Here is a 114,656-nt window from a genome sequence, read left to right as displayed (position 1 = left end):
GGAACGACAGTTGATTGATCGGATTGAAGGGCAGATCAACTGGCTTGCCATCAAAGAGCACGACCTGATGATGCAGCTCCGGATTCTGCGTCATGAAAAACAGGCGATGCCCGGTCGAGGCCACGCCTTTGTCGCTGACGATGAAACCCAGGATGCGACAGTAGAAATCGACCATCCGATCCAGGTCTGAGCAGAACACGCCGGAATGGGTGAAATTGATAGTGGGTAACGCGGGCATGTGGAACCTCCAGTTTTTATGATTGTGTAGAGGACAACGCTCAGGCTTCGTCAATGACGCCGTTCGATAGGGTCCCGATTTCAGTGATGACCACTTCGAACACATCTCCGGGCTTCAGGAAAATCGGCGGTTTGCGCTTGAAGCCGATCCCGCTCGGCGTTCCGGTTGCCAGAATGTCACCCGGGTTCCATGGCAGCGCCTTGGACACGTAGGAGATCAAATGCGGAATGTCGAAAGCCAACTCCGAGAGGCTACCTTCCTGCAGTTGTTCGCCGTTGAGAACGCCCCGCACTACCAGCTTACGGTAATCGGAAATCTGCGACGCTGGAATGACCCAAGGGCCCAGTGCGCCAGTTTTCCTGAACGTCTTGCCCATGCCGTACTGGTGCGTATGAAACTGCCAATCACGCACGCTGGCATCGTTGAAGCAGGTGTAGCCCGCCACATGGTCCATGGCATCGGCCGGATCGATGTGCGAACCACCTTTACCAATGACGACGGCCAGCTCTGCTTCGAAGTCGAATTGTTCTGACACTTTTGGCCTGACCAGAGGTTCGCCGTGAGGCAGTAGCGTTTCGGCGAATCGCTGGAATATCACTGGGAACTCCCCAACCTTCCTGCCGGCCTCTTCGGCGTGAGCCACATAGTTGATGCCCACACAGATCACCTTGCCGGGATTGGGTATGACGGCCTCCAACTGAATGCTGGAAAACGAATAATCGGGCTGGACGGCCTCTACGATTTCACGAGCCTCTTGGACCAGCAGTCGATTGGCCAGAAAGGAGGCAAGGTCTGGAACCTGCGCAAAACGCCGGGTCAGCTCGACCACCCCGTCACCTGAGACGGCGCCAAAATGGGCCTTCCCTTCTTTGCGGTACGAAATCAGCTTCATATTTCTCTCCTATTTTTGTGCACAAAAACTAATTTCTTGCACCATACATCATTAAATGCATAATGCAAAAGGTCGCGAAAAAAAATAACGAGCCCCATGAGGCTCCTGGTTCTGGAGGCAAGCATGTCGCTGGTGATGGTTCGTAAGATCAAACTGGACATCGAAGAAATATTCCACGAGGGAGGCCCCCGTTCATCAACGCCGTTACGCATTGCGGTCGCCACCGCGGTGGTCACCAATCCCTTCGCCGGCAGGTATGAAGAAGACCTGCTGCCATTCATGCAGGAGCTCAGGGGGTTAGGTGCACAACTGTCGGAGCAATTGATCCAGGCACTGGGCGGTGCCGCGCAAGTGCAGGCTTATGGCAAGGGCGCGATTGTCGGTGAAGACGGCGAACTGGAACACGGAGCGGTCTGGCACGAAGCCGGTGGCTGGGCCATGCGTGAGGCACTGGGCAACCCCAAGGCCATCGTTCCAGCAGGCAAGACTATCGGTGGACCTGGTTGCCGGGTGATGATTCCGCTGGGGCATATCCAGGCAGCTTATGTCCGCAGTCATTTTGGTGTGGCGGAAATGACGGTATGGGACGGCCCCCGCCGCGGCGAAATAGCTTTCGGCCTGGCCATGGCTACGGGCGGCAGGATCCATTCGCGACTGGGCGGCCTAGCGGTCGCCGACGTGAGAGGTGAAGACGGCTTACGTTGATGCCAAGGTTTTGAAGTGTCGCTCCACGGATTACGTACTACGACAAAAATAATATAAGTATAGGAGAACATCATGACTGCAAAAACGATGCGCGCCGCACGCCTGTATGAAGGCGGCAAACCCATGGTCATCGAGCAGTTGCCCGTACCGGGCATTCGTCCAACTGAAGTGCTCGTCAAGATCAAGGCCTGCGGAATCGTCCCCAACCTCCATAACATCCTGACCAACTGGGTTAAATGGTTCCCCCAAAATCCTCTGCCGAAACTGCCGGCGACCTTCGGCCTTGACCCAACGGGAGTCATCGAGGCAGTAGGCGAACAGGTCTACGACTTCAAGGTTGGTGACCGGGTCTACGTCAATCCAGGCCGCCACTGCGGTTCCTGCCGGTCTTGTCGTGCGGGCAATACCATCGCCTGCACGGCGTACACCTTCAATGGCTATTTCGGTTTCACGCCCAAAAGCCCGCGCATGTTCGAAGACTATCCCTACGGTGGTCTTTGCGAGTACATCCCTGCGCCGCAATACAGTCTGGTGAAACTGCCCGATAACCTCAGCTTCGAGACGGCCGCGCGACTGGGCTACCTGGGTACCGCCTACAAGGCAATGCTCAAGGCCAATGTCGGGCCTGGCACCACCCTGCTGATCAATGGCATCAGTGGCACGCTCGGCTTGGGCGCAGTGGCACTGGCGCTGGCGATGGGCGTGCGTAAGATTCTCGGCACGGCCCGCAACCAGGAGCTCTTCCAGCGGGTGAAAGACCTCGCCGCGCCAGGTCGGATTGAAATCCACACCCTGGGCACGCTGCCGACCAACGAGTGGGTCAGTGAAATCACCAATGGTGAAGGCGTTGATGTGGTGATCGATGCTCTGGGTCCAGGTGCGCCACACGAGACCCTGACCCAAGCCCTCAAGTCCATCCACCGCGGCGGGCATCTGGTCAACATCGGCGCCATCGCCGGTGACGTCCCGATCGATCTGCACTGGATCATGGACAACGACATCCAGATCAGCGGTTCGGCCTGGTTCACCGCTGGGCAAGGACAAGCCATGGCGGACATGGTGGAATCTGGCACGCTGGATCTTTCATTCTTTGAAAACACCGCTTTCAGCCTGGAAAAAGTGAACGACGCGATTACCGGTATCGAAAATCGACATGGCGGCTTCAGCAATTACGTCATCTGCCCCTGACATTAACGAAACCCGTTCACCACAACGGCGGGCACCGTAATGCCCGCCCACACTCCCAGGGGAATGCTATGAAAATCCGAAGAGTCGTCACGGGCCTGGATGCCGCAGGCCAATCCGTATTTATCAGCGATGACGCTGCTCCACGCGCGTGCTCCTTTGAATCCATTCCCGGCCATGCCATGGCGCACCTGTGGTCCACCGGATCAACGGCCGGAACGTCCGTCGCACAGCAGGACCCCACCCTGGGGCACCCCTCCCTGGTGCCCGGGCCGGGCGAAACCAGCCTGGCAATCTATGATTTTCCGCCGGACACCGTGATGCAGAACCCGACGGATGTCGGACAGATGATCGAGGAATTGGGCGGTGCCCTGCCCGGCTTGTTCGAATGCTTTGAACCGGACCATCCGGGCATGCACACGACCCCGACCATCGACTACGGCATTCTGCTCCAGGGTGAACTCTGGCTGGAGCTGGACAATGGAGAACAAAAACTGATCCGGCCCGGCGACGTTGTCATCCAGCGCGGAACCCGTCACGCATGGCGTAACAAAAGCGATCAAGTCGCCCGAGCACTGTTTGTGATGATCGGTGCAAAACGCGACTAGCCAACATTTTCCCAAACGCTGAATCTAGGATATATACATGACCCTACGTCAGATTGCGGTGATCGGCGCCGGTACGATGGGCAGCGGAATCGCCCAGACGTGCGCGGCAGCCGGCCACGACCTATTGCTCATCGATATCAGCGAACAGGCACTGGAGCGAGGCCTGCACGCAATGCAGAAGAATTTGGACCGGCAAGTGGGCAAAGGGACCCTCACCTGTCAGCAAGCCACCGACACGCTAAAACGCATCCGCACCTCGACTCATCACACCGATCTGAACGATAGGGATATGGTGATTGAGGCAGCCACGGAAAACTTTGCCCTCAAGTGCTCGATCCTACAACAGATCGCCACCCATGCTCGCCCGGACTGTCTGATCGCCAGCAACACCTCATCGCTGTCGATCACAGAACTGGCAACCAGCATCAACCGCCCGGAACGCTTCATGGGTATTCATTTCTTCAACCCGGTGCCCGTCATGGGGCTGGTGGAGCTAATCCGTGGTTTGCAGACCAGCGACACAACCTGCTTCGTCGCCCAGGCACTGGTCGAACAGCTGGGAAAAACCGCGATCCACACTCAAAATCGCCCGGGATTCATAGTCAATCGAATCCTCATTCCGATGATCAACGAAGCCATCTTCGTCCTTCAGGAAAATGGCGATGCTCAAGCAATCGATGCCAGCATGCGATTGGGGTGCAATCAGCCGATCGGGCCTTTGGCATTGGCCGATCTGATTGGATTGGATACCGTGCTGGCCATTCTGGAAAGCTTGCAAACTGGTTTTGGTGACCCGAAATACCGTGCCACACCTTTACTTAGGGAGTTTGTTGCGGCGGGTTTCTTAGGAAAAAAATCGGGACGAGGCTTTCATGTTTACAACTGAAGGTTATAGCGGATACGAAACTATACGTGCTCAAGCTTTGGAGCTCTTCGTTAGCAAGGGATTCGGCCAAGTTAGCATGCGGGAATTGGCTCGCCATGTGGGCCTTGCTCCAGGCTCACTGTACAACCACTTCCCTAGCAAGCAAGCGTTGTTATTCGATCTAATCGAGGAAATTTATGAAGAGCTCTATCTGCTTGTTAAACCTGCGCGGCAAGGAGTTGGCCAAGTTCGTTCTCTATCGGGTCTGATCGTTGCACATCTGCGCTTGCACCGACGGCGCCCGCAGTCCTTTCGACTGGCGCTACATGGCTTCGTCTATCTAGATGACGCTCAGCAGCAACGGATCGTCCAAAAGCGCACACTATATGAAAGCGCATTTATTGCCGCAGTATTCAATGGCACTCTCTTGGCCAAGGATACTGGTTCGGTGGCTGCGCATGCCATCATACAATTTCTCAATTGCCTACCAGACTGGCTTGATGATAGCCAGGTAGATGACCAGACTTGCATACTTCTTGTTGATCAACTTGTCTCGGGGGCACTCCGCGAATGCTCAAAGACAGCCATCCGAAAAGTTCCTGCTGTCGCTCGTTGAATTAAATACCGCTTAACATGCGAGCGAGGGCAGCTGCTAAGCTCCACAGAGAAGCGTCAACATACGCACAACTGCCCAATAGCTATTTAGATCTTGTTTTTTAACGCATCAAGATATATGGCTAACGAAAACGTACTGACTCAATTACGTCAGCACCCTCCGTTAAATCCGCGTCAGACAGGGTTTAATGAGACCAACTTCTAGCCAATTATCGTTCGGCTCCTTCACTGCAAATCGCAAAAAAACCAGCTGATAAATTTTAAATAAACTCCTGATTGAGTTCCAAATACCTAAAGAATGTGCCGGTATCGCCTATTAGATTCTCAACCGGCCGCATACCCGGAGCCAAAGCAGCTCAATGTCAGATCCGAAAACGTCCTACCAAATTGGTCAGCTCTACAGCAAGACGTGAAAGCTCATGACTGGCTGCATTGGTCTGCATTGATCCGGCCGCCGATTGCGCCGAGAGATCACGGATGGCAACCAGGTTGCTGTCCACTTCACGCGCGACCTGGGCCTGTTCTTCGGCGGCGGTGGCGATCACCAGGTTGCGCTCGTTAATCTCCCCGATAGCAACAAATATATCCTCCAACACAACTCCAGAGGCTTGGGTGATCTCTAAGGTTCCTTCGGCGCGTGCCGCACTGCTGCGCATCGACTCGACCGCCTGCTCAGCGGTATTTTGCACACTACCGATCATCTGCTCAATCTCGCGGGTCGACTCCTGAGTTCGATAGGCCAGCGTCCGCACTTCGTCCGCCACCACCGCAAAACCACGTCCAGCCTCACCGGCACGAGCCGCCTCAATCGCCGCGTTGAGCGCCAGCAGATTGGTCTGTTCCGACACTGCGCGGATGACATCTAGCACCTTGCCAATGTTGCGCACCTCTTCGGCCAAACGTTGGATGCGCTGAGCACTGTCCTGAATTTCGGCAGTCATCGATAAGGTGCCGTCTATGTTCTGCCTGACCTGCTGGCGGCTCTTTTCCGACAGGGTGTTGGAGGCCGTCGCTGCTTGGGAGGTAGAAACCGCATTGCGTGCCACCTCCTCCACAGCGCTTGTCATCTCGTTGACCGCCGCAGCGGCCTGTTCCAATTGCATATCCTGCTGTTGCAAGCCACGGCTACTTTCCTCTGTCACAGCGTAAAGTTCTTCAGCGGCCGAGGCCAGCTGGGTAGCGGATCCGTTAATCAAGGTCAACGTGTCACGGGAGCTGGCTTGCATTCGCCGTAGTTCTATGAAGAGTTCTCCAATTTCGTTGCGGCTCGGCACCACCACTTCCTGAGTCAGGTCGCCACTGGCGATGCGCTTGAAATGCTCGCCTGCATCACGCAGTGGGCGTAGTACGCGTCCGGCGATAAATATCCAGCACAGCACCACCAGCACCAGAGTAACTAAGCCTAGGACGATTGCCAGGGTCTGCGAACTACTCAGGCGGCCTGCCGAATCTTCAGTAATTTCCTGGGCACGGACATCCAGCGCGGCCACTAGATCCGTCCGAATCTTCTGAAGCTTAGTCATGCTGTTGCCAGCGTCGATATTGACTTGGAAATACTGGTCGGCAGAACGTGCCCGAGTGGCCTTTCGCTGGCCTGCGATGGCTTCGCCATATTCACTAAAGGCCCGTTTCAGCTCCTCAGACAAGGCCGCGAGTTTGGGATCGCTAATATCAGCAGTAGCAGAAGTAACCTTGGCCATCGCATCTGTCCAGATACCCTCACTTCGCACCAGGCGCGCCTCGGCGGCGTCAAAGCGACTGCCCACGGTCTCTATGAAGGCTGAGGATACGTTGGCGCTTGCACGAATCGCCAGCAAGAAAGCGTTGTTGACCCCATCAATTTGCTTAGACGTACGGCTCAACTCATCAATATGATCAAAGCTGCGCATCGCTGCCCACCAACTGGTGAGCACGGAGTACAGCAAGGCAACTGTGAACAGCAGCAAGACTCCAGCCATGCCAGTACGGATTTTGAGGTGGGTGAACATTAGCAGCACTCCGGAACATATGAATAGTCGTAATAATTCTATCCACCCGGACCGCCTAAACTTTAACTGCCCGAGAACCAATCCGGGCGATTAACGCACAAATCTGCACCCGCATAGGCCATCCCGCACAGCGATCCATTCTGGATGTTGTCGGTTATGTGCTTTTTCAGGTACCTCCAATGCGCGAATAAATCCAGTCGGGTCACCAGATCATCACTCAACACGTGCTCATCTTTCATATCGTGCTCCACGTTCTCAGTGCGCGCAGAACCTGCACTTGCCAGAGTCTAGTTACATAAGTCGGTTAGCAATAGCGCAAGGCTATTCCTGTCAGACCGCCATGCTCGAGGAATTGTGTGTGGAACCATACTTTTCAGAAATCTCATTGGGGCCTTTCAAGTCAAGATTTGCGTCGCGCTCCAGGAAATCCTGGCTCATCTGGTAATGGTTGCTACGCTGGTCACAATCGACTTCATCGATTTCGCCATCATCCAGCTCGCGTGCTTCATCATTTAGCAGATATCCAGTTGACGGTCGTCACCCTTGTCGCAGTTGACCCACTTGCCGGTGAATTGGCAGGGCTCGACTTTTCCCGGGAAATTCTCCGGGTATCCATTTGACGACCGTCGCAGGTATATCCCTGAAAGCGTTACGTGATTCGAAATAAACCATCGACGATTCCAGCCTGGCTGAGCCTGGCCTTCAGATCACCATCAATTTCTTCAGTATCCGCTCGATAAAGACGTACTCGGCGATATGCGCGATGAAGGTCGATATCTGTGCCCAAAAAATCCCAGACTACTCGAGAGCAGACAGGTATTCGATGGTCACAGGCCGACACGCCCATTTTGAGCCCGTTGAGACGTGTAATTCGGCTCTTGAAACTAGGGATCAGGATAGTTTGGCTGATCTCATTGGAAGTGAGCGTTTCGTAGTCGATTAAAAAGACCCTATCCTGTAGATAATAGACAACCCCCATGTATCGATAGCACTCGAAATCCTCAGTGCCCGGAACTCTGGATTGCAAGCGCTCATTACGTTCATAGACGAAGTCGCCATCCTTTTCATGGATATGAACCAGAGAACACACGATATGCCCAGGATCAGATATAGCGTAGTGGTACTCGTGGTAGTACCCCATCAACATCTGGCCCCTTGGAGACGACGACTGTTTGAGGTGCTCCAAGACTCGCTGAGGTCCGCTCCTCTCCGATGCTCGCAGCAAACGCCTGGGCTGCCCTCCTATAAGGCTGATGAATTGCTCCGTTGGCATCGCTATTTCGTACTCCTCCACACCGAAAAAATCGCAGATGCGTTTGAGGTTGAAAGGCGTAGGAAAGCTGTGCCCGCTCAGATATCGGTTGAACTGGCCGCGATTGAATTTCAGCTTTCGGCAGACGTCGGCGATCGAACGATAATGGCGGCAAAGCTGCTTTAGATTTGAAGGGAAAAACTCACGCATCTCATTCAACACTTGTTCAGAAAGTCGCTAGATGGCGCAAAAGTAGCAGCAAGTCGCGACGGTTTCGAACAACTCACGCAATTGCGCTCAATCAGACAATAACCAAATATTGCCGGCACCCCGACAGACTTCTTTTTCTTAGTTCACCTCTAGATCATGACTACAGCAGGCAGTAACAAATACTACAGCCCCCACTCTATTATTTCCCTCTGCATGGTGTGGTCCACGGTAAGTACCACACCCACAGCATTCTCCAGTTCTTAAAGCCCACAGTTCATCGGAGGCGCCCTCCCCCTAAAGCAGAAACCCAAATTGCTTATCAAGCTTTCCCTTCTTATCAATGGATGATAGTTAAGGATTCAACTTGGAACTTCGTCACTTGCGTGGATTCATCGCTGTTGCAGAAGAGCTTCACTTCGCGCGCGCTGCAGAACGGCTGCATATCGAACAATCGCCCCTATCCAGGACCATCAAGGAGCTCGAGTCGGACATCGGTGCGCAGCTATTTGACAGAAACGGCAACCACTTCCCTAGCAAGCAAGCGTTGTTATTCGATCTAATCGAGGAAATTTATGAAGAACTCTATATGCTTGTTAAACCTGCGCGGCAAGGAGCTGGTCAAGTTCGTTCTCTGTCGAGTCTGATCGTTGCACATCTGCGCTTGCACCGACGGCGCCCGCAACACTTTCGACTAGCGCTACATGGCTTTGTTTATCTAGATGACGCTCAGCAGCAACGGATCGTCAACAAGCGCAAACTATATGAAAGCGCATTTATTGCCTCAGTATTCAACGCTGCTTTTCTGGCCAAAGACACTAGCTCGGTGGCTGTGCAGGCCATTATACAATTTCTCAATTGCCTACCGGGCTGGCTTGATGATCGCCATCTAAATGACGAGGCATGCGTACTTCTTGTCGAGCAACTTGTCACAGGAGCACTCCGAGAATGCCCACAGTCAGCTATCCGAAAAATCCCTGCTGTCGCCCCTTGAATTAAATACCGCTTAACATGCGAGCGAGACTATTCACTCAACACTCTTTTGTCCACTCTGATTGAATCATGTACAACACGACGTGTTTTCATAATTTGAGGTAATGGTCGTGCGCGAATGAAAACCAGCTGCTAAGGTCCGCAGGGAAGCGCCTATATACTCATAACTACCAAACAGTTATTTGGATTTTGTTTTTTAACGCATAAAGATATATAGATAACGAAACGCACTGACGAATCACGGCTGCACCCTATGTTAAGCCCGCGTCACGCAGGATTTAATGAGACCAACGTCTAGCCTATTATCGTTCGGCGTCTTCACTGCAAACCGCCAGAAATCAGCCTGATAAATTTTAGTTTTCAGTGCCCATCTAAAAGTACGATCGGCAAGGGGTTGTCTGGGCGAGCTCTGGCTGCCAGTCTTGGATAGCTGTCAGTCTCAAAAATAATCAATGATAAGAGATTACCTCATGCTCAGAATAGGGGTTTTAGGATGCGGCCGGATAGGAAATGTGCACGCTGCAAGCGTTGTGCAGATTCCATCTGCCAAACTGATTGCAGTAGCCGATGCAATTCCTGCAGCGGCTCAAGCATGTGCCAACCGATTCAATGTCGAAGCACGTTCGATTCAGGATCTCATCGGCGCAAATGATATCGACGCGGTAGTCATCGCGACGTCCTCGCCCACACACTTCGAGTTCATTCACGCCGTGGCGGACGCAGGAAAACCGATTTTTTGTGAAAAGCCTATCGATATGTCTTCTGATAGGGTTCGGCAGTGCATTGAGAAGGTAGCTGCAGCCGGGGTCCCTTTCATGACCGCGTTCAATCAGCGCTTCGATCCACACTTCGGGGCGCTTCAAAAACGTCTCGCTGCTGGCGAAATTGGTGAACTGGAATCGGTGTCAATCATTTCCCGAGATCCATCCCCTCCGCCGAGAGATTACCTTAAAGGCTCCGGTGGCATTTTCAGAGACATGATGATTCATGACTTTGACTTAGCTAGATTTCTACTAAACGAAAATCCGACCCGGGTTTTCGCAACCGGTGCTGCTTTAATCGATCCAAGTATCAAAGAGCTGCATGATGTAGACACCGCAGTTGCACTGCTGATGACCAAATCAGGCAAAATCTGCCAGATCTCCAACTCGCGGCGCGCTAGTTACGGTTATGACCAGCGACTTGAAGTGCATGGCGCCAAGGGCATGCTGCGAGTGAAGAATGTGCATGAAAATCAGGTGGAGAGTGCAACAAGCCTTGGCTTTACCCTGCCTGTTGCGAAGCCATTCTTCCTCGAGCGATTCGGCCCCGCTTATCTCGCCGAAATGGAACATTTTATTTCGTGCATCTCCACAGGCACTTCTCCCACTCCGAATGCAAAGGATGGGCTGATAGCTCAGTTGATCGCAGATGCTGCCACTGAATCCTTGGCGCTCGGCCAACCGGTCGATATTAACTACTAGTCACCACAGTAGGAATAACCATGAGAATTGGGATTATAGGACTCGGGAATGTAGCCGAACTCCACCTTACAGCGTTGAAAGAGCTTGATCCTGACGCATATGTGGGCGGTTGGGGTAGAACTGCCAAAAGAGCGGAGCTGCTCATAGAGCGATTTGGGGGACGCCTTTATGCATCTCCGGAGGCATTGCTCGCAGACGAGGCCATTGATGCCGTAATAATTTGCACCAATGCTGCATCTCATTTTACTTTCGCGAAGCAAGCGTTGTTAGCAAAGAAACATGTTCTGATAGAGAAACCTATTTGCGAAAGACCAGAGCAAATTCAGGAACTGGTGCAATTAGCGCGGGAAGCCGGCAAGGTTTGCATGCCCTCACATAACTATGTATACGCCGAAACGATGCAACGGGTGCGAGCTCATATCGATGCCGGTCACCTGGGTGAAATCCTGAACTTTTGGGCGATATATAATAAGCGTCACCCAGCAGAAATGGGATCGCCCGATCTGACCATGAGTGAATTGATGGTACACCACGTCTACTGCATGCTGTACTTCTTAGGACGTCCAGCAAGAATTTTTGCTACCGGCTCCAACGTTCACTTTGATGATCCACAAGCCCATGATCAATTGATGATCGTTGCTGAATACCCTAACGGGACAATTGCGAATCTGTGGGGAAGCTTTTCAGCTGATGACCGCAGTCGCGACCCTTGGTCCGTGTACTTCAAGATCATTGGAAAAAACGGGTCCGCCGTCGTCCCTTGGGACACCACCAAGTTCGGCGACGCAAGGCTACCGTTCTGGGATGACGGAACATATTGGGATAGTTTCTATCAGATTCAGAAATTTTTCCTAGGCGAGTGCCTCACCAATAAGAGAAGTCCACTGTCTACAATGGATGATGCACTGGATACTGCGGTGATTATGGATGTAGCGCGTGATTCGATAGCCTTACGCCAATCGATAGAAATTGCTTACATTAATGTTGATGATCATTTCGCGTAACCGCCTTCATTTTTACCAAAGAGATGGTGCATCATTTTTTTGCTCCGTTTTCGTTCGCCTCGTAGGCAAGGCAACACTTGCTACTTCGAGACAAACGGTAACGCCCTCGCCGACCGTTCATTTCGAAATGTACGAACATGACGGCACATATATGGGAAATCGATTATTAACTTATCTAATATGGACATAACCAGACAGAAAACTCGGATTAAAAATTTAAAAATATAAGGGATGATACTGACCTCCCCATGCGGGCGTGGCGCATTGTCATGACTCGTTACGCATTGATTTGAAAAGTATTCCGGAGGGCTTTGTCTATTTGACTATGGAGGTCATGGGCGGATGCTTGCTTTCAATCGCCACAGTAAAATTTTTTATCGACCTGTAGAGGTAGCGCTGCGCTGGTGTCTTCTAATGGCATATGAAGCCCAAATTCTCCAGTCAAATTGGACCGATTTGGCTATTCTACGGACGACTTTTCCACAATGGCCGTGCCTGCATGCAAATACCGAGAGAATTATCGATGCAGTTAAGCATGGTGAACTGCCTTACGGCTGCCTGGGACTAACGGTTTCTCGAGGCACTCCTGTCGATATCTCGCAGTTAACTGTTCGTCACACCGATCTTCGGATGTGGATGTCACAGTACTATCCTGAGCAAAAACCGCCCTTCCTCTTCGATCCAATCCCCCATCAATTAGACAGCATAAATATTGGGACTTACCTGGCGCTGCAAGCTGACAGAGAAGCTCTCCAATTACAAGTCAAAAAAAATCAGCACTGCTTATCAAGAGCTGATTACAGAGCTTGAGGCCATCGGATTGGAGAAAGAAAATATTCGACTTATGCTCAATAGCAACAAAAAAGTCAGCGACCGTAGTGAAACCGTTTATCTTCATATAATCGGTGCGATGCTGACTTTATTGCTAGGTCATTCCCCTTCCGGCAAGCCTCACTCGGTTTTCAGGTCACAATCCGCGATAGTCGACGCCCTAATCGCTCACAATAAAGAACTCCCTGGCGTTTCTAAACGTACCCTGGACGAAAAATTCGCCGCTGCCAAGCGCAGCCTCTCCAAACGCTGAGTCGTATTGCGCTGCACCCCCCCTAACTGCGGCGCAATGACTCCCCTCCATTTCTGCTATTCAATTCAGGTCACGTCCCGTCCCGTCACGCGCCAATCGACACCAGGAATGCCCCATCATATCCAACCAACTATCTCCTACTACTGACCTACTCCAACCGTCGCTCGAACGTCACATCATGCGGCGTGACGAGGTGGAGCGTAAAACCGGTTTCAAGCGCGCACATATCTACAGCTTGATGAAGGAAGGCAAATTCCCTCAGGCCAAACGCATTGGACTGCGCGCGGTAGGTTGGGACTCGCTGGAAATCGAGCAGTGGGTCGTTGAGCGTTTGGGCCAACAGGCCTGATGCCATGCATGTGTTATCGGTGGTTTCCACGAAAGGTGGCGTAGGCAAAACCACAGTAGCTGCCAATCTCGGCGGTCTGCTGGCGGATGCTGGCCTACGCGTCCTACTGCTCGATCTGGATAGCCAACCCACCCTCTCCAGCTATTACGACTTGAGCCAGAAAGCTGTCGCTGGGGCGTACGAGCTCATTGCACTCAACTTAACAACGCCTACACAGATAGTATCCAGAACCATGATCGCTGGGCTCGACCTGATCATCTCCAACGACGCTCAAGGCTAGTTGAATACGTTGCTGCTGCATGCCCCTGACGGGGGATTACGGCTGCGCAATCTGCTCGACGATTTCCGCCCCCGTTATGACCTGCTTTTGATCGACACCCAAGGCGCACGCAGCGTGCTGCTGGAGATGGCCATCCTCGCCTGCGATATCGCCCTCTCTCCCATCACACCGGAGATGCTAGCCGCCCGCGAACTACGCCGCGGCACTTTGAGGCTGTTCAGTGAACTCGAACCATTTCGTCACCTAGGTATTACACCGCCACCTTTGAGACTGCTGCTGAACCAGGTAAATAGCATCCGAGTAGACACGCGAATGATCATTCGTGGCCTGCACGAGGCCTTCGCTGGTGCTCCCAACATTTCAGTTCTAGACACCGCAGTTCCAGACCGAGAGGCTTACCTCAATGCCGCCTCCCTTGGTCTTCCCGCCTACCGAATCGAGACTCGCCCGTCACGTGAACGACGCTCACAATCAGCATTGGAAAGCATGCAAGCGCTGGCCATCGAGTTGTTTCCGGAATGGCGCCAAGCGATTTCTAGGGTAAGCAGATACGCAAAGATTCGATAAGGAGAATTCCGAAACCAGTATTTCTCGCCAGGTAATTTTGTTTGTTCAACTGTGAGGCCAACAGCGTTTGGCGAGGAGTTCTTTGATGTTGGATCGTTTTCCCATCGTCGTTCAGCCATCCATTCGACAAGATCATTACCTGGCGAGGAATACTGCACCGTGGTCTTTCGCCTGCCGCGTGGGCGCTCGGCCATGGGTCGGTTTCTCGCGGAACTGTCTCGGTATCTCGAAGGTTCGGGAATAGCCGAGATCGTTAAGTTCGAAGTCGGTGACCGACGATTTCACCAGGCCCAAGCTGAGTAAACCCAGATACCTTTAATGTGCTGAATGCCCATGCGCCGGCGCGCAGCAAATACGTAACTGCCCAGGCGAAAACGAAGAGCCCAGTGAAGCCAAGCACCTTACTCAATTTGTCATTCCAAAGGCTTGGCAGCAGGGAGACCAAGACAGGAATAAGTGCCGTTATGGCGGCAAGGTAAATGCCGGCTTTGGCATCAGCACCCTTTCGTCGATCAACCTCAGCATCAAAAAGGCGGCGCGACTCATCAAGCGCAACCTCGCTGTCCTTCGACCAATTCCCCTGCCTTACCGATGTCGCGATGCTACGCATCCATTCATCATCAGCAGCTTTTTGTGCTGGAGACAGATCGATCACAACCGGCCATGTCAACCGTATTACTCGGTTCAACCGCCCCCACCCATCAGCCATGAGAAATTCCGACTAGATTGTCCACAATAGCGGAAGCGATTGGGTACCCGGTTAAATTCTCAATCCATGCCCACTGGCCGTTCGGGTTGATTTCCAGGAACCACAGTTTGCCTTGTCGGTCGCAGATCAAATCGATTGCCCCGTATCGCAGTCCTAGACGCGAGACGAGCTCTAGGCACTGCCGTTCGATCTCGACAGGTAGATTGATTTTCTCGTGCCGTAAATCTGGCCTGCTGCCCTGGCGCCAGTCGACCTCGGTCTCGCTGTGCTCCTGCGACCAAATCGCAGTGGCGAAGAGGCGCTCGCCTACTACGGTGACCCTGACGTCATATTTTTTCACAACCTCGGCCTGGACAATGAAAGGTGTCAACGCCATCGCTCTTGCCTGACCGTCGTCCAAGGTATCGAGGCGCTTGGTGAAGATGACACGTTCGCGTTCGCCAGCCAAAACGGCCTGGCGCAACGGCTTGCCAATGGCTTGATCAACCTGGGTAATCTGACGCGCTGATCGAATGTCGTTGGTGATAACTACGGCCGGCACATTAAAGCCAATCTCGTGAGCCATCAACAGCTGAAGGGGCTTGTCCTCGGCGTTGAAAATCTTGGCAGGTGCATTCAGCCAGCAGGCATCCAGACGCGTATAGAGACTCTTTAAAAAGCTGCTCCATTCGGCTTCGATGTAGGCTCGCTCTCCCGGATCGACCACCTCATCAGGCACGATAGGGGCGCCAGGCCGGCGGAAGTAGGCGCCCGTCACTTGGTCGCCACGGATGGTTTTGCCATCCAGCGTAATTGACCACGCTGTACGAGGATGACTATCCATGGTGCACAAGGATTGTGGGAGCAACTCAGTGTTCACGCGAAAGTATGGAGTGTTACGACGACGCACCTCGGCGACAATGTAGTCCATCGTGATATCACGACGGTTGGTAACCAATAACAACATGAGCGTCTCCCCATCAGCCTTCGTAGTACCGGGTATCCAGTCCGAAGGTGGGATCGCCATTGTCGTCGTGCTCCAGTTGGAGATTGGTCTTGGTGATCAACTCAAGGATATAAGTCGCTTCGCAGCGGTCGTCACGTTCGGTAGTCGAATCGGTCTTGGTCACGAGCTGAAGGAGATGGTTTGCTTCCCGAGTGTGCTCGTCATCGCTTTCGACGTTTTGGGCAGTCTTCGTCATCAGCTCCAATTGCCAGGTAGCCTCATCATCCTGCTCAGCATTTACCTTCGTCTTGGTGAGGAGCTCGCTTAGCGCCCCTTGCGCGATGATAGGCTTTATGCCCTCCGCGGTATCGACAACCCACATGTCAAGGGCAGCAGAGTAGTAGCCTGGGATCTTCTCCTCACCAGTTCGCGTCGTAGCGCCACCCGCCAGAAAAGGCGAGGACACCAACGTCTTTTCCATTGCACCCATACGTCGAACCTCCTGTTGACCTGTCGCGCCAGCGCGGCGGGTAGCTGACAGTACCATCAGGCCATCATGACGGTAAATATGAACGATCGGGATAGTGGCTGCGTACCTCAACCGCCATCCCTGGGGGGATGCCTTTAGCTCTTGCCAAGCGAGCGAACAACATGGTTTTAGATTCGCAGAGACGTGGGTCGTCCGCGGTTAGGCCCCGCGCAGGATCCGCTCAAGCAAGTGCAGAAGCAAAGACGTGATCACCCAATTTCGCAGGCCGTGCAAGAACACGTTTGCGACGGTCTTGCTGTTGGCACTGGCGTCGAATTGACCTATTGGCCGATGCCATGATGTTCCAACAGCAATCCGCAAAAAAAGCAGTGGTAACGGTTCATAAGGTAGAAGCTTGAATCAATAAGGTTTCAGCCACTAGGTCAATGCTGTGCTGGCTGGCAATAACACCTGCGGCTAAGAATCGAGTAGACGGGGTACATGTAACCCGTGGTAAAAACGATTCCCCCTTTTTTAATGCTCCCAGCGACAGTTTCCATCTTAAAAACTGGTAGCTCCGAACAGAGTCTGCCCTTTAGGCGAATCACAGCTACGGGCGCCGACGGCAGAATGCTATCACGCCTGGAACAAGTGATTGCCTTGTGCTACCACTCGAGTCAGAATGTGCGCAAAGGAGTTTCGGTTAGGTCACGTTGAACATGGAAAGGATGCCAGCAAGAGCGCAAAGCCCAAGGGTAATCCTCGCCCTAGGTGTATCCGTCGCAGCGCCGCTCATCTCGCGCCTCCCCACCGGCATCAAACATCGCGCCACGACTTCCCGCTGCAAAAGCACTAACAACCGAATTCCTTTCACTCCAGCGGCCTATTCCCTCACACAAGGGAGCTATAGGATCCCACGCGAATCTTTCCTTGTGCCGGCGTCGTCTCCACACGCTTACCCGGCACCATCAAGCTTTCACTCGCAAGATATGGTGGCTTCGTGGGCAAGCGCTCGCCTCAGCGCTCGCACTCATTCAGACATAATAGCCAACCACACACATCAGGCGTTGTTTGCGGCATGTACGACCTTGGAGCATGGGCTGAATTATGAGTTCTGTAGCAAGCAACGATTCCGCAGATCAAAAGAAAGATTGCGACCCCTACAGCGCCGGGGAACAGGGATTGGGCTACATCTTCCAACCCCGCTTTGCGCTGTACCAGGCATTAGAGCTTCCAGAGGACACCGCGATCCTCATCGAGAAGGAAGATGACCTCGACTTCCTGGAGTCCTCTGGAAAGAAGACACTGGCCTCTCTCAAGCACAAGGCTGTTGGTGAACGCCTGACTGACCTATCTGTCGACTTCTGGAAGTCGGTCAATATCTGGCTAACTCGTTACCAGGCCAATGGGCGGGTTGAGTCTGACTATCAGTTTTTTCTGTTCACCACCTCGTCCGTCGCACCGGATTCATTCTTGAAATTCTTTCTGTACGGCGCCAATACAACGGAGGCTCAGCCCAGCCTTTGGCAACTGACAGAGAACACGCTCGCCACCAGCAAAGCGAAATCGTTCACCAAGATCAAGGAGTTGCTCTCGAAGCTGACAGCGCTGGAAAAAGAGGACTTCGTATCGAGAATCACGATTATTGACAGCACACCTCGGATTGGCGATCTCCCAGCACTCATCAAGGCCCAGAAAATGCGGCCAATCCGTGCTGAGCACAGAGATGCAGTCTTTGAGCGCCTGGAGGGATGGTGGAATGACCTGATCATCCAGATGCTCTGCGAGCCGCAGAGCGAGCCCGCATATGCCCGGGACGTTTCTGAGAAGCTGTTCAACTTCAGTGAAGAGTACAAGGATGACAATCTTCCGATCACCTTCGAGGACGCGATCCCCACATCCCCCATTGATGTGAGCATCGATAATCGGCTTTTCGTAAGTCAACTACGTGAGTTGAAACTGAGCCCCAGCCGCATTCGAAATGCGATCCTGGACTACTACCGAGCATTTGAGCAGCGCTCAGCCTGGGCGAGGCAGCGCTTGGTGGGCTCTGAAGAGATCATGAAGTATGAACGCCGGCTGACGAATGAGTGGGAGCGCACCAAAGATGTCCTATTCGACGATGATGTACTCGGTGCGTCAATCGAGGACTGTTCTGACCCGGAACTGATTGCCGTTGCCAAGAAGCTGTATACCTGGGCTGAGACAGAAGCCCAGAAGCTTGATCACCTGAAAATCCGGGCACGTGTGACAGAGCCTTACGTACTTCGCGGCAGTTTTCAGATTCTCGCTAACAAGCGCCCCTATCCCACCGTTTACTGGCATCCACAGCTTCTGGATCGCCTATCCAAGGCTGCTGGAGAGACCGAATGATTCGCTGGGATGAGCGTCCGTTTGAGACCAAAAATTTGTTCAACCCTGCCTTTTGCGCGGTAGTCCTGTTGCGTGCGCTCAAGGCCTATGCGGTGGTAGAGCCCAAGGGTATGCCCTTTTCGATGTCACTGCTTGTATTGCCGCTGAGCCTCCACCAGGAATCTCGAAGCGCGCTGCTCAAGCACTACAAGGGCTACTTGCTCAAAACGGTGGAAACCTACCCCCAGATGCAAATCGGACTGGCAGAGAGGGTAACTGAAATGCTGCCGTTCACTTTCGAGGCATTTGCGTTGGCGCACTACACCGATTGTTTCGAGGTCACCCCGTTGGGACGACTCCTCCCGAAAGCCAGGAGGATTAAAGCAGACATCGAAGGCACCGAGGAAACAGTGGCGTGCCAACGTGCAGCGGCTCTGTTGGGGAGAGAGTTCGCCAAGATTGCAGACAGGGTTACGGTGTACACCGCTTTTGGAATTCGACCATGAAAATCAGCTCCATCCACGTATACAGCCACGATGGCCAGCGCCGCGATGTCAACTTCGAAGTCGACGGACTCAACATCATTACGGGCCGCTCGTCGACAGGTAAATCCGCCCTTTCGGACATCATCGAATACTGCATGGGCCAATCCAACTTCAACGTTTCGGATGGTGTTATCCAGGACAAGGTATCCTGGTTCGCAGTGATCTATCAATTTCCGGACGTGCAGGTCATGGTGGCGAAACCGGCCCCACGGGCAGGCGGCGCGAGCTGCAGCCTGGCCATGACCCGTACCGGGGAGTTCGTGCAGCCCCTTGAGTTTTCCGAGCTAGTGGTCAACACGGACGACGTCGCCGTCACCTCGTTGCTGTCACGCCAACTTGGCATTCCGGAAAACCGCACAGAGGTGGCGGAGGAGCACACGCGTAACAGCTACGAAGCCTCCATCAAGCATTCGTACTACTACCTCTTCCAAAGGCAGGGCCTGGTCACCAACAAGGATCAGCTTTTCTATCGCCAGAACGAGCCGTTCCAACCCCAGGCGATCAGAGATACGCTTCCCATCCTGCTGGGCGCGTCAACCAATGAGCGATACGAGCTGCAAACTAGGCTGCGGACAGCTCAGCGAGACCTGAGGGCTCAGACAAAGCTGCTGGAGCAGGCGAAGCAAGCCGTGGGCAACAACCGAAACCAGGCCATCGCACTGCTGACTGAAGCCAAGGCGGTAGGAATACTCCCTCAAGAGTCCCCCATTGGGGAGGTCGAGGAGATCATTGCTGCCCTCAAAACGGCAGCGCATTGGACTCCCGCCAAACCGCACGCTCAGCCTGAGGACAAGGTACCCAAATTGGAGACTGAGCTGGCCAAACTGAGGAAAACCAAACGCGAGATCAAATCCAAAATTGAGGCCGGCCAGATATTCGAACGGCGTGCCGGCGGCTTCCAGAGCGAGGCATCGGAACACATCGACCGCCTCTTATCCATCAAGTCACTTCCGAAGAATGCAACAACAGGCGAATGGCAGTGGCCTTTCGCCGAAAAGAATCTGGCCATGGAAACCCCCATAGCCCAAGCGCTCATCGGCGAACTCGCGTCCCTGGAAGCAGAAATGCAGACGGTGATGGGCCAACGTCCGCAGATTCAGGGCTACCTGGCGGAGGAAAACCAACGCCTTCAGGACACAAGCAAGTCAATTGTCGAGAAGGAAGCGGAGCTGACAGCCGCCATCGCCGCCAATACGATGCTGATGAACGCACAGAAGCAAAGCGACGCAGCCAGGTATGTGGTGGGGCGCATCAGCTTTTTCCTTGAGGGCTTCGTCCCAGACAATTCGCTAAAACGGCAAGAGGCTGACTATCGCCGTCGGGAAATGCGCGTACAGGAACTTGAAAAGGCACTGGCAGATGTTGATGTGGAAGACCGCCTTGCGTCGATCATGAACAGCATCTCGGCACAGTTCAATCTGTACAACAAACGCTTCGAATCTGAATTCAGTGCCTACCCTGCCCGATTCGACCTGAAGAAGCTGACCATCATTTTTGACCGCCCCGAGCGTTCTGTGCCCATGGCTCGGACAGGCGGCGGCGAAAACTACCTGGCCTACCATCTCTCCGCGCTGCTCGCTCTGCATTGGTACTGCGCCAAGAGCAATCGACCCATGCCGCGCTTCTTGTTGATCGATCAGCCGACCCAAGTGTATTTCCCCTCAGAGGAATCCTACAAAGCGGTCGACGGTACGGTATTGAACACCGAGCAATCCGATGCCGATATGGACTCGGTACGCAAGCTGTTCAATCTGCTATACCAGTTCACGGTCGAAGACGTACCAGGCTTCCAGATCATCATCACGGAGCATGCAAATCTACGGGATGACTGGTTCCAGAAGTCTCTCGTCGAGGCGCCCTGGAGCAAACCGCCGGCGTTGGTGCCTGAGGGCTGGCCATTCAAGAGCGAAGTGACGTCTTGACGAGCTGTTGAATGCGCCGTTCTTCTTGGCGATGGGTACCAAATGCATCCACTTGAGTTGCATCGGACCTAGGCAAAAACGGAAGCTGGAGTGAGTCCTGGCCCCTCGTGCCAGGACAGCCTTCCACCAGGAGTTGCCATGACCCGTCTACGCTTCATCCCCATTCAACTTACACGCTACCCACACACGAACGAAGCGCTGTTCGCCATTGCCCTATGGCCCGTATTGTTCGCGATCGGCTGCTGGCGAACGCCACAAATCGCCCAGTTCCTGAACTCTCAGGGGGTTGAGATCAGCATGCTGCAGGTCTTTCTGGCGGGCTTTGGCGCCTACCTGTTTCTGCTCGGTAAGCACCGCGTCTTCAACCACCGCTATTTCGAGCACCACGCAGTCGATATTGCCTGGTACCGTCAACTGCGCGAGGTTGGTCAGGACATGGTTGCAGCAGGCCTGGCTGGCACTGATGCGCATAGGGCCGTGACGAGCGAGATGGTCCAGCTCCGCAAGCAATTGGGCTTTTTGGTCGATGCAGATAACTTCTATCGCAAGCTGAAAGTCTTGATCCGGGTAATGAGCTGGCTGCGTGGTAAGTTCAAATAACTCAGTCATTTTCCCCCTGTAAAGTACAGTCCGGGTTCGCAGCAGAGAGTCCGGCATTTTCGGTACAAGATAAGGATGTTGGAGTACGTCATGACCATCGAACTAAACACCAAAGCCATCAGAGGGCTCACCCGTCTCGCGCTTCCAGCTGACGATGGTTACATCTATCGGCTTGGGGTCGCGCTGTACGGCTTTGCTTCCCTCAGCAGCTTCATGGCCGAGCTCGCTCACCATATGGATCCGCTCGTGAACCGCGCTGAGCTTCAGGCAAGAACGGGCGGCGAGATCCTCAGCGAATTCCGCAAGTGCGTAAAGAAAACTAAGGCAACAAAACCGGCGGTCGGGCCTATTGGCCGCGCCGCCGCTGACATGTTCCAAGCACTAAACACCCGGCGTTCGGACATCATGCATGCCTACCCGATCACCAACCAAGCCAGGCAGCAAATTCTGCACCGTCGGCTGGACAAGAAAAATCGCTACTTCGAGGTCACCAACGAGATACTGGAGGAGTTCATCTGCAAGCTACATGACGTGAGCAGCTTGCTGTATGACATTCGCGCCATCATGAAGCCAGAGCTTGGCGACCGAGCAGCAGCTGCTAAGCAGTGAGTAACCTGGATGCGTGCCCAGAAGCCTTGCACGCGGATAGCTTCAAGCTTGGCTTCCTGGCTAAAGTGGGATGTTACGCAGCAAACCCAGCCGCTAAAGGCATCCCAGCCCCTAAGCTGCTTGTTATCGCTTCAATTGCCACTCCAACCAAATGGCATGAAAGCAAGCTGGCTACCGTCCAGGAAGGAAATCTGATGTGACGTCTCATCACGTGCACCTGTGCTGACTCGAAATCTAGCTATGATCAAAGCGAAGCGGCATCGGGCAGATCAGCGCAGGGACCTACTATATGGCAAGGATTCGTCGGCTCCAGATCCAAAACTTTCGTTCTATTCAGAACTTGGACTGGACACCCTCACCCGGCTTCAATTGCTTGATCGGCCCTGGCGATAGCGGAAAGTCCAGTATTCTTGATGCCATCGATCTTTGCCTCGGCGCCCGACGCAACGCGCCTTTCGGCGACACCGATTTCTACCAGCTGGATGTTGCACAGCCGATCCTGATCACGGTGACGCTGGGTGGCCTACCTGATGACCTGATCAACCTTGACAGTTATGGCGATTTCCTGCGCGGCTTCGATCACATGAACCGAACGCTAGAAGATGAGCCGCGTTTCGGTATCGAAACCGTACTGACCCTGCAACTCAAGGTCGAGAGTGATCTGGAACCTTCCTGGCGGCTCTATTCTGACCGGGCGAGCCAGCAGGGCATTGAGCGAAACCTGGCCTGGAAGGATCGAGCACGCATCTCCCCCGCTCGCATCGGAAGCTATGCCAACACCAACCTGTCGTGGAGCCGTAACTCCATCCTCAACCGATTGACCGAAGAGCGGCCTGCGCTCGGTGGTGCCTTGGCAGAGGCCGCACGAGACGCTCGGAACGGTTTCGGTGTACAAGCAGGAGCTCAGCTTCAGCGGCCTCTGGAGATTGTGACGCAGACCGCCAACTATCTCGGCGTACCCGTTGGTGCAGCCGCCCAAGCATTGTTGGATGCCCATGCAGTCTCGATCGGTGATGGCGCCATTGCCCTGCACAACGACCAGGGCATTCCTCTACGATCGCTCGGCACCGGATCGTCTCGCTTGCTGGTAGCGGGCCTTCAACGCCAGGTCGCACAGGCAGCCTCCATAGCATTGGTGGATGAGGTGGAGTACGGCCTGGAACCCCATCGTTTGATTCGTTTCATGGACTCCCTGGGCGCCAAGGACACACCGGAACCCCTCCAGGTTTTCCTGACCACCCACTCGCCTGTTGCCCTGCGAGAATTGTCAGGACACCAACTCTTCGTGGTTCGTCCACGACAGGCCCATCACGAGGTTCTCCAGGCCGGGATATCCGATGATGTACAAGGCACGCTCCGGGCTGATCCCGAGGCCTTTCTGGCCAAACGCATCGTGGTCTGTGAAGGTGCCAGTGAAGTGGGTCTGATGCGCGGCCTGGACCAATACTGGGGCACCCTCGGCAGGCCTTCCTTCCTGGCGCTGGGCGGGGCCTATGTCAACGTCAACGGCGGCAGCCCTGATAACTGCTACACGCGTGGCTCCGCGCTGCTCAGTCTCGGGTACCAGGTGCTTGTGATCGTCGATGCGGACAAGCCCGTAACTGCTGCAATCCAGCAAGCTTTCCATATGGCTCATGGACAGTCCGCGACATGGGGGCAAGGACGTGCCCTGGAAGACGAACTATTCGCCTGCTTGCCGGACACGGCCCTTGATAGATTGCTTGAAAAAGCTATTGAGGTGCGTGACCGAGAGCTGGTAGCTGGCCACATACGTGATCGTTCACAGAACACCTTGGCACTCGATCAGATTGAAGCATTTCGAGCGCAAGGGGTGCCTTATGCACCAGGTACTCGAAGCTATCTAGGACTTGCCTCACGCATTCGCAAAAATGGCTGGTTCAAGTCAGTGACGACCTACGAGTTCATCGCCAAGCACATCATTGGCCCGAACCTGCAGGCGTCTCATCCCGACCTCCTAACGACTATCAACCGGATCAGGGACTGGATTCATGCCGCCTGAGATCGCGCTGTTCGATTTTCCAAGAGGGTCGATAACCGCGCCGGCAGGCTGCGGTAAAACGCAGCTGATTACAGACACGTTGATTCAGCATACGGGGCCCAAACCCATTCTGGTTCTGACCCACACCAATGCCGGTGTCGCGGCCCTGCGCGCTCGCATGGCACGTGCAAGGGTGCCGCCCGCCTCATTTCGCATTGCAACGCTTGATGGCTTCGCCATGAAGCTGATCGGCAAATTTCCCGCCCGAAGCGGGCACAATCCAGTGATCATGCAGTTGGCCAATCGCGCCGCTGACTATCCTGCAATCCGGGCAGCGGCTATCGTGCTGCTGAGTGGGCAACACTTGGATCAGGTCTTGCGCTCAACCTACTCGCACCTTTTGGTCGACGAGTACCAGGACTGCAACCAGGCGCAACACGCCATCGTCACTTGGCTCGCCGCGAGCTTGCCCACCTATGTCCTGGGCGATCCCATGCAGGCCATTTTCGACATCGCGCAGAATCGCCTGGTCGACTGGAACACCGATGTCCTTCCACACTTCCCCAGGATTGGCGCCCTGGCCACGCCTTGGCGATGGCGCCTCGCCCATGCGGAGAACCTGGGGCTCTGGCTGCTTCAGATGAGAGAGCTGCTGGAAGCCGGTCACCCAGTCGATCTGGCTGCAGCGCCCCACGAAGTTCAATGGATACAGATCCACCCAGCCAATGCCGACGCGCAACGACGAAACGCTGCATTGACCCCGCTGCAAAACGGAGAGTCGGCGCTGATCATAGGGGATGCCAGAAACACGGCAGGCAGGCAGCGTCTGACAAGCCAGACACCAGGTGCAACGACGGTAGAGGCTGTGGATTTGCCAGACCTCATCACCTTCGCTCAGAGCTTCGAGCTGGCAGGGCCAATGGCGCTGAGCCAGATTGCCAATTTCGCCGCGAGCGTGATGACAGGTGTGGGAGCCACTGCTTACCTCGCTCGGGTCGAAACCATACGTAATGGTCGCAACCGCACCCCACCAACAATCGCTGAGTTCGTCGCGGTGACCTACCTGGCAACCCCCAGTTTTGCAGGTGTGATCGACCTCCTACAGCAGCTCTCCCAGCAGCAGGATTGCCGCGTATATCGCCCGGAAATCCTTCGCTGCTGTATCGCCGCGCTACGAATGGCCGCGTCCAATACACACACGTTCCGCGAATCAGCTATTCAGATTCGCGAGCGCAACCGCATGCAAGGGCGCCCATTGTCGCGCCGGGCAGTGGGCAGCACTTTGTTGCTGAAGGGACTGGAGGCGGATGTTGCGGTGATCTTGGAGCCTGAGCAGATGAACGCCCGAAATCTCTACGTTGCCATGACGCGTGGTGCGAAGAGGCTCATTGTCTGTAGTCAACACCCTATCCTGACGCCTCCCAGATAGCGCGATTTCACAAGGTTTGAAAGGGAGCGATCGCATCCTATCGATTAGCCCGAAGCGAGATCCATACGGCAAGATCGGATGAAAAATACGCATCGCTCAAAATGGGCAGGCCCTGATGTTCGAAGACGACCCTGCGCAACAAATATTGCTGGAGGTGTGACCGAAGGCGGGAGCGTAGTTTGAGCATCAGGTCGAACGTGCCTTGGTTGCGCCAATCACGACAGCGTTGATAGACCGTTGACCAAGTGCCAAAACGCTCAGGCATGTCACGCCAGGCCGCACCGGAAGAGAGATCCCAGAGGATGCCATTGAGCATGAACCGATCATCGGCTTTGGGGCGCCTGCAATGGCGAGGCGCGATAAAAAAGTAGGGGATCAACGCTCAGGATTCGACTGCAATTTCGTTTAGCCATCAGAAACCTTCACCAGCTGAAGTAAGAATTCCATTGAATTCATAAATTTACGCTTTCCGAAATAGTTTCGCCTAATTCCGTACAGAGCCTAGGCTGCACATTTGCGGATATAGGCTTCGCTCAGTCGATGAGCGAGCTCGGTCAACCGCGTAAGTTTTTGCTCAAGCTCTTCGGTAAGCCAAGGAGAAACTAGGTTTCCATGCATGACGCTGTTTCTCACCTTCTGCCAGACATTGAGATGTTCTTTATCAATCACCCCGTTCTCTACCAAAGACTTGAGTCGATGAAGCACACCCTTATCCCGGGCGCCTCGCAGTGAAGTCATGAGCCTTTGACGAAGCTTGTTATCTCCCTCCCATTCTTGGACATGCACTTCCAGGCTTCTGATGGACGCCTCCCAAGTGTCGATGTTTTCCTTGCCCGAGATAACAGACCTCACCGGAGGGAACATCAGATTTGCCACACCTTCGATGACACTGGCAAGTGTCATACACAGTACCCAGTGCGAGCCAGTCGTGGCCTGGGCAATTTCCTGGTAGTACTGAGTGAGCTGATGAAGTGCTAGATCCGGTGCGGCCTTGTTCTGTCCCGCTCGGATGATCATGGACAGGATCTGACCATATAGCTCCCAGAAGCGCTCACTGTGCCATCGCTGGTCTTTGGCTATCAATAACGATGAAACCTGGGCGTCTGCAGTGTGATCCGAGACATTGCGCAAGGCGATTAGCGCAGATCCATCACCCATGTTGCGGGCCGTCAGGCGCGGATGAATCAATTGACCAAAAAGAAGGTTGAGCGGCTCGCCGACCCAATTCTCTAGGAACACGCTGAAGGAGGGCTGAAATCCAGATGCTGTAATCCATAGCCTTTCATCACCCCAGCTACGATGGAAGGCGACTCTCCCTCCCTCAACCTCGATCTGGTGTTGTTGAGCTATCCTTTGCCTGGAAGTCGACTTGGGCGACTCTGCACTCTCGCGCAACGCTTTCCGGCTGAGCAGCGGAATAGGAATGCTCAGTTGCGCATCATAGATCACCTCCACCCCTGGCTCGGGATGTATCCTTGTCCCCGAGGCCATGGTCATGATTCCCTGAATGTTTCCTGAGAGCCGCCAGGTGCCCTTCGCAGTTTCACCGATCTGAACGTCCACCCAACCGCAGTTCCACTCTACTCCCTCATAATCAACCGCGAAGACTCTGAGCTGATCCAGATTGACGTATGGATTTTCGAACGCGAGCATGACGCGTTCAAGCGCCTTGGCTTCATCAGCCGGCGTCCCGTGCATCACAAATTCCATCTCAGTGCGTGACTTGATAGAGATGTGGCCAGGCCCGGTGAAAGAAGGTTCTTCTTGGTCGTAGCCTATAACCTGCATCAAGGGGCACTCGATGAGCAGTGGGAGATGTAAAAGTCGATGAGCCCAGCTATCTAAAGTTCGCATTCACTTTCCTGTGTAAGCAGAAGGTGGCGCTTTTCAGCACCATCCTTGACCGATCTCACCGAAGGGACTTTGCCGCTTTGTCCTGTTCCCAGTGGGTGATGTCTTCAACTTCGTTTGTCGCGTCGGATCCAAGCATCAGGGTCTGCCAGGGGAAGAGCCCCATCAAGTGTGGCACCCGCGCAAAGTCCTGTACTGTCTCGGCCCACTCGTAGCTGTCCTCAAATGGGTAGTAGTTGACCGCGTGTACGAAGACGCCAAGCACGGAGGTTTCAGAGGCATCATAGGCACTGATCTGGTCGACATTTTTGTCCCTGCGTAGCTTCTCGATCTCGATGCCGTCACGAGTCTCGAACCAGACGTGCACCACGCCAGCCCGATCGGGAGGAATTTGGCTCACGCCGTCGTTGACCAGGCTCTTGAAGTGCTTGGAGCGCAACGAGAGTGAGTTCTCATGGTCGCAGCGCCATTGGGCACCTACGCAACTGGCGACGTCTTTGACAAACATGTTGAGGATGTCGTCATTGGTTCCAGGGCGAATGACCCGACTTGCGACAGTCGCGACGTTGCGCTTTTCGTTGCTATCGATGTCACCGAACACAAGCAGCTCTTGTTGCGGGCTATTGGGCCTAACAGAGAAACTCCGGTAGTGGCGTTTGAGCCCGACCTTGTCGATTACGCGAATTTTCGCGGTAATGGCCTCCACCCTCACCCCTTGCTCATCTGCCTTGATGGCAAGGTTCACCACCTTGATTACATCCTCTACTGTGACATCTGATACCTGCTCATGGAATGTCAGATCAACGATGCTCCATGGCGCCGCTTTGAGCATGTAATGGCTCACCTGAGCCCAGATGTTGGCCCAAGCTTCCTCCTCGCCGAGCGAGTACTTTGTTTGTTTATCCGAGCGTTTACATTCAACGTAGAACTCCAGCTCACCTGATTTGACGAGCAAATCTGGCGACTTCTTTTTCCCGTTCGGCCACGTGATGCTGTTCTCTGGAATGAAGGCAACCTCGTAACCGTTTTTCAGGTAGAACGAGGCCGTCAGCAGCTCGAACAGCTGCGTTTCCGGGTTATTGTTGTTGGCCAACATCTTGTCTAGGACATCTCCAACGTTGGGCACGCTTCGGAGTTGCTCGGCAACGGCGCCGATGGCCATGGCGTAGGGAATGACTCGTCTACTGCAGTAAGCCGAATCACTGTAGGGAAAATCATAGGACAGGTACGATGCGAGGATGTACCAGTCGATATCATTTTCTGTCGGTATGAAAAGCTGCGGCTCGATCGGCAGCTTGATATCGAATTTCGATTCTTTGTCACGGATGCGCTTCACATAGGCGGCTTTGCGCTCAGCCCAGCTCTCTGACCCGAGCCTGTCGACCAGGAGTTGGTAAAAGGCTTTGGTTCTTGCTCGCTCAATCCGACTGACAACATCCATTGCGGTCTCTCCGTGTTGGGAGTCTGGAGAGTAACCGGAAAATACTGCTCTAGAGCCCAGTCAAAGTGTTTTTTGGAGAGAACGACCTTTGACTGTGTTTACAGACTTGCGGCTTACCATGCCTTGCGGCGCGACTTAGCATCAACCGCTCTCCAAATAGGACCCCGTTTAACAAGCGTCGAACGCCTCTCAAGTGGCACATCCACCGAGGTCCAAGATAACCGTGGGAGTAAATGTGGGAGTATTTTTCAGGCATGAAAAAGCCCAACCTTTTCAGATTGGGCTAAGTCATTGAAAAATATGGTCGGGACGGAGTGATTCGAACACTCGACCCCTAGCACCCCATGCTAGTGCGCTACCGGACTGCGCTACGCCCCGACTAGGCGTGAATCTTGTTCCGCTTCTCAACGGAACGCTCAGGAATATATCGCAAGCTTTTGAAAACTGGAAGTATTTAAAAGCAGAAATTTATTTCTTGAGCACCACCAGTACATCTTCAAGCTCGGCGATCATCTGGCGGATCATCTGTTTGTACTGGGTTGTATCGTCTTTGGCCTCATCACCGGAGAGGCGCAGACGCGCTCCGCCGATGGTGAACCCCTGGTCGTACAGCAGCGCGCGGATCTGCCGGATCATCAGCACGTCTTGGCGCTGATAATACCGACGGTTTCCGCGGCGCTTGACCGGGTTGAGTTGAGGAAACTCCTGCTCCCAATAGCGCAGCACGTGTGGTTTTACCGCACACAGCTCGCTGACTTCACCAATGGTGAAGTAGCGTTTGCCCGGGATGACGGGTAGTTCGTCGTTATGACTTGGTTCCAGCATAAGCCTCAACTCGGGCCTTCAACTTCTGCCCTGGACGAAAGGTGACCACACGGCGAGCCGTGATCGGGATTTCTTCTCCCGTTTTCGGATTGCGGCCAGGCCGCTGGCGTTTGTCCCGCAGGTCAAAATTGCCGAAACCGGACAATTTGACCTGTTCGTTGTCTTCCAGAGCGTGCCTGATTTCTTCGAAAAACAGTTCGACCAATTCTTTGGCCTCCCGTTTATTCAGGCCCAGCTCCTCATACAGACGTTCCGCCATCTCAGCTTTCGTCAGAGCCCCCATACGTCACTTCCTTAACGTGGCGTTCAACCTGTTTTCGAGCGAGGTGAGGATATTCTGCGTTGCGGTATTCACCTCATCGTCATTAAGAGTGCGCGATGGATGCTGCCAGGTCAAGCCAACTGCAAGGCTTTTTCTATGCGGATCAATGCCTTTACCCTGATACACGTCAAATAGCCTGAGGTCCGTCAGCCATTCGCCTGCATTTTCACGAATTACGTCCAGTACAGCACTGGAAGCAACGTCACGGTCGGCCAGCAACGCAAGGTCACGACGCACTTCAGGAAAGCGCGATAACTCCTGGAATTTCGGCATTTTCCCCAGTGCCACTTCGGCCAGAACCAGCTCGAAAACGAAGACTGGACGATCAAGGCCCAGGGTTTTCGACAATTCCGGGTGAATGGCACCGACATAGCCGACTTCACGCCCGTCTCGCTCGATGCGCGCGGTCTGCCCCGGGTGCAGCGCCGGGTGCTTGCCCGGGACGAAAGTGAATGCGTCTAGCGCGCCGGCGAAGCCCAGCACCGCTTCCACATCAGCCTTGACGTCGAAGAAGTCGACGACATCGCGACCTTGCGCCCAGCCTTCCGGCAGGCGACTACCGCAGACGACACCGGCCAGCATCGGCTCTTGCTTCAAGCCGTCCAACTGACCGACAAAACGCAGGCCGCTTTCGAACAGCCGCACGCGATCCTGCTGGCGGTTCAGGTTGTGCTGGAGCGACTTGACCAGGCCCGGCCACAGGGACGAACGCATGGCTGCCATGTCGTTGGAAATCGGATTGGCCAGCAGCAGCGGCTCGACACCTGGATTGAACAGCTCGAACTGACGTGGATCGATGAAGCTGTAGGTGATCGCTTCCTGATACCCACGGGCCACCAGCAGGCGGCGCAGTTCCGGCAGGTCGCTGCGGGCTTCAGCCTTGGCCTGTGGGGCCAGGCGTGCTTGCGGGTAGCGAACCGGCAGGCGGTTGTAGCCGTACAAGCGGGCCAGTTCTTCGATCAGGTCGACTTCCAGGCTGATATCGAAGCGATGGCTTGGCACTTCGACGCGCCACTGCCCTGCCCCATCGGCGCTGATGTTCAGGCCCAAAGCGCTGAGCAGGCGTTCGACTTCGGCCGGGTCCATTTCCATGCCCAGCATCTGGGTGATGCGCTGGGCACGCAGGGTGACCGGCGCAATCTTGGGCAGGTGCTGTTCGCTGACGGTATCGATGATCGGGCCGGCTTCGCCACCGGTGATGTCCAGCAGCAGGCCTGTGGCGCGCTCCATGGCTTCACGGGCCAGTTGCCAGTCCACGCCACGCTCGTAACGGTGCGAGGCGTCGGTGTGCAGGCCATAGGAGCGGGCCTTGCCAGCGACGGCGATCTGGTCGAAGAACGCGCTCTCCAGGAATACATCGCGGGTCGTGGCGGATACGCCACTGTGCTCGCCGCCCATCACGCCGGCAATCGCCAGGGCGCGAGCGTGGTCGGCAATCACCAGGGTGTCGCTGCGCAGGGTCACTTCCTGGCCGTCGAGCAGTACCAACTTCTCACCCTCTTCGGCCATGCGTACGCGAATGCCACCGTTGATTTCGGCGAGATCGAACGCATGCAGCGGCTGACCCAGCTCCAGCATCACATAGTTGGTGATGTCGACAGCGGCGTCGATGCTGCGCACGTCGGCGCGACGCAGGCGCTCGACCATCCACAGCGGCGTCGGCTTGGACAGGTCGACGTTACGGATCACACGGCCCAGGTAACGCGGGCACGCGGCCGGCGCGAGGACTTCAATCGAACGCACTTCGTCGTGCACGGCCGGCACGCTCGCAACCACAGGACGCGTCACGGGAGCGGCATACAGCGCGCCGACTTCACGGGCCAGGCCGGCCAGGGACAGGCAATCGCCACGGTTCGGCGTCAGGTCGACCTCGATGCTCGCATCGTCCAGGCCCAGGTATTCACGGATGTCCTGGCCAACCGGCGCATCCGCCGGGAGTTCCATCAGGCCATCGTTGCCTTCGCCAATCTGCAGCTCGGCCTGGGAGCACAACATGCCGTTGGACTCGACGCCGCGCAGCTTGGCTTTCTTGATCTTGAAGTCGCCCGGCAGTTCGGCACCGATCATGGCGAACGGGATCTTCAGGCCCGGGCGCACGTTGGGCGCGCCGCAGACCACCTGGAAGGTTTCCGCGCCATTGCTGACCTGGCAAACCCGCAGCTTGTCAGCGTCTGGGTGCTGCTCGGTGCCCAGCACCTCACCCACGACCACACCGCTGAAATCACCGGCGGCCGGCGTGACGCTATCGACCTCAAGGCCGGCCATCGACAGGCGAGCAACCAGCTCGTCCCGACTTACCTGCGGGCTTACCCAGCCGCGCAGCCATTGTTCACTGAATTTCATCCTGCTCTCCTATTAGATTCGTTACGGGTCTGCGGCTTAGCGAAATTGCGCAAGGAACCGCAAGTCGTTGTCGAAGAACAGGCGCAAGTCATTCACACCGTAACGCAGCATGGCCAGGCGCTCGACGCCCATGCCGAAAGCAAAGCCGGAGAACTCTTCCGGATCGATACCGGACATACGCAGCACGTTCGGGTGAACCATGCCGCAACCCATGACTTCCAGCCAGCCAGTCTGTTTGCAGACGCGGCAGCCTTTACCGCTGCACATCACGCATTCCATGTCGACTTCAGCCGATGGCTCGGTGAACGGGAAGTACGAAGGGCGGAAACGCACGGCCAGTTCTTTTTCGAAGAACACCCGCAGGAACTCTTCGATCGTTCCTTTCAGGTCGGCGAAATTGATGTCGCGATCAACCAGCAGGCCTTCGACCTGGTGGAACATCGGCGAGTGGGTGATATCGGAGTCGCTGCGGTACACACGGCCTGGGCAGACGATGCGGATCGGCGGCTGTTGCGATTCCATGGTGCGGACCTGTACCGGCGAAGTATGGGTGCGCAACAGCATGTTCGCGTTGAAATAGAAGGTGTCGTGCATCGACCGGGCCGGGTGATGGCCTGGGATGTTGAGCGCTTCGAAGTTGTGGTAGTCGTCTTCGACCTCAGGGCCTTCGGCAATGCCGTAGCCGATGTGGGTGAAGAACTGCTCGATGCGTTCCAGGGTCCGGGTCACCGGATGCAGGCCACCGGAGGTCTGGCCACGGCCAGGCAGGGTCACGTCGATGGACTCGGCGGCGAGCTTGGCAACCAGATCCGCCTCCTCGAACAACGCCTTGCGCGCATTGAGGACCTCTGTGACACGCTCCTTGGCAACGTTGATCAGCGCACCGACCTGCGGGCGCTCTTCGGCTGGCAGGTTCCCCAGGGTCTTCATCACCTGAGTCAACTCGCCCTTCTTGCCAAGGTAGTGAACCCGGATTTGCTCCAGGGCATTGATATCTTCAGCGCTTTGCACAGCCTCTAGTGCTTGAGCGACCAGCGCGTCCAGGTTTTCCATGTACAGACTCCAGATACGAAATAGGGGAAGAGCTTTAAGGCTCTTCCCCTATTTATGACGTTTGACACCTGGGCCTACAGATGTAGGCCCAGGTGACTGCCGGGGGTACTTAAGCCAAGGTGGCTTTAGCTTTCTCGACAATCGCAGCAAACGCCGCTTTTTCGTTCACTGCCAGATCAGCCAGAACCTTACGGTCGATCTCGATGGACGCTTTTTTCAGGCCAGCGATGAAACGGCTGTAGGACAGACCGTTAACACGAGCACCAGCATTGATACGAGCGATCCACAGAGCGCGGAACTGACGTTTTTTCTGACGACGGTCACGGTAGGCGTATTGGCCTGCCTTGATTACCGCTTGCTTGGCAACACGGAATACGCGGGAACGCGCGCCGTAGTAGCCTTTAGCAAGTTTCAGAATTTTTTTGTGACGCTTACGGGCAATGACGCCACGCTTTACACGAGCCATGAGTTACTTCCTCTATTCTTGATCCAAAAATTAACGAAGGCGCAGCATGCGCTCGACTTTTGCCACGTCAGACGGATGCAGCAAGCTGCTACCGCGCAGTTGACGCTTACGCTTGGTCGACATTTTGGTCAGGATGTGGCTCTTGAAAGCGTGCTTGTGCTTGATACCGTTAGCAGTTTTCAGAAACCGCTTAGCAGCACCACTTTTAGTCTTCATCTTTGGCATGTTCGGATACTCCGCATTCAGTTGATAAACATAATCGCAAGGCCTGCCGTGCCCTGGTGATTACTTCTTCTTTTTCGGGGCGATGACCATGATCAGCTGGCGTCCTTCCATCTTAGGATGCTGTTCGACCGAACCGTACTCGAGCAGGTCTTGTTCAACCCGCTTGAGGAGTTCCATCCCCAGCTCCTGGTGGGCCATCTCACGGCCGCGGAATCGCAAGGATACCTTGGCCCTGTCCCCATCACTCAGGAAACGTACCAGGTTGCGCAGTTTTACCTGGTAATCCCCTTCCTCCGTCCCTGGACGAAACTTGATTTCTTTTACCTGAATCTGCTTCTGGTTTTTCTTCGCCGCGGCAATCTGCTTCTTCTTTTCGAAGATCGACTTGCCGTAGTCCATCACCCGGCAAACCGGTGGGACTGCGTCTGCGGAAATTTCTACCAGATCAAGCTTGGCTTCTTCAGCAATACGAAGCGCTTCATCAATCGAGACGATGCCAATCTGCTCGCCGTCAGCGCCAATTAACCGAACCTCGCGTGCCGAGATATTCTCGTTGATCGGGGCTTTCGGTGCAGCTCGTTTATCTTGTCTCATTTCACGCTTAATAATAATTACTCCAAATCTGGGCGACCACGCCGGGAAACCGCTTGCGCGAGAAACTCAGCGAATTCGGCGACGGGCATCGAGCCCAGGTCAGCACCTTCACGAGTACGCACAGCGACAGTCTGCATCTCGACCTCCCGATCTCCAATAACCAAGAGAAAGGGAACCTTGAGCAAAGTATGCTCGCGGATTTTAAAGCCGATCTTTTCATTTCTCAAGTCGGACTTGGCACGAAATCCGCTTTGATTGAGAGTTTTTTCGACTTCGGCGGCAAAATCTGCCTGTTTATCAGTGATATTCATGATCACTGCCTGGGTCGGCGCCAGCCACGCAGGGAACGCACCCTCGTAGTGTTCGATCAGAATCCCGACGAAACGCTCGAACGAACCGAGGATCGCGCGGTGAAGCATGACCGGGTGCTTGCGACTGTTGTCTTCGGACACATATTCAGCGCCCAGACGGATCGGCAGGTTGAAATCGAGCTGCAAGGTACCACACTGCCACACACGACCGAGGCAATCTTTCAGCGAGAATTCGATCTTCGGACCGTAGAAGGCCCCCTCGCCCGGCTGCAGGTCGTACGCAAGACCCGCACTATCAAGGGCTGCGGCCAGGGCCGCTTCGGCGCGATCCCACAGCTCATCGGAGCCGACACGTTTTTCCGGACGAGTGGACAGCTTCATTTCGACTTCGGTGAAGCCGAAGTCACGATAGACGTCCATGGTCAGCTTGATGAAGGCGGCAGATTCGGCCTGCATCTGCTCTTCGGTGCAGAAGATGTGTGCATCGTCCTGGGTGAATGCACGCACGCGCATGATGCCGTGCAGCGCACCCGACGGCTCGTTGCGGTGGCAGGCACCGAACTCGGCCAGGCGCATCGGCAGCTCACGGTAGCTCTTCAAGCCCTGGTTGAACACCTGCACGTGGCATGGGCAGTTCATCGGCTTGATGGCGTAGTCGCGGTTTTCCGACTGGGTGGTGAACATGTTGTCGGCGTAGTTGGCCCAGTGCCCGGATTTCTCCCACAGGCTGCGGTCCACCACTTGCGGCGTCTTGATTTCCAGATAGCCGTTCTCACGCTGGACCTGGCGCATGTACTGCTCGAGCACCTGGTACAGGGTCCAGCCGTTCGGGTGCCAGAACACCATGCCCGGGGACTCTTCCTGGGTATGGAACAGGCCCAGGCGCTTGCCGATCTTGCGGTGATCGCGCTTCTCGGCTTCTTCGATGCGCTGGATGTAGGCCGCCAATTGCTTCTTGTCCGCCCAGGCAGTGCCATAGACGCGCTGCAACTGCTCGTTCTTCGCGTCGCCACGCCAGTAGGCGCCGGACAGCTTGGTCAGCTTGAAGGATTTCAGGAAGCGCGTGTTCGGCACGTGCGGACCACGGCACATGTCGACGTATTCTTCGTGGTAGTACAGGCCCATGGCCTGCTCGTCCGGCATGTCTTCCACCAGACGCAGCTTGTAGTCCTCGCCACGGGCCTTGAAGACTTCGATGACTTCGGCGCGCGGGGTGACTTTCTTGATGACGTCGTAATCTTTCTCGATCAGCTGCTGCATGCGCTGTTCGATGGCCGCCATGTCTTCCGGCGTGAAAGGACGCTCGAAGGCGATGTCGTAATAGAAGCCTTCGTCGATGACCGGGCCGATGACCATCTTCGCGCTCGGGTACAGCTGCTTGACCGCATGGCCGACCAGGTGCGCGCAAGAGTGGCGAATGATCTCCAGCCCCTCTTCATCCTTTGGCGTGATGATTTGCAGCGTGGCGTCGCTGTCGATGACGTCACTGGCGTCGACCAGCTTGCCGTTGACTTTGCCGGCCAGGGTCGCCTTGGCCAGGCCTGCACCGATGGATGCGGCGACCTCGGCTACGGAAACCGGGTGATCGAACGAACGTTGACTGCCGTCGGGAAGAGTAATAGTTGGCATGGCGCCTCCTCTCCTAGTGGTGACCCCTACCAAAGGTCACGTGGGTTGGGATGAGCCAGTACAAGATCCAGTCCAGGCCATTCAATGACGAACGCCTGCCTTACAGCGGCAGGAGCCTTGCGGCCAACCGGGAAAACCGAACCAGAGTGACTGGGATTCAAATCAGGGTTATTCGGGTTCTTTGCCGCCGGGACGAGCGAGTCATCCACAGCCTGGAAATAGCCGAGCCCGGCATGCTAGCACAGATGAACGGTCATCGCCGTGCTGGAATTGAAGCAGGCGTAAATCCAGGGTTTTTATGCCAGAGTGCTGAACTGAACCGAGCGCAACGCCTCAGATATCAAGACATCGACCCGAAAGGAGCATCTTCGCATGCGTCTCAATACCCTGTTTGCAGTAGTCGCCCCCCTCGCCCTGCTGCTTCCACTGACCGCCCATGCCGACTGGCCCAAAGGCGAGCGCGAAAAATACATGGCCCAATGCACGGAGGCGGCAACGCCCCAGATCGGCGCGGCCGCAGCCAAGTCCCATTGCGCCTGTGGCGCCGATGCGATCAAGTCCTACCCAGCCTCGGACATCCAGGCCTTGATGGACAACAAGGCCACCCCGGAACTGCAGCAAAAGGCACTGGGCCAGATCGCAAAATGCAAGGCCGACAACAAGCCGAAAAAGTGAGAAAACAGGCTTCCTGAACCGGCCCGGCAGGGTTGAAAAACACTGATTTCAGGCTTTTTTGAACGATTTATTCAGGTTTTACAGCTTTTTTTATCGTCTTTACTTTCGGCTGAAAGCCTTTAAAACCGGGCCTTTCAGCGGGTAAAGGCGGTAAAGTAAACACGACTGATTGGCAAACAGCGCGTCTGGGGGGGTCCCAAATCGAACATTTCGACTATGATACCCGGGTGTGCCCAGTTGGCCTGAGCAGCACAGTACACTGAAAATATATGTTTCTTGGAGATACACCATGTCTAATCGCCAAACCGGCACCGTTAAATGGTTCAACGATGAAAAAGGCTTCGGCTTCATCACTCCTCAAGGTGGCGGTGACGACCTGTTCGTACACTTCAAAGCTATCGAAAGCGACGGTTTCAAAAGCCTGAAAGAAGGCCAGACCGTTTCCTTCGTGGCTGAGAAAGGCCAAAAGGGTATGCAAGCTGCACAGGTTCGCCCAGAGTAATTTCTCGGCGCACTAAAAAACCCCGTCCATGTGACGGGGTTTTTTATGGGCGATTGAAAACCGCCAATCAGCCGCAGTTCACCCGGTTGACCACCAGATTGGCATCGGTATTGAGGTTCAGGCGGTCGGAGCGGTACTCAAGCGTCACCATGTCGTTGGGCCTGAGAATCCGTGCATTCTGCGCGCCGGCACGGGTACGGGCCTGCTCCAGCAATTGCGGCGAGGCCTGCTTGCCAATGGCGAACTCGGCCGCCTTGGCTTCGCAGCGGCTATGACCGGTCTCGGTCGCCACGGGATCGGGGGTCGACTCGGAGGTGCTGCTGCAACCGCTCAAGACCACGGCGGCCAGCAGAGTACTCAGTGACGCGAGCTTCCAAGGCATGAAGCCTCCTTTTTTCGATAAATAAACAGAGAGCGTGCGACAACCCAAACGGCGCTTGGTTTCAACACCGCCGCCATCGGCCTGGCTCACCCGGAAAACCGGCAGTTTGCCTGAGCCGCCAGCGCTGTTCAGCGCTGAATCGTGACCGGATATGAACACTGCTCAATAAACATCGATGTAATCGAACGGGGGATTCGGCCAGTTATCCTTCAGCGCATTGTAGATCTGCATGACCCAGACCTCGTCGCTGGCAGCGACCCGTCCGACGTATCCCGAGCCCTTCGCCCAGGTTTCGAGCCGAAACAGCAAGCCATCGATGTCAGCGCCACCGACCACACCCGAGGACAAATAGGCGATACCGCCCTTGGTCACGCGCAGCTGGGTATGCTCGTCATCACTGGCCGAGGCCAGCAATTGACGAACCGCCTCGAGGGTCAGGCCATCAGGAGCGTTCAAATCGATCTGCACGGCGGGGCTCCTTTAAAAACAAAGAAACAAGTGTCGCACAGCCCTCCCCCAATGCCTAAGTCGCAGTGCCAAACCGGGGGCAAAAATGCTTAACTCCACTTACAGCCCTCCAACTCGCGAGCCCTACCATGAGCACCGTCAGCATCGAAGCCACCATCAATGCCAAATGGTCGGAGGGCCATAGCTCCTATAGCCCCGGCAGCCCCGAGGAACTGGCAATCATCGGCATAGAATTGCTGGTGAGGGAACTCGGGACGGAGGTCGCCCGCAACTTCATCCAGCAGGCATTCGAACGCTACCCGAGCACCGCCGACGCCGTGGACTGATGCTCACGCACCCGCAGGCCAGCCTGCGGGCGCACAGCCAGGCAGGTTACTTGAGGCGCGCCAGGCGCTCGGTCAGCAGGTCGAAGAAGCCCTGGGCATCACCGTTTTCCACCCAGAACGCGTTCTTCGGCGCTTTCAGGCCGTCGTACCAGTCGACGATGGTCTGCCCGAACGTCGGGCCCTCGCGACTGTCCACCACGACATTGACCGAACGGCCAGTGAACAACTGCGGCTTGAGCAGGTAGGCAATCACCGTCGCGTCATGCACCGGCCCACCGGTCATGCCGTAATGTTCCATGTCGCCCTTGACGTATTCGTTGAGGATATCGCCCACCAGCTTGCTGGCATTGTTGTTCAGCGCCGCGATCTGCTTCAGGCGCGCTTCGCTGGTGAGGATCTTGTGGGTCACGTCCAGCGGCAGGTACGTCAGCTTCACGCCGCTCTTGGCCACTACCTCGGCCGCCTGCGGGTCGGCGAACAGATTGAATTCAGCCACCGGCGTGATATTGCCGCCGTTGAAATGCGCGCCGCCCATGATCACCACTTCCTTGATGCCCTGGACGATGTCGGGCTCCTGCACCAGTGCCAGGGCCAGGTTGGTCTGCGGGCCAAGCATGGCAATGGTGATGCTATGGGGCTTGGCGGCCTTGAGGGTGTCGATCAGGTAGTTGACGGCATTGCCCTCGGCCAACCCCTTCTTCGGCTCGTGCACGGTGACACCCGACAGGCCTTCCTTGCCATGGATGTTTTCCGCGTAGATCGGCGTGCGCATCAACGGCTTCGGCGCACCGGCATACACAGGCACGTCTTCGCGCCCCGCCCACTCCCGGGCCAGGCGAGCGTTGCGCGAGGTCTTGTCCAGGCGCACATTGCCGGCAACGGTGGTCAGCGCACGGATATGCAGCTCCTCGGGCGACGCCAGGGCGAACAACAACGCCACCACGTCATCGGCCCCTGGGTCGGTGTCGATGATCAGGTCGATCTTTTCCGCCGCCTGGGCGCTCGTAGCGGTGATCAATGACAAAAGCAGCAGACTCCGGATCAGTTGATGCATTTTCTGAGCATAGCGGTGCATGGCGCACTCCTTGTGCAGGGTTGAACAGGATTAGAACGTCACTCCAGCGACCAGCACGATATTGCAGTACGGAGAGCACTCGCCTGTGCGAATGATCGCCCGCGCCTGTCGGCTGATGATCTTGAATTGTTCGTGGCTGACCAGCGCCCGCTCCCCCAGCACACCCTCGGCATGCAGCGCCTCCAGGGTCGTCAGCGCCGACGGTTGTTTTTCGAGGATCTCCTCGGCCAGGACATGGCTTTCCACCTGCATTTCGCTGAGCACCACCTTCAAGGTACTGACGAAGTCAGGAATGCCATGGGTCAGGGCCAGGTCGATCAATTCGACCTGGGGCGGCACGGGCAGGCCGGCATCACCGATGACCACCTTGTCGCCATGGCCCAGGGAAGCGATCAGTCGTGACAGTGCCACATTCAACAACGGCGTCTTTTTCATGATTCGAAAGCCTGTACTTCCAGCAACGTGGGGATTGAAGGCTGCGCGCCCGCGCGGGTGACCGACAGCGCGGCGGCGGCCTGGCCGAAACGAATCGCGTCGACCTCGCTTTTGCCGCTGGCCAGGGCTGCCGCGAAACCGCCGACAAAGGTGTCTCCGGCCGCCGTAGTGTCCACTGCCTTGACCCGCGGGGCCGGGAAGTGTTCGAAGCTGGCACCGTTGGCGAACATCAACCCCTGGGCGCCCAGGGTCACGATCACCTTGCCGGCGCCGGCGGCGATCAGATGCGCTGCGGCGGCTTCGGCGGTTTCCAGGGAGTCCACCGCCAGTTCGCTCAAGACCGCTGCTTCGCTTTCATTGGGAATCAGGTAGTCGATGCAGGCGTACCAGTCGGCCGGCAATGTCCGGGAGGCTGGCGCCGGGTTGAGGATGACGATTTTGCCCAACTCACGAGCGCGCTTGAGGGCGTGGCCGACGGTGGCATCCGGCACTTCGAGCTGGCAGATGATGACATCGGCGCTTTGCAGCACTTCATCGACACTGTCCAGGACCTCGGCGGTGAGCGCACCGTTGGCACCGGCAACGATAACGATCGCATTCTGGCTGTTGTCGTCGACGACGATCAGCGCCACGCCGCTGGCCCCCTCCACCACGCTGACCGCCTGGCAGTCGATGCCCTCGGCCAACAGCCCGCCACGCAACTGTTCGCCGTAGGCATCATTGCCCACGCAACCGACCATCGATACCTGCGCCCCCAGGCGCGCGGCGGCCACCGCCTGGTTGGCACCCTTGCCGCCCGGAATGGTGGAGAACGACTTGCCGATCAGTGTTTCACCACCGCGCGGCAGACGCGGCGCCCGGGTCACCAGGTCCATGTTCAGGCTGCCTATTACCACTACTTTTGCTGGCATACATCACTACTCATCAATTCGGTTCAGCGGTATTGGGCGAATGTACCGGACAGCGGTGCAGTCGACTCTCGCAGGACAATACTTGGTGTCACGATCCGCTGCTCGGTGGCAAGGCCCGGCGTCGCAATTCGTCGCAGCAGCACTTCGGCCGCCATCTCGCCGAGCTGCAGGATCGACTGCCCGACCGTGGTCAACGCCGGGTAGACATACCGGCTCATCTGGATGTCATCGAAACCGATGACCGACAGTTCGCTGGGCACGCGCACGTTGCGTTCAGCCGCGGCGCGCAGCACACCGATACCGATCATGTCGTTGGCCGCAAAAATCGCACTCGGCGGTTGCTGTTCAAGCAGTTGCGCGGCGGCGCGGTAGCCACCGGTACTGGTGAAATCGCTCTCGAGCATGCGCCCGACGGGCAGCTCGATCCCGGCCTCTTTCAGCGCACGGCAGTAACCGGCCAGACGCATCTGCGCCACGCTGGTATCGGCCGGCCCCCCGATAAAGGCGATATCGCGATGACCCAGCTCCAACAGGTGCCGGGTCGCCAGGTAGGCGCCGTATTCATGATCGATGCGCACCAGGTCTGCGTCGACGCCGTCGAGCCCACGGTCGACAATCACCATGGGCGTGCGTACGTTGGACAGCCCCTCGGCCAGGCCGACATCGCCGCCGGCGGACGCGAAGATCAGGCCATCAATGCGTTTTTCCAGCAGCACCCGCAGGTAGCTGCGCTGCTTGTCCGGGTTGTCGTCGGAGTTGCACAGGATCACGCAATAGCCGTTGCGCTCACAATAATCCTCGATACCCCGGGCCAACTCGGCAAAGTAAGGGTTGAGGCTGTTGGGCACCAGCAGGCCGATGGTCGCCGTGGTCTTGGCCTTGAGCGAGCGGGCCACGGCGCTGGGCACGTAGTCCAGGCGCTCGATGGCCGCCTCGACCTTGAGCCGCACTTCCTCGCTGACCGGCCGCGTCTTGTTCACCACGTGGGACACGGTGGTGTAGGAAATTCCGGCGAGCGCTGCTACATCCTTGATAGTCGCCATGGTTCAGCCCCGCCGACTGGCGCGCTGGCTGCGATAGGTATCGAGCACGACCGCCACCACGATCACCGCACCGGTAATGATGCGCTTGGTCGGCTCAGTGGCGCCGATCTGCGCCAGGCCCGCCGCCAGCACGGAGATGATCAGCACGCCAAAGAAGGTGCTGATGACCGAACCGCGGCCACCCATCAGGCTGGTGCCGCCGATGACCACGGCAGCGATGACCTGCAGTTCAAGCCCTGAACCGGCGTTCGGATCCGCCGCCTCCAGGCGCGAAATCTGGAACAGCGCGGCCACACCGGCCAGCAAGCCCATCAGACTGAACACCAGGATCTTGTAGGGCTTTGGATTGATGCCGGCCAGGCGCACGGCTTCTTCATTGGTGCCGATGCCGATCAGGTAGCGGCCGAACACCGTACGGGTCAGCACCGCCTGGGCAATGAAGATCACCAGCAAGGCGATGATGAACGAAGGCGAGATACCAAAGGCGATGGGGTTGGACAGCCAGGCGAACGAGTCGCCGATGTAGGCAGTCCGCGAGCCGGTCATCTGGTACGCCAGGCCCCGGGCCATCTCCAGCACGCCGAGGGAGACGATGAACGATGGAATCCGCCACGCCACGGTAATCGAACCGGTGACCGTACCCGCCAGCGCCGCCACGGCCATGCCGAGCAAGGCCGATGGCCAGACGCTCCAGCCCCAGCCAAGCACGGCCACGCTGACCGTCGATGCGGCAAGTGCCAGCACCGACCCCACCGACAGGTCGATGCCACCGATGATCAGGATGAACGTCATGCCGACCGCCAGCACCATGAGATCCGGAATCTGGTTGGCCAAGGTGCTGAAGGTGTCATAGGACAAAAAATGGCTGCTCAGGGTCGAGAACAGCGCGATCATGGCCAGCAGCGCGCCAGCCAGGCCCAGGTAGGTCCCGAGGCCATAGAAATTGCCACTCGATTTGCCGACGGCAGATGCGGTTTTCATGAAAAATCCCTAGGCGCTGCTTCGTTGAGCAACGCATCACGTTTCTGGTAGCCGGCGAATGCGGCGGCAAGCAAGTCATCCTGGGTCCAACTGTCGCGCTCGAAGGTGTCGATCAGGCGTCCGGCGGACAGCACGCCGATCCGGTCACAGATCAACATCAATTCCCGCAGGTCACTGGACACCACGACCAGCGCCTTGCCCTGGCGAGTCAGCTCGCCGAGCAGCGCATAAATGTCGAATTTGGCGCCGACGTCGATGCCACGGGTCGGCTCATCGAACAACATGACCGCGCAATCGCGTTCGAGCCAACGCCCGATCACGACTTTCTGCTGGTTGCCGCCCGACAGCTCGGACACCAACTGGGTCGGGCTGGAGCTGCGGATACGCATGGCATCGACCTGCCGCTGCGCCAAGGCCAGTTCGGCGCTGCCATTGACCAGGCCGGCGCTGGATATCTCCGGCATGTTGCCCAGGGCAATGTTGGCGGCGATGGACTGGGTCAGCAGCAGGCCTTCGCCCTTGCGGTCTTCGGTGATCAACGCAATGCCATGGGCTACCGCATCCGAGGGGGAGCGAATGCTCACGACCTGGGCCGGCGAACCCAGCGCCACCGTGCCACTGTCAGCGGTATCGGCACCGAAGATCAGCCGCAACAACTCGGTGCGCCCTGCCCCGATCAGACCGGAGATACCGAATATCTCGCCACTGCGCACTTCAAAGGACACGTCGCGGACCTTGTCGGAGCGTGTCAGGCCTTTAACGGTCAGCGCTGGCGCGCCCATCTGGCGTGGACCCAGGTCGATATGCTCGCCCAGCTCCCTGCCGACCATCAGGGTCACCAGTTGCTCGCTGTCGTAGTTGGCCATCGGCTCGACGCAGACCAGGTTGCCATCACGCAGTACAGCAATGCGCTGGGCGACCCGCGCCAGTTCTTCGAGGCGATGGGAAATGTAGATGATCGACACGCCGCGTTCCTGCAGGCGAGTGATCTGTTCAAAGAGCATCTCGACTTCACGGGCCGTCAGCATGGCGGTCGGCTCATCGAGAATCAGCACATGGCAATCGCCGATCAGGTTGCGGGCGATCTCGACCATCTGCTGGTGACCGATCCCCAGCTCGCCGACCAGCGTGTCGGGATCGATGGCATCGAGCCCCACCTGGGCCATGGCCTCGATGGCCGCCTTGCGCAATTGCTTGCGACTGATCCAGCCGCCGTGGCTGGGCAGGTTGTCGAGAAACAGGTTTTCAGCCACGGAAAGGGTCGGCAGCAGGTTGAGTTCCTGCATCACCATGCGCACGCCCAGCTCTTCAGCCTGGGTCCGGCTGCCAGGGCGATAATCCTGACCTTGAAATTGCATCTGCCCGGTCGTCGGCGTCACCAGCCCGCCGATGATCTTGGACAAGGTGCTTTTGCCGGCGCCATTTTCACCGGTCAGCGCCAGCACTTCACCGCGCATCAACGTCAGGTTGATATCGGTCAGTACCGGCTGGGCATAGGTCTTGCCGATACCGCTGACGCACAGGACAGCGTTCGGGTCGCGAACGGACATAACAAACTCTCCAATGCGCTCGCCCGGATGGGCGAGCACCGTTGTGTCGCCAGGATAACTACTTGGTCACCAGCTCGACCGGAGTTTCGATAACGCCGTTGGTGCCGCTGTCGACTTTTTCGCCCTTGAGCATCTTCAAGGCCGTCTCGATGCCGAACACGGCCTGCTTGGCGGCGAACTGGTCGGCCGTCGCCAGGACACGACCATCCTTGAGCATCGGCTTGATGGCATTGATGTTGTCGTAGCCGACTACCTGCACCTTGCCCGCCTTGCCCGCCGCGCGCACGGCCGATACAGCGCCGACCGCCATGCTGTCGTTACCGGCCAGCAGTGCCTTGATGTTCGGGTATTCGCTGAGCATCGACGCGGCAACCTGGTTGCCCTTGTTGATTTCCCAGTCGCCCGATTGCAGGGAGACGACCTTGACCTGCGCCGCTTCCATCGCATCCTTGAAGCCTGCGGTGCGTGCCTGGGCATTGGTGGTGGTGGACACGCCTTCGATGATGCCGACTTCGTCACCGGCCTTGAGTTGCTTGGCCAGGTACTCGCCCACCAGGCGCGCACCCTTGCGGTTGTCCGGGCCTACGAACGGCACGGTGATGTTCTTGCTCTTGACCACGGCCGGATCGAGCTGGTTATCGATATTGATCACGGTGATGCCAGCGTCGACGGCTTTCTTGATGACCGGCACCATGGCCTTGGAATCCGCTGGTGCGATGATCAGGGCATCGACCTTGGATACGATCATCTGCTCGACGATGCGGATCTGGTTGGCGGTGTCGGTTTCATCCTTGATCCCGTTGGAGATCAGGTCGAAATCGGCGGAGTGTTCCTTCTGATACGCCTTGGCGCCGTCTTCCATGGTCAGGAAGAACTCGTTGGCCAGGGATTTCATGACCAGGGCGACCTTGGGTTTTTCTGCGGTCTGGGCGAATGCCGAGGAGATAGGCAGCACAGCGGATGCGGCCGCGAGCATGGCAACAGCGAGAAGGCGTCCAGCGAATGGCAACTTCATGGGTTCACTCCGATCTTATGATTATTGTGAGCAAATCAATGCACGGAACGCCGCGCAAACGTTTGCGTGAAGTGAACTATGGTAAGGCTTCGGGGATTTGTCAACGTTGCGGTTTCATCCGCAACGTCGCCGTTCAGACCGTCGTATTGACCACCGTACCTGAACTGGCGCCCTTTGCCAGCTCCGTGACCAAGTGGCCGGTGACCTCCAGCAACGCGCCACTGGTGTCGGCGATCTGTCCCTGGAGCGCCATGACCGCCGAGGTCTTGGCTTCCGGCGTCGGATAGTCCCGCGACTGCGCAGCGGCCAGTTGTTGTTGCTGCTCGCGCATCTGCTGCTGAAGCTCTTGCATCCGCTTGAGCAATACCTGGACGGCAATGCTCTGGGTGCTGCCGCTCTCTTGCGCCTGATCGGTCGCTTCAGCGCCCGTACCCGTACGGACCTTGCCGGGTGTTGGTGTTTCGCCCAGGGTCCCATTGGCGGCCTCGGTACCCGCCTCGCTCAAGGCCTTCAGGGTCGCTGCGGACTGACCGCCGATGGTCACGGCCGCCGCATTGGGAAAGCCGACAGAAAACGACATATCAAAACTCCATGGAGGGGATTCCTATGCAGGGCATCGCCCGCCGAGCCCATTTCTTTAGCGTTCGCGCAAATCCGTCACAGGCCAGGGCGGTTGAGCCACCCGTTTATTCCAGACAATAAAAAATTCCTTTCTCCTACACCAAAACGAAAAAAGCGCTGTCAGACGATTTTCTTGAATTTTAAGTAGTTGCGTAAACGCCTACGGTTAAATACTGTATGCACGTACAGCTTGATAAGGATAACCCTGTGGCCACGCCCTCCGCTGCAACTACCCCCTTAGATTCCTATACGCGACTCGGCCTGCGGGTCTCGAAAATCATCAACGCCCCCACTGCGCAAAAAGCCAAGGCAGCCCTGATTTTCCGCCTTCCCGACGAGCCGGTGGATGAGTGGGAGCGCCTCCTGGAAGAAATCGACGAGAACGATAACGTGACCCTCGCCTATCGCGACGATGGTGGTGTGCAGGTTTTCTGGGTTGTGCCGAAGGAAGATTGAGCCTGATGAGTGTTCGCTGTTTAGCTTTATTGCTTGTGTTTATCGCCATGGGCGCACAGGCCGGTGCACCGCGCACCTTCAACGAAGCCAAGAAAGTCGCCTGGAAACTCTACGCACCGCAATCCACCGAGTTCTACTGTGGCTGCAAATACACCGGCAATCGCGTGAACCTGGCCGCCTGCGGTTATGTACCGCGCAAGAATGCCAGCCGTGCCGCCCGTATTGAATGGGAACATATTGTCCCGGCGTGGCAGATCGGCCATCAGCGTCAATGCTGGCAACAAGGCGGTCGCAAGAACTGCACCCGCCATGATCCGGTCTATCAACGGGCCGAGGCCGACCTGCACAACCTGGTGCCGAGCATCGGGGAAGTGAATGGTGATCGGAGCAATTTCAGTTTCGGCTGGCTGCCGGAACAAAAGGGCCAATACGGCTCATGCCTGACCCAAGTGGATTTCAAGGCCAAGAAGGTCATGCCCCGCCCTTCTATCCGGGGAATGATCGCCCGGACCTATTTCTACATGAGCAAGCAATATGGCCTGCGCCTCTCGAAACAGGACCGGCGCTTGTATGAAGCCTGGGACAAGACCTACCCGGTCGAAAGCTGGGAACGTCAGCGCAACCAGAGCGTGGCGTGCGTCATGGGCCGCGGGAACGAGTTCGTGGGGCCGGTAAATTTGAAGGCCTGCGGCTGACCTCGCATTTATGAAACTGTGGGAGCGAGCTTGCTCGCGATAGGGGCATGTCAGTCAACATCAACATTGGCTGATCCACCGCTATCGCGAGCAAGCTCGCTCCCACAGGTTTTGTGGCTTGACTGACTTGTTTGTGCTGCCCGATTACTGGGCCGTCGGGTAATCCACCACCAACGTCTCGATGTTACGTTTTTTCGCCCGGACCAGGGCAGCCGTCACCTGTTCCTGCTTGGCTTCGGCCTCGGCCTTGGAACTGAAAGGACCGACCAGGACGCGCACCTTGCCGTTTTCCCGCACCACGTTCGACATGAAGCTGTGTTCGATGAGCCAACCGGTCAGGTCGCTGACTGCTTGCGGCGTCTCGCCGCGAACCTCGACGGCCCACTGCGGGGCGGCAGCGGCGGCCGGTGCGGAGGTCGCTACGGGTTTGGGTTTCGATGCTTCGACGTCACGCCCTTCACCGCATCCTGCCAGCACCAATACCGCGATAACCCAAGCCAATTTGCGCACAACGTTTCCCCCGGAAGACATGAGGCACGGATTTTAGCACCCGTGACCGTCAAGATCGCCGCAAACAATGCTCAAAACACGAGAATCCTGCCCGGCGTCTCTGTATAGTCGCACCCTGGGAATTAATGCAGCATCTGCACGTCAGAAAGAGGCACCCACATTGTGACACTTAGCACTAATCTATAAGCAGTACCGACATCTGCACTGTCTGAATCAGGTGCCCTATAAAGCAATCAAGGAGAACACCATGCTGATACTCACCCGCAAAGTCGGTGAAAGCATAAACATTGGTGACGACATCACGATCACCATTCTGGGCGTAAGCGGCCAACAGGTCCGGATCGGCATCAACGCCCCGAAAAACGTTGCGGTGCATCGCGAAGAGATTTACCAGCGTATTCAGGCGGGCCTCACTGCCCCCGATAAGCCGCAAACTCCCTGAGCCTTGCTGCAGTCCGTAGCCAGCCCGTTTGCATCGCCGCAATGGCTGGCTAAAGATTCCGGTCGACCGTACCTCACCCTGCCCCCGCTTTTTTCGTCCAGCCCGTTGAACCGATACTAATGACATGGCGCTTAGCATGGCTGTCAGACGTTTCGTTTTAATGATGACGAAGCAGGCGTTCGCGGTCGGTCAAACCAGGCTCACGCCGCGCGCCATGCCCGTGGCGGCGATCACCATCAAGATCAGCAGCAAGGCTTCGATGTGGCTGATCCGTGCAAACCGGCCGGCTTTCGAAGGATCGATCGCAGCCCCTTTGCCAAGCGCCATCCGCCATTTGATCAGGGCGATCATTGGCGCGACCTCAAGCAACAGGATCAGCAGGAGCAAGGTCATCTTCAGGTGAAACAGCGGTTGGTGCAGGTAATAGTCCGTGCCTTTTTCGTACCCACCGAACGCACGCATCCCACCGGTCACCAACAGCACCAGCGCCGACAGGCCCCACACGTTGTCAGCGATCAAGACACCCCGAACCGCGTCCACACCGCCCGCCAGGCGTCGCAGCGCCGTGCCGCGCGCCAGCACCGCCCAGAACCCGAGGGCGAACGCCAGCAGATGAATTGCCGCAAGCGACCAATGAGCCAACATGGAAGAACCCTGTCAGAGAGAACGTCGAATCGACCTGACAGTACTAGCTCATAAAACAATGATTGCCAGGCTGGCCACAAAAAAATGTGGGAGCGAGCTTGCTCGCGATGGCGGTGTATCAGTCGACAACAATGTTGCCTGACATTCCGCTATCGCGAGCAAGCTCGCTCCCACAGGGGTACGGCGAGCTTTAGAAGAGCTTAGTCCGCCAGACGCCAGGTCGTGCCGCCCTTCCCATCTTCCAGCACCACACCCATGGCGGTGAGCTGGTCGCGGATGCGGTCGGATTCAGCCCAATCCTTGTTGGCGCGCGCAGTCAGGCGCGCCTGGATCAACGCCTCGACTTCGGCGGCGTCCACGCGGCCTTCGGCACCGGCCTGCAGGAAGTCATCAGCTTCGAGCTGCAACACACCCAGTACGCTGGCCAGTTCTTTCAGGCGGGCCGCCAGACCGGCCGCCGCATTGAGATCGCTCTCACGCAGGCGGTTGATCTCACGCACCATTTCGAACAGCACCGCACACGCTTCCGGCGTGCCGAAGTCGTCGTTCATCACTTCGGTGAAACGCGCCACGAACGCTTCGCCACCGGCGGCAGGCACGCTCGGCAGGCCCTTCAACGCGTGATAGAAACGCTCCAGGGCACCCTTGGCATCCTTGAGGTTGTCTTCCGAGTAGTTGATGGCGCTGCGGTAGTGGCTCGACACCAGCAGGTAACGCACGACTTCCGGGTGGTACTTGTCGAGCACGTCGCGGATGGTGAAGAAGTTGTTCAAGGACTTGGACATCTTCTCGCCATTGATCCGGATCATGCCGCAATGCATCCACGCGTTGGCGTAGGTCTTGCCGGTGGCCGCTTCGCTCTGGGCGATTTCGTTTTCGTGGTGCGGGAACTCCAGGTCGCTGCCGCCGCCATGAATGTCGAAGGTCTCGCCCAGGCAGCAGGTGGACATCACCGAGCATTCGATGTGCCAACCCGGACGCCCGGCGCCCCACGGCGACTCCCAGCTCGGCTCACCCGGCTTGGCGGCTTTCCACAGCACGAAATCCAGCGGGTCCTGTTTCGACTCGTCGACTTCGATACGCGCGCCGATGCGCAGGTCTTCGATCTTCTTGCGCGACAGCTTGCCGTAGCCCATGAACTTGGCAACGCGGTAGTACACGTCGCCATTGCCCGGTGCGTAGGCGTAGCCCTTGTCGATCAAGGTCTGGATCATGCTCAGCATGCCAGGGATGTGGTCCGTGGCACGGGGCTCCAGGTCCGGCTTGAGGATATTGAGGCGCGCCTCATCCTCGTGCATGGCCTTGATCATGCGCTCGGTCAGCGCATCGTAAGGCTCGCCGTTTTCACGGGCACGGTTGATGATCTTGTCTTCGATGTCGGTGATGTTGCGCACGTAGGTCAGGTCATAACCGCTGAACCGCAGCCAGCGGGTCACCAGGTCGAAGGCGACCATGCTGCGACCATGGCCAATGTGGCAGTAGTCGTACACGGTCATCCCGCAGACGTACATGCGGACCTTGTTGCCATCCAGCGGCTTGAAGACTTCTTTGCTCTTGGTGAGCGTGTTGTAGATCGTAAGCACAGGGTTTCCCTTAAGACTTGATCACTGACCCCAGGAATCGCGCAAGGTCACGGTACGGTTGAATACCGGAGCACCGGGTTTCGAGTCCTTGATATCCGCGCAGAAGTAACCTTCGCGCTCGAACTGGAAACGGTCTTCCGGCTGTGCGTTGCCCAACGAAGGCTCGGCACGACAACCAGTGAGTACTTGCAGGGAGTCAGGGTTGATGTTGTCCAGGAAGCTGGCGCTGTCTTCGGCCTTTTCCGGGTTCGGCGAACGGAACAGGCGATCGTACAGGCGCACTTCGCACTCGACGCTGGCGGCGGCCGGCACCCAGTGGATCACGCCCTTGACCTTGCGACCTTCCGGGTTCTTGCCCAGGGTGTCGGGATCGTACGAGCAACGCAGTTCGACGATGTTGCCGTCGGCGTCCTTGATGGCCTCGTCGGCGCGGATCACGTAGCTGCCACGCAGGCGCACTTCACCGGCAGGTTCCAGGCGCTTGTAGCCTTTGGGCGGCTCTTCCATGAAGTCGTCACGGTCGATGTAGATTTCCCGGGCGAACGGCAGGACGCGCACGCCCATGTCTTCTTTCGGGTGGCGCGGCAGCTCGAGGTTCTCGACCTGGCCTTCCGGGTAATTGGTGATCACGACTTTCAGCGGACGCAGCACGCACATGGCGCGCGGGGCGCTGTGGTCGAGGTCGTCACGGATGCTGAATTCCAGCATGCCGAAGTCCACCACGCCGTCGGAACGGTTGGTGCCGACCATTTCGCAGAAATTGCGGATCGACTTGGGCGTGTAGCCGCGACGACGGAAGCCCGACAGCGTCGACATGCGCGGGTCGTCCCAGCCGTTGACGTGTTTCTCGTCCACCAGTTGCTTGAGCTTGCGCTTGCTGGTGATGGTGTAGTTCAGGTTCAGGCGGCTGAATTCGTACTGGCGCGGGGTGGCCGGCACCGGCAGGTGCTCGAGGAACCACTCGTACAACGGACGATGGCTTTCGAACTCCAGGGTGCAGATCGAATGTGTGATGCCTTCGATGGCGTCCGACTGGCCGTGGGTGAAGTCATAGTTGGGGTAGATGCACCATTTGTCGCCGGTCTGGTGGTGATGGGCGTGACGGATGCGGTACATGATCGGGTCGCGCAGGTTCATGTTCGGCGAAGCCATGTCGATCTTGGCACGCAGCACCCGTGCGCCGTCCGGGAACTCACCGGCGCGCATGCGGGCGAACAGGTCCAGGTTCTCTTCCACGCTGCGGTCACGGTACGGGCTGTTCTTGCCCGGCTCGGTCAGGCTGCCACGGTATTCCTTGGCCTGCTCGGGGGTCAGGTCGCACACGTAGGCGTTGCCGGCCTTGATCAGTTCCACGGCCCAGTCGTGCAACTGGTCGAAATATTGCGAGGCGTAGCGCACCTCACCGGACCATTGGAAACCCAGCCACTTGACGTCGCTTTCGATCGCGTCGATGTATTCCTGGTCTTCCTTGGCCGGGTTGGTGTCGTCGAAACGCAGGTGCGTGACGCCGCCGAACTCCTGGGCCAGGCCGAAGTTCACGCAGATCGACTTGGCATGGCCGATGTGCAGGTAGCCGTTGGGTTCTGGTGGGAAGCGAGTGACGATCTGTGTGTGCTTACCCGAGTCCAGGTCCGCCTGGATGATCGGGCGCAGGAAGTTGACCGGCACGGCCGGGCCGGTCTTGGAATTCGAGGTAGGGTCGACAGTGGGCTTGCTCATAGGATCCTTGAACAGACAAGTGCGCGGCCGGGTGCGGCCTGATAAATCAAAGCCCGTATCATAGCCGATGCTGTCAAGCACCTGACAGGCCAGGCCGGCAAACGATTGAATTTAATCGACGGCCAGATGAAAAACAGCCTCGAAATTCGTGCCCGGCACGCTAAACTGCCCAGCCTGGCCGATTACAGCCAGACCGGTTGCGGGCAGTGAAGCCCCGAAACCCACGAATTCCTTGAAAGAGTACCGATCATGAGCAAAGTCAAACTGACCACCAACCACGGTGACATCGTTCTGCAACTGAATGCCGAGAAGGCGCCGCTGACCGTGGCCAACTTCATCGAGTACGTCAACGCCGGCCACTACGAAAACACCGTGTTCCACCGCGTCATCGGCAACTTCATGATCCAGGGCGGCGGTTTCGAGCCAGGCATGAAGGAAAAGAAAGACAAGCGCCCAAGCATCCAGAACGAAGCCGACAACGGCCTGCCGAACAAAAAGTACAGCGTTGCCATGGCCCGTACCATGGAGCCGCATTCGGCCTCCGCGCAGTTCTTCATCAACGTGGCGGACAACAGCTTCCTGAACCACAGCGCCAAGACCGTACAGGGTTGGGGCTATGCAGTGTTCGGTGAAGTGATCGAAGGCACCGACGTGGTCGACAAGATCAAAGGCGTCGCCACCACGTCCAAGGCCGGCCACCAGGACGTCCCGGCAGAAGACGTGATCATCGAGAAAGCCGAGATCGTTGAGTGATATTGCTGATTTCAGACTTGCATCTGGAAGAGGAGCGCCCGGACATCACCCGGGCGTTTCTGGATTTACTCGCCACACGCGCCCGCTCGGCGCAAGCGTTGTACATTCTGGGCGACTTTTTCGAAGCCTGGATCGGCGACGATGCCATGACGCCGTTCCAGCGTTCCATCTGCCAGGCCCTGCGCGAATTGAGCGACAGCGGCACGGCCATCTTCCTGATGCACGGCAATCGCGACTTCATGCTGGGGCAGGCCTTTTGCAAAGCGGCCGGCTGCACCCTGCTCAAGGACCCGAGTGTCGTGCAGTTCAACGGCGAGCCGGTGCTGCTGATGCACGGCGACAGCCTCTGCACCCGCGACGAAGGCTACATGAAGCTGCGGCGCTGGCTGCGCAATCCCGTGACGCTGTTCATCCTGCGGCACCTGCCGCTGGGCAGCCGCCAGAAACTGGCGCGCAAACTGCGCAGCGAAAGCCGCACGCAGACACGCATGAAAGCCAATGACATCGTCGACGTCACGCCCGAAGAGATCCCGCGGATCATGCAGCAATACGGCGTGAAGACCTTGATCCACGGCCACACCCATCGTCCTGCCATCCACAAGTTGCAACTGGGCGAACACGCCGCCCGGCGCATTGTGCTGGGGGATTGGGACAAGCAAGGCTGGGCGTTGCAGGTGGACGAACAGGGCTTTGCGTTGGCGCCGTTTGGGTTTGGTAATGCGCAGTTGGCGTTGCCAAGCACCTAAAGCCTACACAGATCCTGTGGGAGCCTGTGGGAGCAAAGCTTGCTCGCGATGAACGATGACACGGTCTTGCAGTTGAACCATGTCGCCTGTATCGCGGGCAAGCCTTGCTCCCACAGGTACGCTCCCGCAGGGTTTTGTGTGTGGATCAGTGCCCCGCCGATGCAGGCCCAGCCTTCGCCGCAAACGGCGGCTTCGCCAGCCACACCAGCACGATCAACCCCATGAATGCCCACCCCAGCAGCGTGAAGTAATCCACGGTGGAGAGCATGTACGCCTGGCTGTTGAGGATCTGGTCGAGCTGGGCATAGGCCGGGGCACTCGCGCCGCCGAGCTGGTTGAGTGCCTCGCGGGTGGCCGGCTCGAAGGTGCTGATGCTTTCACTCAAGTAGGCGTGATGTTGGTCGGCCCGGCGGATCCAGATCCAGGTGGTCAGGGACGCGGCAAAGCTGCCGCCCAGGGTCCGCAGGAACGTCGCCAGCCCCGCGCCGTCGGCAATCTGGTGCGGCGGCAGGTCCGACATCAGGATGCTCAGGGTCGGCATGAAGAACAGCGCCACGCCGATGCCCATGAACAACTGCACCAGCGCAATGTGCTGGAAATCCACCTCGTTGGTGAACCCGGCGCGCATGAAGCAGCTCAGGCCGATGGCCAGGAACGCCAGCCCGGCCAACACGCGCAGGTCGAACCGGTGGGCGTACTTGCCGACGAAAGGCGACATCAGCACCGGCAGGATACCGATGGGCGCCACCGCCAGCCCGGCCCAGGTGGCGGTGTAGCCCATCTGTGTCTGCAACCACTGCGGCAGGATCAGGTTGATGCCGAAGAACCCGGCGTAGCCCCCCACCAGCACAATGGTGCCGATGCGAAAGTTGCGATAGGCGAACAGCCGAAGATTGACCACCGGATGACGGTCGGTCATTTCCCAGATCACGAACACCGCCAGGGCAATGATCGAAATCAGCGCACCGATGATGATGAAGTTCGATTCGAACCAGTCCAGGTCGTTGCCTTTGTCGAGGATCACCTGGAGCGCGCCGACCCCGATGATCAGCGTGATCAGCCCCACGTAGTCCATTGGTTGATGGCTGGTGACCACCGGCCGCGCCTTGAGCTGCTGTTTCACCACGAGCGTCGCGAAGAGGCCGATGGGCACGTTAATGAAGAAAATCCACGGCCAGCTGTAGCTGTCGGTGATCCAGCCACCGAGGATCGGCCCGGCAATCGGCGCCACCACCGTGACCATCGCCAGCAACGCCAGGGCCATGCCGCGCCTGGCCGGCGGGTACACGGCTATCAGCAAGGTCTGGGTCATCGGGTACAACGGCCCGGCCACCAGCCCCTGGAGCACGCGAAAGCCAATCAGCTCCGGCATCGAGGTGGAAATACCACACAAGAACGAAGCAAGCACGAACAGCATCGTCGCCCACAAAAACAGCTTCACCTCGCCAAACCGCCGGCTCAGCCAGCCGGTGAGCGGCAGGGCGATGGCGTTGCTCACCGCGAACGAGGTGATCACCCAAGTGCCCTGCTCCGAGCTGACGCCCAGGTTGCCGGAAATGGTCGGCAAGGCGACGTTGGCAATGGTGGTGTCGAGCACTTGCATGAACGTCGCCAGCGACAGCCCGATGGTGCTGAGCAACAGGCTGGGCGGCGTGAAAGACGCGTTATTGCTCATTGCGAAAATCCTATGAAGCGAAGATGGCGAAATCCCTTAGGACAAGACCCAAACCCTGTGGGAGCAAGATCCTTAAACCCTGTGGGAGCAAGGCTGTGTGGGAGCAAAGCTTGCTCGCGAAACAGGCGATGCGGTCTTTCAGAAATCAAGGTGACTGTTTCGCGGGCAAGCCTTGCTCCCACAGGGTCTTGCTCCCACACAGCCTTGCTCCCACAGATTTCAGAGGCTGGCCTGCAATTGCGATCAGCGCTGCGCGGTCTTGCTGGCCACCGCGCTGTTGTCATGGATCAGGCGGGCGATCATCGCGTCGGCATCGGCCAACTGCCGGTCGTAGACCTGGGTGCTGAACGACGCTTTCTGCGGTGGCTGTTGGGCCAGTACCGGGCCGCTCTGGTCGTGCAGGTCGACGTTGACCAGGGTCGACAGGCCAACCCGCAGCGGATGCTTGGCCAGCTCCTGGGCATTGATGTGGATGCGCACCGGCACTCGCTGGACGATCTTGATCCAGTTACCGGTGGCGTTCTGCGCCGGTAGCAAGGCAAACGCGCTGCCGGTCCCGGCGCCAAGGCTGTCGATGGTGCCGCTGTACTTCACATCGCTGCCGTACAGGTCGGCTTCGATGTCCACCGGCTGGCCGATGCGCATGTCGCGCAGTTGGGTTTCCTTGAAGTTGGCGTCGATCCACAGCTGATCCAGCGGGATCACCGCCATCAACGCCGTACCCGGCTGCACCCGTTGGCCCAGTTGCACGGTGCGCTTGGCGACATAACCGGTAACCGGTGCGATCAAGGTACTGCGGGCGTTGGCCAGGAAGGCCTGGCGCAACTGCGCGGCGGCGGACTGCACGTCGGGATGGGACGACACCACGGTATCGTCCACCAAGGCGCTGGTGGTCTTGAGCTGTTGCCGGGCATTGGCCAAGGCGTTCTGCGCCGAGGTCAGGTCATCCCGGGCGTGAGACAGTTCCTCCTTGGAAATCGCCCCGCCGGCCGCCAGGTTCTTGCGTCGGCTGTAGTTTTCCTGGGCCTTCTGCACTTCGGCCTCTTGCGCATTGACCTGCGCCCGCATGCCATCGACATTGCTGTACAAACCACGCACCTGGCGCACGGTCCGGGCCAGGTTGGCCTGGGCACTTTGCAGCCCGACTTCGGCGTCGTTCGGGTCGAACTGCACCAGCACCTGGCCTTCACGCACCAGGTCGCCGTCGTCGGCCCCGATGCTCACCACGGTGCCGGTGACCAGCGGCGTGATTTCCACCACGTTGCCGTTCACATAGGCATCGTCGGTGCTTTCGCTCCAGCGACCATACAGTTCGTGCCAGGCCCAGACGCCCAGGCCCGAAAGAATGACCAGCAGCGTCAGTGTCAGCAGCATGACCTTGCGCTTGCGTGGGTGGCTGTCTTGCGCATGTTCGGATTGAGTCGTTTCGGCAGTCGCCATGACAAGTACCTCGAATCAGTTATTTGGCGTGGTAGAGGCCGGGGTGGCCGCCGCCAGGGTCTGGGCCTCGAAACCACCGCCCAGGGCCTGCATCAGTTGGATCGACAAATCGATCTGCTCGGCATTCAGGTTCGCCAGTTGGCGCTGGGCCTGGAGCAATTGCTGCTCGATGCTCAGCACGTCCAGGTAATTTCCGATGCCCGAGCCGTAGCGCTGGACCACCGTGTCGTAGGAGCTCTGTGCGATATCGGTGGCATGTTGCTGGGCGCCGATCTGGCGAGCGATGTCACGCAATTGGTTAATGGTGTCGCTGACATCGCCAAGGGCCGTGACCAGGCTCTTGTTGTACTGCGCCACCGCCAGGTCGTAATCGGCGTCCCGGGCATCCAGGTCCGCCCGCAAGCGGCCGCCGTCGAAGATCGGCAGCGACACCGTTGGCCCCACATTGAAGAAGCGACTGGCCGAACCGAACATCGCATCGCCCAGCAACGAGCGGGTTCCGGCGGCTGCGCTCAAGTTGAGATTGGGGTAGAAGTTGGTCTTGCCGGCCTCGATGTCCTTGCTCGCCGCCTCGACCCGCCAACGTGCCGCGACCAGGTCCGGACGCCGCCCCAGCAACTCGGCCGGCAGGTTCGATGGCAAGGCGACCGCGCTGGCTTGCAGCACGTTGGGCCGGGCGATTTCACTGCCGCGATCCGGGCCTTTGCCCAGCAGCACCGCCAGGGCGATCTTGGCGCTTTGCAGGCGTTTCTCCGCGTCGATCAGGGTTGCATCGGCGCTGGCTTCCAGGCTTTCGGTCTGCTGGAACTGATATTCGCTGTCGATCCCGGCAGTGAGACGGCGTTTGCCCAGGTCGAGCATCTGCCGGGTGCGCTTGAGGTCCTCGGCGGCCAGGTCATAAATAATGTGGGCCTGGCCCAGGTCGCTATAGGCCCGGGCCACGTCGGCGGCCAGGGTCAGTTGCGCGGCCTGGCGATCGATCTCGGCGGCGCGGGCCTGGCCCAGGGCGGCTTCCCAGGCGGCACGCTGGCCACCCCAGAGGTCGAAGTTGTAATTGAAGTCCACACCTAACGTGCGCAGGGTGCTGTACGCCCCGCCCTGCCCTTGCGGGTCCTGGTCACGGGACAAGCGCGAACGACTGGCGCCGCCACTGGCATCCAGGGTCGGCAGGCGCGCCGCGTTGGCGGCGTAGGCGGCGGCACTGGCCTGATGCACCCGGGCACTGGCGATCTGCATGTCCGGGCTATCGCGCAGGGCTTCACGGATCAGGCCGTCGAGTTGTGGGTCGCCGAGGCTTTTCCACCAATCGCTTTTTGGCCACGCGGCCGGCGACAGCGTGACACCGTTCAGGGATTGCCCGGCCTTGAGGCTCTGGGCCTCGAGGCTGACGCCTTCGGTCTTCAGGCCGCTGTAGCTGGCACAGCCCGCCAGGCTCATCGCCAAGACCACCAGGCTTAATCGGGTACGCAAGGTTTTACGCTTCATTTGTCCCCCAATCGCAGCACAGTGATGGGGTCACCGGCGGCGAGCAGCATTTTCTTGAGGATCTGTTCGAGGGTTTGCAGCTCCTCGCGGCTGATGGCGCTGGCCAACTGGTTCATGGCGTCGGCGCCGATAACGGGCAAGCGATCCGCCAGGGCCTGGCCGGCTTCGGTCAGCACCAGCAGCACTTGCCGACGGTCATCCACCGAGCGCTGGCGGGCGAGGAAACCTTTCTGCTCCAGGCGATCGAGCATCCGCGTCATCGAGCCGCTGTCCAGGGACAGGTACCGGCACAGCTCGGCGGGCGTGTCGATGCCGTGCTGGGCCATGATGATCAACACCTTGAACTGCGCGGCGGTGATGCCGACCGGTTCCATGTGGGTGTCGATGATCCGGTCCTTGAGCAGCGCGGCGCGGCCGAGCAGCATGCCGAGATGGCAATTGTGAAAATCGTCTGGGGTGAAATGCTTCATCTGACCACCGTTTGCTGCCTAGGCAGTGAATGTGTGTCGAGATATTACTGCTTAGGCAGCAAATGTCAAACAAATAGTTAGCTTGCTATCCACATAAATTGTGTGGGAGCTGGTCCTGTGGGAGCAAGCTCAGCTTTCATAGGATTGGGGGGACGGGGTTAGAAATCGCGTTTGTAGAAGATGTCCAGCGAGCTGGCGACGCCGCTCGCGGCTTCGAGGTAAACCTTCTTGCTGAGCTTGTAGCGCAGGGCGATGGTGTTGGCCGGTTCGAACACGCCAACGCCGTAGCGCAGGCTGAGTTTTTCCGACAGGTTGCCGCTGGCGACCACGCTGGTGGCATTGCCGCTGCCCTGGGTGTCGAGCTGGAAATCCTCGATCCCCAGGTTATTGGCCAGGCTGCTGGTCACCCCCGAGCTGCCCATCAACCCCAGGCCCAACGCCGCCTGGGCGAGCATGTTGTTGTCCTCGCCGGTGGTGCTCAGCGGTCGGCCCAGCACCAGGTAGGACAATGCCTGCTCCTGGCTCATGGCCGGTTCCGAGAAAATTTGCGTGGCCGGCTGCTCGGCGCTGCCGCTCAAGCGGATACCGGCGATCACGTCGTCGGTCTGGCGGATCGCTTCGATGTCCAGGTAGGGCTGGTCGATGGGGCCGGCAAACAGCAGCCGCGCCCGTCGCACCGTCAGCCGTTGCCCATAGGCCCGATAACGACCGTCGTTGAGCCAGAGCTCGCCGCGGGTGTCCATGTTGTCACCGATGTGGACCTGGCCCTGCACGTTGGCGGTCAGGCCGAAACCCGAGAACGCAAGTTTGTCCTGGCCGACGATCACGTCGATGTCCATCGCCATGGCCAGCGGCGCCTTGCCCTCTTCGGTCTGGTGGCCGACGATCACCGTGTCATCCGAGACCTTGACAGTGGACGGCGGCAGTTCGCGGACGGTGATCTCGCCTTTGGGCACCAGGACCTTGCCGGCAATGGAAAGCCGCTCACCCTGCATGGTGATGTTGAGGTCAGGCGCCACGTCGAGCACCGCATAAGGCTCGACGGTGACCGGCAGTTGCGAGCCCTTGAGGGCCAGGTTCATGGTCAGGGCGTCGCCCCAGCCGATGTTGCCGTTCAAGCTGCCCTGCCCGCTCTTGCCACTTTTCCAATTGCCATTGAGCTGCACCGCTTCGCCGGTAATCGTTGCCCGCATCTGCAAGGCTTCGAGGCTGACCGGCAGCTCCGGGCCAGACACTTCGCCGTCGCTGAGCACCAGGTTGCCGTTGACCTGGGGCGCGAGCAAACCACCGGACAAGGTCCCGCTGCCGTTCAGGTGACCGGTGAGGGTTTCCACCATCGGCACGAATGGCCGGGCCACGGACAGGTCCAGGCCGGTCAGGCGGAACGAACCGCTCAAGGGTTTGCTGGCCGGCAGCGGGTTGATCTGCGCCTGCAGCATCAGTTCGCCGAGCCTGGCGCCGACAAAATTCAGGTCGGTGTCGATGCGCTTGGAGGTCAGGCGACTGTTGAGCGTGAGAGTCTGGTAGGGGAAGTCCAGCCATTGCGCCTTATCGCCCTCCTTGTCCCGAATCCGTAAAGTACCGCCGCTGGCGTCCACCAGGACCCGGCCATTCGGGCCGCTGGCCGGCAGGTCCAGTTGCAGGTCCGCGTTGAGCCGCCCCTGCCAGGCAAAATCCTTGGGCATCCACTGGGCCAGGCTTTCGATGGGGAACTGCTTGAGGTGATAGCGCAGCTTCGGCTCCGGCATCAGCCGCTGGTCTTCGCCGCACAGGCTGGCCACGCCGGAACGCCAGCAATGAGCGCCGACATTGAGCGTGCCATCGGCCAGGCGCTCCAGTTTCGCCGGGGCTTGCAGGCGCCAGGCTTGACCGCCGGCCTGCACGTGGCCGCTGGCCAGGCGCCCGCGCCAATTGCCCTGGTCGAGGGCGCCATCGAGGGCCAGGGTCGTGTCGAGCTGCGGCCCTTGCAGGTCCAGGTTGAGCTTCTGCTGTTTGATATCGCCCTGGCCGCTGACCGTCAGCACGCCCAGTGACGTTTCGCCGACACGGATGCCGCTGGCCTTGAGGTCGAGCTTGCCGCGCTGGGCGCCGTCGAGGGTCGCGTCCAGGTTCAGGCTTTGCAGGCGATTGTCCTGGAAAGCCAGTTGCGTGCCTTGCAGGCCGAGCTTGCCTTGGGGGGCCTTGAGCGTGCCGGCGACGTCGACACGGCCGACGACTTGGCCGCGCAATTGCGGCCAGAGCTGCGCCAGGCGTGCGAGCTTGATGTCGATCTGGCCGGTCAGTTTCTCTTGCAGGCTGGCACTGCCGTTGATGCGGTTATCACCCAGGCGAATATCCAGCGCACTGAGGTTCCACTGCTCGCCAGCGCCGCTGGCCTTGGCCTGGAGCACCGCTGGCTGGCCACGCAGTTTGCCCTTGAGGTCCAGGTCCGCGTCGAGATCGAGGCGGTCGTTCTTCATCATCCCTTTGCTGCGCAACGGCCCGGCCAGGGTCCCAGGCAACTCGCCAAGCCAATACGCCGGGTTGATGGCCGACAGTTGCAGCGCCGTGTCCCAGGCGATGCCCTCGGCAAACTGCAGGCTCAGGTGCCCTTCGGCCTTGCCCTGTCCCGCCGCGAGCTTGAGCTGCGGCAAGTGGATTTGCGTCAGGTCGCCGCTGAACGGGCTGCCCAGGCTGAAGGCCCCGGCAGGTCCGTCCAGCGCAGCCTGGAAGTTGCCCAGGTATTGGCCATCGGTGTAGGAGACTTCGCCGTCGAAGCTGCGCAACGTCACCTGCGGCTCGTCGATCAGCGGATAGAGGCGATGCCAGGGAAAATCCAGCCAGGCGACTTTCGCTTCGGCGCGCAGGCCTTCGCGCCAGTCCACTTGGCCGCTGAGTTTCAGGCTTTGCTGAGCGCCGGCATCCAGATCCAGGCCGGCGATCTGCGCGCCATTGGCGTCCACCGTGCCTTGCAGCAACAACGCCACCGGCCCTTTCTCGGCGGGCAGTGTCGCCTTGCCGAGCAGTTGATAACCGTTTTTCAAATTGCCTTCGCCGGTCAATTCCAGCTGATTGAGCAACAGCGTGTCGGGCAGATCGGCACTGGCCTTGAAGCCATCGGCGCTGATACGCACCTTGGCGGGCAGGTTGTCCGCCAGCGGTTGCAGTTCACCGCTCAACTGGCCTTGCAGGTAACCACTGCTGTCGGCCTTGAGGTTGAGGATCTTGAGCAGGTTGCCGTCGACTTTCAGGTCCAGGGCCCAGGGCGTGGCACCCGGCGCCGGTAAGGTCAACCGGCCCTCGGCGTTCAACGGCCAGTCGCCGCCCGGCTTGAGCAGGCCGGAGAGTTTCAGGCTCAGCTCATCGCGCTGCAATTGCACCGAATCGATCTGCATGCCCTCGGCGGTCCAATGGGCAACCAATTGCAGGCCCTTGAGCTGCTCGCTGCCGTTGAACGACAGGCTGCCGACCTGCACATCGCCCAGCTCGATGGCGAGCGGCAAGTCCAGGTCCGGCAAGCTGATCGGGCCGCTGCTCGGTTCATCGGCAGAGGCTGGCAATTGCAAGGCAACCTGGTCGGCCTTGAGCTGTTCGATGCACAGGGTCATGCGTGCCAGGCACAGCGGCGACCAGGCGAATATCAGCCGATCCACCTCCACCCGACTGGCATCCTGCTGCCACAGCACGTGATCGGCGCTCCACTGCCCGCCCAGCCGGCCCTGGAAATTCTCCACGGTCAGCCCCGGCACCAGGCCGAGGGCCCAGCGGCTGCCGAATGCCGTGCCCAGCACAACGCTCAAGGCCAGCACGACCGCCAGCAGGCCCCCGGCGAGCGCCAGCAGCGTTATCTTCAAACCACGCGTCACAGCTCAGGCCCCATGGAAAAGTGCAAGCGGATGCCGCCGTCGTCGTCCATCGCATGGGCCAGGTCGAGGCGGATCGGGCCCACCGGCGAAACCCAGCGCACGCCGACGCCCACGCCGGTCTTGAGGCTCGGCAGTTCGAGGCTGTTAAACGAGTTGCCCTGGTCGATGAACGTCGCCACCCGCCATTTTTCCGCGATGGAATATTGATATTCGAGGCTGCCGGCGACCATGTAGCGACCACCGATGCGGTCACCCTCGGCGTTTTCCGGCGACAGGCTCTGGTAGTCATAGCCCCGCACGCTCTGGTCGCCACCGGCAAAAAAGCGCAGGGACGGCGGGATGGATTTGTAGCCATTGGTGGCGCTGCCGCCGATCTGCGCCCGGGCCAGCAAGCGATGCTTGTCGAACACCGTGGTCAGGCCCTTGACCATGGCGGTGCCGTATAAAAGGTTGTTGTCCGAGGCCAGCCCTTCCTTGGCGACCTTGGTGTCGAACTGCAAACGGTAGCCGTTGTGCGGATCGATGCGGTTGTCGCTGCGCAGGTAGGAATAACTCACGCCCGGCATCAGCAGCGTGCTCAAGCCCGCATCGTCGCCGAGGCGATACTCCTCGCGCTGCCATTTGAGCGACACCACCCGCTGCCAGCCGCTCGGCAACTTGCTGTGCCATTCCGGGCCCACGGTGAGCAGTTTACTGAGGCTGTCGGTGCCGGCCAGTTCTTCATATTGATAACCGCCGGCGTAGCGCATCTTGTCGGTCAGCGGCGGGTCCAGAGGCACGTCGTACCACAGGCCGACGTTCTGCCGGGGCGCCGACACTTCCGCTTCCCAGCCATAGCTGTGGCCCTGGGGGTTGACCCAGTGGCGCGTCCAGTTGGCTTTGGCCCTGGGCCCGACGTCGGTGGAAAACCCCAGGCCCAGGCCCATGGTGCGCGGCTTGCGCGTGTCGAGCTTGACCGCCACCGGGATCACGTTATCGGTGGCGGCGGTGGGCGCGGCATCCACGCGCACGCCTTCGAAATAGCCGCTCGATTGCAGGGCCTGGTTGAGCTCTGCAATGAGTTCGGAGTCGTACGCCGTGCCAGCCTTGAACGGCACCATGCGCTGCAACAGATCTTCGTCGAACGGCGTGTCGCCCTCAAAACTCACCGGGCCCAAGGCATAGCGCGGGCCGCTGTCGTAGATCAGCTCGATGTCGGCGATGCCCGCCTGGGGGTCCACCAAGAGTTTTTGCCGGGTGAAGCGCCCGCTGAAAAAACCATAGCGCGAGGCCTGGTTCTGGATGATCCGCTTGGCGTCTTCGTAACGGCCATGGTTGAGCACCGCGCCGGGCTTGAGGGCGGAGTTGCTGGGTACGCGAAAGGCTTTGAGCGATGCCGCGGGGCCGTCGATGCGCACGGTGACGTTGCGCAAATGCACAGGCTCGCCGGGGTCGATGGTCAGCACCAGGCGTGGGTCCTTGCCACCCTTGACCTCACTGTCGATCTGCGGCTGGTAGTAGCCCAGCGCCTGGGCGGCCTTGCGCGCCTGCTCCTCGGCACCACGGCTGAAGCGCAGCAAGGCCTCCTCGTCGCGATCACCCACGCCGCCGATATAACCTTCTACGTTGGCCTTGAGTTCATCGTTGGACGGCTTGACGCGTACTTCCAATTCACTGTTTGCCAGCGCCGCGCAGCTGATGGACAGCAAGAGCGCGCCACTGGTCATTCTTCCTGGGAGGTTCATGGCGCGGATGCTATCACGAGCGTAGGTGTTTGATAGAGCCGGACATTTCGCAAAAGTTCGACCGATTATGCCGTTGCGCTTTGCAGAACCTGCGGGTTGGCGTGGAAGAACACATGCTCGCGGATCGGTCCTACCGCCACTTCGCCGATTTCCTCGTAACCCTGGCGTTTATAAAACTCAAGGTAACGCGGGTTACCGGTGTCCAGCACCACGCCCTGGGAATGCTCATCCACCGCACACCAGTTATGCACCGCTTCGAGCAACTGTTCGCCGAAATGCTTGCCCTGGAACTGTGGGTGCACCCCCAGCAGAGGCAATACATGAACCGCATCCGACGGCAGGCAGGCCAGCACCGCGGCGTGGTATTCCAGGTAGCGCCGGGTGCAACGAAAACCGGTGCTCAAGACCATGCGCAGGCGCCAGGCCCAGCTTTCGGTGATGCCCAGGCGCCGCTGCGGCGGAGCGATCAGGGCGATGCCGATCAGCCGATCGTTGACCAGCAGGCCGATGGCCGGCAGGTCCTGGAGAAAATGCTGCTTGACCAACTCACGCACCGTGGCCCGTACCCGCTGTTCATAACCGGGACGCTCGGATTCGAACAGGTAGCTGAAGGTCGGCTCATGGCGATAGGCCTGGTACAGCAACGAACGGGCTTCACGGGAATAACCGCTGTCGAGCATATGGACATCGGCGATGGCGGTTGCAGTTTCGGGCATGGCGTTGGATCTCCTGGGGCGAGGCTCGGTGAGGCCCTGCTCTTATTGAGTACGAACCCGATAGGGTCGTGATCGTTCCTACATGCAAAGGACATTAGCAGTGCATTTGTCCTACTGCCACGCTGGCCCCGTTCCCACATGTCAGCTAGCATCGCAGTTTTGCCAGGACAGCCGACCATGAAGATCGTCTCCTTCAACATCAACGGGCTGCGCGCCCGCCCCCATCAGTTGGCGGCGCTGATCGAGAAGCACCAGCCGGACGTGATCGGGCTGCAGGAAACCAAGGTCCACGACGAACAATTTCCCCTGGCCGAGGTGCAGGCCCTGGGCTACCACGTGCATTACCACGGGCAAAAGGGCCATTACGGCGTCGCCCTGCTCTCCCGCCAGGCGCCACTGAGCCTGTACAAGGGCTTCGAGGGCGACGACGAGGACGCCCAGCGGCGCTTCATCTGGGGCACCTTCGCCGATGCCAACGGCGTGCCGGTGACCATCATGAACGGTTATTTCCCACAAGGTGAAAGCCGCGACCACCCGACCAAATTCCCGGCCAAGGAACGTTTCTACAGCGATTTGCAGCAATTGCTGGAAAGCCGCTTCAGCAACGACCAGCCGGTGGTGGTAATGGGCGACGTGAACATTTCTCCGGAAGACTGCGACATCGGCATCGGCCCGGACAACATGAAGCGCTGGCTGAAAACCGGCAAATGCAGCTTCCTGCCGGAAGAACGCGAATGGATGGCGCGCCTGAAGAACTGGGGCCTGGTGGACAGCTTCCGCCACCTGAACCCGGACGTCACCGACCGCTTCAGCTGGTTCGACTACCGCAGCCGCGGTTTCGAGGACGAGCCCAAGCGCGGCCTGCGCATCGACCTGATCCTCACCTCCCATGGCCTGCTGCCACGGATCAAGGATGCCGGCGTGGACTACGAACTGCGGGGCATGGAAAAACCGTCGGACCATGCGCCGATCTGGTTGCAGTTGAGCTGACTGGCGCACACAAAGCCCCTGTGGGAGCAAAGCTTGCTCGCGATGAACGATGACACGGCCTTTCAGTTGAACCGTGCCGCCTGCATCGCGAGCAAGCTTTGCTCCCACAGAAACTTCTGATGGTGCCCATTGCCCTGCCGCGCCCGACAAGTCGCAACCCTGTCACCTTTCAGTAACCTGACTGACTTAATCTTCCGGCACTTCCTCGGGTTCAGCAGGTGCCGGCATGCGGCTGTGCGTTGTCTTTTTCATCGGCCTCTGGCTGCCGTTCATGGCATCGGCCGGCAGTTTGCCCATTCCCGAACAGGGCCCGGCCCTGCGCCTCCAAGGTTCCAACACCATCGGCGCGGCGCTCGGGCCGGCGCTGGTCAGGGGTTTGATGGAAGATCAGGGGCTGCTCAGGGTCAGCAGCGAAATCACCGGTCACGACAACGAACAGCGCATCGTCGGCCAGACCGCCGATGGCCGGCGGGTGGAAGTGGACATCGCGGCCCACGGCTCCAGCACCGGATTCGCCGCCCTCAAGCAGGGCAACGCCGACCTGGCCGCCTCTTCGCGACCGATCAAGGACAGCGAGCTGAAGGAACTGTCGTCCCTGGGCGACCTGAAAAGTCCCACCGCCGAGCAGGTCATCGCCATTGATGGCCTGGCGATTATTCTTCATCCGCAGAACCCGTTGCGTCAGCTCGATACCGTTCAACTGGCGCGGATCTTCAGCGGCGAGGGGAAAACCTGGGAAGCCGTGGGCGGTGTGGGTGGGCCGATTCATCTGTATGCCCGGGATGAACAGTCCGGCACCTACGATACCTTCAAGGAACTGGTCCTCGGCCGACAGGGCAAACGGCTGGATCCTTCAGCACGGCGCTTCGAATCCAGCGAACAGTTGTCCGACGCTGTCAGCCAGGACCCGCAAGGCATCGGCTTCATCGGTTTGCCCTATGTGCGCCAGGCCAAGGCACTGGCGATTGTCGACGGGGATTCCCAACCCATGTTGCCGTTGAACAACCTGATTGCCACCGAGGACTACCCCTTGTCCCGGCGCCTGTTCTTTTATTTACCGCCCCAGGCAACCAATTCGTGGGCCGAGGCGCTGGTGGCGTTCACCCAAAGCGACAAAGGCCAGGCCATCGTCGCCGCCAACGGGTTTATCGCCCAAACCGTCCAGGCCATGGCCGTCACGCCGAATGCACTGATGCCCGAGGGTTACCAGGCCCTGAGCCGCCACGCCCAACGCTTGACCGTGAACTTCCGCTTCGAAGAAGGCAGCGCCAGCCTGGACAACAAGGCCCATCAAGACCTGGGCCGCGTGCTCGACTATATAAAGCAGCATGGCAAAACCGATCGACGCGTGACGCTGGTGGGTTTTGGCGACGCCAAGGACGACCCGGCGCGGGCCGACCTTCTGTCCAAACTGCGGGCCATGGCGGTGCGGCGTGAACTGGTCAAATACGGTGTGGCGCTGCGAGAGGTACGGGGCTTCGGCGCATTGATGCCGGTGGCGGCCAACAGCGAGGATGAAGGCAGGGTTCGGAATCGGCGGGTGGAGGTTTGGGTTTACTGAACCGACGCCATCAAAAAGCGAACCCGCTTTTGTGGCGAGGGAGCTTGCTCCCGCTGGGTGGCGCAGCCGCCCCAACATGAGCTGACGCGGTCCTCCAGGCAAATCGCGCCAGCCGGTTTTACGACTGCTGCGCAGCCGAGCGGGAGCAAGCTCCCTCGCCACAAAAGCTCGGCGTTTATCGCGTTGGTTTCGGCGTAGGACCAAGCTCCGTCGTCTTGCGCCATTGCCTACAACTACGCCAGAATCCGCCGGCTTGTGCGCCTTGGGGCCAGGGCTTTATCGTTTCCGGGTCGCTGAAAATCAGCGATCGGGTTTGGTAGCCCGGGTAAAACTAAGGCGCACGGCTCCGGCATATTTATTATGGCGGCTGTGCGCGGGGCGCCCTTGTGGCGCGCTGGGTTTGCCTTGGTACCCGGTCTACCAACCTGCGTATAGCCGCCACCTAATGTTTGGTAGCAAAAGGTTGCGGCTCCAATTACCAAGGAGTTTCATCCATGTTCAAGCCAACACCGAATCCCTGCTCGCCAACCTCAGCGAAACCCTGGCCTCGGCCAACGCCATGCTCGGCGACCTGGCCTTCGATCTGGGAGGTTCAAGGCGTCACATTGTCCTGGGCATCCAGCAATTGATCGAATTGAGTGGGCAACTGGCAAACCGAGCGCTGGACAACGTCGAAGCGCGCTAGCCGCTGCAGCACATTCCCCTGTGGGAGCGAGCTTGCTCGCGAAGGCTGTGTGTCAGTCAACACTTGATCGACAGACAGATCGCTTTCGCGAGCAAGCTCGCTCCCACAGGACGACATAGCGCTTTACCGCCCCGCCAACTCCATGATCATCCGCGACAGCAGATAGATCCTTGGCACCACACTCTCAACCTCAGCGTATTCCTCCGGCGTATGGATGTTGCCACCCACGATGCCGAAACCATCCAACGTCGGCGTACCAACCCCGGCCGACAGGCTGGCATCCGCCGCCCCACCGCTGCCTTCTTCAGTCAGTTTGCGCCCCAGTTCGCCATAGATGCCTTGGGCCATGGCCATCAACCGGTCCGACTCCGCCGTTTGCGGCATCGGTGGCAGGCCGCGCTTGAGGCTGGTGGTGACTTCGGTGTCGGCGATCAACTTGTCCTGTGACACCCGGGCCAGGTCTTTTTCGATGCGGTCGAACTCTTCCGGCACCGCCGCCCGCACATCCGCCTTGGCGCTCGCCTGGTCGGGAATCACATTGGTCCGGTCGCCGGCCTTGATCACCGTGAAGTTGATGGTGGTTTTCTTTTCCGCGTCGCCGAGCTTGCCCAGTTGCAGAATCTGGTGCGCGGCTTCCATCGCCGCATTGCGCCCCAGTTCCGGCGCGACACCGGCGTGGGACGCCTTGCCCTTGACCTCCACCAGCGCCGTGGCACTGCCCTTGCGCCACACCACCAAACCATCGGCCGGGCGCCCCGGTTCAAGGTTGAGGGTCACGTCATGGGCCTTGGCGGTTTTCTTGATCAGGTCGGTGGCGGCGTCCGAGCCGGTTTCTTCGCTGGCGTCGAGCAGGAATGTAATCTGCGCGTAGTTCTTGAAGTCCTGGTTCTTGAGCACCTTCAGCGCATAGATCCCGGCAACGATGCCGCCCTTGTCGTCCATCACCCCCGGCCCATAGGCCCGGCCATCCTTGATGTGGAAGGGACGCTCGGCGGCCGAGCCTTCCTTGAATACCGTGTCCATGTGGGCCATCAGCAGGATTTTTGCCTTGCCGGTGCCCTTGAGGGTCGCCAGGATGTGCTGGGTGCCGTCCGAGTTGGGCACCTTTTCGATGGTGGCGCCCAACTTTGTCAATTCATCGATCGCAATATCACCGACCTGGGTCAGCCCCGGCACATAGCCTGAGCCGGAGTCGATGTTCACCAAGCGTTCGAGCAGTTTCAGGGCCTCGCCCTTGTACTGTTCGGCGTCGTTCAGGACTTGTTGATGGGGCTGCGCGAAAGCAACGGGGGCGAAGGCGCCCAGGGCCAGGCTCAGGCCGAGACTGACGGCCAGACGGGAGCGAAGAGCGGTCATCATCATGATTTCATCCTTGTTCCGTATCGAAAGAGTGCCATAGGCACCCTACCCGACAACGGGCCAAGGCTCTAGACCGCAGGTGGCCACTTCAAGGGGAAATGACCGATGCCTCCAACGCCTGCCGATGCCGGTAACACGTGACCCGGTTGCGCCCGCCGGTCTTGGCCTCGTAAAGCGCCTGGTCGGCATCATTGAGCCAATGGGTCGCATCGCCATAGGCCGGGTTGAAGGCCGCCAGGCCAATGCTCAGGCTCACCTTCAGCGCCGGATTCTGTTCATAGCTGAGCGTCGCAAAGCGCTCACGCAAGCCATCCATGGCCTGCACGGCGTTGTGAAGCGTCAGGTCCGGCAGAATCACACAGAACTCGTCCCCGCCATAACGCCCGACCACATCGGCGGCGCGCAGGTTTTGCTTGAGCATCTTGCCAAGCTGGCGCAGCACGATGTCGCCGGCGACATGGCCATAAGTGTCATTGATGGCCTTGAAGTGATCGATGTCGATCAGCGCAATCGCGCCGCGCCCTGCCCCATCATTCGGGTGACGCTGGCAGCGCTGGAACTCCTCGTTGAGGCGATCTTTCCAGGCGCCATGGTTGAGCAAGCCGGTCAGGCTGTCGGTGCGACTCAGGGCCAGCAACTCGCGCTTTTGCCGGCCCAAGATGTAGGCCTGGCGATAGCAGAACCAACCCAGCGCCATCGGGTACAGGCACAGCAACGGCAAACAGGCATAGATCTGCGCCGGGCTGGTCATGGGCACGCTGGTCAGCGGGAAGATCAACTCACCCACGACAATGCCGGCCACTTGGGCCAAGGCCCCGATGAGCAGGAAACGCAGGCCGCCAATGGCGACGTTGTTCATCGCCATCATCGCCAGCGTGACGGCTGCGGGCAGCGGGTTGAACTGCATTGCCGCGACCCAGAAGCCGCCAAGCGCCGCATCGATCAATAAATTGAGGTGCTCGGCGTGGTACGGCCTCGAGCAGCGCCGGGCCCACCAGTAGGACAAGTGTGGCCAGAGCAGGCCGTTGAACAGCATGAAACCCCAGACCCAAGGCGCCGGCTCGAGGGGAAAGATGGCAGCACTCACCAACAACAACCCCAGCGTCAGGCCCAGAATGCGCGAAATATAGAGCCTCCTGGCCAGCGTCCGTCCCTTCTTTCCCGTTTTTAGCATAGAAGCCTCTGCACCGCGGGTTTCCCAAGTCATTGGGACGGGGGGGGATAGCTTGGAGTCTATCAGGGGAACATCAAATAGCCACCACTGAATGCAGGGGTATTTATTCTCCTTCAAATGCGGGACTCTGCTGGTATTTTGGCTATATATGACAAGGAAATCCGTAAACACTCGGAAAGAGGCCCCCGTGTTTACGCTGCTTATTACCGCCTGATCCGTTTGATCACGTTCTGTCGCAGCCCATGGAGGGCAAAACATGCTGGTGTTGTTTGTAGTTCTTGCTGTACTTATCGCCTGGAGCTGGTTGACGTATCCCGGCATCGGCCATGTGATCTACGACATGAACATGGCCCTGGAGGCACGCCTTTACCGGTTGCGCAAAATCACCGTGCCCATCAGCGAGATGACCGTGTCGACCTGGCAAGGCGGGCCTTATGAAGCGTCCGCCAGCATCCTGATGCTGCACGGCTACAGCGGCGACAAGAACCTCTGGCTGCGGGTTGCCCGGCATTTTGTCGGTGATTACCGGGTGGTGATCCCCGACCTCCCCGGCCATGGTGAAACCGGCTTCAAGGCCGGCGGCGGCTACGACATCCCGACCCAGGCCCGGCGGATCATCGAATTGCTCGACGCCTGTGGCCTGGACAAGGTCCATGTGATCGGCAACTCCATGGGTGGGCATCTCGCCGCGTGGCTGGCGGCCACTTCGCCTGACCGCGTGCTGACCCTGGCGCTGCTCAATCCGGCCGGCGTCACCTCACCCCAACCCAGCGACATGGACCGCCAACTGGCCGCCGGTCGTAACCCGTCCCTGGTGCATTCCCGGGAGGAGTTCATGCCGTTCTACGCAATGACCATGGCCTCGCCGCCCTGGGTACCGGGCATGGTAATGGCGGCCGTGGCCGAGCGTTACGTACAGCACCGCGAAGAACTCGCGGAGATCTACGCCGACTTTAGCGCCAGCCCGTCGATGGAGCCCCACCTGGCCGATATTCGCGCCCCTTCGCTGCTGCTCTGGGGCCGCAAGGACCGGGTGATCGATGTGAGCAGCGTGCCGGTGTGGAGCAAAGGTATCGCGGACTTGCGCGTGGAAATCTGGGACGGGATCGGCCACCTGCCCATGATCGAGCAACCGGGGAAAACCGCTGCGCTGTATCGGGAATTTCTCAAGGGGCTGGGGCAGTGACGGCGATGCAAAAATAACAAAATGAACCCCATGTGGGAGCGAGCTTGCTCGCGATAGCGCTGACACATTCAACATGAATGCAAGCTGACCCACCGCCATCGCGAGCAAGCTCGCTCCCACAGGGATTCGAGCCGACTCAGAGGTATCGACTTCATGAACATCCTCTACGACGAACACCTCGACGGCCCCTTGCCCAAGGTCGACAAACAAGCCCTGCTTCAAGCCTTGCAGGCACAGATTCCAGACCTGGACATCCTGCACCGCGAGGAAGACCTCAAGCCCTACGAATGCGATGGCCTGTCGGCCTACCGCACCACGCCCCTGCTGGTGGCATTACCCAGGCGCGTCGAGCAGGTGCAAGCCTTGCTCAAGCTCTGCCATGGACAGAATGTGCCGGTGGTCGCCAGGGGCGCCGGGACCGGCCTGTCCGGCGGCGCCCTGCCCCTGGCAAGCGGCGTGTTACTGGTGATGGCACGGTTCAACCAGATCCTGCACATCGACCCCGATGCCCGCACCGCACGGCTTCAGCCCGGTGTGCGCAACCTGGCGATCTCCCAGGCGGCGGCGCCGTTCGGGCTGTATTACGCGCCGGATCCCTCGTCGCAGATCGCCTGTTCCATCGGCGGCAATGTCGCGGAAAATGCTGGCGGCGTGCACTGCCTCAAGTACGGCCTGACGGTGCACAACCTGTTGAAACTGGAAATCCTCACCATCGAAGGCGAGCGCCTGACCCTCGGCAGCGAAGCCCTGGACTCGCCGGGCCTGGACCTGCTGGCGCTGTTCACCGGTTCCGAAGGTTTGCTGGGGGTGATCACCGAAGTGACGGTCAAACTGTTGCCCCGGCCACAGGTCGCCAAGGTGCTGCTGGCCAGTTTCGATTCGGTGGACAAGGCCGGGCGAGCGGTAGCCGACATCATCGCCGCCGGGATCATCCCCGGCGGCCTGGAAATGATGGACAACCTGGCGATCCGCGCCGCCGAGGACTTCATCCACGCCGGCTATCCGGTGGAGGCCGAAGCGATCCTGCTGTGCGAACTGGACGGGGTCGAGGCCGATGTCCATGACGATTGCGAACGGGTCCGCCAGGTGTTGGAGCAGGCCGGTGCCACCGAGGTGCGCCAGGCGCGGGACGAGGCCGAACGGCTGCGCTTCTGGGCTGGGCGCAAGAACGCCTTCCCGGCGGTGGGTCGCCTGGCGCCGGATTATTACTGCATGGACGGCACCATCCCGCGACGCGCCTTGCCCGAGGTACTGCAGCGCATCGCCAGCCTCGGTGCCGAGTATGGCCTGCGCGTCGCCAACGTCTTTCACGCCGGTGACGGCAACATGCACCCGCTGATCCTGTTCGATGCCAACCAGCCCGGCGAACTGGAGCGCGCCGAAACCCTGGGCGGGAAAATCCTCGAACTGTGTGTCCAGGTAGGTGGCAGCATCACTGGCGAACACGGTGTGGGCCGGGAAAAAATCAATCAGATGTGCACGCAATTCAACAGCGACGAACTGAACCTGTTCCACGCGGTAAAAGCCGCGTTCGATCCCCAAGGCCTGCTCAACCCCGGCAAGAACATCCCCACCCTGCACCGCTGCGCCGAATTTGGTGCCATGCACATCCATGGCGGGCAGTTGCCGTTTCCTGAACTGGAGCGTTTCTGATGAGCCGCGAAGCCGACCAGGACGCCAGCGACCTGCTGCTTGAACAGGTCAATCGCGCCCGGGCCAACGTTACGCCGCTGCGTATCCAGGGTTCGAACAGCAAGGTCTTCCTGGGGCGCGAAGTGGCCGGCGAAGTGCTGGACACCCGTGTGCATCGTGGCATCGTCCACTACGACCCCACCGAGTTGGTCGTCACGGCCCGGGCCGGCACCCCGCTGCGGGAACTGCTTGCCGCCCTCGACGCTGCCGGCCAGCGGCTGCCCTGCGAACCGCCAGCGTTCGGTGACGACGCCACGGTCGGCGGCATGGTCGCCGCCGGGCTGTCGGGGCCGCGTCGCCCGTGGGCCGGCTCGGTGCGAGACTTCGTCCTGGGCACGCGCCTGATCAGCGGCCACGGCACGTTGCTGCGTTTCGGCGGCGAGGTGATGAAAAACGTCGCCGGCTACGACCTCTCGCGCCTGTTGGCCGGCAGTTTCGGTTGCCTGGGGGTGATCACCGAAGTCTCCTTGAAGGTGCTGCCCAAGCCCCGTCACAGCCTGAGCATTCGCCTGGAACTGGACAGCACCGAGGCCCTGGAAAAACTCGCCGAATGGGGCCGTCAGCCCCTGCCCATCAGCGCCGCCAGCCATGACGGCGACTGCCTGCACCTGCGCCTGGAGGGTGGTGAAGGCTCGGTCAGCGCCGCTCATCAGCGTTTCGGTGGCGAGGTGATCGACGATCAATACTGGACGGCACTCAATGAACATCAGTTGGCCTTCTTCGATGAAGGCTTGCCGCTGTGGCGCCTGTCGTTACCCAACCACACCGGCCCGCTCACCCTGCCCGGCGCGCAGTTGATCGACTGGGCCGGCGCCCAACGCTGGTTGAAAACCGAGGCCGACACGGTGCAAGCCCTGGCCCATGAAGTCGGCGGCCATGCTACCTGCTATCGTCAGGGGGCCAGCGACACACCGTTCCAGCCACTGGCTCCGGCGCTGCTGCGCTATCACCGGCAACTCAAGGCCCAGCTCGATCCTCTGGGGCTGTTCAATCCTGGTCGGATGTACCCGGAGTTCTAGCATGCAGACCCGTTTCAGCGATGAAGCCAAGCATCTGCCCCGCGCCGAAGAAGCCGAACGGATCCTGCGCAGCTGCGTGCATTGCGGCTTCTGCAACGCCACCTGCCCCACCTACCAATTGCTTGGCGATGAACTGGACGGCCCGCGCGGACGCATCTACCTGATCAAGCAAGTGCTCGAAGGCCAGCCGGCGACGGCCAGCACCCAGCTGCACCTGGATCGCTGCCTGTCGTGTCGCAACTGCGAGACCACCTGCCCATCCGGCGTGGATTACCACAACCTGCTGGACATCGGCCGGGCGGTGGTCGATCACGCCGTACCGCGCCCCGCCGGCCAACGCGCGCTGCGCCTGGGGCTGCGAAGCCTGGCTGCCAGCCCCGAGCGGTTCAAGGCCCTGCTGCGTCTTGGGACGGTCTTCCGTCCGTTGCTGCCGACGAACCTGAGCGCCAAGTTGCCCCGCCCTTCCCCGCCTCACGGCGAGCGCCCACCTCTGCGGCATCGGCGCACGGTGTTGATGCTCGAAGGTTGCGTGCAACCGGGCCTGTCGCCCAACACCAATGCCTCGGCAGCGCGGGTGCTGGATCGACTCGGTGTCAGCGTGATCCCTTGTGCGCAGGCCGGCTGCTGCGGTGCGCTGGATTATCACCTCGATGCCCAGGCCAGCGGGCTGGACCGCGCCCGACAGAACATCGACGCCTGGTGGCCACACCTGGAAAACGGTGCTGAAGCCATCGTCCAGACGGCCAGCGGCTGCGGCGCCTTCATCAAGGACTACGGGCACCTGCTGGAACGTGACCCCGGCTATGCCGCCAAGGCCAAACAAGTAAGCGAACGGGCGCTGGACCTGGTGCAAGTGCTCGGCAAGGAACCGCTGGAACAGATCTGCGCGGCCAGGAACCAGCGCGTTGCCGTGCATTGCCCCTGCACCTTGCAGCACGCGCAGAAACTCGGCGGCAGCATCGAGGCGCTGCTGACGCGGCTGGGTTTCAACCTCACCGAGGTGCCCGACGGCCATTTGTGTTGCGGCTCGGCCGGCACCTATTCGCTGACCCAGCCGGCCCTGGCGCGGCAATTGCGCGACAACCGCCTCAATGCGCTGGAAAGCGGCCAGCCGGAGCTGATCGTCACCGCCAACGTCGGCTGCCAGAACCACCTCGACGGCGCCGGTCGCACGCCCGTGCGGCACTGGATCGAGCTAGTGGATCAGTCCCTGGCAGAATGAAGTCCTGAAGATTCTTCGTTTGCCGGGGCCGGCGAAGGCTGCGATCTTTCGTCCAACTTTCCCACAGCCCTCGCCAGGAATTCTTACGATGAGCTTCGTCAGCCCCGACCTGATCCGCCAACGCTTCTCCAGGGCGATGTCCGACATGTACCGCGACGAGGTGCCGCTGTATGGCGCCCTGATGAAGCTGGTGGAACACACCAACGCCCAAGTGCTGGCCGAAGACCCGGTCCTGGCCGCACACCTGCGCAGCACCGGCGAACTCGAGCGCCTGGACCTGGAACGCCACGGCGCGATCCGCGTCGGCACCGCCGCCGAGTTGGCGACCCTGGGGCGTCTGTTTGCGGTCATGGGCATGCAGCCGGTGGGCTACTACGACCTCACGCCTGCCGGGGTGCCGGTGCATTCCACCGCCTTCCGCGCCGTGCACGAAAGCGCGTTGCAGGTCAGCCCGTTCCGGGTGTTTACCTCGCTGCTGCGCCTGGAACTGATCGAGAACGCCGAGCTTCGGGCTTTTGCCGAATCGGTGCTGGACAAGCGGCAGATCTTCACCCCCAGCGCCCTTGAGCTCATTGACCAGGCCGAACGCCAAGGTGGCCTGAGCGAGTCCCAGGCTGAGGACTTCGTCCTACAGGCCCTGGAAACCTTCCGCTGGCACCACAGCGCCACCGTCACCGCCGAACAGTACCGGCAACTGAGCGCCCAACATCGCCTGATCGCCGATGTGGTGGCGTTCAAGGGCCCGCACATCAATCACCTGACGCCACGCACCCTGGACATCGACATCGTCCAGGCCCGGATGCCCGTGCACGGCATTACCCCCAAGGCCGTGATCGAAGGCCCACCCCGCCGCCAATGCCCGATCCTGCTGCGCCAGACCAGTTTCAAGGCACTCGACGAACCCGTCGCCTTCACCGACCAGCCCCAGACCCAGACCCAAGGCAGCCACAGCGCCCGCTTCGGCGAAATAGAACAACGTGGCGCGGCCCTCACGCCCAAGGGCCGCGCGCTCTACGATCAATTGCTGAACGCCGCGCGCGATGCGTTGGGGGCGTTTCCCAACGAAGCCAACGCCGAACGCTACAACCAGCTGATGGCTGAACACTTTGTCGCCTTCCCTGACAACCACGATGAACTGCGCCGACAGGCATTGGCGTACTTCCGCTATTTCGTGACGCCCGAGGGGCTCGCCGCCAAGGACACCCTTGAGCAAGCGGCCTCCGTGGAGCACTTGCTTGAACAGCAATACCTGCGCGCCGAACCCTTGGTGTACGAGGACTTCCTGCCCGTCAGCGCCGCCGGCATTTTCCAGTCGAACCTCGGCGATGCCGCCCAGAGTCATTATGCCGGCCAGTCCAATCGCCAGGCCTTCGAAGAGGCGCTGGGGCGATCGACCATCGATGAGCTGGGTCTGTACGCCCAGACGCAACAGCGCTCCATCGATGAGTGCAGGGCTGCATTGGGCGTGTAGGAATAAGCCGAAGGACAAAACGGCAAAAAACTGCCTGACAGGCGTGCGCGCGGCGCGCCTTTCTTGGCCACCCGACCCGGGTATCGCGGTGTCTGGTCGAGCCGCGAGGCGCTGCAATGGGCCGGGCAAGCCTTTGAGCGCTTTCTCGCTTGTCCGCAGGGAGGCGCTTCCCGATATAAGATCAACCTATTGATATTTATAGGTTTTTAAAAAATGGCATAGCTCTTGATAACCGTGAGGCCACCTCGGGGCGACTCCCGTCCCAGGCCCCATCGTTATCCAGGAAGGAGAGCATCCATTGGCTACCCCCGCGTACATGACCATTACAGACAACAATCAAATATTGCTGACCGAGAAGGCGTTTACCGCCGACTCGGTGGGTAACATTTATCAGGAGGGTCATAAAGACGAAATCATGGTGCAAGGTTTCCAGCATCAGGTGACCATTCCACGAGACCCCCAGTCCGGTCAGCCAACCGGTCAACGCATACACCAACCTTTGGTCATCACCAAAGTCTTTGACAGAGCCTCACCGCTGCTGCAGCAAGTCCTGTGCTGCGGCGAAGTCCTGACCAAAGTTGAAATCAAGTGGTACCGCACTTCGGCGGCCGGCACTCAAGAGCACTACTACACCACCACACTGGAGGACGCGATCATCGTCGAGATCAAGGACTACATGCTCAACTGCCAAGACCCGGCGAACACGCATTTCACCCATTTGGAAGACGTACACTTCACCTATCGCAAGATCACCTGGACCCACGAAATCAGCAATACCACGGGCTCCGATGACTGGCGTTCGCCCGCCGTCGGTTGAATCGACGGCAGCCGCTCAGGCATCGACCAACTCTGTGGGTCGATGTGCAGTTGAAAATAATCGATAGTTTTTGATTCGGGGTGGTGTTCGCCCAGTGCGATGGCCTCGGCAATCCATGCACTGGTAAAGAGCCTGACACTGGGCGAACGGGAACAATAATAATCGAACTTTTAAAATATGTCCGTGAGACTGTTTAAATAATTATTCATCGTTACATCTATCCCGCTCAAGCGCAGCGGGTGCAAACATCCTCGTCACAGGTTCGGTGTGTGGACGTCACTCATGGGGACGGCTATACAGCAGTTATGCAAAAACATGGACAAGTACAAAAGTTATCCGCACAACAAAGTTAAACAGTCATTTAAAAACTCTTTTTAATACCAGTCAGCGTGGTGAACCTCAGCCACGCCGACCGGTTTTCTGCGCATCGGTATCCCCTGCCTCAGGGTCGCCGCGCTGTTGTTTGCGCTTGGCCGGGTCATTGGGCCGCAAGGCGTCGTTATCGCGTTCCACTTCACCGGGCAATGCCGGAGCGTCGGGGTTTTGTCGGGTTTGATCGGGGCGGTGCTGCATGGCGAACTCCTTGAATCTTTCAGGCCTGAGGTCAGGCGTCAGGGTCGGCGACTTCTTCAGCGACGTTGGCATCCGGGGAGCGCTGGTGCAGTTGCTCGGCCCTGGTCTTCAAGGCCTGCCACTGCGCCAGGTCGATGGCGCCCTGACCGAACAGGTCATTGGCCACCCGCATCAGCTCGGTGAAGTGGGCATCGGGGGACTGCTGCCAGTAGGCCTTGTCGTCGAACAATCGCCGCCAATCGGCCAGCGACGCAAGTTTGAGGTCATCGCTCATGACGGGCTCCTGCGAGACATTCATAAACTATGAGGGTCGACGTTCGCGGGGAGTTCCGGCGATTCTCAGTAGCCGGTCATTTCCAGGTAACCGGTGCCGCCCTGGCTACCACGCAGTCGCACCGGTCCTTCCCAATAGGGAATGCGCAGGTTCATCCAGGCATTGGGATTGAGCGCGTGGAGGGTGATGTCGAGTTGCTTGCTGGGGATCTTGATCGTCCAGACTACCGGCATCGAGTGGCCGGCGACCTTGGCGGTGTCCTGGGGCACCAGGCTGATTTCCCCGGCCTGCAGGGTTTTCGCGTGGCCTTGGGCGTCGATCCAGGTGCCGGTGAGGTACGGCGCGCCGTCCTTGTGGCGCATGCGGTAGAGCATCAGGTGCTCGCCGTTGTCCAGGTGCAGGGAAAACCAGTCCCAGCCGGTCTGGTTTGCGGTCAGGGGCTGGCTGCTCCATTCACGGTCGAGCCAGGCCGGGCCGCTGACCGTGTAACGCTGGCCATCGATTTCCAACTCACCGCTGGCCTGGAAGAACGGCTGACTGTAGTAGTACGACGCTTGCCCCTGTTCGGATTTCTGGCTGAAACCTTGCTCGCCCTGCAACACCAGCGGCCGGCTCGACGTCAGCCGCAATGCATAGCTGAAGCGTGGGTCGCGCGCCTTCAATTGCATGTCCGCCAACGGCTCGGCCGCTGAAGCCTGGGTGCTGAATTGCCAGTCGTCGATCCAGGCATTGAAGGGCAGCGCCTGCACCCCGGCCTGCCCCACCCCGCCTCGTGCATAACGCTCGGCGGCATGGTGCACGGTGGCGGAGGTGACCGCCGCGTGGCCGAGCCAGATCGTCTGGTTGCGCCAGCCGCCGGCCTGGGGCGCGGCATTCAAGGCACTGCGGAACAGCGTCCATTGCACGCCGAACTCATGCCCCTGGGCATCCTTGAGATTGGCGGTGACGTACCACCACTCGATGCGAAAACCTTCATGAAGGCCATGGTCGGCGGGGAAACTGAACACCCGCCCAGGCACAACCGGCGTGAACGCGACAGCCTGGTCGCCGAGGCCGGCAAAGCCCTTTTGCGCTGGCGCTGAGTCATCACAACCGCTGAGCAACGCCAGCAGCAACAACACGCCGACTCTAATTTTCATGGGCAAAGGTCCTTAGCAAATCCGCCGGCTGCGTGCGGTACAACGCGTACAGCGGCCAGGCCGATGCCAGTAGCGTGGCGAGCATCGCCAGGGCCAGCAACTGCACCAATTGCAACGGGAACACCCGCAATGGCAGGCGCCAACCGAAGGCCTGCACGTTGATCACCGTGTCCAGGCACCAGGCCAGGGCGATGCCCAGCGGCAACGCCAGGACCAAGGTCAGCAAGGCCAGCAGCCAGGTCTGGCCGAGGTTGAGCAGCATCAACTGCCGACGCGTCACCCCCAGCGCCCACAGCGGCGCCAACTGGCCGAGACGACTCTGGCTCTGGGTCAGCAGGCTGATGAACAACGCCACTGCGGCCACCGCCAGGGTCAGGCTGTTGAGGGCGGCGGTAGCGGCGAAGGTGCGTTCGAACACCTGGGTCGACCAGCCCTTGAGCCGGGCCTGGTCGACGATGCGGCTGTCATCCAGGCTGAACCGGTCTTGCAACGCTGTCAGTAGCGCCGGAATCGCGGACGGCTCGATGCGCAGGTTGAAACGGTTCGGCGTCAGGTTCGGCCAGTGCGCCAGCAAGTGGTCGGTGTTGACCAGCACATGACCCTTGGGATTGCCGTAGTCGGCGTAGATGCCGACGATGCGCAGTGCCCATGGCCCCTGAGGGGTCGGCAGGGTCAACTGATCGCCGATCCTCACTTTGAGGCGCCGGGCCAGTTGTTCGCTGAGCATGAGGGTGTCGGCGGCGGCCAGTTGCTCCCACGGCTTGTCGCCGGCCGATTCCAGCAGCGGCCAATGCTGTCGATAGTGGGGGTGATCGATGATCCCATGGATGTCCGTCGGCCAGCCCTGCAACGGGACCGACACTTGCCAGAGGGGAACGACTGCAGTGATCGCAGGTTGCTGCTTGAGCCAGGTGTACAGTTCGTTTGCCTGGGCCGGGGTTTGCGGGTTGATGTACAACTCGGCGGTCAACCGTTGTTCGAGCCAATTGCTGAACGTCTGGCGGAAACCGGCAGTCATGCTACCGGCACCGATGTTCGCCGCCAGCGCCAGCAACAAGGCCATCAGCGCCAGGCTCAATGTCGGCAATTGCTGACGGCAATCGGCGAGAAACCATTGCCCGAGCACCGAGCGGCTGTGGCGCAACAGCCGCTTCAGTGCGCTGTTGAGCAGCACCGGCAAGGCCAGCGCCGCCCCCAGCAACAAGGCGCTCATCAGGACAAAACCGCTGGCCAGGCTATCGCCCCAGATCAACGCCGATACGGCAATCAACGCGGCCACTGTCGCCACCCAACCCTGGCGTCGCAGCCATCGCGCATGGGCCTGATGCCAGGCTTGGGGGTTGGCCAGCGCCAGCAAGGGCAGGCGCGCCGCGCGCAGCAGGCTGTCAGCGCCGGCCAGCAGTGCACCGAGCAGGCTCAGGCCGACACCGCTGAACCACCACCACGGGCTGAGGTTCAAGTGCCCGGCCACTTCGGCGCCGTACAAACCCCGCAGGCTCGCCGCGACATCGGGCAACAATAGGCTCGCCAGCCAATAGCCGCTGAGCACCCCGGCTATCCCGCCCAGCAAGGCCAACGCGCCCAGTTCGATGGTCAGGCTGGTGACCAGCACCCGCGCACTGACGCCACAGGCGCGCAGGGTCCGCAACAGACTGCGGCGTTGTTCCAGGGCCAGGCCGATGGCCGCGTGGACGATGAACAGACCCACCACGAAGGATAAAAAACCCAAGGCATCGAGGTTCAGGTGAAAACTTTCGGTCAGGCGCGACAGGTTGTTTTCTTCATCGGCGTGCTTGAGTTGCAGGCGACCGTTGAACGCTTCCGGTAATGCGGCGCTGAACGTGGCAGGCAACAACAGTCGCGACAGTTGCTCCGGCAACCCGAGTACCTGTTGGGCAAAACCGATGTCCATCAACAGCACGCCCGGCGCCATGTCCTCCTGGGCATGCAGCGGTGGCAGGGATTGCCCATCGACGCTCTGGGGGCGGTCACCCTCGGTCAGCCCCAGGGCTTGCAAGGTTTGCGGGGCGATCCAGGTGCGGCCGGGGTCGGTAAAGAACGCCACTACCTCGGTCATCTCCCGCGCCTGCCCCGCCAGCGCCGCACCGGGCGGCAGCGACACCGGGTCGATGCCCATCAGTTGCAGGCGCTGATCCTCGTGGTCCTTGAGCTGCACCCGAGCCTGCAACACTGGCGACACCGGCCAGCCCTGGCGCCGCAGCTCGACAAACCATTGCTGGGGGAAGGTGCCGCCACCGGGTGCACTGAGGCTGGCCTGGGGTTCGCCGCCGATCAGTTGGCTGGCCCGGGCGTAGCTGTCCCGGGCCTGACTGTTCAGCGCTTGTACGCCGGTGAGCAGGCTGGTGGCCAACCACAGGCCAGTCAGCACGCTGAAGAATTGCACCGGGTGCTGGCGCCAATGGCTGAGCAGGGCCTTGAGGGTCTGGCGAAAAATCATCACCCCTGGGCCACCTGCGCCAACTGCCCGCCGTGCAACACCACGCGCTGGGCCAGGCGAGCCGCCACCCGTGGACTGTGGGTCACCATCAGCAGGCTGGTGGGGCTACCCTCCAGCAGTTCCAGCAGCAGTTGCAGCACTTCGTCGCTGGTGGCTTCGTCGAGGCTGCCGGTGGGTTCATCGGCCAGCAGCAAGGGCGGTCGCGAGGCCAATGCTCGCCCCAGCGCCACCCGCTGTTGCTGGCCGCCGGACAGTTGCTCGGGATAACGCCGCAGCAGCGCTGAAAGCCCGAGCCGCTGTACCAGATGGGCTTGCCACGCTGCGTCATAACGACCGCACAGACGCGCCTGGAACGCCAGGTTGTCCTCCACCGACAAGCTGCTGATGAGGTTGAACTGCTGGAACACCAGGCCGATTTCCGTGCGTCGCCAATTCGCCAACTGGCTTTCACTCATGCCATCGAGCCGATACTCGCCGCTGCGAATGCTGCCGCGATCGACTTTGTCCAGCCCGGCGACCAGATGCAGCAAGGTGCTCTTGCCACTGCCCGACTCTCCCATCAGCGCCAGGCTGCTACCGGGCATCAGCGTCAGGTCGATGCCTTGCAGCACCGGCAATGGGCCCTGAGGCGTGGGGTAGCTTTTGAAAACATCGCGGACTTCAAGCATGAAAAGGCTCGATGGATGAACGTGGGGTCAGGATAGCGGAGTTGAGGGGCTGGCCCCATCGGCCAATACAGCTCCGCTGGTGAGCCTTGGTATTTGCTCGTTGGGTGGGGGTGTATATCCGTTGCTGCGGTAACGGCGACTTAGGGTTCCGCCCTGACGGCGGGTCACTTTCGAAAAGCGCGAAAGTAACCAAAGCGCTCATGCCCCACCACTCGGTGCCTCGCCTAGGCTCGGCATGCCCTCTCTCCGGCATTGCTCCGTGGGCCCGCCGCGAAGGGCCATCCATGGCCCAGCGCGGCTATCCCGGCATCCATGCCGGGATGCCCACTGCACAATGCCTGCGTTCGGCCAGCGTGGTTAACGGGGCGCCGAGATCAACGTCCACCGCGAGGCGGCCTGATAGCCGACCTGGTTCTTGGTGGGACCGCGTTTCTCCTGTGGGAACAGCTTGCTCGCGAAGGCGGTAGATCAGTTTGCATTGATGTTGAATGTGCCGGCGTCATCGCGAGCAAGCTCGCTCCCACAGGGGGCTAGGTGCACATGGAGTTTGTGGCTGCTGAAGACCCAATGTGGGAGCGAGCCTGCTCGCGAAGGCGGTGTCGCAGCCAATGAAGATGTTCGATATGCCGGCCTCTTCGCTTGCTCGCGATAGCGGTGGTTCAGCCACATAGATGCCGACATGTGTCCCGCTCTTGCTCTTGCTCTTGCTCTTGCTCTTGCTCTTGCTCTTGCTCTTGCTCTTGCTCTTGCTCTTGCTCTTGCTCTTGCTCTTGCTCTTGCTTTGGACGTTGATCTCGGCGCCCCGTTAACCACGCTGGCCGAACGCAGGCATTGTGCAGTGGGCATCCCGGCATGGATGCCGGGTTAGCCGCGCTGGGCCATGGATGGCCCTTCGCGGCGGGCCCACGGAGCAATGCCGGAGTGAGGGCACACCGAGCCTAAGCGAGGTGCCGAGTGGTGGGGCAAGCCTTTTTTGCTTACTTTTTTTGGCGTCTGAAAAAAAGTGAGTCGCCGTAAGGGCGAAACCCTAAGTGGCCGTTACCGCAGCAATGGATATGTACTCAATCAACAAGAGCTCAGCACCAGTCAATGCCCCTCCGCCATCTCAACCTGGCCGGACTGCGGTGTCACGATGTCGCCCAAGTCGATGTGTTTCCAAGCCGGTTTCGCCCCCAGCCGCGCATTAAAGCGATAGTTGAAAGTGAAATCATCATCGGTCGGTTGGCTCAGGGATTTCCCATAGGCCGATTCAACCCCGGCCGGGTCGTACCCCATCAACTGCAACAGCGTCGGGAAGATGTTGTAGTGGCTGGAGCGGTCTTTGTTCCGTGCCCAGGCCCGGCGCCAATCCAGGGCATGCAGCTGCGAGCCCTGGATCACCACCAACGGCACCAGGCCTTCTTCGGCCACCGGGTCACCGCCGCAATGGGTGTTGAGCCCGGGGTTGCCGCGCTCGTGCAAATCCTGGCCGTGGTCGGAGGTATAGATCAACACGGCATGGCTCAAATCGGCCTGCTGGAAGATTCGCTTGAAGAACTCGCCGACGTTCCACAGCAAGGTGTTCTGGTAAGCGTTGCGGTACAACAGCCAATCATCCTTCTGGCCATTGAAGCCGTCGCGGCTGCCGGTGTCGGCGACTTCCTGGAACTGCCCTCGCGGCAAGGCCGGGCGGTAGTTCATGAAGTCGTCGGGGTATTTGTCGTGTACCGGGAAATGCGCCCCCACTTTGTTGATCACCACCAGTTCGGCCTGGTTGTCGCCCAACAGCTCGATCAACTTCGCAGCAGCCGCCATGTCGCGGTCGCGCACGCTGGCCTGGTCAAATTGGACGAATTCGTCGATGTCCTGTATTTCCAGCTCGCTCATCAGGTTCTGCAGGTAGCCACCGGTGCGCTGGGCGTCGATGTAGACGGTACGCAAACCGGCCTTCTTGGCATACTGCCAGATCGACGGTCGGGTGCTGTTGATGCGCACGTAGTCGGTGCGCGTGCCGCCGTAGCGCAGGGTGACGTTGGTGTCGGCACTGCAATTGGCGATGGAGGCCGCATAGCCGAAATTGAAGACATCCACGCCCTCGGGCGGCGTCTTCAGGCCGGTGTGCACGCCGAACGGCGTGTTGATATCCAGGTAATTGCCGCCGATGCTTTCATCGATGATCAGCACAATATCCTGTTCGATTACAGACGATCGTCGTACCAGGGTGACCGGCTCCCGAGGGCCGACGGTGTTGTGCAAGGACTCGTAGGCAAACAGATTCAAATAGGCCAACGGCGTGTACATCACCGGCAGGCCGCGTGCGCCCTCACCCGCCCGCACGAACAACACGCCACTGAGCAACAACACGCCCAGCACGGGCGCCGCCATGGGCAGGTAACCAGGCAACCGCACCGACCGTCGAGGCTTGAGCGCGATGCCGAACAACAGCAGCAAGCCACTGATCACCGCGCTGATAATCACCTCGCGGTACTGATAGGCCGCCTCCTGGATAAATCCCCCCGAGTACACCAGCGAAACGAACTGGCTATAGGTCAGGTAACTGTCCGTGACCCGGGTGTACACCTCGAAAAACACCGCTGAAACAAACATCACCAAGGCAAACACATGCCTCACCAAGGTCTGGCGTATGTAGGCGCTCATCCACAGCGCCAGCACCAACAGCACAAACATGGCGCCGAACAGCAAGGTTGCCAAGCCCAAGCCCAACGCGTCGAGACGGTCGAGGTAATAGTCGTATCCCTTGAGCAAGTACAGAACCAGCAGCAGTTCCTTGAGGTAACGGGCCATGTTTTCCTCGACCGGATCGCAGTGTCGAAAGCACTTCGTTCCTGCAAGTTAGCAGCCGATTTTCAAAGCGCAAGAAATGCTTCATCTGAACCACGCGTCAAAAAAAAGTTACCCCAAAAATGACACGAAATGCCGTCACAAAATGTAAAAATCTATGGATTACTACCGTTTATCGCTTTGTCAAATTCCCGTAAGACCCAATAAAACAGCCGCTTTACTAAGACAGTCAAGGACTTGATATCAAAATGCCCGATTTCACTTGAATTGCCAACACTGACAACTGTCATTTTGCTGACACGCTTTTCTGAAGCTGCGCTATACCCCTCTAAACAGTTTCATCCGAGTTACATCAACCGGTTTACGAGGCGCGCCAAAAATGGACGTGAGCGTATTTGGTACGGGGTATGTGGGATTGATCCAGGCGGCCGCAATGGCCGACGTCGGACACCGCGTTTTGTGCATCGACATCGACCCGAAAAAAATCCAGCAACTGCAACAAGCCGTACCCACCATCAGCGAGCCGGGGCTGTCCAGCTTGCTCGAAGACAACATCAAGGCCGGACGCTTGTCGTTCAGCTCCCAGGCCAGCGACGCGGTCAATCATGGCGAGCTGATTTTCATCGCCGTCGGCACCCCCGCCGATGAAGACGGCTCGGCCGACCTGAGCCATGTGCTGGCCGTCACCCGGCAGATCGCCGACTTCATGGACAGCGACCGCACCCTGGTCATCAAGTCCACGGTGCCGGTGGGCACCGCCGACAAGGTCGCCGAATGCGCTCGCCAGGCGTTGGCGCGGCGAGGCCTGAAACAGCTGAACGTGCGCGTGGTGTCCAACCCCGAGTTTCTCAAGGAAGGCAGTGCGCTTGCTGATTGCATGCGCCCCGACCGGATCATCGTCGGCACCGCCGACCCGCTGGCCCGCGACCAGATGACGGAGCTCTACGCGCCCTTTTGCCGCAACCACGAAAAACTGATGTTCATGGACAACCGCAGTGCCGAACTGACCAAGTACGCCGCCAATGCCATGCTCGCCACCCGCATCAGCTTCATGAACGAACTGGCCAACCTCACCGAACGGCTGGGCGCCGACATCGAAGCGGTGCGCAAAGGCATCGGCTCGGACCCACGCATCGGTTATCACTTCATCTACCCCGGCTGCGGTTTCGGCGGCTCGTGCTTCCCCAAGGACCTGCGGGCCCTGCTGCACACCGCCGAGCAAAGCGGCATGCCACTGCGCCTGCTGCGCAGCGTCACCGACGTCAACGACAGCCAGCGGCACATCCTCTTCGAGAAACTGGCGACGCAATTCCAGGATGGCCTGGCCGGCAAGTCGATTGCCATCTGGGGCCTGGCGTTCAAGCCCAACACCGATGACATGCGTGAAGCCCCCAGCCGCTACCTGATGGAAGCGCTGTGGCGCGAAGGCGCCCGGGTCCACGCCTATGACCCGGAAGCCATGTCCGAATGCCGGCGCCTCTACGGCTATCGCAAGGACCTGAACCTGTGCGCCACCCGCGACGACACCCTGGAAGACGCCGACGCCCTGGTGATCTGCACCGAGTGGAAAAATTTTCGCGTGGTGGACTTCGACCTGCTGGCCAGCAAGCTGCGCGCCCGGGTGATCATCGATGGCCGCAACCTGTACAACCCCGAACACCTGGCCGCCGCCGGGCTGCTGTATCGCGGTATCGGGCTGCGGCACACCGTGCCGGGCACCCCGCTACCCGGGTCACAAGCATGAACATCCTGGTCACCGGCGCAGCCGGCTTCATCGGCGCCCACGTCGTGCTGCGACTGCTGCGCGACGGCCATCGGGTGTGCGGGCTGGACAATTTCAACGACTACTACGACCCGCAGCTCAAGCACGACCGCGTGGCCTGGGTGCACGAGCAGGCCGGCGAATTCCCCCTGGCGCGGATCGACCTGGTCGACGCGCCAGCCATCGATGAACTGTTCCAGGCCCGGCGCCCGGACGTCGTGATTCACCTCGCGGCCCAGGCCGGCGTGCGCTACTCCCTGGAAAACCCGCAGGCCTATGTCGACAGCAACATCACCGGGTTCCTGAACATCCTGGAAAACTGCCGTCGCTATCCGGTCAAGCACCTGATCTACGCCTCCTCAAGTTCGGTATACGGCGCCAACTCGCGCACGCCTTATTCGGTGCAGGACAACGTCGACCATCCGCTGTCGCTGTACGCGGCCAGCAAAAAAGCCAACGAACTGATGGCCCACAGCTACAGCCACCTGTTCGGCATTCCCTGCACCGGCCTGCGCTTCTTCACGGTGTACGGCCCTTGGGGCCGGCCGGACATGTCGCCGATCCAGTTTGCCCGCGCCATCGCCGAAGACCACGTGCTGCAGCTGTTCAACCACGGCGAACACCAACGCGACTTCACCTACATCGACGACATCGTCGAAAGCATCGCCCGCCTGATCGAACGTGCGCCCCAGGTCACGCCACTGTTGGATCACGAACAACCGGACCCGGCCACCAGCCGCGCGCCCTGGCGGATCTACAACATCGGCGGGCAGCACCCGGTGGCGCTGCGCACCTATGTCGAGCTGTTGGAAAAACACCTGGGCCGAACCGCCCGCATCGAATTGCTGCCCCTGCAAGCGGGGGATGTGCTCAACACCTGCGCCGATGCCAGCGACCTGGCACGGGCCACCGGCTTCAAGCCGTGTATCGAACTGGACGACGGCCTGGGTCGTTTCATCCAGTGGTTCCTCGATTACTACGCAGTACCCATCGCCCATACGCCGTTCGCGGCTGAAGTTCAGCGGAGGAGTCTATGACCCGACATGAGCAAGTCATCGAGATCAACGCCCCGGGACGCGACAAGCGTGTCGATCCCGACCATCGCAGGCGCCTGGACGCGGCCATCCACCGCCAGGGCCGTGGTTGGTTGACCGGTCGCGACGGCGGCCGGCCCTGGACGGTCTCGCGCACCAACCGCGTAGTGGCCTGCCTCGGTGCACTGGCGATCCTGCTGCTGTTCTGCCCGCTGCTGCTGGGCCTGGCGCTGCTGGTCAAGCTCTCCAGCCCCGGTCCCGTGCTGTTCGTGCAAAAGCGCACCGGGTATCGCGGTCGGGTCTTCGGCATGTACAAGTTCCGCACCATGGTTGCCGACGCAGAGGCTCTCAAGGAGTCGCTGCGCCACCTCAACAAACACGGCGCCGATGCCATCGACTTCAAGATCGACAACGATCCGCGCATCACGCCCATCGGCCGGTTCCTGCGACGAAGCAGCCTCGATGAACTGCCGAACCTGATCAATGTAGTGACCGGCGACATGCGCCTGGTGGGCCCGCGGCCGACCTCGTTCAACGCCTATCGCTACAAGGACAACCATCTTGTGCGCCTGAGCATCTACCCCGGCATGACCGGCCTTTGGCAGATCTCCGGGCGCAGCAATATCGACTTCGACCAGCGCGTGGAATTGGACCTCAGCTATATCGCTGAACAGAGCCTGTGGCTGGATTTGAAGATCCTGATGATTACCCCCTTCAAAGTTTTCAGCGGCCACGGAGCGAGTTAAATGGACGGTTCAACCAATATCCTGACCATAGCAAGCCCGAGCGAGACCAACCTGACCTCGACCGTGCTCGACCCTTCCCTGCGGATCCTGCTCTTGACGGCCGCCAACACCGGTACCGGCACCAGCACCAGCGCGATGGCGCTGGCCGCTCAACTGGCGCAGATGAGCAACGGTCGCGTACTGCTGGTGGATGCCAGCCAGTCACCGCGCAACCTCAGCCAGCAGCTTTCGTTGCACAAGGAGCGCGGTTTCACCGACCTGTTGTTCAACAGCCTCGCCCCGCCCTTGTTGCAGGACTGCGTGGTGCAGGCGTCCAGCCTGCCCTTCGACGTGCTGCCCCACGGGCGCCTGGGCCGCAATGCCGAGCACCTGAGCCCCGAGCGACTGCGCCCACTGTTCAGGCAACTGGCGGCGCAGTACCGCTTTGTGGTGATCGACGCCGACGCAGTGTATTCGGCCAGCGACACGCTGGTGCTCAGCACCCAGGTAGACGGCGTGGTGCTGGTGGTGCGCGGTGAAGACACCCGCTGGGAAGTGGCCCAGGCCGCTCGCCAACGCCTGTCCCAGGCCGGCGCGAAGGTGGTGGGCAGCGTGTTCAACCGCCGCAAGTACTACATGCCCAAGTGGCTCTACAACAACCTGTAAGCCTGCAAAAGGATGACGAGATGAACGCCAGAATGCTTGTCCTGCTGTTGCTGCCGCTTGCCGGTTGCTCCAGTACCAGTGATACCCGCTCGATGCCGGTGCAGATCCTCACGGCTGCGCCGGCCAATGCCCAGGCCACCGACATGCCGAAGGTCGAACAGACCTTGCGGCCCCAGGATGTGCTGGATGTGATCTTCCACATCGGCACGACCTCCTCCCAGGCATATCGAGTGCAACCGGGCGACCAGGTTGCCCTGAACTTCACCGCCGCCAGCCAGCTCAATGGCACGCAACAAGTGATGCCCGACGGCACCATCGAACTGCCGGGCGCCAACACTTCGGTGAAAGTCGCCGGATTGACCACCGACGAGGCGCGCCTGGCGGTGCAGCGTGCCTATGACCAGAAGATGCTGTTCCAACCCAATCGCAACCAATTGACCGTCCTGGTGACCAGCCCGCTCTCCGGCGAGGCGAACCTGCGCAACACCCTGACCCACCCGGCCACGGGCATGAGTCGGGAAATCATCGTGGGCCGGGATGGCTACGCCAGCTTCCCGGAAATTGGCTCGGTGCCGTTGCAAGGCATGACCGTCACCCAGCTGGAGACCTTCCTCAACGAGCGCTACGCCCAACTGCCCGGCCACATGACCGTGGATGTGCTGCTCAAGTCCACCGCCGGCAACGAGATCTATGTACTCGGTGAAGTGGCCCAACCCGGCGCCTATGCGATCCGCCGGCCGATCTCGGTTCTCGAAGCCCTGACCCTGGCCCGTGGCACGAACGTCAAGGCCCGGCTCGACTCGGTGATGATCATGCGCCGCAACGGCAACCAGGTCGAAGCCCGTCACTACGACGTGGAAAAGGCCTTGAGCGGCGACGCCTCGCAGATCGCCTACCTGCAGCCGGAGGACATGTTGTACGTGCCCAAGACCGGACTGGCCAAAGCCGGCGAAACGGCCAGGCAACTGGCCGACGTAGTGCTGTTCCAGGGCGTCGGGTTCGGCTTCGGCTACCGCGTCGACAACAAAGGCAGCGACAACTGAAACTCAGGTGACCGATCATGAACCCCAAGGAAAACTATCTGCATGAGTTCTTCAGGATCTTCTTCGCCAACAAGCAGTGGGTGAAGCGCGTCTTCCTGATCTTCGCCGTGATCGCCCTGGTGCTGCCGTTGATGCTCAAGCAGAGCTTCGATATCACCGCCCAGGTGATTGTCCAGTCGAAAAAACTCTCCCAGGGCGACGCCACCACGTCGCTGAACCAAGAGAACGCCACCTTCATCCCGCCATCCCTGGCGGACATGGAAACCGAGAGCAATATCCTGCGCTCGCCGGCGTTGATCCGGCAGACCATCAGCACCCTGCGCGACCAGGGCGAATACACCCCAAGCCCCGGCATCTTCAACAAATGGGTGAGCGAACCGCTCAAGACGTATATCACCCAGCCGCTGCGCGAGTACGTCATCAACCCGCTGCGCGATGGCTTGGGGCTTGAAGTCGATCCGGTGCGCGACACCGTGCTCGATACGCTGACCGAAGAGGCCATCGAAAACCTGAAGATCGAGACCCTGCCCGGCTCCAACGTCATCTCCATCGTCTACAGTTTTGGCGACCCGGCCCAAGGCACCCGGTTCGTGGCGCAACTGCTGCAGAACTACCTCAGCAGCCGCCAGGACCTGCAATCGATCGAAATGCCGCAGACGTTCTATGAGCAGAAGAAAGCCCAATACCAGACCCGTCTCGACGGCCTGGAAGGCACCCGGCTGGGGCTGCTGGAAAACATCGGTTCGTCCGACCCCAAGGAAGAAATCACCTTCCGCCTGAACGCCATCAACACCGAAGAACAGGCCCTGAACCTGTACCAGGATCGCCTGCTGCAAAGCCAACGCTGGCTCGATTACCTCAAGACCAGTCTCGCCGCAGCGAACAGCTCGCGGTTCAACGACTACACCTTCCCGTTCACCTTCACCACCACCGTGGACAACATTGCCTTCGAAGACCGGGAAATCAGGCAACTGGGCGAGCAACTGACCAGCCAGGTCAGCCGCTACATGAATGACCTGGCGATCTTCCAGCCCGGCAGCGAACCGATGCTGCTGGCCCGGGAGCAGATCATCCGCACACGCCAGCAGTTCCTGAAAGTGGTGAACAACCGCATCCAGGAGCGCACCACCGACCTGGCGGTGGTCAGTTCGGTGATCAATCAGAAGATCGAGCGTATAACCACCTTCAAGGAGCGCATCCACCAGTTGCAGGAAACCCAAAGCAAGCTGCGGCAGATGGACACCGAGATCAACGCCCTGCATGCGGCGTTCTCCACCTATGCCCAGCGTTTCGCCGAAGCCAGCACCGCGCGCTCGCTGGACACCGACCTGTCCAACGCGCGGGTCCTGAGCCCACCGTTCGAACCGACCGCCCCGGCCTTTCCCAAGCCGATGCTGATCATTGTCTTCGGCATGTTCAGCGGCCTGCTGCTGGCGATCGCCCTGGTCTATGTGCGTGAGTTCTTCGACCATCGCTTCAAGCACCCAGCGCAAATCACCCAACAATTGGATGTGCCGGTACTGTTGGTGATCAACGAACAGTCCCCCGACCGGGTCAACCCGCACCGCAACTGGAGCCTGCCCAGCCTTGTCCATTGGGTGCGAAATTGAACGCGCCGTTCGGCCCGACCCGCCACAGCAGCCCCCTGTCGATCATTCATCTGCTCGACAGCGGCGGCTTCTACGGGGCCGAGCGGATGCTGCTCGATCATTGCCTGGCGACGCCCGGCCAGCACCAGGTGCTGTTCCTGGCGGCGCCACCGACCTTGATCACGCGTTTTCGCCAGGCCGGGGTCGATTGCCGTCATTGCGCCAGTTGGGCCGAGCTGTTGCAGCACCTGCGCCAGCGTCGGGACGAGCGACCGCTGATCAACACCCACAACTTCAAGGGGCTGCTGTTCGGCTGGTCCGCCGCCACGCTGCTGCGCCTGCCGCTGGTGATCACCCAACATGGCTTCACGCCGCGCAGCCCCAAGCAGCGTTTCTATACCTGGCTGAGCCTGCAACTGTGCCGCACCGCCTCGGTCAAGCGGGTCGTCTGCGTGGCCGAGAGCATCGCCACGCTGCATCGCCGGGCCAGCGTGCGGGCGGAAAAACTCGACGTCATCCCCAATGGCCTGCCAGCGGCCAGTACGCCGTTGGCCCATCGCGCCGACAAGCAACGCTGGCGGGTCGGCTACGTCGGCCGCTTGAGCAGCGAGAAAGGTCCAGACCTGTTTCTCGACGCCATGATCCCACTGTGCCAGAAGCATGCATCGCTGCACGCGGTGATGCTCGGCGACGGCCCGGAACGCCAGGCGCTGCTCAAACGCATCACCGATGCCGGACTGCCCACGCGCATCGAATTGCCCGGCTACCAGACCGACATGAACGCCTGGTGGAGTCGCCTCGACGCCCTGGTGATCAGCTCGCGCACCGAAGGCACGCCGATGATTCTGCTCGAAGCCATGCAGGCCGGCGTGCCGGTGGTGGCGTTCGGCGTCGGCGGCATTCCCGACGTGTTGCAGGACCGCCATAACGGCCTGCTCGCGGCACCGGCCGACAGCGCGGAACTGGCGGCGCAGATCGAAACGCTGTTCAGCGAACCGCCCCTGGCGCGGATCCTGGCCGACAACGCGCGCCGCACCCAACGGGACCGCTACGACCTGCGCACGCTGGCCGAACGCTGGTCACAGCTTTACATCCGCACGGCACGGGAGGCTCGCTCATGATTGTCCCGCTCTCGATCATCAGTCTGTTGGGCCTGGTGTGCCTGGCATTGCTGGCCAGCCCGTATCCGTTCCTGGCGCCGGGCGCGGTGTTCGGCCTGGTCGGCGTTGCCGTGCTGTACCGCAAGCCCATGTGGGGCCTGTTGGGCATTGCCGCCCTGGTGCCGTTCGAAGGCCTGTTCAAGGACAGCGCCTTTTCCGGCAGCAAATTCTTTGGCCTGGCGCTGATCATGATCCTGCTGTTGCAGTTGGCCCTGCACCAGATTCCCGGGACGCGCCTGCGCAGCAATATCTGGCGGCCGCTGATCGGCTTCATGCTGCTGTACGGCCTGAGCCTGTTGCTGTCGGAAAACATGGGCCTGTCCACGACCCATTTTCGCGAGCTGACGGTGGGGTTGATCCTGTTCGTGATCACCCTGCTGATCGGTCGTGAATTGAACCTGGACCTGTTCTGCCGACTGATGACCTTGAGCGTCACCACCACCTGCGTGCTGGCGATGTTTTCGGCCAAGTACCAGGAGCAGGGCCGCGCGTCCGGCTTGCTGGAAGACCCGAACACCTTCGCCCTGCTGATCGCCTTTACCGTGCCGCTGGCGTTGCTGCTGGTTGTACGCGGCCCAAGCTTGCTGCACCGGTTGTTCTGGGGCGGTTGTTTCATCCTGCTGCTGGGCGGCATGACCAAGACCGAGTCGCGCTCGGGGCTGGTGGTGTTGATGCTCAGCCTGATGATCGGCCTGTATCACTACCGCGCACAGTTGCCACGTATCCGCCCCCGGCACCTGGGCTTCGCCATGCTTGGGCTGGCATTGCTGATTCCCTTGGCAATCGCCGTGATGCCGGCCGGCTATGTCGCGCGCATCCAGTCATTGAGCATCCTCAGTGCCGGCGCCAGCGCCCACCAGGACGAATCCCTGGGCCGCCGTGCTTCGTACATCCTGGTCGGCAGCCAGATGATCCGAGAGAACCCGATACTCGGCTCCGGCCCCGGGACCTTTCCCTTGCACTACGCGCCCACCGGCTATGCCAAGGCGTTCTCAGCCAACCGCAAACTGAGTGACCTGTATCGCCGGGCCCATAACACCTACCTGGAAATCTTCAGCGAAATAGGCATCCCGGCCGGGCTGATGTTCGTCGCCATGATCGGCCTTGGCCTGTACAACCTGCTACACGCCCGTCGGCTCTGGCTGCAGCGGCGGGACTGGGCGCAGGCGGACCTGCTGACGCACCTGGGCATGAGTTTCCTCTCGCTGGCGTTGTTCCTGATGTTCCTCAGTGCGCCTAACCACAAGTTGCTGTGGATCATGCTCGCCCTCACCAGTGTGTTGCGCTACGACGCCGAGCAGGCCGCGCCCCAGGAGGCTCGTCCATGAGCTGCGTCAGCATTGTCATCCCGATGTACAACGAGGCCCGGCACATCGGCCGTACGCTGCAAGCGGCGCAGGAAGCCGCCCGCCAGGCAGGCCTGGCATGTGAATTGATCGTGGTGGACAACGGCTCCGACGACCACGGCCCGCGCATCGCCAACGAGTTGGGGGCACGGGTGTTGATCGTGCCAGGCGTGCACATCGGCGCCCTGCGCAACCGCGGTGCCGCCGCCGCCCAGGGCGACTGGCTGGCGTTCATCGATGCCGACATCGAAATGCCGGCCGACTGGCTCACGCTGCTGCTGGAGCTCGAAGGTCACCAGGGCGACGTCCTCGGCCTGGACCTCGACACCCCCCGGCAGGCGCCGTGGTTCGCCGAAGCCTGGCAGCGCCGCAGCCAACGCCCGGGATCACGCCTCCTGCATCGGGTGCAGTGGCTGCCCAGTGCCAACCTGTTGATGCGTCGCAGCTGGTTCGAACGGGTCGGTGGCTTCGACGAAACCCTGCGCACTGGCGAAGACAAGGACTTCTCCTGGCGCCTGCGCCAGGCCGACGCGCAATTGCTGCTGGTCAACGAAAGCGTGGCTCTGCACTGGGGCTACGAAGGCAGTTGGCGCGAGTGGATGAGCAAGGAACTGTGGCGCCAGGGCAGCCATCTGCAACTGCTCCGCAGCCATGGCCCGAGCCTGCGCCTGCTGCGTTTCCCGGCGCTGTCCGTAGGCGCCTGGGGCTTGGACTTGCTGGCCGTGCTCGCGTTGCTCCAGGGGCAGTTGCACCTGGCACTGACGCTGTTGCTGATCACCGCCCTGCCTCCCTTGTTCCTGAGCCTGCGCCAGAGCCGGCGCGAGCCGCGCCTGACCTTGCAATTGTGGGCCTTGCATGGGGTGCGCCTGCACCTGACCGGCGCCGCACTGCTGCTCAATCTGTGTCATTGGAATGCCAGGAGACCTGCCCGTGGCTGAATTCATTTATTGGTCGTGCCTGTTGCTGCCGGTGTACGCCTACCTCGGTTACCCCTTGATGTTGAGCCTGCTGGTGCCGCTGTTTCCGCTGCGGCGCTACGGCAAGGCGTTGCCGATGGACGTGAGCATCGTCATTGCCGCCCACAACGAGGCGCGGCACATCGAAGAGAAGTTGCGCACCTTGCTGGCCCAGGACTATCGGGCCCATTCGCTGCAAATCATCCTCGCCAGCGACGGCTCCACCGACGACACGGTGGCCTGCGCATGCAAGGTGATCGACCCGCGCATCAGCGTGCTCGACCTGCCGCGCCAGGGCAAGGCCGCCGCCCTCAATACCGGTGTCGCCCACAGCAGCGGCGAAATCCTGGTGTTCACCGACGCCGATAACCAATGGGCTGGCGATACCCTCGGCCATCTGCTGGCGCCCTTGGGCGATCCGGAAGTCGGCGCCTGTGCCGGGCACATGGAAATCCCGGTGCCGGGCAAGGGCCTGAGCCTGGGCGACAGCCTGTATCGTCATTACGAAGGCTGGTTGCGTCAGGTGGAGAGCCGCACCGGTTGCATGGTCTCGGCCGACGGCGCGCTGTTGGCCCTGCGCCGGGGGCTGTTCCAACCGATACCGGCCCAGGTCAACGATGACTTTTTCCTCAGCACCTGCGCGCCGGCCGCCGGCAAGTCCATCGTCTATGCCCCCATGGCCCGGGTGACTGACCAGGGAGTGGACGAAGCCGATAAGCAGTTTCGCCGTCGCCAGCGGGTCACCGTCGGCGGGTTGCAGAGCCTGGCCCAGCGCCGGGCGTTGCTCAACCCGCTGCGTCATGGGCTCTACGCCATCGGGCTGATCAGCCACAAGTTGATCCGCCGCCTGGCGCCGGTGTTGCTGCTGCCACTGTTGCTGAGCAACGTCTGGCTGTGGAACGAGCATCCGTTCTATCGCCTAAGCCTGGTGGCGCAATTGCTCGGTTACGCCATGGCGCTGATCGGTTTGATGGACGCGCGCCACCGCTTGCCCCGGCCCTTTCGCCTGGCCGCATTCGTGCTGGTGACGCTGGCGGGCATGAGCATCGGGCTCTGGCAGTTCCTGCGGGGCCAGCGCTATAGCCAATGGAACCCCGAGCAGAACCGCTGAGGAGAAGGGCCGATGTCGATCAAACAAGTCTTCAAGCGCACCGGCGGCTGGCTCTACCTGAACACGTCCCTGGGTCGCCATCCCCTGCGTGGCGCCGGCGTGATCCTGATGCTTCATCGTGTGTTGAATAACGACCGCGCCGCCGAACTGCCCCATCGCAACGAGTTGTGCGTGGGGCCCGAAGCGTTTGAACATTTGCTGATCTGGCTGCAACGGCATTTCGAGTGCGTGCCGCTGATGAGCTTGTTGCTGGCCGACCCTGAAAGCGTTCCGAACCGCCCGCGGGTGGCCCTGACTTTCGACGACGGTTGGCGCGACAACGCCATGAATGCCTTTCCGTTGCTGCGCCAGTACCAGGTGCCGGCGAGTATTTTCCTCTCCACCGATTTCATCGGCAGCCGCCAGCACTTCTGGTGGGAAAGCATCGGCGAAACCCTCTGGGGCAGCCATGGCCAGGTGGCGCGGCGCGCATTGATCGAGCACTTGCAGCTCGTCGGTCGACCGTTGCCGGTGCTGCTCGATGACATCGACGACGAGCGCCGCAGCCTGGCGCTGCTGCATTACCTGCAAAGCCTCAAGAGCCTCGACACACACACGTTGAGCGAGCTCACCGACGCCTGCCCACAGGGTTCCCAGCCCCAGGCCCTGGACTGGACCCAGGTGCGCATGCTCGAAGACTCCGGTCTGATCCGCTTTGGCCCCCATGGCGCCAGCCACGCGATCCTGACCGGGCTGGACGACCAGCGCCTGCACGAAGAACTGACGCGCAGTTGGATCGCCCTGGAAAACGGCTGCGCCCACCCCTTGCCGGTGTATTGCTACCCCAACGGCGATAACGATGAACGCGTGCGCCAACAGGTGGCGGCCCACGGTTTTGCCTTCGCCCTCGGCACCGAGGCGGGGCTGTATCGCAACGACGGCGACCCCTTGAACGTGCCACGTTTCGGCGTCAGCCAACACAATGCCCATCACCCTGAATTACTGGCCTGGCGCATTCGCCGAGGGGCACGCCCATGAGCCGCGCTCATTACCTCAAGCATCTGGCGCTGAGCATGGGCACGCGCCTGGCGATGATCAGCCTGCGCCTGCTGCGCAATGTGCTGCTGGCGCGAATTCTCGGGCCCAGCGAACGTGGGCTGTTTGCCTTGCTCAGCACCCTGCCGGACCTGATCAGCGCCTTCACCAGCGGTGGCCTGAATTCCGCCGTGGGTTATCAGGCGGCGCAGCAGCGCTCGATGGGTCTGTTGCTCAGCCAGGTGCTGGTCTTCGGCTGCCTGCTAGCCGGGCTGCTGACCTTGCTGGTGGTGGCGCTGGTGCGCGAGTTCGGCGGCGAACTGGACATCGCCATGCAATTGGGATTGCTCGCCTGGCTGTTGTTGCTGGCCGTGCCGTTGACCGTGCTCAAGAGCGGCCTGCTGACACTGCACAACGCCTCCGGTGGCGTGGGTGCCTTCAATGCCTTGCGCCTGATGGAGTCCCTGGCGCCGCTGCTGCTGTTCCTGGTGTTGTTCTGGATGTGGAAAGATGCCGCCCTGGAAGCGGCGCTGATCAGTTGGCTGGCGGGCCTGAGCCTGGTGGTGCTGGCCGGTTGGATGTGGTTGCGCCGCGATCATGTGGTCACTCTGCGCTGGGATCGCACCCATCAGAACGAACTGCTGCGCTACGGCGCCCGCAGCCATCCGGACTTGTTGTTCCAGCAAATGCTACTGCGCTCGGACTTCCTGTTCATCGGTGCCCTGCTGGGCAGCACGGCCCTGGGTCACTACGCCATGGCCAGCGCCGCCGCCGAACTGCTGCTGATCGTGCCGGAGGCCGTCACCACGCCGCTGATGAAACGCCTATTGCAGCAGGACCGCGACATGCAGCGCCTGACGCCATTGGCCTTGCGCCTGACCGCCACGGTGATGCTCGGCGCCTGCCTGAGCATGGCGCTGATCGGCCAATGGCTGATCGTCACCTTGTTTGGCGCCGCCTACCAGCCGGCGTATCCCGCCTTGCTGGCGCTGCTGCCGGGGCTGTTCGGGCTGTGCTACGCGAGCATCCTGCGCCTGGACCTGCTGGGCAAGGACCGACCCGGCACGGTTTCGCTGCTGATGGGCGGGGGGGCGCTGCTGAACCTGGCGCTGAACCTGATCCTGATTCCCCGCTACGGCATCGTCGGGGCCGCCGCTGCGTCGTCAATCGCCTACCTGGGCGTGACCCTGGCGCTGCTGGCCATGTACTGCCGCCTCAGCGGCGTAGCGCTGTGGCAGACACTGATCATCCTGCCCAGTGACTTGCTGCCGATGCGCAAAATGCTGCTTGGAAAATCGGCATGAGTGCAGTTGCCAGCCAAACCGCCATCGCGAGCAAGCTCGCTCCCACAGGGGGTGGTGGCGACCTTGTGAGAGCGCCAAATCAGCCTGCAGTGAAGGTGGATGTGCCGCCCTCTTCGCGAGCAGGCTCGCTCCCACAAAAAACTGGTGCCGAACACGTCATCCACAACCACCACCGATCTCCTGTGGGAGCGAGCTTGCTCGCGATGGGGCCGGTGCGGCATTGGTGGAAAATGGTTGCTGGCCTGTGCCTTTGGAGCCTGGCCTTTTTTGCCCAGGGCGCGGCGATGCAATGGACCGGCATCCGCGACGGCAGCCTGTACCTGCAGACCGACCGCCCGGATTATGTGACCGTGCGCTGGGTACCAGCCTGGCAGGCCGACGCCAATGTCGAGCACCTGTACCTGCTCAACGGCCAGGGGCAACTGGTAGGTGAGCGCTTGATCAAGGCGACCCAGGAACGTGGCGAGCAGCAGTGGCCTTTGCTGCCAGGGGCCACCAGCTATCGACTGGAAATTCCCGGCTATAGCTTCCGCCGCTACAACATCGAACACGATGCCCGGACCCGGGCGATGTTTGCCCCGGCCAAGGTGCATTTCAGCGCCGAAACCCATGACGGCGATGAGCTGTATTTCAAGGTCGCACCCGGTGAGCAGGCCGTGCTCGCGGGCAAGTTCCACGGCGGCGTGCGCAGTCTGCAAGCCCGGCGTGTTGCCGATGGCAACCAGGTGCAGTTGAACCTCAAGCCATACCCGGCCTACTGGCAGTTCGATCAAGTCGCCCTGCCCGTTGCCAACGTCGAGCAAACCTGGCGCTTGCAGTTGCAGGGCAACGGAAAGGCGGCGTTCTGGCTGGACGGCACGGCGAACCTGTTCGCCCAGACCGCTGAGCACCTGCAACCGCTGCGCCAGGACCCGGGGCAGGCGCACCTGAAACTCTATGGCGATGTCCTGGGAACCACCCCAAAACTGGGCATCTCCCTGCCCTACGTCATGCCCCCGCCCTCGGCCTACCCGGTCATCGATGCCCTCAAGCCCCAGGCCGCCACTTATTACAGTTTTGTCGACGTCACCGCGGCCAAGCCGGACCACGAAGATGCGTTCCGGCGCCTGTACCAGGACCGCTTCGGCATCACCCGGGACATCACCCTGCTGGCCGGTAGCGCACGCAAAGCCGACCTGCGAGCCGACCGCATCAGCAACAGCGGCTTGCAGGCCTGGCTCAAGTCGACCCGCGCCTTGGGTGGCAAAGGCATCCATTACCTCAGTTTCGCCGATGAGCCAAACCTCAACTACCCGGATTTTGCCAGTTTCCAGCAGGTGTTCGAGAGCATGGCCAGCCAGGTTCGCGCCCTCCCCGCCAACGCCCGCGCCGGGGTGCGCATTGCCATACCGGCCAGCTCCCGGTTCACCAACGGTCCCCTGGCGGAAAACGCCGCCGACCGGCGCGGGATCGACTGGGCGCGGCGTTTGCTGGCCGAATCCGGTGACCAGATCGACGCCCTGGCCTGGCATGAATGGATGATCCGCGACCTGCTGGCGACCCGGGTCTATCGCAACGGCGTGCGTCAGGCCGCCGAGCTGGTGGGCCTGGACAGCAACGGCCGGCCGCGCAAGGCCTTGCTGCTGGACCAGACCAACATGTCCAGCGGCTCGAGCCTGAGCCCCTACGACCAGGAAACCCACTACGCCGCCCTGTGGTGGACGTCCGTGGCGATCAACGCCTCGGCGGACGGTTGGCTGGACATGCTCAACTGGTTCCAGTCCGCCGACGAACCGGAGTACCCAAAAGGCATGGTTCGAGTGCTGGACAGCCAGCGCTTCGAACTCAAGCCGGTGGGCCTGGCCCAACAGTTCATCCACCAGCATTGGCTGGACCAAGTGCTGCGCCTGGATAACGACGCCTTTGAAGTCGACGTGCTGGCCATGGCCACCGACGCAAGGCGCAGCCTGCTGGGCGTGAACAAAAGCACGCGCCCGCAACAGGTCAACCTGGACGGTGTGCCCTGCCCCCAGCCGCAAGCCGAGCTGGTGTATTTCGGCCCCGACAACCATAGCCGCAGCGCCCCATTCAACTGCGAGGCCGGGCAGATCCGCTTTCTCCTGCCAGGAGAAACCCTGTTTGCCCTGAGCTGGACCGCTCCCGTTTCCCCCCAACCCGCCACCCGTCAGGAGGCACCATGAACGTTCTGCAGAAATTGCGTGATCGCATTCAGAAAAAAGGCCTGCGCGCCATCCTCAAACAGCTGTTCAGACGCTACGTATTTCTCCACTCGAAACTGGTGTGGCTGGAACACGATGTGCGCACCCCACTGCCCCCGCATAACCTCAAGCCCTACCCACCGGTGCGCCTGGAGTTCATCACGGTCAGCAATGCCGACGCCTTTGCCCGGTATTTCGGCGACCGCGTCGAAACCATGCGCGAGCTGGCAGCCGAAGGCTTTACAGGCTTGATGTACCTGGATGATCAAGGCGACACCGTGGGGTTCGCCTGGGGCAGCACCCAAGACTATTTCGACCGTCATTTCTATCGCTGCAACTTCCCGATCAACCCCGGTGAATATTTTCAGTTCGGTGGCGAGATGATCCGTGCTTACTGGGGTTCCAGGATGTCGGCGGACATGCAACTGGATGTGTGGAAAGTCATGGCGGACAAAGGATGCGACACCATGGTCGATGTCTGCGACATAGAGAACATCCCAGCGATCAAGATGCATATACGCATGGGCTTCCAGGAGCGCGGCAAGATTACCCATATGTATCGCCTGTTCGGCCGCTGGCGGTTCTTCCGCGACACGTTTTACAACGGTTCGGCACTGGACGCCTTCCGTAAACCGGCCCAGCCGGTTGCATCGACTGCAGCGGCCTGACGCCCATGGCGATCCGGTTCCAATGGTGTCGCTCCCTGGGCGCCGAGGACTTTCCCATAACGGCCTATGACCAGCTGCGAACCCAGGTGCCCGACGCTACGCCCTTCAACACCCTGGCCTGGTTGCAAGCGGCGGAGTTCGCCCTGCTGCCGGACCAGCAGTTACAGGTGTTGCTGGGCTGGGAGGACCAGGCGCTGTGCCTGTGCCTGCCCCTGGTATCGGGGCGTGAGCGTATCGGCGGGCTGCGGTTCCGGGTGTTGCATCACTTGGGTTATCCATTGGCCGACCGCATCGCCTTGCTGGTGCGCCTGGACGCCGAGGGCATGGGGCAGGCACTGATGCAGATCCGTCAGCACTTGCCCCACGCGCTGCTGCAATTGAATGAGGTGGTCGAGCCGGTCGGTGAGCAAAGCGTCCTCAGTGCCTGGATGGCACTGAGTTCCACCGGAGAACGACGCCTGAGTTGCCGGGTGCCGGTGCATTTGATCAGCGACAGCGACCATCAGGAAATCTCTGGCGACCCACGCTACAAATTGCGCCGCGCACGCAAGCGAATCGCCGCCTGTGGCGCCGAGATCCGCCGGGTGAAACCGGACGCCATCAGCATGGGGCAGTTGTTGCGCAACCTAGCCGAGGTCGAGGCGGCCAGTTGGAAAGGCGAGGAAGGCGTCGGCATCTTCGCCGACCCCAGGCGCCGACAATGGATGAACCACGCCTTCACCGCCCTCGCCGCCCAAGGCCTGGTGCGGGTGGTGATGCTGGAGCTGAACGGCGAATGCATCAGCTATCGCCTCGGTTTGCTGGATCAGGGACGGCTGTATGACTACAACCTGGCGTTCCTGCCGCAGCATGCCGACCTGGGCAGCGGCCGGGTCTTGCTCGAAGAGTGGATTCGCTGGGGGCTGGACGAGAACTGGCACTGGATCGACGCATCACGGGTCAGCCTGGAGAACTCCAGCCATCAGCTACACGAACGCATGACTGGCCAACTGGAACACTGGCGCTGGAGTTTTTACTCCTGGCAGCCCGGTGGCTTGCTCCTGGGGTTTGCCTTGCGGCTATGGAAAAGCTTGAAGCCATGGTTCGGCAAACGCCGGAGCAAACCGACCGCGACGACGGCATCGTCCCCCCCAAAGAACCAGGAGAAGACGGATGCCGCACCAAGTGATCGTCAACGCTGACGACTTCGGCCTCAGCCTCAGCGAAAACACGCTGATCCTGCGGGCCTTCGAGACCGGCGTGATCAGTTCTGCCACGGCCATGGCCAACATGCCGGGTTTCGATCAGGCGTGTGAAATGGCCCGGCAACCGCTGCTCAACGGCCACGTTGGCCTGCATTTCAACCTCAGCTACGGCCCGCCGCTGGGCCAGGCGATCACCTCGCGACCGGTTTTTTGCGACGCCAATGGCCAGTTCGACCTGAACCTGTCGCGTTATTGCCTGCGCCTGGGTTCAAAGGATCTGGCGGCGGTGGAAGATGAACTGCAGGCGCAATGGCAACACTGCCTGGACCACGGCCTGCGACCCAGCCATCTCGATTCCCATCAACATGTGCACAACATCTGGCCCATCGGCGAACTGGTTGCCCGCTTCGCCGCCAGGCAAGGCGTGCCCATGCGCCTGGCGCGCAACCTGGGGGCGAACTTGAACCCGCCCAAGCGCCTATTCAAAACCCTGTTCAACAGGCGCATTCGCAGCCTGTGCGGTGCGACAGCGGACTACGTCTGTACCCCAGCCGACCTGGACTACGCCGCGCCACCGGCCTATGGCTCGCTTGAGGTCATCGTGCATCCGATGCAACTGGACGGGGATTTTGGCGATGCCAGCCTGGGGCCAGGCGAGTCGTTGACCCACGTACTGCACAAGCGCCTGGCGGGCGTGCCCAAGGTCGCGTACGGCCGGACCGCGCAGGTATTGACGCTGGTTGAGTACGGGGATGTGCACTGACAGACGCGCGGTGCATACCTGTGGCGGGGGCGCTTGCTCCCTCGCCACGGCCGTCCGAAATCCCTGCGCCGCTTTCGGAGAATCTGCTACAAGGCATCTTCAGTTTCGAGTAGCGAATTACGTCGATGCCTTTACCTTTATTCTCTCGCCTTCGGCGGCGCTGGCTGGCCTTCCTTGTCATGAGCGCATTGGTGGTCGGCCTGCCGGTGGGCTGTGGGGTATTGCAGCACAAGGAACGCGAGCTGGTCTTTCGCATCGAGCCGGGGACAGCGAGCTGGTTCAGCGGGCTTCCCAGCGGTGTGCAGGAATTCGATCTCAAGCCCAAGAGCTTCAAGGCCGGGGAAAATATCCACGCCTGGTGGTGGCCGGCCGAACGCAAGAATGCACCGGCGATCCTGTACTTGCACGGCGTGCGTTGGAATTTGACCGGCCAGTTGTTTCGTATCCAGCAACTGAGGGCGCTGGGCTATTCGGTGTTGGCGATCGATTACCGGGGTTTTGGCAAAAGCCATGGGGATCTGCCGTCGGAAGCCAGCGTCTATGAAGATGCACGCATCGCTTGGGAACGCCTCAAGGTCCTGCAACCGGACCCGGCCCTGCGGCTGATCTACGGTCATTCACTGGGCGGTGCCGTCGCAGTGGACCTTGCTGCGCAGTTGGGTCAGGAGGCCGCGAACAATGGTGCTGCCCAGGTCCGAGGCCTGGTCATCGAATCCACCTTCACCTCCCTGGGCGATGTCGCCACCGCGATGGCGAATACCTCCCTGCCGGTGCGCTGGTTGCTGTCACAGAAATTCGACTCCATCGACAAAATCGGCGAGATCAACATGCCGCTGCTGGTGGTCCATGGCGCTGCCGATCGTTACGTCCCGCCCCGGTTCAGCGAGCAACTGTTCAACGCCGCCCGGGAGCCCAAGCGCCTGCTGCTGGTGCCGGGGGCAACGCATAACAACAGCATGAGCCTGGCGGGCCAGACTTACCGACAAGCGCTGGACACGTTGATGAAAAACAAGCCATCGCCCATGGCCGAACACCCCCAGGTAAGCTCGGCCAAGGCCGGCTAACGCACAGGTCCCCGGCTGACACCCAACACCTTCATTGACTGTCACACCGCTATCGCGAGCAAGCTTTGCTCCCACAGATCTCCCCCACACAGTTCTTTGATTGTTTACAAGATCAGTGTTCACCGCCGATCCCTGTGGGAGCCGAGCTTGCTCGCGATAGCGGTGGGTCTGCTTGCATCAATGTTGAATGTGCCACCGCCTTCGCGAGCAAGCTCGCTCCCACAGGGGATTTGTGGCGTATGTGAGGTCTGTGAACGACCCGGAAAAACTGTGGGAGCGAGCCTGCTCGCGATAGCGGTGCAAGCGCACGCAAAAAAAACGGCACCTTTCGGTGCCGTTCGTTTTCACGCTTGGGGCTTTACTTGCGTGCCGCTTCCCATGATTTCAACAACTCGGTGTAGCTCACGGTTTCGCCTTTAGGCTTCTCGTTCGCCAGTTTCGGCTTCGGTGCGCCCGGTTGGTCGAACCAGTATTGCGCATCGCGCTCAGGGTTCATCTTAGGTGCGCAGGTGGCTTGGGCCTTGGAGCGCTCCAGACGCGTCATGATCGCGTCCTGGTCCTTGGCCAAGCCATCGAGGGCCTGCTGCGGGGTCTTCTCGCCACTGGCGGCTTCGGCGATGTGGCTCCACCACAGCTGGGCCAGGCGCGGGTAGTCCGGCACGTTGGTCCCGGTCGGGGTCCATTGCACGCGGGCCGGGCTGCGGTAGAACTCCACCAGGCCACCGAGTTTCGGCGCCAGGTCGGTCAGGGCCTGGGAGTTGATGTCCGACTCACGAATTGGCGTCAGGCCAACGATGGTCTTCTTCAGCGACACAGTCTTGGACGTCACGAACTGCGCGTAGAGCCAGGCGGCGAGTTTCTGTTTCTCCGGCGTGGACTTCATGAATGTCCAGGAACCCACGTCCTGATACCCCAGCTTCATGCCCTCTTCCCAGTACGGACCACGCGGCGACGGCGCCATGCGCCATTTCGGCGTGCCATCGGCGTTCATCACCGGCAGGCCTGGCTTGGTCATGTCGGCGGTGAAAGCGGTGTACCAGAAGATCTGCTGGGCGATGGCGCCCTGGGACGGTACCGGGCCGGATTCGGAGAAGGTCATGCCCGCCGCTTCCGGTGGCGCGTACTTCTTCATCCAGTCCACGTATTTGGTGGTGGCGAACACCGCCGCCGGCCCGTTGGTATCGCCGCCGCGGGTCACGCTGGAGCCGACCGGATGGCAGTCTTCGACGCGAATGCCCCACTCGTCCACCGGCAAACCGTTGGGCAGGCCCTTGTCGCCGCCACCGGCCATGGAGAACCAGGCATCGGTGAAACGCCAACCCAGGGAGGGGTCTTTCTTGCCGTAGTCCATGTGGCCGTAGACGCGTTTGCCGTCGATCTCCTTGACGTCTTCGGAGAAGAACTTGGCGATGTCTTCATAGGCCGACCAGTTCACCGGTACGCCCAGCTCGTAGCCGTATTTCTCCTTGAACTTGGCCTTCAGGTCCGCACGCTCGAACCAGTCGGCGCGGAACCAGTACAAGTTGGCGAATTGTTGGTCGGGCAGTTGATAGATCTTGCCGTCCGGCGCGGTGGTGAAGGAGATGCCGATGAAGTCCTTGATGTCCAGGGTCGGCGAGGTGAAATCCTTGCCTTCGTTGGCCATCAGGTCGGTGATCGATTCAGTCTTGCCGTAGCGAAAGTGCGTTCCGATCAGGTCCGAGTCGTTGACCCAGCCGTCATAGATGTTCTTGTCCGACTGCATCTGGGTCTGCAGTTTCTCCACCACGTCGCCTTCCTGGAGCAGGTCGTGGGTTAGCTGAATCCCGGTGATTTCGGTAAAGGCCTTGGCCAGCACCTTGGACTCGTATTCGTGGGTGGCGATGGTTTCCGACACCACGTTGATTTTCATCCCGCGAAACGGCTGGGCGGCCTTGATGAACCACTTGAGTTCTTCGAGCTGCTGCTCGGCTGTCAGGGTCGACGGCTTGAATTCACTGCCGATCCATTTTTTCGCGGCGTCTTCATAGGCGTCGGCCCAGGCCGCAGCACTCAGCCCGCTGAGTGCCAGCATGGCTGCCAATGAAACGCTATGTCGCAGCTTATTGTTTTTATTGAACATAGAGACCTCCTGTTTGGGTTTAAGAGCCTGATCGGCGAACCTTCGCGACTAGCCCCACCGCATCACTGCCAACAGCCACACCAAAGACAACGCGAACGCTATCCAGATGCTCCAGTCGGTAACGCCGATCACCAGCATGTGCAAGTAGGCGCTACCGAGAAGACCGATAAACAACCGATCGCCACGGGTGGTGGCAATCGGCAGGAAACCCCGCCGAGGGATGCTCGGCGAACGCAGTTCCCACGTGGTCATGCCTGCCAGCAGCAAGGCGATGACCCCAAAGAATGCCGCCGTGGGGGCGGTCCAGTTCATCCATTCCATCATCGACTCCTCAGACCCGACCCAGGGCAAAGCCCTTGGCCACGTGGTTGCGAACGAACCAGATCACCAGCATGCCCGGCAGGATGGTCAACACCCCCGCCGCCGCCAGCACACCCCAGTCAATACCGGACGCCGACACGGTACGGGTCATGACCGCCGCGATCGGCTTGGCATTCACCGAAGTGAGCGTGCGTGCCAGCAGCAGTTCGACCCAGGAAAACATGAAGCAGAAAAATGCCGTGACACCGATGCCGGAACCGATCAACGGGATGAAGATCTTGGCGAAGAACTTGGGGAAACTGTAGCCGTCAATGTAGGCAGTCTCGTCAATTTCTTTCGGTACCCCGGACATGAACCCTTCGAGGATCCACACCGCCAGCGGCACGTTGAACAGGCAGTGGGCCAAGGCCACGGCGATGTGGGTGTCGAACAGGCCGATGGACGAATACAGCTGGAAGAACGGCAACAGGAACACCGCCGGTGGGGCCATACGGTTGGTCAGCAGCCAGAAGAACAGGTGCTTGTCCCCCAGGAACCGATAGCGGGAAAACGCATAGGCCGCCGGCAACGCGACACCCAGGGAAATCACCGTGTTCAGGCTCACGTAGTACAGCGAGTTGAGGTAACCGGTGTACCAGCTCGGGTCGGTGAAGATCACCTTGTAGTTGTGGAAGGTGAAATCGTGCGGCCACAGGGTCAAGCCACCAAGGATCTCGGTGTTGCTCTTGAACGACATGTTCAGCAGCCAGTAGATGGGCACCAGCAGGAACAGGATGTAGATCAGCAGCGGAATCAGCTTTCTCTTGCTCATGGTGCGGGCCTCAACGGTTGGCGTCGGAGTGCGTCATGGCGGTATAGAACAGCCACGACACCAACAGAATGATCAGGAAGTACACCAGGGAAAACGCCGCCGCCGGGCCCAGGTCGAATTGGCCGATGGCCATCTGCGTCAGGGTCTGGCTGAGGAACGTGGTGGCGTTGCCCGGCCCGCCGCCGGTGAGTACGAACGGCTCGGTATAGATCATGAAGCTGTCCATGAAGCGCAGCATCACGGCGATCAGCAGCACGCTTTTCATCTTCGGCAACTGGATGTGCCGGAACACTGCCCAGTTCGACGCCCGGTCGATCCGCGCGGCCTGGTAGTACACATCGGGAATCGCCCTCAGCCCCGAATAGCACAACAGCGCCACCAACGAAGTCCAGTGCCAGACATCCATCACCAACACGGTGACCCAGGCGTCCATGGTGTTGGCCGCATAGTTATAGTTGATGCCCAGGCCGTTGAGTGTGGAGCCCAGCAAGCCGATGTCGGCGCGGCCGAAAATCTGCCAGATGGTGCCCACCACGTTCCAGGGAATCAGCAGCGGGATCGCGAGGATGATCAACACCAGGGACGACCATTTGCCCTTGGTCGGCATGGTCAGGGCGATGGCGATGCCCAGGGGAATTTCAATCAGCAACACGCACGCCGAGTAGATGAACTGACGCAGCAGCGAGTCGTGTAGCCGTGGATCGAGCAGTACCTGCCTGTACCAATCGGCGCCGACGAAGTAGCGGCTGGACTGGTCGAAGATGTCCTGCACCGAATAGTTGACCACGGTCATCATCGGGATCACGGCGCTGAAAGCCACCAGCAGGAACACCGGCAACACCAGCCACCAGGCCTTGTTGTTCTGCACCTTGTTCATGGCTGCACCTCACTCAACGGTTCCAGCAGGTATTCATCGGCATAGACCATCAGCCATTGGCCCGGAAAACTGATGTACGCGGTGCCTTCGGGCACTGGCTTGTCTTCGGCCAGGCGGACCTTGATCGGCGCGCCATCGAGGTTGAGGGTCAGGATCTTGTAGGTGCCCAGGTCTTCGACGTGCACCACGTCAGCCCGCATCGCGTCGTCATAGGGGCCGTCCCAGACATGAACGAATTCGGGGCGGATACCAACCTTCAGGGTTTTGCCCTGGGCCTCGGCAACGCGTTGTTGCAGGATTTCGGACAGAGGCAAGTGGGTCGAGCCGAAGCCGACGCCACCGGGCTGCGCCGTGACCTCAATCAGGTTCATCCCCGGGCTGCCGATGAAGTAGCCGACAAAGGTGTGGCTCGGACGTTCGAACAAATCCCGGGGCGTGCCGAACTGCACGATCTGGCCGCCGTACATCACGGCGATCTTGTCGGCGAAAGTCGAGGCTTCCAACTGGTCGTGGGTGACGTAGACCATGGTGATGTTGAACTGCTCGTGGATCTGCTTGAGCTTGCGCCGCAGTTTCCATTTCAGGTGCGGGTCGATCACCGTCAGCGGCTCGTCGAACAGGATCGCCGACACATCGTCGCGCACCAGCCCGCGGCCCATGGAGACTTTCTGTTTTTCGTCGGCGGTGAGGTTGCGGGCCTTTTTGTCCAGCAGGTTCTGCAGGTCCAGGACCTCGGCAATTTCCTGCACCTTGGTGTGGACTCTCGCCTCGGCCATGCCCTGGTTGCGCAGCGGGAATGCCAGGTTGTCGAACACCGTCATGGTGTCGTACACCACCGGGAACTGGAACACCTGGGCGATGTTGCGGCGCTCCGGGGTCAGGTCATTGACGACTTTGCTGTCGAACATCACCTGCCCTTCGGAGGGGCTGAGCAAGCCGGAGATGATGTTGAGCAATGTGGACTTGCCACAGCCCGAAGGTCCGAGCAGCGCATAGGCGCCACCCTGCTCCCAGATGTGATTCATCTCGCGAATCGCGTAGTCCTCGGGGCCCGCCGGGGTGCTGGTGTAGCTGTGGGCGAGGTTCTGCAAACGAATTTCGGCCATCAGGCAACCCTCGCGATACGCTGCCCCGGGGCTTGGACCAGCTTGCCCTGGGCATCGAAGACAAACAGTTTATGGGTCGGAATGTAGATGCGGATCGGCGCGTCCACGTCGTACTCATGCACCCCTGGCAAGTGCAGCACCAGCAGGAAATGTTCGTTGCGCACATGCAGGAACGTCTCCGAGCCGCTGATCTCGGCCACCTCGACAGTCACCGCCAGTTCGAGGTCGTCGTCGTTGCTCGGCACCAGGGAAATATGGCTGGGGCGCACGCCGAAACGGAACTCACCCTCGCCCACCGGGCGCAGATCGACGTTCAGCGGGAAGTGCACGAAATTGGCGAAGCTCACCTCGTTACCGACGATGCGCCCTGGCATGAGGTTGATCGGAGGTTCGGAGAACAATTCGGCGGCCAGCACGGTTTGCGGCTGGTGATACACCGATGAGGATTTTCCGCTCTGGATCACCCGGCCCTCATGCAGGATCGTGGTGGTGCCGCCCAGGGCCAGCGCCTCGTTGGGCTCGGTGGTGGCGTAGACGGCGATGGTGTGGCGGGCCTGGAACAATTCGCGCATTTCCTGGCGAAGCTCTTCACGCAGCTTGTAGTCCAGGTTCACCAGCGGCTCGTCGAACAGAATCAGCTCCGCGTCCTTGACCAAGGCCCGGGCCATGGCGGTGCGCTGCTGCTGACCGCCGGACAATTCCAGTGGATGGCGCTTGAGAAACTTCTCGATCCGCAACATTTTTGCGGTTTCCAGGACTTTGCCCTGGATGACTTCCTCGGACACACCGGCCTGGCGCAACGGCGAGGCGATGTTTTCGAAAACGGTCATGGTCGGGTAGTTGATGAACTGCTGGTAAACCATCGACACGTTACGCAACCGCACCGGGCGATTGGTGACGTCGACGCCGTTCATCAGGATGCGGCCGCTGTCGGGCTTGTCCAGACCGGCCATCAGGCGCATGAGGCTGGTCTTGCCGGACAGCGTGCGACCCAACAGGACGTTGAAGGATCCGGGTTCGAAACTCAGATTGGCATCGTCGATCCAGGTCTGGCCTTCGACGGTGCGACAGATGTGCTCAAGCTTTAATGACATGGCTCGGCCTTTTTATTATTGGAGTCAAGCGACCCGAGCTAGAAAGCGAAAGCCGTGCCAGAAATCACAAGCCTTTGATCAGATTGATATTTCCATTGATCCGCTGAAAAAATACGTTCGTTGATGAACACAAGTGAACAGCCATGAATGAACAACTGAACAACGCGCGGGTTGACAATGAACAATTTTGAACAACACTGAAAGAACGTTTTCGGCTAGCCTGGCCATGCCCTTTGTGGGAGCGAGCTTGCTCGCGATAGCGGTGTGTCAGTCACATCAATGCTGCTGATCCACCGCTATCGCGAGCAAGCTCGCTCCCACAAGGGTTTGTGTATGAAGTGGTATTCAGGCCTGCCCCAGCACAAGGAGTCTGTGCGAGACTTGCCACAACAATAAAAACAGCTCCTGCGAGAGTGCCCCATGGCCGCACCTGCCCCAGCCTTGTCCCACGAGGCCATCATCCAGGCCTCCTGGTCCCGTTGCCGCGCCTTCGGCCTGAACCATCAAAGCGTGCCGGCCTTCGACCAGTTGCCCGCCCAAGGCATCGCCCAATTGCTGGAGAGCCAGCATTCGCTGGTGCAGACCACCCACCAGGAAGTCCTGCCGTATTACGAGAACATCCTGAGCAACTCCAACTGCCTGATCATGCTGGCCGACAACCAGGGCCAAGTGCTGACCTCCTGGGGTACCCAGCGTTTCATCGAGCCGAAACTGGCCCATGGCTTCAGCGCCGGGGCCAGCTGGATGGAGCGCTGCACCGGCACCAACGCCATCGGCACCGCGCTGGCCTGCGAACAGGCGGTGCACATCGAACACGATGAACACTTCCTCAAGGCCAATCGCTTCATGACCGGCTCCGCCGCGCCGATCTTCGATGCCGAGCGCAAGGTCATCGCCGTGCTGGACGTCTCCAGCGACAGCTACCTGCCGCCGTCCCACACCCTGGGCATGGTCAAGATGATGAGCCAGACCGTAGAGAACCGGCTGATCCTCAACCTGTTTCGCGGTGAACACTTCCAACTGACCTTCAACACCGGCCTGAACAACCTCGACAGCCAATGGGCCGGGCTGCTGATCTTCGATGAGAGCGGCCAGGTCCTGTCCGCCAACCGCCGGGCCGACAACCTGCTGGGCCTGAGCCTGTCGCGGGTCAGCATAGAAAGCCTGTTCAAGGTCTCGCTGCTGGAACTGCTGAACCAGCCCGACGGCCTGCCGTTCGCCCTGCAAGCGTCCGGCAGCAATCGCTTCCAGTGTTTGCTCAGGCGCCCGAGCCAGGTGTCGATCAAGGCTCGCGTGTTCACCGAAACAGCACCTGCGCCGGCCCCCGCCAGCAACGCTATCAGCCTCAACTCCCTGCACTTCGGTGACAGCCGCGTGGAGAAAGCCGTGCGCCAGGCCGAGCGCTTGCTGGAGAAGGACATTCCGCTGCTGATCCATGGCGAGACCGGCGTCGGCAAGGAAGTCTTCGTCAAAGCCCTGCACCAGGCCAGTTCGCGTTGCAAGCAGCCGTTTATTGCGGTCAACTGCGCAGCGATCCCCGCCGAGTTGGTGGAATCGGAATTGTTCGGTTATGAAAAAGGCGCCTTCACCGGTGCCAACCAGAAAGGCAGCATCGGCCTGATCCGCAAGGCCGACCGCGGCACGTTGTTCCTCGACGAGATCGGCGACATGCCCCTGCCGACCCAGGCCCGGCTGCTGCGGGTCTTGCAGGAACGTTGCGTGCAGCCAGTGGGCAGCGCCGAGCTGTTCCCGGTGGACATCCGAATCATCTCCGCCACCAACCGCTCGCTGCGTGAACAGGTGCAACTGGGGCGGTTTCGCGAAGACTTGTACTACCGCATCGGCGGCCTGACCCTGGAACTGCCGCCCCTGCGCGAGCGCAGCGACA

Annotated in this window: 103 protein-coding genes, 1 tRNA gene and 4 pseudogenes (2 of these 108 cut by a window edge); 53 read left to right on the top strand and 55 right to left on the bottom strand. The window is 59.8% G+C overall.

What is annotated here, in order from left to right; all coding sequences use genetic code 11:
• Nucleotides 1–238: the 5' end (the start) of a VOC family protein gene (locus Q7F16_RS13340; protein WP_409556253.1), read on the bottom strand. It extends 323 nt beyond the left edge of the window; the window shows 238 of its 561 coding nt (coding positions 1–238); it begins with the start codon at nt 236–238; its stop codon lies off the left edge, out of view.
• 40 nt (nt 239–278) lie between these two features.
• Entirely contained in the window at nt 279–1,130 is an 852-nt protein-coding gene (locus tag Q7F16_RS13335; protein WP_409556252.1) for a fumarylacetoacetate hydrolase family protein, read from the bottom strand.
• Between the two features lie 96 nt (nt 1,131–1,226).
• Here Q7F16_RS13335 and Q7F16_RS13330 point away from each other — a divergent pair, with 96 nt between their 5' ends.
• From Q7F16_RS13330 to Q7F16_RS13310, 5 genes are all read left to right on the top strand, one after another.
• The gene (locus tag Q7F16_RS13330; protein WP_409556251.1) at nt 1,227–1,835 is read left to right on the top strand and encodes an amino acid synthesis family protein; all 609 of its coding nucleotides are present in this window, start codon (nt 1,227–1,229) and stop codon (nt 1,833–1,835) included.
• 72 nt (nt 1,836–1,907) lie between these two features.
• Nucleotides 1,908–3,023, top strand: coding sequence for an alcohol dehydrogenase catalytic domain-containing protein (locus Q7F16_RS13325; protein WP_046061937.1), 1,116 nt, complete (start codon nt 1,908–1,910; stop codon nt 3,021–3,023).
• Between the two features lie 68 nt (nt 3,024–3,091).
• Nucleotides 3,092–3,628 carry a cupin domain-containing protein gene (locus Q7F16_RS13320; RefSeq protein WP_046061938.1) on the top strand — a complete coding sequence of 179 codons (537 nt, stop codon included), beginning with the start codon at nt 3,092–3,094 and terminating at the stop codon, nt 3,626–3,628.
• Nucleotides 3,629–3,665: 37 nt separating this feature from the next.
• Entirely contained in the window at nt 3,666–4,514 is an 849-nt protein-coding gene (locus tag Q7F16_RS13315) for a 3-hydroxyacyl-CoA dehydrogenase NAD-binding domain-containing protein (protein WP_409556250.1), read from the top strand.
• A complete protein-coding gene (locus Q7F16_RS13310) occupies nt 4,501–5,109 on the top strand; it encodes a TetR/AcrR family transcriptional regulator (protein ID WP_409556249.1) in 609 nt (202 codons plus the stop codon). The genes Q7F16_RS13315 and Q7F16_RS13310 overlap by 14 nt, the downstream gene beginning before the upstream one ends.
• Nucleotides 5,110–5,470: 361 nt before the next feature.
• Here the strand turns inward: Q7F16_RS13310 and Q7F16_RS13305 are convergent, their stop codons facing one another.
• The 3 genes from Q7F16_RS13305 to Q7F16_RS13295 all read right to left on the bottom strand — a co-directional run bounded on the left by Q7F16_RS13305 (nt 5,471) and on the right by Q7F16_RS13295 (nt 8,558).
• Nucleotides 5,471–7,096, bottom strand: coding sequence for a methyl-accepting chemotaxis protein (locus Q7F16_RS13305; protein WP_409556248.1), 1,626 nt, complete (start codon nt 7,094–7,096; stop codon nt 5,471–5,473).
• Nucleotides 7,097–7,158: 62 nt separating this feature from the next.
• Entirely contained in the window at nt 7,159–7,335 is a 177-nt protein-coding gene (locus Q7F16_RS13300; RefSeq protein ID WP_409556247.1) for a hypothetical protein, read from the bottom strand.
• A gap of 410 nt (nt 7,336–7,745) precedes the next feature.
• Nucleotides 7,746–8,558 (bottom strand): helix-turn-helix domain-containing protein, encoded by an 813-nt coding sequence (locus Q7F16_RS13295; protein ID WP_409556246.1) that lies wholly within the window; start codon nt 8,556–8,558, stop codon nt 7,746–7,748.
• Between the two features lie 364 nt (nt 8,559–8,922).
• Between Q7F16_RS13295 and Q7F16_RS13290 the strand changes: the two are divergent.
• The 6 genes and pseudogenes from Q7F16_RS13290 to Q7F16_RS13265 all read left to right on the top strand — a co-directional run.
• A pseudogene (locus tag Q7F16_RS13290) lies at nt 8,923–9,072 on the top strand (LysR family transcriptional regulator); the annotation flags it as partial.
• Between the two features lie 946 nt (nt 9,073–10,018).
• Nucleotides 10,019–11,011: an inositol 2-dehydrogenase gene (gene iolG, locus Q7F16_RS13285; RefSeq protein WP_409556245.1), complete on the top strand. Its 993-nt coding sequence runs from the start codon at nt 10,019–10,021 to the stop codon at nt 11,009–11,011.
• Nucleotides 11,012–11,031: 20 nt separating this feature from the next.
• On the top strand, nt 11,032–12,015 hold the full coding sequence (locus Q7F16_RS13280) for a Gfo/Idh/MocA family protein (protein WP_409556244.1): 984 nt from the start codon (nt 11,032–11,034) through the stop codon (nt 12,013–12,015).
• A gap of 712 nt (nt 12,016–12,727) precedes the next feature.
• On the top strand, nt 12,728–13,099 hold the full coding sequence (locus Q7F16_RS13275; protein ID WP_409556243.1) for a protein kinase: 372 nt from the start codon (nt 12,728–12,730) through the stop codon (nt 13,097–13,099).
• Nucleotides 13,100–13,277: 178 nt separating this feature from the next.
• The gene (locus Q7F16_RS13270; protein WP_409556242.1) at nt 13,278–13,448 is read left to right on the top strand and encodes an AlpA family phage regulatory protein; all 171 of its coding nucleotides are present in this window, start codon (nt 13,278–13,280) and stop codon (nt 13,446–13,448) included.
• A 4-nt stretch (nt 13,449–13,452) separates the two neighbouring features.
• Nucleotides 13,453–14,295, top strand: a pseudogene (locus tag Q7F16_RS13265) (ParA family protein).
• A 253-nt stretch (nt 14,296–14,548) separates the two neighbouring features.
• Here the strand turns inward: Q7F16_RS13265 and Q7F16_RS13260 are convergent.
• From Q7F16_RS13260 to Q7F16_RS13250, 3 genes are read right to left on the bottom strand one after another with little or no spacing between them, the layout of a single operon-like run.
• The gene (locus tag Q7F16_RS13260; RefSeq protein WP_409556241.1) at nt 14,549–15,004 is read right to left on the bottom strand and encodes a hypothetical protein; all 456 of its coding nucleotides are present in this window, start codon (nt 15,002–15,004) and stop codon (nt 14,549–14,551) included.
• Nucleotides 14,997–15,950, bottom strand: a complete 954-nt coding sequence (locus Q7F16_RS13255; protein ID WP_409556240.1) for a hypothetical protein — start codon at nt 15,948–15,950, stop codon at nt 14,997–14,999. Before Q7F16_RS13255 ends, Q7F16_RS13260 begins: the two co-directional genes overlap by 8 nt.
• Nucleotides 15,951–15,963: 13 nt before the next feature.
• Nucleotides 15,964–16,419, bottom strand: a complete 456-nt coding sequence (locus Q7F16_RS13250; protein ID WP_304997747.1) for a hypothetical protein — start codon at nt 16,417–16,419, stop codon at nt 15,964–15,966.
• 1,086 nt (nt 16,420–17,505) lie between these two features.
• Here Q7F16_RS13250 and Q7F16_RS13245 point away from each other — a divergent pair.
• The 7 genes from Q7F16_RS13245 (at nt 17,506) to Q7F16_RS13215 (ending at nt 25,854) form a co-directional block, all read left to right on the top strand.
• A complete protein-coding gene (locus Q7F16_RS13245; protein ID WP_304997751.1) occupies nt 17,506–18,771 on the top strand; it encodes an ABC-three component system protein in 1,266 nt (421 codons plus the stop codon).
• The gene (locus Q7F16_RS13240; RefSeq protein ID WP_221399162.1) at nt 18,768–19,256 is read left to right on the top strand and encodes a three component ABC system middle component; all 489 of its coding nucleotides are present in this window, start codon (nt 18,768–18,770) and stop codon (nt 19,254–19,256) included. The genes Q7F16_RS13245 and Q7F16_RS13240 overlap by 4 nt, the downstream gene beginning before the upstream one ends.
• Nucleotides 19,253–21,217: a DUF3732 domain-containing protein gene (locus tag Q7F16_RS13235; RefSeq protein ID WP_221399161.1), complete on the top strand. Its 1,965-nt coding sequence runs from the start codon at nt 19,253–19,255 to the stop codon at nt 21,215–21,217. The genes Q7F16_RS13240 and Q7F16_RS13235 overlap by 4 nt, the downstream gene beginning before the upstream one ends.
• 138 nt (nt 21,218–21,355) lie before the next feature.
• A complete protein-coding gene (locus Q7F16_RS13230; RefSeq protein ID WP_221399160.1) occupies nt 21,356–21,817 on the top strand; it encodes a hypothetical protein in 462 nt (153 codons plus the stop codon).
• Between the two features lie 90 nt (nt 21,818–21,907).
• Nucleotides 21,908–22,426 (top strand): hypothetical protein, encoded by a 519-nt coding sequence (locus Q7F16_RS13225; protein ID WP_221399159.1) that lies wholly within the window; start codon nt 21,908–21,910, stop codon nt 22,424–22,426.
• Between the two features lie 289 nt (nt 22,427–22,715).
• On the top strand, nt 22,716–24,446 hold the full coding sequence (locus Q7F16_RS13220) for an ATP-dependent nuclease (RefSeq protein WP_323146288.1): 1,731 nt from the start codon (nt 22,716–22,718) through the stop codon (nt 24,444–24,446).
• Nucleotides 24,436–25,854, top strand: a complete 1,419-nt coding sequence (locus Q7F16_RS13215) for a UvrD-helicase domain-containing protein (protein ID WP_409556239.1) — start codon at nt 24,436–24,438, stop codon at nt 25,852–25,854. Before Q7F16_RS13220 ends, Q7F16_RS13215 begins: the two co-directional genes overlap by 11 nt.
• A 145-nt stretch (nt 25,855–25,999) precedes the next feature.
• Here the strand turns inward: Q7F16_RS13215 and Q7F16_RS13210 are convergent.
• The 12 genes and pseudogenes from Q7F16_RS13210 to thrS all read right to left on the bottom strand — a co-directional run.
• Nucleotides 26,000–26,194, bottom strand: a pseudogene (locus Q7F16_RS13210) (transposase); the annotation flags it as partial.
• 161 nt (nt 26,195–26,355) lie between these two features.
• Nucleotides 26,356–27,708, bottom strand: coding sequence for a hypothetical protein (locus tag Q7F16_RS13205; RefSeq protein WP_323146286.1), 1,353 nt, complete (start codon nt 27,706–27,708; stop codon nt 26,356–26,358).
• 55 nt (nt 27,709–27,763) lie between these two features.
• Entirely contained in the window at nt 27,764–29,146 is a 1,383-nt protein-coding gene (locus Q7F16_RS13200; protein ID WP_221399155.1) for a hypothetical protein, read from the bottom strand.
• 301 nt (nt 29,147–29,447) lie between these two features.
• A tRNA-Pro gene (locus Q7F16_RS13195) sits at nt 29,448–29,524 on the bottom strand.
• A gap of 90 nt (nt 29,525–29,614) precedes the next feature.
• The gene (locus Q7F16_RS13190) at nt 29,615–29,971 is read right to left on the bottom strand and encodes a MerR family transcriptional regulator (RefSeq protein WP_003179985.1); all 357 of its coding nucleotides are present in this window, start codon (nt 29,969–29,971) and stop codon (nt 29,615–29,617) included.
• On the bottom strand, nt 29,952–30,254 hold the full coding sequence (gene ihfA / locus Q7F16_RS13185; RefSeq protein WP_002553164.1) for an integration host factor subunit alpha: 303 nt from the start codon (nt 30,252–30,254) through the stop codon (nt 29,952–29,954). Before ihfA ends, Q7F16_RS13190 begins: the two co-directional genes overlap by 20 nt.
• Before the next feature lie 3 nt (nt 30,255–30,257).
• On the bottom strand, nt 30,258–32,636 hold the full coding sequence (gene pheT, locus Q7F16_RS13180; RefSeq protein WP_409556238.1) for a phenylalanine--tRNA ligase subunit beta: 2,379 nt from the start codon (nt 32,634–32,636) through the stop codon (nt 30,258–30,260).
• A 36-nt stretch (nt 32,637–32,672) separates the two neighbouring features.
• Nucleotides 32,673–33,689, bottom strand: a complete 1,017-nt coding sequence (gene pheS, locus Q7F16_RS13175) for a phenylalanine--tRNA ligase subunit alpha (RefSeq protein ID WP_046064612.1) — start codon at nt 33,687–33,689, stop codon at nt 32,673–32,675.
• Between the two features lie 109 nt (nt 33,690–33,798).
• Nucleotides 33,799–34,155 carry a 50S ribosomal protein L20 gene (gene rplT / locus Q7F16_RS13170; protein ID WP_002553161.1) on the bottom strand — a complete coding sequence of 119 codons (357 nt, stop codon included), beginning with the start codon at nt 34,153–34,155 and terminating at the stop codon, nt 33,799–33,801.
• 30 nt (nt 34,156–34,185) lie between these two features.
• Nucleotides 34,186–34,380, bottom strand: a complete 195-nt coding sequence (gene rpmI, locus Q7F16_RS13165; RefSeq protein WP_002553160.1) for a 50S ribosomal protein L35 — start codon at nt 34,378–34,380, stop codon at nt 34,186–34,188.
• A 60-nt stretch (nt 34,381–34,440) separates the two neighbouring features.
• The gene (gene infC / locus Q7F16_RS13160; protein WP_169432615.1) at nt 34,441–34,992 is read right to left on the bottom strand and encodes a translation initiation factor IF-3; all 552 of its coding nucleotides are present in this window, start codon (nt 34,990–34,992) and stop codon (nt 34,441–34,443) included.
• A complete protein-coding gene (thrS, locus tag Q7F16_RS13155) occupies nt 34,992–36,914 on the bottom strand; it encodes a threonine--tRNA ligase (RefSeq protein ID WP_003203626.1) in 1,923 nt (640 codons plus the stop codon). The genes infC and thrS overlap by 1 nt, the downstream gene beginning before the upstream one ends.
• A 372-nt stretch (nt 36,915–37,286) precedes the next feature.
• On the opposite strand from thrS, the gene Q7F16_RS13150 reads away from it, so the two are divergent.
• Nucleotides 37,287–37,589 (top strand): hypothetical protein, encoded by a 303-nt coding sequence (locus Q7F16_RS13150; protein ID WP_095962812.1) that lies wholly within the window; start codon nt 37,287–37,289, stop codon nt 37,587–37,589.
• A 289-nt stretch (nt 37,590–37,878) separates the two neighbouring features.
• The gene (locus tag Q7F16_RS13145) at nt 37,879–38,091 is read left to right on the top strand and encodes a cold-shock protein (protein WP_003179963.1); all 213 of its coding nucleotides are present in this window, start codon (nt 37,879–37,881) and stop codon (nt 38,089–38,091) included.
• Between the two features lie 67 nt (nt 38,092–38,158).
• Here the strand turns inward: Q7F16_RS13145 and Q7F16_RS13140 are convergent, their stop codons facing one another.
• Nucleotides 38,159–38,473 carry an I78 family peptidase inhibitor gene (locus tag Q7F16_RS13140; protein ID WP_046064610.1) on the bottom strand — a complete coding sequence of 105 codons (315 nt, stop codon included), beginning with the start codon at nt 38,471–38,473 and terminating at the stop codon, nt 38,159–38,161.
• Between the two features lie 162 nt (nt 38,474–38,635).
• Nucleotides 38,636–38,941: a hypothetical protein gene (locus Q7F16_RS13135; RefSeq protein ID WP_003203632.1), complete on the bottom strand. Its 306-nt coding sequence runs from the start codon at nt 38,939–38,941 to the stop codon at nt 38,636–38,638.
• Between the two features lie 128 nt (nt 38,942–39,069).
• Here Q7F16_RS13135 and Q7F16_RS13130 point away from each other — a divergent pair, with 128 nt between their 5' ends.
• Entirely contained in the window at nt 39,070–39,267 is a 198-nt protein-coding gene (locus Q7F16_RS13130) for a hypothetical protein (RefSeq protein WP_079304563.1), read from the top strand.
• Nucleotides 39,268–39,313: 46 nt separating this feature from the next.
• Here Q7F16_RS13130 and Q7F16_RS13125 read toward each other — a convergent pair whose 3' ends face one another.
• The 8 genes from Q7F16_RS13125 to Q7F16_RS13090 all read right to left on the bottom strand — a co-directional run bounded on the left by Q7F16_RS13125 (nt 39,314) and on the right by Q7F16_RS13090 (nt 46,857).
• On the bottom strand, nt 39,314–40,342 hold the full coding sequence (locus tag Q7F16_RS13125; protein WP_003203636.1) for a nucleoside hydrolase: 1,029 nt from the start codon (nt 40,340–40,342) through the stop codon (nt 39,314–39,316).
• A 30-nt stretch (nt 40,343–40,372) separates the two neighbouring features.
• Entirely contained in the window at nt 40,373–40,777 is a 405-nt protein-coding gene (gene rbsD / locus Q7F16_RS13120; RefSeq protein ID WP_409556237.1) for a D-ribose pyranase, read from the bottom strand.
• On the bottom strand, nt 40,774–41,688 hold the full coding sequence (rbsK, locus tag Q7F16_RS13115; RefSeq protein ID WP_409556236.1) for a ribokinase: 915 nt from the start codon (nt 41,686–41,688) through the stop codon (nt 40,774–40,776). The genes rbsD and rbsK overlap by 4 nt, the downstream gene beginning before the upstream one ends.
• 23 nt (nt 41,689–41,711) lie before the next feature.
• Nucleotides 41,712–42,731 carry a LacI family DNA-binding transcriptional regulator gene (locus Q7F16_RS13110; protein WP_014337544.1) on the bottom strand — a complete coding sequence of 340 codons (1,020 nt, stop codon included), beginning with the start codon at nt 42,729–42,731 and terminating at the stop codon, nt 41,712–41,714.
• 3 nt (nt 42,732–42,734) lie between these two features.
• The gene (locus Q7F16_RS13105; protein WP_014337543.1) at nt 42,735–43,712 is read right to left on the bottom strand and encodes an ABC transporter permease; all 978 of its coding nucleotides are present in this window, start codon (nt 43,710–43,712) and stop codon (nt 42,735–42,737) included.
• Nucleotides 43,709–45,262 (bottom strand): sugar ABC transporter ATP-binding protein, encoded by a 1,554-nt coding sequence (locus Q7F16_RS13100; protein WP_409556235.1) that lies wholly within the window; start codon nt 45,260–45,262, stop codon nt 43,709–43,711. Before Q7F16_RS13100 ends, Q7F16_RS13105 begins: the two co-directional genes overlap by 4 nt.
• A gap of 58 nt (nt 45,263–45,320) precedes the next feature.
• Nucleotides 45,321–46,277, bottom strand: coding sequence for a sugar ABC transporter substrate-binding protein (locus Q7F16_RS13095; protein ID WP_409556234.1), 957 nt, complete (start codon nt 46,275–46,277; stop codon nt 45,321–45,323).
• A 133-nt stretch (nt 46,278–46,410) separates the two neighbouring features.
• Nucleotides 46,411–46,857 (bottom strand): hypothetical protein, encoded by a 447-nt coding sequence (locus Q7F16_RS13090; protein WP_014337540.1) that lies wholly within the window; start codon nt 46,855–46,857, stop codon nt 46,411–46,413.
• A 218-nt stretch (nt 46,858–47,075) separates the two neighbouring features.
• Between Q7F16_RS13090 and Q7F16_RS13085 the strand changes: the two genes are divergently transcribed.
• Together Q7F16_RS13085 and Q7F16_RS13080 are read left to right on the top strand one after the other, a co-directional pair.
• Nucleotides 47,076–47,354 carry a DUF1654 domain-containing protein gene (locus tag Q7F16_RS13085; RefSeq protein WP_409556233.1) on the top strand — a complete coding sequence of 93 codons (279 nt, stop codon included), beginning with the start codon at nt 47,076–47,078 and terminating at the stop codon, nt 47,352–47,354.
• Nucleotides 47,355–47,359: 5 nt separating this feature from the next.
• Complete coding sequence (locus tag Q7F16_RS13080; protein WP_014337538.1) at nt 47,360–48,049, top strand: endonuclease; 690 nt, start codon at nt 47,360–47,362, stop codon at nt 48,047–48,049.
• 144 nt (nt 48,050–48,193) lie between these two features.
• Here Q7F16_RS13080 and Q7F16_RS13075 read toward each other — a convergent pair whose 3' ends face one another.
• Nucleotides 48,194–48,559 (bottom strand): SPOR domain-containing protein, encoded by a 366-nt coding sequence (locus tag Q7F16_RS13075; RefSeq protein WP_014337537.1) that lies wholly within the window; start codon nt 48,557–48,559, stop codon nt 48,194–48,196.
• A 247-nt stretch (nt 48,560–48,806) separates the two neighbouring features.
• Here Q7F16_RS13075 and csrA point away from each other — a divergent pair, with 247 nt between their 5' ends.
• The gene (csrA, locus tag Q7F16_RS13070) at nt 48,807–49,001 is read left to right on the top strand and encodes a carbon storage regulator CsrA (protein ID WP_003179932.1); all 195 of its coding nucleotides are present in this window, start codon (nt 48,807–48,809) and stop codon (nt 48,999–49,001) included.
• A gap of 189 nt (nt 49,002–49,190) precedes the next feature.
• On the opposite strand, the gene Q7F16_RS13065 is transcribed toward csrA, so the two are convergent.
• From Q7F16_RS13065 to Q7F16_RS13055, 3 genes are all read right to left on the bottom strand, one after another.
• The gene (locus tag Q7F16_RS13065) at nt 49,191–49,646 is read right to left on the bottom strand and encodes a DUF2214 family protein (RefSeq protein WP_079304577.1); all 456 of its coding nucleotides are present in this window, start codon (nt 49,644–49,646) and stop codon (nt 49,191–49,193) included.
• Nucleotides 49,647–49,846: 200 nt separating this feature from the next.
• On the bottom strand, nt 49,847–51,229 hold the full coding sequence (gene cysS / locus Q7F16_RS13060) for a cysteine--tRNA ligase (RefSeq protein WP_079304579.1): 1,383 nt from the start codon (nt 51,227–51,229) through the stop codon (nt 49,847–49,849).
• A gap of 21 nt (nt 51,230–51,250) precedes the next feature.
• Entirely contained in the window at nt 51,251–52,948 is a 1,698-nt protein-coding gene (locus tag Q7F16_RS13055; protein WP_079304581.1) for a glutamine--tRNA ligase/YqeY domain fusion protein, read from the bottom strand.
• Between the two features lie 249 nt (nt 52,949–53,197).
• On the opposite strand from Q7F16_RS13055, the gene Q7F16_RS13050 reads away from it, so the two are divergent.
• Together Q7F16_RS13050 and Q7F16_RS13045 are read left to right on the top strand one after the other, a co-directional pair.
• On the top strand, nt 53,198–53,701 hold the full coding sequence (locus tag Q7F16_RS13050; RefSeq protein ID WP_014337533.1) for a peptidylprolyl isomerase: 504 nt from the start codon (nt 53,198–53,200) through the stop codon (nt 53,699–53,701).
• Nucleotides 53,698–54,447 (top strand): UDP-2,3-diacylglucosamine diphosphatase, encoded by a 750-nt coding sequence (locus Q7F16_RS13045; RefSeq protein WP_079304583.1) that lies wholly within the window; start codon nt 53,698–53,700, stop codon nt 54,445–54,447. Before Q7F16_RS13050 ends, Q7F16_RS13045 begins: the two co-directional genes overlap by 4 nt.
• A 145-nt stretch (nt 54,448–54,592) precedes the next feature.
• On the opposite strand, the gene Q7F16_RS13040 is transcribed toward Q7F16_RS13045, so the two are convergent.
• From Q7F16_RS13040 to Q7F16_RS13010, 7 genes are all read right to left on the bottom strand, one after another.
• Nucleotides 54,593–56,122, bottom strand: a complete 1,530-nt coding sequence (locus Q7F16_RS13040; RefSeq protein ID WP_046064598.1) for a DHA2 family efflux MFS transporter permease subunit — start codon at nt 56,120–56,122, stop codon at nt 54,593–54,595.
• Between the two features lie 243 nt (nt 56,123–56,365).
• Nucleotides 56,366–57,562: an HlyD family secretion protein gene (locus Q7F16_RS13035; RefSeq protein ID WP_095962804.1), complete on the bottom strand. Its 1,197-nt coding sequence runs from the start codon at nt 57,560–57,562 to the stop codon at nt 56,366–56,368.
• Between the two features lie 15 nt (nt 57,563–57,577).
• Nucleotides 57,578–59,047, bottom strand: a complete 1,470-nt coding sequence (locus tag Q7F16_RS13030; protein ID WP_046064596.1) for an efflux transporter outer membrane subunit — start codon at nt 59,045–59,047, stop codon at nt 57,578–57,580.
• On the bottom strand, nt 59,044–59,517 hold the full coding sequence (locus Q7F16_RS13025) for a MarR family winged helix-turn-helix transcriptional regulator (RefSeq protein WP_046064595.1): 474 nt from the start codon (nt 59,515–59,517) through the stop codon (nt 59,044–59,046). The genes Q7F16_RS13030 and Q7F16_RS13025 overlap by 4 nt, the downstream gene beginning before the upstream one ends.
• Before the next feature lie 158 nt (nt 59,518–59,675).
• Nucleotides 59,676–63,362, bottom strand: coding sequence for a translocation/assembly module TamB domain-containing protein (locus Q7F16_RS13020; RefSeq protein WP_409556232.1), 3,687 nt, complete (start codon nt 63,360–63,362; stop codon nt 59,676–59,678).
• The gene (locus Q7F16_RS13015) at nt 63,359–65,086 is read right to left on the bottom strand and encodes an autotransporter assembly complex protein TamA (RefSeq protein ID WP_409556231.1); all 1,728 of its coding nucleotides are present in this window, start codon (nt 65,084–65,086) and stop codon (nt 63,359–63,361) included. The genes Q7F16_RS13020 and Q7F16_RS13015 overlap by 4 nt, the downstream gene beginning before the upstream one ends.
• 65 nt (nt 65,087–65,151) lie before the next feature.
• Nucleotides 65,152–65,802 carry a GNAT family N-acetyltransferase gene (locus Q7F16_RS13010; protein WP_014337525.1) on the bottom strand — a complete coding sequence of 217 codons (651 nt, stop codon included), beginning with the start codon at nt 65,800–65,802 and terminating at the stop codon, nt 65,152–65,154.
• Nucleotides 65,803–65,979: 177 nt separating this feature from the next.
• Between Q7F16_RS13010 and xthA the strand changes: the two genes are divergently transcribed.
• The 3 genes and pseudogenes from xthA to Q7F16_RS12995 form a co-directional block, all read left to right on the top strand.
• On the top strand, nt 65,980–66,792 hold the full coding sequence (gene xthA, locus Q7F16_RS13005) for an exodeoxyribonuclease III (RefSeq protein WP_046064592.1): 813 nt from the start codon (nt 65,980–65,982) through the stop codon (nt 66,790–66,792).
• 226 nt (nt 66,793–67,018) lie between these two features.
• Nucleotides 67,019–68,353, top strand: coding sequence for a substrate-binding domain-containing protein (locus Q7F16_RS13000; protein ID WP_409556230.1), 1,335 nt, complete (start codon nt 67,019–67,021; stop codon nt 68,351–68,353).
• A 505-nt stretch (nt 68,354–68,858) separates the two neighbouring features.
• Nucleotides 68,859–69,038 (top strand): annotated as a pseudogene (locus tag Q7F16_RS12995) (DUF6124 family protein); the annotation flags it as partial.
• Nucleotides 69,039–69,161: 123 nt separating this feature from the next.
• Here Q7F16_RS12995 and Q7F16_RS12990 read toward each other — a convergent pair.
• Together Q7F16_RS12990 and Q7F16_RS12985 are read right to left on the bottom strand one after the other, a co-directional pair.
• Complete coding sequence (locus Q7F16_RS12990; protein ID WP_046064590.1) at nt 69,162–70,400, bottom strand: M20/M25/M40 family metallo-hydrolase; 1,239 nt, start codon at nt 70,398–70,400, stop codon at nt 69,162–69,164.
• Nucleotides 70,401–70,485: 85 nt separating this feature from the next.
• Complete coding sequence (locus Q7F16_RS12985) at nt 70,486–71,571, bottom strand: diguanylate cyclase (RefSeq protein WP_095974505.1); 1,086 nt, start codon at nt 71,569–71,571, stop codon at nt 70,486–70,488.
• A 256-nt stretch (nt 71,572–71,827) separates the two neighbouring features.
• Between Q7F16_RS12985 and Q7F16_RS12980 the strand changes: the two genes are divergently transcribed.
• The 6 genes from Q7F16_RS12980 (at nt 71,828) to Q7F16_RS12955 (ending at nt 78,978) form a co-directional block, all read left to right on the top strand.
• Nucleotides 71,828–72,757 (top strand): alpha/beta fold hydrolase, encoded by a 930-nt coding sequence (locus Q7F16_RS12980; RefSeq protein WP_409556229.1) that lies wholly within the window; start codon nt 71,828–71,830, stop codon nt 72,755–72,757.
• A gap of 153 nt (nt 72,758–72,910) precedes the next feature.
• The gene (glcD, locus tag Q7F16_RS12975; RefSeq protein WP_409556228.1) at nt 72,911–74,410 is read left to right on the top strand and encodes a glycolate oxidase subunit GlcD; all 1,500 of its coding nucleotides are present in this window, start codon (nt 72,911–72,913) and stop codon (nt 74,408–74,410) included.
• Nucleotides 74,410–75,468 carry a glycolate oxidase subunit GlcE gene (gene glcE / locus Q7F16_RS12970; RefSeq protein WP_046064586.1) on the top strand — a complete coding sequence of 353 codons (1,059 nt, stop codon included), beginning with the start codon at nt 74,410–74,412 and terminating at the stop codon, nt 75,466–75,468. Before glcD ends, glcE begins: the two co-directional genes overlap by 1 nt.
• Before the next feature lies 1 nt (nt 75,469).
• Nucleotides 75,470–76,690 (top strand): glycolate oxidase subunit GlcF, encoded by a 1,221-nt coding sequence (glcF, locus tag Q7F16_RS12965; RefSeq protein ID WP_409556227.1) that lies wholly within the window; start codon nt 75,470–75,472, stop codon nt 76,688–76,690.
• A gap of 88 nt (nt 76,691–76,778) precedes the next feature.
• Nucleotides 76,779–78,161: a 2-oxoadipate dioxygenase/decarboxylase HglS gene (gene hglS / locus Q7F16_RS12960; protein ID WP_046064584.1), complete on the top strand. Its 1,383-nt coding sequence runs from the start codon at nt 76,779–76,781 to the stop codon at nt 78,159–78,161.
• 298 nt (nt 78,162–78,459) lie between these two features.
• Nucleotides 78,460–78,978, top strand: coding sequence for an Hcp family type VI secretion system effector (locus Q7F16_RS12955; protein WP_046064583.1), 519 nt, complete (start codon nt 78,460–78,462; stop codon nt 78,976–78,978).
• A 399-nt stretch (nt 78,979–79,377) separates the two neighbouring features.
• On the opposite strand, the gene Q7F16_RS12950 is transcribed toward Q7F16_RS12955, so the two are convergent.
• The 6 genes from Q7F16_RS12950 to Q7F16_RS12925 form a co-directional block, all read right to left on the bottom strand.
• The gene (locus Q7F16_RS12950) at nt 79,378–79,551 is read right to left on the bottom strand and encodes a hypothetical protein (RefSeq protein ID WP_172436074.1); all 174 of its coding nucleotides are present in this window, start codon (nt 79,549–79,551) and stop codon (nt 79,378–79,380) included.
• 31 nt (nt 79,552–79,582) lie between these two features.
• The gene (locus Q7F16_RS12945) at nt 79,583–79,825 is read right to left on the bottom strand and encodes a hypothetical protein (protein WP_409556226.1); all 243 of its coding nucleotides are present in this window, start codon (nt 79,823–79,825) and stop codon (nt 79,583–79,585) included.
• A 65-nt stretch (nt 79,826–79,890) separates the two neighbouring features.
• Entirely contained in the window at nt 79,891–80,964 is a 1,074-nt protein-coding gene (locus Q7F16_RS12940) for a lipocalin-like domain-containing protein (RefSeq protein ID WP_079304609.1), read from the bottom strand.
• Complete coding sequence (locus Q7F16_RS12935) at nt 80,954–83,422, bottom strand: ABC transporter permease (protein WP_082098019.1); 2,469 nt, start codon at nt 83,420–83,422, stop codon at nt 80,954–80,956. The genes Q7F16_RS12940 and Q7F16_RS12935 overlap by 11 nt, the downstream gene beginning before the upstream one ends.
• Entirely contained in the window at nt 83,422–84,090 is a 669-nt protein-coding gene (locus tag Q7F16_RS12930) for an ABC transporter ATP-binding protein (RefSeq protein WP_046064579.1), read from the bottom strand. The genes Q7F16_RS12935 and Q7F16_RS12930 overlap by 1 nt, the downstream gene beginning before the upstream one ends.
• A 1,086-nt stretch (nt 84,091–85,176) precedes the next feature.
• A complete protein-coding gene (locus Q7F16_RS12925) occupies nt 85,177–86,874 on the bottom strand; it encodes a sulfatase-like hydrolase/transferase (protein WP_046063513.1) in 1,698 nt (565 codons plus the stop codon).
• A 376-nt stretch (nt 86,875–87,250) separates the two neighbouring features.
• Between Q7F16_RS12925 and Q7F16_RS12920 the strand changes: the two genes are divergently transcribed.
• From Q7F16_RS12920 to Q7F16_RS12840, 17 genes are all read left to right on the top strand, one after another.
• The gene (locus tag Q7F16_RS12920) at nt 87,251–88,615 is read left to right on the top strand and encodes a UDP-glucose dehydrogenase family protein (RefSeq protein ID WP_046063512.1); all 1,365 of its coding nucleotides are present in this window, start codon (nt 87,251–87,253) and stop codon (nt 88,613–88,615) included.
• Complete coding sequence (locus tag Q7F16_RS12915; protein ID WP_046063511.1) at nt 88,612–89,670, top strand: NAD-dependent epimerase; 1,059 nt, start codon at nt 88,612–88,614, stop codon at nt 89,668–89,670. The genes Q7F16_RS12920 and Q7F16_RS12915 overlap by 4 nt, the downstream gene beginning before the upstream one ends.
• The gene (locus Q7F16_RS12910) at nt 89,667–90,413 is read left to right on the top strand and encodes a sugar transferase (protein ID WP_046063510.1); all 747 of its coding nucleotides are present in this window, start codon (nt 89,667–89,669) and stop codon (nt 90,411–90,413) included. Before Q7F16_RS12915 ends, Q7F16_RS12910 begins: the two co-directional genes overlap by 4 nt.
• Nucleotides 90,414–91,058, top strand: a complete 645-nt coding sequence (locus Q7F16_RS12905; protein WP_014337506.1) for a CpsD/CapB family tyrosine-protein kinase — start codon at nt 90,414–90,416, stop codon at nt 91,056–91,058. It abuts the gene before it with no gap.
• 20 nt (nt 91,059–91,078) lie between these two features.
• Nucleotides 91,079–92,101 carry a polysaccharide biosynthesis/export family protein gene (locus Q7F16_RS12900; RefSeq protein ID WP_046063509.1) on the top strand — a complete coding sequence of 341 codons (1,023 nt, stop codon included), beginning with the start codon at nt 91,079–91,081 and terminating at the stop codon, nt 92,099–92,101.
• A 17-nt stretch (nt 92,102–92,118) separates the two neighbouring features.
• A complete protein-coding gene (locus Q7F16_RS12895) occupies nt 92,119–93,711 on the top strand; it encodes a GumC family protein (RefSeq protein WP_046063508.1) in 1,593 nt (530 codons plus the stop codon).
• Nucleotides 93,708–94,811, top strand: a complete 1,104-nt coding sequence (locus Q7F16_RS12890; protein WP_024616571.1) for a glycosyltransferase family 4 protein — start codon at nt 93,708–93,710, stop codon at nt 94,809–94,811. Before Q7F16_RS12895 ends, Q7F16_RS12890 begins: the two co-directional genes overlap by 4 nt.
• The gene (locus tag Q7F16_RS12885; RefSeq protein ID WP_046063507.1) at nt 94,808–96,178 is read left to right on the top strand and encodes an O-antigen ligase family protein; all 1,371 of its coding nucleotides are present in this window, start codon (nt 94,808–94,810) and stop codon (nt 96,176–96,178) included. Before Q7F16_RS12890 ends, Q7F16_RS12885 begins: the two co-directional genes overlap by 4 nt.
• The gene (locus tag Q7F16_RS12880; RefSeq protein ID WP_409556225.1) at nt 96,175–97,134 is read left to right on the top strand and encodes a glycosyltransferase; all 960 of its coding nucleotides are present in this window, start codon (nt 96,175–96,177) and stop codon (nt 97,132–97,134) included. Before Q7F16_RS12885 ends, Q7F16_RS12880 begins: the two co-directional genes overlap by 4 nt.
• Nucleotides 97,127–98,263 (top strand): glycosyltransferase family 2 protein, encoded by a 1,137-nt coding sequence (locus Q7F16_RS12875; protein WP_409556224.1) that lies wholly within the window; start codon nt 97,127–97,129, stop codon nt 98,261–98,263. The genes Q7F16_RS12880 and Q7F16_RS12875 overlap by 8 nt, the downstream gene beginning before the upstream one ends.
• 12 nt (nt 98,264–98,275) lie before the next feature.
• Nucleotides 98,276–99,280: a polysaccharide deacetylase family protein gene (locus tag Q7F16_RS12870; protein WP_409556223.1), complete on the top strand. Its 1,005-nt coding sequence runs from the start codon at nt 98,276–98,278 to the stop codon at nt 99,278–99,280.
• Entirely contained in the window at nt 99,277–100,581 is a 1,305-nt protein-coding gene (locus Q7F16_RS12865; protein ID WP_046063504.1) for a lipopolysaccharide biosynthesis protein, read from the top strand. Before Q7F16_RS12870 ends, Q7F16_RS12865 begins: the two co-directional genes overlap by 4 nt.
• A 203-nt stretch (nt 100,582–100,784) precedes the next feature.
• Entirely contained in the window at nt 100,785–102,761 is a 1,977-nt protein-coding gene (locus tag Q7F16_RS12860) for a hypothetical protein (RefSeq protein ID WP_409556379.1), read from the top strand.
• Nucleotides 102,758–103,447, top strand: coding sequence for a hypothetical protein (locus tag Q7F16_RS12855; protein ID WP_046063503.1), 690 nt, complete (start codon nt 102,758–102,760; stop codon nt 103,445–103,447). Before Q7F16_RS12860 ends, Q7F16_RS12855 begins: the two co-directional genes overlap by 4 nt.
• Nucleotides 103,448–103,452: 5 nt before the next feature.
• The gene (locus Q7F16_RS12850) at nt 103,453–104,628 is read left to right on the top strand and encodes a GNAT family N-acetyltransferase (protein WP_046063502.1); all 1,176 of its coding nucleotides are present in this window, start codon (nt 103,453–103,455) and stop codon (nt 104,626–104,628) included.
• Nucleotides 104,600–105,394, top strand: coding sequence for a ChbG/HpnK family deacetylase (locus Q7F16_RS12845; protein WP_046063501.1), 795 nt, complete (start codon nt 104,600–104,602; stop codon nt 105,392–105,394). Before Q7F16_RS12850 ends, Q7F16_RS12845 begins: the two co-directional genes overlap by 29 nt.
• A 125-nt stretch (nt 105,395–105,519) precedes the next feature.
• Nucleotides 105,520–106,458 carry an alpha/beta hydrolase gene (locus tag Q7F16_RS12840; RefSeq protein ID WP_046063500.1) on the top strand — a complete coding sequence of 313 codons (939 nt, stop codon included), beginning with the start codon at nt 105,520–105,522 and terminating at the stop codon, nt 106,456–106,458.
• A gap of 358 nt (nt 106,459–106,816) precedes the next feature.
• Here the strand turns inward: Q7F16_RS12840 and Q7F16_RS12835 are convergent, their stop codons facing one another.
• Genes Q7F16_RS12835 through Q7F16_RS12810 form a run of 6 tightly spaced genes read right to left on the bottom strand, consistent with a single transcriptional unit; the run spans nt 106,817 to nt 112,768 of the window.
• Nucleotides 106,817–108,559, bottom strand: coding sequence for an ABC transporter substrate-binding protein (locus tag Q7F16_RS12835; RefSeq protein WP_018608208.1), 1,743 nt, complete (start codon nt 108,557–108,559; stop codon nt 106,817–106,819).
• Nucleotides 108,560–108,607: 48 nt separating this feature from the next.
• Nucleotides 108,608–108,880 carry a DUF2160 domain-containing protein gene (locus Q7F16_RS12830; RefSeq protein WP_014337491.1) on the bottom strand — a complete coding sequence of 91 codons (273 nt, stop codon included), beginning with the start codon at nt 108,878–108,880 and terminating at the stop codon, nt 108,608–108,610.
• 10 nt (nt 108,881–108,890) lie between these two features.
• Nucleotides 108,891–109,691: a carbohydrate ABC transporter permease gene (locus Q7F16_RS12825; RefSeq protein ID WP_014337490.1), complete on the bottom strand. Its 801-nt coding sequence runs from the start codon at nt 109,689–109,691 to the stop codon at nt 108,891–108,893.
• Nucleotides 109,692–109,701: 10 nt separating this feature from the next.
• The gene (locus tag Q7F16_RS12820; protein WP_014337489.1) at nt 109,702–110,568 is read right to left on the bottom strand and encodes a carbohydrate ABC transporter permease; all 867 of its coding nucleotides are present in this window, start codon (nt 110,566–110,568) and stop codon (nt 109,702–109,704) included.
• Nucleotides 110,565–111,674, bottom strand: a complete 1,110-nt coding sequence (locus tag Q7F16_RS12815; protein WP_409556222.1) for an ABC transporter ATP-binding protein — start codon at nt 111,672–111,674, stop codon at nt 110,565–110,567. Before Q7F16_RS12815 ends, Q7F16_RS12820 begins: the two co-directional genes overlap by 4 nt.
• A complete protein-coding gene (locus Q7F16_RS12810) occupies nt 111,674–112,768 on the bottom strand; it encodes an ABC transporter ATP-binding protein (RefSeq protein ID WP_046063498.1) in 1,095 nt (364 codons plus the stop codon). Before Q7F16_RS12810 ends, Q7F16_RS12815 begins: the two co-directional genes overlap by 1 nt.
• A 420-nt stretch (nt 112,769–113,188) precedes the next feature.
• On the opposite strand from Q7F16_RS12810, the gene Q7F16_RS12805 reads away from it, so the two are divergent.
• Nucleotides 113,189–114,656: the 5' portion of a sigma-54-dependent Fis family transcriptional regulator gene (locus Q7F16_RS12805; RefSeq protein WP_046063497.1), read on the top strand. Its footprint extends 377 nt past the window's final position; only the first 1,468 of its 1,845 coding nucleotides appear in the window; its start codon is at nt 113,189–113,191; the stop codon falls past the right edge of the window.

This window comes from Pseudomonas sp. Lb2C2 (assembly GCF_052112205.1).
In the GTDB taxonomy this organism is placed as follows: Bacteria; Pseudomonadota; Gammaproteobacteria; order Pseudomonadales; family Pseudomonadaceae; genus Aquipseudomonas; species Aquipseudomonas kilonensis.
The sequence above is the reverse complement of the archived record's forward strand: the minus strand, read 5'-3'. Positions and strand labels throughout refer to the sequence as shown.

Excerpts from the sequence above, each read along its gene's own strand:
- Q7F16_RS12850 (WP_046063502.1), top strand. The coding sequence starts at position 103,453 with ATGGCGATCCGGTTCCAATGGTGTCGCTCCCTGGGCGCCGAGGACTTT.
- Q7F16_RS12940 (WP_079304609.1), bottom strand. The coding sequence starts at position 80,964 with ATGAAAATTAGAGTCGGCGTGTTGTTGCTGCTGGCGTTGCTCAGCGGT.
- Q7F16_RS13295 (WP_409556246.1), bottom strand. The coding sequence starts at position 8,558 with ATGCGTGAGTTTTTCCCTTCAAATCTAAAGCAGCTTTGCCGCCATTAT.
- Q7F16_RS13320 (WP_046061938.1), top strand. The coding sequence starts at position 3,092 with ATGAAAATCCGAAGAGTCGTCACGGGCCTGGATGCCGCAGGCCAATCC.
- pheT (WP_409556238.1), bottom strand. The coding sequence starts at position 32,636 with ATGAAATTCAGTGAACAATGGCTGCGCGGCTGGGTAAGCCCGCAGGTA.
- Q7F16_RS12885 (WP_046063507.1), top strand. The coding sequence starts at position 94,808 with ATGATTGTCCCGCTCTCGATCATCAGTCTGTTGGGCCTGGTGTGCCTG.
- Q7F16_RS13015 (WP_409556231.1), bottom strand. The coding sequence starts at position 65,086 with ATGAACCTCCCAGGAAGAATGACCAGTGGCGCGCTCTTGCTGTCCATC.
- pheS (WP_046064612.1), bottom strand. The coding sequence starts at position 33,689 with ATGGAAAACCTGGACGCGCTGGTCGCTCAAGCACTAGAGGCTGTGCAA.
- Q7F16_RS13145 (WP_003179963.1), top strand. The coding sequence starts at position 37,879 with ATGTCTAATCGCCAAACCGGCACCGTTAAATGGTTCAACGATGAAAAA.
- Q7F16_RS13025 (WP_046064595.1), bottom strand. The coding sequence starts at position 59,517 with ATGAAGCATTTCACCCCAGACGATTTTCACAATTGCCATCTCGGCATG.
- Q7F16_RS12820 (WP_014337489.1), bottom strand. The coding sequence starts at position 110,568 with ATGAACAAGGTGCAGAACAACAAGGCCTGGTGGCTGGTGTTGCCGGTG.
- Q7F16_RS13130 (WP_079304563.1), top strand. The coding sequence starts at position 39,070 with ATGAGCACCGTCAGCATCGAAGCCACCATCAATGCCAAATGGTCGGAG.
- Q7F16_RS12910 (WP_046063510.1), top strand. The coding sequence starts at position 89,667 with ATGACCCGACATGAGCAAGTCATCGAGATCAACGCCCCGGGACGCGAC.
- Q7F16_RS12905 (WP_014337506.1), top strand. The coding sequence starts at position 90,414 with ATGGACGGTTCAACCAATATCCTGACCATAGCAAGCCCGAGCGAGACC.
- Q7F16_RS12920 (WP_046063512.1), top strand. The coding sequence starts at position 87,251 with ATGGACGTGAGCGTATTTGGTACGGGGTATGTGGGATTGATCCAGGCG.
- hglS (WP_046064584.1), top strand. The coding sequence starts at position 76,779 with ATGAGCTTCGTCAGCCCCGACCTGATCCGCCAACGCTTCTCCAGGGCG.
- Q7F16_RS13150 (WP_095962812.1), top strand. The coding sequence starts at position 37,287 with ATGCGTCTCAATACCCTGTTTGCAGTAGTCGCCCCCCTCGCCCTGCTG.
- Q7F16_RS13105 (WP_014337543.1), bottom strand. The coding sequence starts at position 43,712 with ATGAAAACCGCATCTGCCGTCGGCAAATCGAGTGGCAATTTCTATGGC.
- Q7F16_RS12915 (WP_046063511.1), top strand. The coding sequence starts at position 88,612 with ATGAACATCCTGGTCACCGGCGCAGCCGGCTTCATCGGCGCCCACGTC.
- Q7F16_RS12990 (WP_046064590.1), bottom strand. The coding sequence starts at position 70,400 with ATGATGATGACCGCTCTTCGCTCCCGTCTGGCCGTCAGTCTCGGCCTG.
- Q7F16_RS12830 (WP_014337491.1), bottom strand. The coding sequence starts at position 108,880 with ATGGAATGGATGAACTGGACCGCCCCCACGGCGGCATTCTTTGGGGTC.
- Q7F16_RS13325 (WP_046061937.1), top strand. The coding sequence starts at position 1,908 with ATGACTGCAAAAACGATGCGCGCCGCACGCCTGTATGAAGGCGGCAAA.
- Q7F16_RS13065 (WP_079304577.1), bottom strand. The coding sequence starts at position 49,646 with ATGTTGGCTCATTGGTCGCTTGCGGCAATTCATCTGCTGGCGTTCGCC.
- Q7F16_RS12870 (WP_409556223.1), top strand. The coding sequence starts at position 98,276 with ATGTCGATCAAACAAGTCTTCAAGCGCACCGGCGGCTGGCTCTACCTG.
- Q7F16_RS13260 (WP_409556241.1), bottom strand. The coding sequence starts at position 15,004 with ATGGCTGATGGGTGGGGGCGGTTGAACCGAGTAATACGGTTGACATGG.
- glcF (WP_409556227.1), top strand. The coding sequence starts at position 75,470 with ATGCAGACCCGTTTCAGCGATGAAGCCAAGCATCTGCCCCGCGCCGAA.
- Q7F16_RS13090 (WP_014337540.1), bottom strand. The coding sequence starts at position 46,857 with ATGTCGTTTTCTGTCGGCTTTCCCAATGCGGCGGCCGTGACCATCGGC.
- Q7F16_RS13240 (WP_221399162.1), top strand. The coding sequence starts at position 18,768 with ATGATTCGCTGGGATGAGCGTCCGTTTGAGACCAAAAATTTGTTCAAC.
- Q7F16_RS13220 (WP_323146288.1), top strand. The coding sequence starts at position 22,716 with ATGGCAAGGATTCGTCGGCTCCAGATCCAAAACTTTCGTTCTATTCAG.
- Q7F16_RS13250 (WP_304997747.1), bottom strand. The coding sequence starts at position 16,419 with ATGGGTGCAATGGAAAAGACGTTGGTGTCCTCGCCTTTTCTGGCGGGT.
- Q7F16_RS13255 (WP_409556240.1), bottom strand. The coding sequence starts at position 15,950 with ATGTTGTTATTGGTTACCAACCGTCGTGATATCACGATGGACTACATT.
- rbsK (WP_409556236.1), bottom strand. The coding sequence starts at position 41,688 with ATGCCAGCAAAAGTAGTGGTAATAGGCAGCCTGAACATGGACCTGGTG.
- Q7F16_RS12825 (WP_014337490.1), bottom strand. The coding sequence starts at position 109,691 with ATGAGCAAGAGAAAGCTGATTCCGCTGCTGATCTACATCCTGTTCCTG.
- Q7F16_RS13050 (WP_014337533.1), top strand. The coding sequence starts at position 53,198 with ATGAGCAAAGTCAAACTGACCACCAACCACGGTGACATCGTTCTGCAA.
- Q7F16_RS13080 (WP_014337538.1), top strand. The coding sequence starts at position 47,360 with ATGAGTGTTCGCTGTTTAGCTTTATTGCTTGTGTTTATCGCCATGGGC.
- Q7F16_RS12945 (WP_409556226.1), bottom strand. The coding sequence starts at position 79,825 with ATGAGCGATGACCTCAAACTTGCGTCGCTGGCCGATTGGCGGCGATTG.
- csrA (WP_003179932.1), top strand. The coding sequence starts at position 48,807 with ATGCTGATACTCACCCGCAAAGTCGGTGAAAGCATAAACATTGGTGAC.
- iolG (WP_409556245.1), top strand. The coding sequence starts at position 10,019 with ATGCTCAGAATAGGGGTTTTAGGATGCGGCCGGATAGGAAATGTGCAC.
- Q7F16_RS12935 (WP_082098019.1), bottom strand. The coding sequence starts at position 83,422 with ATGATTTTTCGCCAGACCCTCAAGGCCCTGCTCAGCCATTGGCGCCAG.
- thrS (WP_003203626.1), bottom strand. The coding sequence starts at position 36,914 with ATGCCAACTATTACTCTTCCCGACGGCAGTCAACGTTCGTTCGATCAC.
- Q7F16_RS13055 (WP_079304581.1), bottom strand. The coding sequence starts at position 52,948 with ATGAGCAAGCCCACTGTCGACCCTACCTCGAATTCCAAGACCGGCCCG.
- Q7F16_RS13100 (WP_409556235.1), bottom strand. The coding sequence starts at position 45,262 with ATGTCCGTTCGCGACCCGAACGCTGTCCTGTGCGTCAGCGGTATCGGC.
- Q7F16_RS13335 (WP_409556252.1), bottom strand. The coding sequence starts at position 1,130 with ATGAAGCTGATTTCGTACCGCAAAGAAGGGAAGGCCCATTTTGGCGCC.
- Q7F16_RS13235 (WP_221399161.1), top strand. The coding sequence starts at position 19,253 with ATGAAAATCAGCTCCATCCACGTATACAGCCACGATGGCCAGCGCCGC.
- Q7F16_RS13000 (WP_409556230.1), top strand. The coding sequence starts at position 67,019 with ATGCGGCTGTGCGTTGTCTTTTTCATCGGCCTCTGGCTGCCGTTCATG.
- Q7F16_RS12980 (WP_409556229.1), top strand. The coding sequence starts at position 71,828 with ATGCTGGTGTTGTTTGTAGTTCTTGCTGTACTTATCGCCTGGAGCTGG.
- Q7F16_RS12840 (WP_046063500.1), top strand. The coding sequence starts at position 105,520 with ATGCCTTTACCTTTATTCTCTCGCCTTCGGCGGCGCTGGCTGGCCTTC.
- Q7F16_RS13190 (WP_003179985.1), bottom strand. The coding sequence starts at position 29,971 with ATGCTGGAACCAAGTCATAACGACGAACTACCCGTCATCCCGGGCAAA.
- rpmI (WP_002553160.1), bottom strand. The coding sequence starts at position 34,380 with ATGCCAAAGATGAAGACTAAAAGTGGTGCTGCTAAGCGGTTTCTGAAA.
- Q7F16_RS12950 (WP_172436074.1), bottom strand. The coding sequence starts at position 79,551 with ATGCAGCACCGCCCCGATCAAACCCGACAAAACCCCGACGCTCCGGCA.
- Q7F16_RS13200 (WP_221399155.1), bottom strand. The coding sequence starts at position 29,146 with ATGGATGTTGTCAGTCGGATTGAGCGAGCAAGAACCAAAGCCTTTTAC.
- Q7F16_RS13310 (WP_409556249.1), top strand. The coding sequence starts at position 4,501 with ATGTTTACAACTGAAGGTTATAGCGGATACGAAACTATACGTGCTCAA.
- Q7F16_RS13215 (WP_409556239.1), top strand. The coding sequence starts at position 24,436 with ATGCCGCCTGAGATCGCGCTGTTCGATTTTCCAAGAGGGTCGATAACC.
- Q7F16_RS13225 (WP_221399159.1), top strand. The coding sequence starts at position 21,908 with ATGACCATCGAACTAAACACCAAAGCCATCAGAGGGCTCACCCGTCTC.
- Q7F16_RS12845 (WP_046063501.1), top strand. The coding sequence starts at position 104,600 with ATGCCGCACCAAGTGATCGTCAACGCTGACGACTTCGGCCTCAGCCTC.
- Q7F16_RS13040 (WP_046064598.1), bottom strand. The coding sequence starts at position 56,122 with ATGAGCAATAACGCGTCTTTCACGCCGCCCAGCCTGTTGCTCAGCACC.
- Q7F16_RS13305 (WP_409556248.1), bottom strand. The coding sequence starts at position 7,096 with ATGTTCACCCACCTCAAAATCCGTACTGGCATGGCTGGAGTCTTGCTG.
- Q7F16_RS13095 (WP_409556234.1), bottom strand. The coding sequence starts at position 46,277 with ATGAAGTTGCCATTCGCTGGACGCCTTCTCGCTGTTGCCATGCTCGCG.
- Q7F16_RS13125 (WP_003203636.1), bottom strand. The coding sequence starts at position 40,342 with ATGCACCGCTATGCTCAGAAAATGCATCAACTGATCCGGAGTCTGCTG.
- Q7F16_RS13110 (WP_014337544.1), bottom strand. The coding sequence starts at position 42,731 with ATGGCGACTATCAAGGATGTAGCAGCGCTCGCCGGAATTTCCTACACC.
- Q7F16_RS12900 (WP_046063509.1), top strand. The coding sequence starts at position 91,079 with ATGAACGCCAGAATGCTTGTCCTGCTGTTGCTGCCGCTTGCCGGTTGC.
- Q7F16_RS12835 (WP_018608208.1), bottom strand. The coding sequence starts at position 108,559 with ATGTTCAATAAAAACAATAAGCTGCGACATAGCGTTTCATTGGCAGCC.
- Q7F16_RS13330 (WP_409556251.1), top strand. The coding sequence starts at position 1,227 with ATGAGGCTCCTGGTTCTGGAGGCAAGCATGTCGCTGGTGATGGTTCGT.
- ihfA (WP_002553164.1), bottom strand. The coding sequence starts at position 30,254 with ATGGGGGCTCTGACGAAAGCTGAGATGGCGGAACGTCTGTATGAGGAG.
- Q7F16_RS12860 (WP_409556379.1), top strand. The coding sequence starts at position 100,785 with ATGGGGCCGGTGCGGCATTGGTGGAAAATGGTTGCTGGCCTGTGCCTT.
- rplT (WP_002553161.1), bottom strand. The coding sequence starts at position 34,155 with ATGGCTCGTGTAAAGCGTGGCGTCATTGCCCGTAAGCGTCACAAAAAA.
- Q7F16_RS12815 (WP_409556222.1), bottom strand. The coding sequence starts at position 111,674 with ATGGCCGAAATTCGTTTGCAGAACCTCGCCCACAGCTACACCAGCACC.
- Q7F16_RS13140 (WP_046064610.1), bottom strand. The coding sequence starts at position 38,473 with ATGCCTTGGAAGCTCGCGTCACTGAGTACTCTGCTGGCCGCCGTGGTC.
- Q7F16_RS13085 (WP_409556233.1), top strand. The coding sequence starts at position 47,076 with ATGCACGTACAGCTTGATAAGGATAACCCTGTGGCCACGCCCTCCGCT.
- Q7F16_RS13300 (WP_409556247.1), bottom strand. The coding sequence starts at position 7,335 with ATGAAAGATGAGCACGTGTTGAGTGATGATCTGGTGACCCGACTGGAT.
- Q7F16_RS13280 (WP_409556244.1), top strand. The coding sequence starts at position 11,032 with ATGAGAATTGGGATTATAGGACTCGGGAATGTAGCCGAACTCCACCTT.
- rbsD (WP_409556237.1), bottom strand. The coding sequence starts at position 40,777 with ATGAAAAAGACGCCGTTGTTGAATGTGGCACTGTCACGACTGATCGCT.
- xthA (WP_046064592.1), top strand. The coding sequence starts at position 65,980 with ATGAAGATCGTCTCCTTCAACATCAACGGGCTGCGCGCCCGCCCCCAT.
- Q7F16_RS13030 (WP_046064596.1), bottom strand. The coding sequence starts at position 59,047 with ATGAAGCGTAAAACCTTGCGTACCCGATTAAGCCTGGTGGTCTTGGCG.
- glcE (WP_046064586.1), top strand. The coding sequence starts at position 74,410 with ATGAGCCGCGAAGCCGACCAGGACGCCAGCGACCTGCTGCTTGAACAG.
- Q7F16_RS13270 (WP_409556242.1), top strand. The coding sequence starts at position 13,278 with ATGCGGCGTGACGAGGTGGAGCGTAAAACCGGTTTCAAGCGCGCACAT.
- Q7F16_RS13035 (WP_095962804.1), bottom strand. The coding sequence starts at position 57,562 with ATGGCGACTGCCGAAACGACTCAATCCGAACATGCGCAAGACAGCCAC.
- Q7F16_RS13230 (WP_221399160.1), top strand. The coding sequence starts at position 21,356 with ATGACCCGTCTACGCTTCATCCCCATTCAACTTACACGCTACCCACAC.
- Q7F16_RS13205 (WP_323146286.1), bottom strand. The coding sequence starts at position 27,708 with ATGCGAACTTTAGATAGCTGGGCTCATCGACTTTTACATCTCCCACTG.
- Q7F16_RS12895 (WP_046063508.1), top strand. The coding sequence starts at position 92,119 with ATGAACCCCAAGGAAAACTATCTGCATGAGTTCTTCAGGATCTTCTTC.
- Q7F16_RS12930 (WP_046064579.1), bottom strand. The coding sequence starts at position 84,090 with ATGCTTGAAGTCCGCGATGTTTTCAAAAGCTACCCCACGCCTCAGGGC.
- glcD (WP_409556228.1), top strand. The coding sequence starts at position 72,911 with ATGAACATCCTCTACGACGAACACCTCGACGGCCCCTTGCCCAAGGTC.
- Q7F16_RS12865 (WP_046063504.1), top strand. The coding sequence starts at position 99,277 with ATGAGCCGCGCTCATTACCTCAAGCATCTGGCGCTGAGCATGGGCACG.
- Q7F16_RS13315 (WP_409556250.1), top strand. The coding sequence starts at position 3,666 with ATGACCCTACGTCAGATTGCGGTGATCGGCGCCGGTACGATGGGCAGC.
- Q7F16_RS13245 (WP_304997751.1), top strand. The coding sequence starts at position 17,506 with ATGAGTTCTGTAGCAAGCAACGATTCCGCAGATCAAAAGAAAGATTGC.
- Q7F16_RS12985 (WP_095974505.1), bottom strand. The coding sequence starts at position 71,571 with ATGCTAAAAACGGGAAAGAAGGGACGGACGCTGGCCAGGAGGCTCTAT.
- Q7F16_RS12810 (WP_046063498.1), bottom strand. The coding sequence starts at position 112,768 with ATGTCATTAAAGCTTGAGCACATCTGTCGCACCGTCGAAGGCCAGACC.
- Q7F16_RS12925 (WP_046063513.1), bottom strand. The coding sequence starts at position 86,874 with ATGGCCCGTTACCTCAAGGAACTGCTGCTGGTTCTGTACTTGCTCAAG.
- Q7F16_RS12855 (WP_046063503.1), top strand. The coding sequence starts at position 102,758 with ATGAACGTTCTGCAGAAATTGCGTGATCGCATTCAGAAAAAAGGCCTG.
- Q7F16_RS13010 (WP_014337525.1), bottom strand. The coding sequence starts at position 65,802 with ATGCCCGAAACTGCAACCGCCATCGCCGATGTCCATATGCTCGACAGC.
- Q7F16_RS12880 (WP_409556225.1), top strand. The coding sequence starts at position 96,175 with ATGAGCTGCGTCAGCATTGTCATCCCGATGTACAACGAGGCCCGGCAC.